The organism is Pseudomonas sp. GW821-FHT04D07 (genome assembly GCF_059420225.1).
In genome coordinates, this window is record NZ_JBWKTH010000004.1 from 192,488 (window position 1) to 276,157 (window position 83,670).

The 83,670-nt window shown below is 60.8% G+C and carries 82 protein-coding genes, 1 tRNA gene and 1 pseudogene (1 of these 84 running past the window's edge); 57 read left to right on the top strand and 27 right to left on the bottom strand.

All coding sequences use genetic code 11. The features are described from left to right. The 6 genes from AC07T0_RS08270 to AC07T0_RS08295 all read left to right on the top strand — a co-directional run. Window positions 1-108, top strand: partial view of a sterol desaturase family protein gene (locus AC07T0_RS08270; protein WP_495000692.1) — the 3' end only. The gene continues 384 nt to the left of window position 1, outside the view; the window shows 108 of its 492 coding nt (coding positions 385-492); its start codon lies beyond the left edge, outside the window; it ends in the stop codon at window positions 106-108. Window positions 109-340: 232 nt separating this feature from the next. Then, window positions 341-1,135 (top strand): hypothetical protein, encoded by a 795-nt coding sequence (locus AC07T0_RS08275; RefSeq protein WP_495000693.1) that lies wholly within the window; start codon window positions 341-343, stop codon window positions 1,133-1,135. Continuing rightward, on the top strand, window positions 1,132-2,085 hold the full coding sequence (locus tag AC07T0_RS08280) for a fatty acid desaturase family protein (protein ID WP_495000694.1): 954 nt from the start codon (window positions 1,132-1,134) through the stop codon (window positions 2,083-2,085). Before AC07T0_RS08275 ends, AC07T0_RS08280 begins: the two co-directional genes overlap by 4 nt. Window positions 2,086-2,088: 3 nt before the next feature. Beyond that, on the top strand, window positions 2,089-3,063 hold the full coding sequence (locus AC07T0_RS08285) for a fatty acid desaturase family protein (RefSeq protein WP_495000695.1): 975 nt from the start codon (window positions 2,089-2,091) through the stop codon (window positions 3,061-3,063). Between the two features lie 11 nt (window positions 3,064-3,074). Beyond that, on the top strand, window positions 3,075-3,830 hold the full coding sequence (locus AC07T0_RS08290) for a metal-dependent hydrolase (protein ID WP_495000696.1): 756 nt from the start codon (window positions 3,075-3,077) through the stop codon (window positions 3,828-3,830). Window positions 3,831-3,832: 2 nt separating this feature from the next. After that, window positions 3,833-4,552 carry a VOC family protein gene (locus tag AC07T0_RS08295; RefSeq protein ID WP_495000697.1) on the top strand — a complete coding sequence of 240 codons (720 nt, stop codon included), beginning with the start codon at window positions 3,833-3,835 and terminating at the stop codon, window positions 4,550-4,552. A 54-nt stretch (window positions 4,553-4,606) separates the two neighbouring features. Here AC07T0_RS08295 and AC07T0_RS08300 read toward each other — a convergent pair whose 3' ends face one another. Together AC07T0_RS08300 and AC07T0_RS08305 are read right to left on the bottom strand one after the other, a co-directional pair. Then, window positions 4,607-5,482, bottom strand: a complete 876-nt coding sequence (locus tag AC07T0_RS08300; RefSeq protein WP_495000698.1) for a DUF4087 domain-containing protein — start codon at window positions 5,480-5,482, stop codon at window positions 4,607-4,609. 135 nt (window positions 5,483-5,617) lie between these two features. After that, window positions 5,618-6,682: a hypothetical protein gene (locus AC07T0_RS08305; RefSeq protein WP_495000699.1), complete on the bottom strand. Its 1,065-nt coding sequence runs from the start codon at window positions 6,680-6,682 to the stop codon at window positions 5,618-5,620. A 274-nt stretch (window positions 6,683-6,956) separates the two neighbouring features. On the opposite strand from AC07T0_RS08305, the pseudogene AC07T0_RS08310 reads away from it, so the two are divergent. Then, window positions 6,957-7,112, top strand: a pseudogene (locus tag AC07T0_RS08310) (DUF3077 domain-containing protein); the annotation flags it as partial. A gap of 132 nt (window positions 7,113-7,244) precedes the next feature. Here AC07T0_RS08310 and AC07T0_RS08315 read toward each other — a convergent pair. Then, complete coding sequence (locus AC07T0_RS08315; RefSeq protein ID WP_495000700.1) at window positions 7,245-8,234, bottom strand: LysR family transcriptional regulator; 990 nt, start codon at window positions 8,232-8,234, stop codon at window positions 7,245-7,247. An 85-nt stretch (window positions 8,235-8,319) separates the two neighbouring features. Here AC07T0_RS08315 and AC07T0_RS08320 point away from each other — a divergent pair, with 85 nt between their 5' ends. The 5 genes from AC07T0_RS08320 (at window position 8,320) to AC07T0_RS08340 (ending at window position 12,622) form a co-directional block, all read left to right on the top strand. Further along, window positions 8,320-9,489 (top strand): M20 aminoacylase family protein, encoded by a 1,170-nt coding sequence (locus AC07T0_RS08320; protein WP_495000701.1) that lies wholly within the window; start codon window positions 8,320-8,322, stop codon window positions 9,487-9,489. A 66-nt stretch (window positions 9,490-9,555) separates the two neighbouring features. After that, window positions 9,556-10,344, top strand: a complete 789-nt coding sequence (locus AC07T0_RS08325) for an ABC transporter substrate-binding protein (RefSeq protein ID WP_495000702.1) — start codon at window positions 9,556-9,558, stop codon at window positions 10,342-10,344. Window positions 10,345-10,434: 90 nt separating this feature from the next. Then, the gene (locus tag AC07T0_RS08330) at window positions 10,435-11,124 is read left to right on the top strand and encodes an ABC transporter permease (protein ID WP_495000703.1); all 690 of its coding nucleotides are present in this window, start codon (window positions 10,435-10,437) and stop codon (window positions 11,122-11,124) included. Next, a complete protein-coding gene (locus AC07T0_RS08335; protein WP_495000704.1) occupies window positions 11,121-11,834 on the top strand; it encodes an ABC transporter permease in 714 nt (237 codons plus the stop codon). Before AC07T0_RS08330 ends, AC07T0_RS08335 begins: the two co-directional genes overlap by 4 nt. Window positions 11,835-11,854: 20 nt before the next feature. After that, window positions 11,855-12,622 carry an ABC transporter ATP-binding protein gene (locus AC07T0_RS08340; protein WP_495000705.1) on the top strand — a complete coding sequence of 256 codons (768 nt, stop codon included), beginning with the start codon at window positions 11,855-11,857 and terminating at the stop codon, window positions 12,620-12,622. Window positions 12,623-12,641: 19 nt separating this feature from the next. Here AC07T0_RS08340 and AC07T0_RS08345 read toward each other — a convergent pair whose 3' ends face one another. The 10 genes from AC07T0_RS08345 to AC07T0_RS08390 form a co-directional block, all read right to left on the bottom strand. Then, a complete protein-coding gene (locus tag AC07T0_RS08345) occupies window positions 12,642-12,788 on the bottom strand; it encodes a hypothetical protein (RefSeq protein ID WP_495000706.1) in 147 nt (48 codons plus the stop codon). A gap of 208 nt (window positions 12,789-12,996) precedes the next feature. Next, window positions 12,997-13,218 (bottom strand): formate dehydrogenase subunit delta, encoded by a 222-nt coding sequence (locus tag AC07T0_RS08350; protein WP_103497581.1) that lies wholly within the window; start codon window positions 13,216-13,218, stop codon window positions 12,997-12,999. Beyond that, complete coding sequence (gene fdhF, locus AC07T0_RS08355; RefSeq protein ID WP_495000707.1) at window positions 13,215-16,103, bottom strand: formate dehydrogenase subunit alpha; 2,889 nt, start codon at window positions 16,101-16,103, stop codon at window positions 13,215-13,217. Before fdhF ends, AC07T0_RS08350 begins: the two co-directional genes overlap by 4 nt. Further along, the gene (locus AC07T0_RS08360) at window positions 16,100-17,662 is read right to left on the bottom strand and encodes a formate dehydrogenase beta subunit (protein WP_495000708.1); all 1,563 of its coding nucleotides are present in this window, start codon (window positions 17,660-17,662) and stop codon (window positions 16,100-16,102) included. Before AC07T0_RS08360 ends, fdhF begins: the two co-directional genes overlap by 4 nt. Next, the gene (locus tag AC07T0_RS08365) at window positions 17,659-18,135 is read right to left on the bottom strand and encodes a formate dehydrogenase subunit gamma (RefSeq protein WP_495000709.1); all 477 of its coding nucleotides are present in this window, start codon (window positions 18,133-18,135) and stop codon (window positions 17,659-17,661) included. Before AC07T0_RS08365 ends, AC07T0_RS08360 begins: the two co-directional genes overlap by 4 nt. A gap of 623 nt (window positions 18,136-18,758) precedes the next feature. Then, window positions 18,759-19,034 carry a hypothetical protein gene (locus AC07T0_RS08370; RefSeq protein ID WP_495000710.1) on the bottom strand — a complete coding sequence of 92 codons (276 nt, stop codon included), beginning with the start codon at window positions 19,032-19,034 and terminating at the stop codon, window positions 18,759-18,761. 4 nt (window positions 19,035-19,038) lie between these two features. Then, window positions 19,039-19,593, bottom strand: a complete 555-nt coding sequence (locus AC07T0_RS08375) for a PH domain-containing protein (protein ID WP_495000711.1) — start codon at window positions 19,591-19,593, stop codon at window positions 19,039-19,041. A 324-nt stretch (window positions 19,594-19,917) separates the two neighbouring features. Then, complete coding sequence (locus AC07T0_RS08380) at window positions 19,918-20,334, bottom strand: type II toxin-antitoxin system YafO family toxin (protein WP_495000712.1); 417 nt, start codon at window positions 20,332-20,334, stop codon at window positions 19,918-19,920. A gap of 6 nt (window positions 20,335-20,340) precedes the next feature. After that, window positions 20,341-20,487, bottom strand: coding sequence for a hypothetical protein (locus AC07T0_RS08385; RefSeq protein ID WP_495000713.1), 147 nt, complete (start codon window positions 20,485-20,487; stop codon window positions 20,341-20,343). 455 nt (window positions 20,488-20,942) lie between these two features. Beyond that, window positions 20,943-21,027: transfer RNA gene (locus AC07T0_RS08390), tRNA-Leu, on the bottom strand. A 108-nt stretch (window positions 21,028-21,135) separates the two neighbouring features. On the opposite strand from AC07T0_RS08390, the gene queA reads away from it, so the two are divergent. The 6 genes from queA (at window position 21,136) to AC07T0_RS08420 (ending at window position 27,251) form a co-directional block, all read left to right on the top strand. After that, window positions 21,136-22,200 carry a tRNA preQ1(34) S-adenosylmethionine ribosyltransferase-isomerase QueA gene (queA, locus tag AC07T0_RS08395; protein ID WP_495000714.1) on the top strand — a complete coding sequence of 355 codons (1,065 nt, stop codon included), beginning with the start codon at window positions 21,136-21,138 and terminating at the stop codon, window positions 22,198-22,200. A 14-nt stretch (window positions 22,201-22,214) separates the two neighbouring features. Then, window positions 22,215-23,330 (top strand): tRNA guanosine(34) transglycosylase Tgt, encoded by a 1,116-nt coding sequence (gene tgt, locus AC07T0_RS08400; protein WP_164886323.1) that lies wholly within the window; start codon window positions 22,215-22,217, stop codon window positions 23,328-23,330. Window positions 23,331-23,366: 36 nt separating this feature from the next. Then, window positions 23,367-23,708 carry a preprotein translocase subunit YajC gene (gene yajC, locus AC07T0_RS08405; RefSeq protein ID WP_495000715.1) on the top strand — a complete coding sequence of 114 codons (342 nt, stop codon included), beginning with the start codon at window positions 23,367-23,369 and terminating at the stop codon, window positions 23,706-23,708. A gap of 62 nt (window positions 23,709-23,770) precedes the next feature. Further along, window positions 23,771-25,639, top strand: coding sequence for a protein translocase subunit SecD (gene secD, locus AC07T0_RS08410; protein ID WP_495000716.1), 1,869 nt, complete (start codon window positions 23,771-23,773; stop codon window positions 25,637-25,639). A 9-nt stretch (window positions 25,640-25,648) separates the two neighbouring features. Beyond that, on the top strand, window positions 25,649-26,563 hold the full coding sequence (gene secF, locus AC07T0_RS08415; RefSeq protein ID WP_248797089.1) for a protein translocase subunit SecF: 915 nt from the start codon (window positions 25,649-25,651) through the stop codon (window positions 26,561-26,563). A 124-nt stretch (window positions 26,564-26,687) separates the two neighbouring features. Beyond that, window positions 26,688-27,251, top strand: a complete 564-nt coding sequence (locus tag AC07T0_RS08420; RefSeq protein WP_495000717.1) for a glycine zipper 2TM domain-containing protein — start codon at window positions 26,688-26,690, stop codon at window positions 27,249-27,251. Between the two features lie 160 nt (window positions 27,252-27,411). Here the strand turns inward: AC07T0_RS08420 and suhB are convergent, their stop codons facing one another. After that, the gene (gene suhB / locus AC07T0_RS08425; protein ID WP_191486016.1) at window positions 27,412-28,227 is read right to left on the bottom strand and encodes a type III secretion system regulator SuhB; all 816 of its coding nucleotides are present in this window, start codon (window positions 28,225-28,227) and stop codon (window positions 27,412-27,414) included. A gap of 144 nt (window positions 28,228-28,371) precedes the next feature. Here suhB and trmJ point away from each other — a divergent pair, with 144 nt between their 5' ends. From trmJ to AC07T0_RS08530, 21 genes are all read left to right on the top strand, one after another. Then, entirely contained in the window at window positions 28,372-29,145 is a 774-nt protein-coding gene (gene trmJ, locus AC07T0_RS08430) for a tRNA (cytosine(32)/uridine(32)-2'-O)-methyltransferase TrmJ (RefSeq protein WP_495000718.1), read from the top strand. Continuing rightward, the gene (gene cysE, locus AC07T0_RS08435; RefSeq protein ID WP_495000719.1) at window positions 29,145-29,921 is read left to right on the top strand and encodes a serine O-acetyltransferase; all 777 of its coding nucleotides are present in this window, start codon (window positions 29,145-29,147) and stop codon (window positions 29,919-29,921) included. The genes trmJ and cysE overlap by 1 nt, the downstream gene beginning before the upstream one ends. A gap of 304 nt (window positions 29,922-30,225) precedes the next feature. Then, entirely contained in the window at window positions 30,226-30,717 is a 492-nt protein-coding gene (iscR, locus tag AC07T0_RS08440; protein WP_495000720.1) for a Fe-S cluster assembly transcriptional regulator IscR, read from the top strand. Window positions 30,718-30,767: 50 nt separating this feature from the next. After that, the gene (locus AC07T0_RS08445; RefSeq protein WP_495000721.1) at window positions 30,768-31,982 is read left to right on the top strand and encodes an IscS subfamily cysteine desulfurase; all 1,215 of its coding nucleotides are present in this window, start codon (window positions 30,768-30,770) and stop codon (window positions 31,980-31,982) included. A gap of 100 nt (window positions 31,983-32,082) precedes the next feature. Continuing rightward, window positions 32,083-32,469: a Fe-S cluster assembly scaffold IscU gene (iscU, locus tag AC07T0_RS08450; protein WP_007929523.1), complete on the top strand. Its 387-nt coding sequence runs from the start codon at window positions 32,083-32,085 to the stop codon at window positions 32,467-32,469. 45 nt (window positions 32,470-32,514) lie between these two features. Further along, the gene (iscA, locus tag AC07T0_RS08455) at window positions 32,515-32,838 is read left to right on the top strand and encodes an iron-sulfur cluster assembly protein IscA (protein WP_010565230.1); all 324 of its coding nucleotides are present in this window, start codon (window positions 32,515-32,517) and stop codon (window positions 32,836-32,838) included. A gap of 8 nt (window positions 32,839-32,846) precedes the next feature. Next, the gene (gene hscB, locus AC07T0_RS08460) at window positions 32,847-33,368 is read left to right on the top strand and encodes a co-chaperone HscB (protein ID WP_495000722.1); all 522 of its coding nucleotides are present in this window, start codon (window positions 32,847-32,849) and stop codon (window positions 33,366-33,368) included. Window positions 33,369-33,419: 51 nt separating this feature from the next. Beyond that, on the top strand, window positions 33,420-35,282 hold the full coding sequence (hscA, locus tag AC07T0_RS08465; protein ID WP_495000723.1) for a Fe-S protein assembly chaperone HscA: 1,863 nt from the start codon (window positions 33,420-33,422) through the stop codon (window positions 35,280-35,282). 2 nt (window positions 35,283-35,284) lie between these two features. After that, window positions 35,285-35,626, top strand: a complete 342-nt coding sequence (fdx, locus tag AC07T0_RS08470; RefSeq protein ID WP_495000724.1) for an ISC system 2Fe-2S type ferredoxin — start codon at window positions 35,285-35,287, stop codon at window positions 35,624-35,626. A gap of 14 nt (window positions 35,627-35,640) precedes the next feature. After that, window positions 35,641-35,841 carry a Fe-S cluster assembly protein IscX gene (iscX, locus tag AC07T0_RS08475; RefSeq protein WP_248797098.1) on the top strand — a complete coding sequence of 67 codons (201 nt, stop codon included), beginning with the start codon at window positions 35,641-35,643 and terminating at the stop codon, window positions 35,839-35,841. 88 nt (window positions 35,842-35,929) lie between these two features. Next, on the top strand, window positions 35,930-36,355 hold the full coding sequence (ndk, locus tag AC07T0_RS08480; RefSeq protein ID WP_103498543.1) for a nucleoside-diphosphate kinase: 426 nt from the start codon (window positions 35,930-35,932) through the stop codon (window positions 36,353-36,355). A gap of 28 nt (window positions 36,356-36,383) precedes the next feature. Continuing rightward, a complete protein-coding gene (rlmN, locus tag AC07T0_RS08485; RefSeq protein WP_495000725.1) occupies window positions 36,384-37,532 on the top strand; it encodes a dual-specificity RNA methyltransferase RlmN in 1,149 nt (382 codons plus the stop codon). A gap of 12 nt (window positions 37,533-37,544) precedes the next feature. After that, the gene (pilW, locus tag AC07T0_RS08490) at window positions 37,545-38,306 is read left to right on the top strand and encodes a type IV pilus biogenesis/stability protein PilW (RefSeq protein WP_495000726.1); all 762 of its coding nucleotides are present in this window, start codon (window positions 37,545-37,547) and stop codon (window positions 38,304-38,306) included. Then, window positions 38,303-39,280, top strand: coding sequence for a RodZ domain-containing protein (locus tag AC07T0_RS08495; protein WP_495000727.1), 978 nt, complete (start codon window positions 38,303-38,305; stop codon window positions 39,278-39,280). Before pilW ends, AC07T0_RS08495 begins: the two co-directional genes overlap by 4 nt. A gap of 3 nt (window positions 39,281-39,283) precedes the next feature. Next, the gene (gene ispG / locus AC07T0_RS08500; protein WP_495000728.1) at window positions 39,284-40,393 is read left to right on the top strand and encodes a flavodoxin-dependent (E)-4-hydroxy-3-methylbut-2-enyl-diphosphate synthase; all 1,110 of its coding nucleotides are present in this window, start codon (window positions 39,284-39,286) and stop codon (window positions 40,391-40,393) included. A gap of 22 nt (window positions 40,394-40,415) precedes the next feature. Beyond that, a complete protein-coding gene (gene hisS, locus AC07T0_RS08505) occupies window positions 40,416-41,705 on the top strand; it encodes a histidine--tRNA ligase (RefSeq protein ID WP_495000729.1) in 1,290 nt (429 codons plus the stop codon). A 40-nt stretch (window positions 41,706-41,745) separates the two neighbouring features. Then, complete coding sequence (locus AC07T0_RS08510; RefSeq protein ID WP_495000730.1) at window positions 41,746-42,387, top strand: tetratricopeptide repeat protein; 642 nt, start codon at window positions 41,746-41,748, stop codon at window positions 42,385-42,387. Beyond that, entirely contained in the window at window positions 42,380-43,531 is a 1,152-nt protein-coding gene (gene bamB, locus AC07T0_RS08515) for an outer membrane protein assembly factor BamB (RefSeq protein ID WP_495000731.1), read from the top strand. Before AC07T0_RS08510 ends, bamB begins: the two co-directional genes overlap by 8 nt. A 265-nt stretch (window positions 43,532-43,796) precedes the next feature. Continuing rightward, window positions 43,797-45,272, top strand: coding sequence for a ribosome biogenesis GTPase Der (gene der, locus AC07T0_RS08520; protein WP_495000732.1), 1,476 nt, complete (start codon window positions 43,797-43,799; stop codon window positions 45,270-45,272). 113 nt (window positions 45,273-45,385) lie between these two features. After that, the gene (locus tag AC07T0_RS08525) at window positions 45,386-46,534 is read left to right on the top strand and encodes a pyridoxal phosphate-dependent aminotransferase (protein ID WP_495000733.1); all 1,149 of its coding nucleotides are present in this window, start codon (window positions 45,386-45,388) and stop codon (window positions 46,532-46,534) included. Continuing rightward, window positions 46,522-47,316, top strand: a complete 795-nt coding sequence (locus tag AC07T0_RS08530) for an amidohydrolase (protein ID WP_495000734.1) — start codon at window positions 46,522-46,524, stop codon at window positions 47,314-47,316. The genes AC07T0_RS08525 and AC07T0_RS08530 overlap by 13 nt, the downstream gene beginning before the upstream one ends. A gap of 178 nt (window positions 47,317-47,494) precedes the next feature. On the opposite strand, the gene leuA is transcribed toward AC07T0_RS08530, so the two are convergent. From leuA to AC07T0_RS08550, 4 genes are all read right to left on the bottom strand, one after another. Next, window positions 47,495-49,177, bottom strand: a complete 1,683-nt coding sequence (leuA, locus tag AC07T0_RS08535) for a 2-isopropylmalate synthase (protein WP_495000735.1) — start codon at window positions 49,175-49,177, stop codon at window positions 47,495-47,497. A 495-nt stretch (window positions 49,178-49,672) separates the two neighbouring features. After that, entirely contained in the window at window positions 49,673-50,494 is an 822-nt protein-coding gene (locus AC07T0_RS08540; protein ID WP_495000736.1) for a peptidoglycan DD-metalloendopeptidase family protein, read from the bottom strand. Between the two features lie 18 nt (window positions 50,495-50,512). Then, window positions 50,513-51,892, bottom strand: coding sequence for an exodeoxyribonuclease VII large subunit (xseA, locus tag AC07T0_RS08545; RefSeq protein WP_495000737.1), 1,380 nt, complete (start codon window positions 51,890-51,892; stop codon window positions 50,513-50,515). A gap of 187 nt (window positions 51,893-52,079) precedes the next feature. Then, window positions 52,080-52,979, bottom strand: a complete 900-nt coding sequence (locus AC07T0_RS08550) for a LysR family transcriptional regulator (protein WP_495000738.1) — start codon at window positions 52,977-52,979, stop codon at window positions 52,080-52,082. Window positions 52,980-53,079: 100 nt separating this feature from the next. On the opposite strand from AC07T0_RS08550, the gene AC07T0_RS08555 reads away from it, so the two are divergent. From AC07T0_RS08555 to guaA, 4 genes are all read left to right on the top strand, one after another. Beyond that, window positions 53,080-53,847 carry a sulfite exporter TauE/SafE family protein gene (locus AC07T0_RS08555; protein ID WP_495000739.1) on the top strand — a complete coding sequence of 256 codons (768 nt, stop codon included), beginning with the start codon at window positions 53,080-53,082 and terminating at the stop codon, window positions 53,845-53,847. 54 nt (window positions 53,848-53,901) lie between these two features. After that, on the top strand, window positions 53,902-54,450 hold the full coding sequence (locus AC07T0_RS08560) for a sugar ABC transporter ATPase (protein WP_495000740.1): 549 nt from the start codon (window positions 53,902-53,904) through the stop codon (window positions 54,448-54,450). 82 nt (window positions 54,451-54,532) lie between these two features. Further along, on the top strand, window positions 54,533-56,002 hold the full coding sequence (gene guaB / locus AC07T0_RS08565) for an IMP dehydrogenase (RefSeq protein WP_495000741.1): 1,470 nt from the start codon (window positions 54,533-54,535) through the stop codon (window positions 56,000-56,002). A 105-nt stretch (window positions 56,003-56,107) separates the two neighbouring features. Next, on the top strand, window positions 56,108-57,685 hold the full coding sequence (gene guaA / locus AC07T0_RS08570; protein WP_495000742.1) for a glutamine-hydrolyzing GMP synthase: 1,578 nt from the start codon (window positions 56,108-56,110) through the stop codon (window positions 57,683-57,685). 91 nt (window positions 57,686-57,776) lie between these two features. Here the strand turns inward: guaA and AC07T0_RS08575 are convergent, their stop codons facing one another. After that, window positions 57,777-58,682, bottom strand: coding sequence for an alpha/beta fold hydrolase (locus AC07T0_RS08575; protein WP_495000743.1), 906 nt, complete (start codon window positions 58,680-58,682; stop codon window positions 57,777-57,779). Between the two features lie 137 nt (window positions 58,683-58,819). On the opposite strand from AC07T0_RS08575, the gene AC07T0_RS08580 reads away from it, so the two are divergent. Further along, window positions 58,820-59,719, top strand: a complete 900-nt coding sequence (locus tag AC07T0_RS08580) for a LysR family transcriptional regulator (protein WP_495000744.1) — start codon at window positions 58,820-58,822, stop codon at window positions 59,717-59,719. A gap of 121 nt (window positions 59,720-59,840) precedes the next feature. Here the strand turns inward: AC07T0_RS08580 and AC07T0_RS08585 are convergent, their stop codons facing one another. Then, window positions 59,841-60,134: a hypothetical protein gene (locus tag AC07T0_RS08585; protein ID WP_495000745.1), complete on the bottom strand. Its 294-nt coding sequence runs from the start codon at window positions 60,132-60,134 to the stop codon at window positions 59,841-59,843. 109 nt (window positions 60,135-60,243) lie between these two features. Here AC07T0_RS08585 and AC07T0_RS08590 point away from each other — a divergent pair, with 109 nt between their 5' ends. Both AC07T0_RS08590 and AC07T0_RS08595 read left to right on the top strand, forming a co-directional pair. After that, a complete protein-coding gene (locus tag AC07T0_RS08590) occupies window positions 60,244-61,209 on the top strand; it encodes a GlxA family transcriptional regulator (RefSeq protein ID WP_495000746.1) in 966 nt (321 codons plus the stop codon). Window positions 61,210-61,688: 479 nt separating this feature from the next. Continuing rightward, complete coding sequence (locus tag AC07T0_RS08595) at window positions 61,689-62,207, top strand: helix-turn-helix transcriptional regulator (protein WP_495000747.1); 519 nt, start codon at window positions 61,689-61,691, stop codon at window positions 62,205-62,207. 19 nt (window positions 62,208-62,226) lie between these two features. On the opposite strand, the gene treR is transcribed toward AC07T0_RS08595, so the two are convergent. Then, entirely contained in the window at window positions 62,227-62,931 is a 705-nt protein-coding gene (treR, locus tag AC07T0_RS08600; protein ID WP_495000748.1) for a trehalose operon repressor, read from the bottom strand. Window positions 62,932-63,157: 226 nt separating this feature from the next. Here treR and treP point away from each other — a divergent pair, with 226 nt between their 5' ends. The 7 genes from treP (at window position 63,158) to tadA (ending at window position 72,627) form a co-directional block, all read left to right on the top strand. Beyond that, entirely contained in the window at window positions 63,158-64,600 is a 1,443-nt protein-coding gene (gene treP / locus AC07T0_RS08605) for a PTS system trehalose-specific EIIBC component (protein ID WP_495000749.1), read from the top strand. A 203-nt stretch (window positions 64,601-64,803) separates the two neighbouring features. After that, window positions 64,804-66,453 carry an alpha,alpha-phosphotrehalase gene (gene treC / locus AC07T0_RS08610; RefSeq protein WP_495000750.1) on the top strand — a complete coding sequence of 550 codons (1,650 nt, stop codon included), beginning with the start codon at window positions 64,804-64,806 and terminating at the stop codon, window positions 66,451-66,453. A 100-nt stretch (window positions 66,454-66,553) separates the two neighbouring features. Beyond that, a complete protein-coding gene (locus AC07T0_RS08615) occupies window positions 66,554-67,777 on the top strand; it encodes a maltoporin (RefSeq protein WP_495000751.1) in 1,224 nt (407 codons plus the stop codon). Window positions 67,778-67,840: 63 nt separating this feature from the next. After that, the gene (gene ptsP / locus AC07T0_RS08620) at window positions 67,841-70,378 is read left to right on the top strand and encodes a phosphoenolpyruvate--protein phosphotransferase (RefSeq protein WP_495000752.1); all 2,538 of its coding nucleotides are present in this window, start codon (window positions 67,841-67,843) and stop codon (window positions 70,376-70,378) included. 2 nt (window positions 70,379-70,380) lie between these two features. Further along, window positions 70,381-70,671 (top strand): PTS sugar transporter subunit IIB, encoded by a 291-nt coding sequence (locus tag AC07T0_RS08625; protein WP_495000753.1) that lies wholly within the window; start codon window positions 70,381-70,383, stop codon window positions 70,669-70,671. An 88-nt stretch (window positions 70,672-70,759) separates the two neighbouring features. After that, window positions 70,760-72,136: a multicopper oxidase family protein gene (locus AC07T0_RS08630; protein WP_495000754.1), complete on the top strand. Its 1,377-nt coding sequence runs from the start codon at window positions 70,760-70,762 to the stop codon at window positions 72,134-72,136. Beyond that, window positions 72,136-72,627 (top strand): tRNA adenosine(34) deaminase TadA, encoded by a 492-nt coding sequence (gene tadA / locus AC07T0_RS08635; RefSeq protein WP_495000755.1) that lies wholly within the window; start codon window positions 72,136-72,138, stop codon window positions 72,625-72,627. Before AC07T0_RS08630 ends, tadA begins: the two co-directional genes overlap by 1 nt. 164 nt (window positions 72,628-72,791) lie before the next feature. Here the strand turns inward: tadA and cmoB are convergent, their stop codons facing one another. The 5 genes from cmoB to lon all read right to left on the bottom strand — a co-directional run bounded on the left by cmoB (window position 72,792) and on the right by lon (window position 78,584). Then, window positions 72,792-73,748: a tRNA 5-methoxyuridine(34)/uridine 5-oxyacetic acid(34) synthase CmoB gene (cmoB, locus tag AC07T0_RS08640; RefSeq protein ID WP_495000756.1), complete on the bottom strand. Its 957-nt coding sequence runs from the start codon at window positions 73,746-73,748 to the stop codon at window positions 72,792-72,794. Next, window positions 73,745-74,521, bottom strand: coding sequence for a carboxy-S-adenosyl-L-methionine synthase CmoA (gene cmoA / locus AC07T0_RS08645; RefSeq protein ID WP_495000757.1), 777 nt, complete (start codon window positions 74,519-74,521; stop codon window positions 73,745-73,747). Before cmoA ends, cmoB begins: the two co-directional genes overlap by 4 nt. Before the next feature lie 230 nt (window positions 74,522-74,751). Next, complete coding sequence (locus AC07T0_RS08650) at window positions 74,752-75,387, bottom strand: lysoplasmalogenase (RefSeq protein WP_495000758.1); 636 nt, start codon at window positions 75,385-75,387, stop codon at window positions 74,752-74,754. Between the two features lies 1 nt (window position 75,388). After that, window positions 75,389-75,781 carry a protease inhibitor I42 family protein gene (locus AC07T0_RS08655; protein WP_495000759.1) on the bottom strand — a complete coding sequence of 131 codons (393 nt, stop codon included), beginning with the start codon at window positions 75,779-75,781 and terminating at the stop codon, window positions 75,389-75,391. Between the two features lie 370 nt (window positions 75,782-76,151). After that, the gene (lon, locus tag AC07T0_RS08660) at window positions 76,152-78,584 is read right to left on the bottom strand and encodes an endopeptidase La (RefSeq protein WP_495000760.1); all 2,433 of its coding nucleotides are present in this window, start codon (window positions 78,582-78,584) and stop codon (window positions 76,152-76,154) included. Window positions 78,585-78,881: 297 nt separating this feature from the next. Between lon and AC07T0_RS08665 the strand changes: the two genes are divergently transcribed. The 4 genes from AC07T0_RS08665 to AC07T0_RS08680 are packed head-to-tail and all read left to right on the top strand — an operon-like array spanning window position 78,882 to window position 83,200. Continuing rightward, window positions 78,882-79,571 (top strand): methylamine utilization protein, encoded by a 690-nt coding sequence (locus AC07T0_RS08665; protein ID WP_495000761.1) that lies wholly within the window; start codon window positions 78,882-78,884, stop codon window positions 79,569-79,571. Further along, window positions 79,555-81,912 (top strand): putative bifunctional diguanylate cyclase/phosphodiesterase, encoded by a 2,358-nt coding sequence (locus tag AC07T0_RS08670; protein WP_495000762.1) that lies wholly within the window; start codon window positions 79,555-79,557, stop codon window positions 81,910-81,912. The genes AC07T0_RS08665 and AC07T0_RS08670 overlap by 17 nt, the downstream gene beginning before the upstream one ends. 5 nt (window positions 81,913-81,917) lie before the next feature. Then, the gene (locus tag AC07T0_RS08675; RefSeq protein ID WP_495000763.1) at window positions 81,918-82,778 is read left to right on the top strand and encodes a DUF3034 family protein; all 861 of its coding nucleotides are present in this window, start codon (window positions 81,918-81,920) and stop codon (window positions 82,776-82,778) included. After that, window positions 82,778-83,200 (top strand): group I truncated hemoglobin, encoded by a 423-nt coding sequence (locus AC07T0_RS08680; protein ID WP_495000764.1) that lies wholly within the window; start codon window positions 82,778-82,780, stop codon window positions 83,198-83,200. Before AC07T0_RS08675 ends, AC07T0_RS08680 begins: the two co-directional genes overlap by 1 nt. Here the strand turns inward: AC07T0_RS08680 and AC07T0_RS08685 are convergent. Next, window positions 83,187-83,670, bottom strand: a 484-nt coding sequence (locus tag AC07T0_RS08685; protein WP_495000765.1) for a hypothetical protein, incomplete at its 5' end; no start/stop codon positions are given. The two genes, AC07T0_RS08680 and AC07T0_RS08685, sit on opposite strands and share 14 nt — an antisense overlap.

Here is an 83,670-nt window from a genome sequence, read left to right on the forward strand (position 1 = left end):
AACAGCGTGTCATTTGGCTTTCTGTATGCGCCGCCGTTGCGCACCTTGAAGAGGCAATTGCGTGAGTCGCGTGAGGCGACTGGGCGCGCAGAGCCGGTGGATACTTAGTCTGTTAATGCCAATAGACCGTGCAAGGCTTTGTTGTCATGGAAAATTTAATTAGCTCGGGCTGAAAGTTACGAAATGTTGGGTGGGTTTTGATTCTATTTTTTTTGGTACGATTGTTCGGTTATTATTTTCGTACTCGATATTTTTAACCTCGTCATCAGATATTCATATAGGCGAAGTAGATTGACATGGATAGATTCATTTCCCATTCAATCTGTGAGTCGAATACGCGATGTTATCTATTGCCAAGACCAGAGCTGTCTTAAGAAGTGCGATTGTAAAAGACTCTGATCGTTGGCGGGAAAAAAATGCAGTGGGGGCTTACAGAACCTCCAATGAAACTGTAATAAATGTTCGATTTCTATCTCCCGCCGATATTCCCTCGTTACTTGAACTTGAACAGCAGAAATGGGAAGGCGAGCAGCGCGCCGAGGCCACCATGCTGGCGTCGCGGATCGCCGCTTTCCCGGCCTTGAGTCTCGGTGCTTTTTGCACGCTCACGGGGACTGTGCTGGCGTCGTTGTTCATGAAGCCGACCCAGCACGACATCATGCGCAAATGCTCAACGTGGGAAGATTGTGCAAGAAAACGGCACGGCGATGAGTCGGCAAACACCGGTGCGCTGTTTGGCATCAGCCTGAGTAGTGTCGATCCGAAGGCGGTGGAAGCTATTTTCGAGTTCTTTTGGCCTCATGCGCTGAAAGCCGGATGGTCGGACATCTATCTGGGTTCTCCGGTTCCGGGTCTTCGTCACTGGACTTCGAAAAATCCGGATCTTCCCGTTGCGCAATATGTGCGAGGTGAACACAAGGGTTTACCGTTGGATCCGCAACTGCGGTATTACTTCAACAAGGGCTTTCGCAAGATCGTCGCGGTCAGGGACAACTATTTTCCACATGAGTCTTCGCTCGATTTCGGTGTGCTGATCGTCGGTAAAGTGCCACTCTCCGGTCTTTCCTTTATTTGGAAAAGAGTTCCGCTGCCGTGGCTGCAGCGTATGAAAAAACTGCTCTTCGTATGCTTATGAACGTTTCCGCGGCGCTGGAAGACGCATCACGCCCGCTCGCTCGCAGCAGGCGTTTTTGGCATCTGCTGACGGGTACAGGGGCTTCCGGCGAGGAAAACACACCATCGCGCTCCAACTTGCCCAGCTACCTGTTCATGCTCCTGTGTGTCTTGAATACGGCCGCGATTGCCTGGCTCGCCGGCCCTGAGATTTCCAGCTGGTTGGCCGTTGCTCCGCTGATCGTGCTCCAGGCGATCCTGATACTGGGCGCCCAGGAGGCCAAGCATCAGTGTGCGCATCGCCAGTTCCTCGTTGGCACGCGTCTCAACGAGGCAGTGGGTGTGTTCGTGGCGGCCATTTTTGCCGTCAACTTCGTGGCCTTTCGTTACTTTCACTTCGAACACCATCGTAAAGCATGCCAGGACGATGATCCCGAAGGGTTGTTGTACGAACAGTCATGGCGAACGCGCCTGATCTGTCTGCTGGGGGCCGTGGAGCAACTGTGGGTTGCCGTCTCCATCAATCGACTTTGCCGACGCTACCTGTCCGCTCCAGTGGTCTGGCGCTGGCGCTGGAACAATGCCTTGCTCGTCGTTTTCGCTGCGGTGTTGGCTTTAGGCCTCCATGAGGTTCCTCGGCAAGTTATATGCGCCTATCTGCTCCCGTACTGCATTTCTGCCTGGATGGATTTCTGGCTGACGCAGGCCGAGCACTATGGCGTACCCATCTCGGCTAAAGGTTCGCGCCGGGCGCCCTCTGACATCGCGATGGATTTGTATCTGCCAGGACCGCTGTCCTGGCTTGTCCTGCATCGCTCGCTGCATCGCACTCACCATTGCGCTCCGGCCACCCGCTGGTTCCAGGCGCACGCTCAATCGATGGTGCTGGCCAAAAGCAAGCCAGGCAACTCGATGGACCTGGCCACCTTCTTTACGACCTGGATGAAACTCGGTCCCCGACTCTGGAAGTAAGCCATGACAAACGCAACTATCGAGCCGCTGTGCACAAAAACGGCTGGGACCAGGGATCGTATCGGCACCGTGGCGCGCGCCCAGTTGTTGGCGTGGGGTAAAACCGCGCCGTTGCGATTACTCGCCACCACGGTATTGGAGTGGCTACTTATCCTGTGTGCGGCGGGTCTGGCGATCTACGCAGAGACGATTTGGGCCACGCTGTTGGCCGTGGTGTTCATTGGTACAAGGCAACATGCCTTACTCATTCTGATGCATGAGTTTTCACACCGGCAGTTCAGCCGGACGCGCCCTGTTCTCAACGACACGCTGGGTGACTTCCTGACAGCAATCCCGTTCACCATCACGATCTTCGGGTTTCGTCGCGACCACACCGCGCACCATCTGCATACCGCGACCGAGCGCGATCCCAACTGGGTTTCGTGTCGGGGGCAGGACCGTTTCACGTTTCCCAAATCGGCGTCCAACATACTCGTTCTGTTGCTGAAACACTGCATGGGGCTGTACGGTATCCATGAGTTGAGAACGGCCCTGGTGACTTCGAAAATGGCGTCGCAATGTCCGCCTGGCACGCGGTATCGCCAATGGATCTTCGCCGTTCTGTGCGTGGTGATTTTCACCGGGTTCCACCTCTGGCTGGCGGCCTTGGTGTACTGGTTCCTGCCCCTGTTTACCGTGTTGATGGCGTTGCTGTATTGGCGCGATGTGGCCGAGCATTTCGCTATACCGCACTCCGTTCCCGGATCCTCCCGTACGGTGATTGCCACGTGGTGGGAGCGCCTGTTGGTTGCCCCCCACGGTGTTGGCTTTCATGCCGAACATCACTTGTATCCCGCGGTGCCGGGCTTTCGCCTCAGGCAGGTGCATGACGCGCTGAGGAAGGGTGAGATGCATCCCCGCCAGGCACATATCACGCATGGCTATTTCTCAGGGTTGCTCCGTGAGATCGCCGCCGCCGGTACCCTGGTACATTTGTGAGGCATTGACGCATGGATTATCTCGAACAATCGGCGTCCGACCCTAGCGGCGAGGCCAGCGCTTTCAAGCCCTACTGGAACGACACCTCGATCAGGACCTACCTGTTCGATGCTTGTTCGGTCCTGCTTCCTGCGGGTGAGCAATTCGTGATTGCGGTGGTGGAGTCATCGGCTTTGCAACTGCAACAGACTTCGCTTCTTGCCGAACATTCGCGTCGCTTCGTGGCAGAGGAGCAGGCTCATCAGCGAGCGCACCGGCGGTACAACGAGCAACTGGAAGAGCAGGGGTTTGAAGTCAAGAAGTTCGAGCACATGATCGAAAAGGATCTTGAGACCCTTCGATCAAAATTGTCACTCAATGCGCAGCTGGCATTGGCGGCCGCGTTCGAGCACGTGACAGCGGTCATGTCCAAAGCCGCCTTGCGTAGAGACGGCCTGCTCTCGCTCAAGGAGTCGTCACAGACACGCCTATGGCGATGGCACTGCGCCGAAGAAGTGGCGCACCAGCACGTCACCACGGATCTTCTGCGATCACTGGGCATACCCTACTGGCAGCGGATTTTCTATTTTCTGGCTGCCTCGGGGCTTATGGCGTTCGATGTCATTCGCCACATCCACAGCTTTGCCCGCCTCGACATCGCCCGCGGCCGTATCAGCGCGAAGGAGGTACGACGGGCTGTCGGCAGCTTGTTGTTCCGCGATGGCATCAATCTGGTTCTCATGGCTATCGAGTGGGGCAGCTACTTCCTGCCGCTAAGGAAAAAATAGCGTTGAAAACCGGTGCTGATGCGTTGTTCGAATACCATTGCTCCTCTGCACAAAATCATCAAGGCGGTGCGTGTGTGAAAAGTACTATCGATCACCTGGCTGTGGTGGCGCCGGACCTCGATACCGGCTGTGCGTTCGTCACTGGCGTTCTGGGCGTCGACCTTCAACCGGGCGGTGCCCATCCACGTATGGGCACCCATAACCGGTTGCTCCGCCTTGGCCCTGAGCTTTATCTGGAAGTGATTGCGGCGGACCCATCGGCTGAACGCCCCAGCCGGCCTCGCTGGTTCGGCCTTGATCAACTTGCGCCCGACTCACCGGCGCGCCTGGCGACATGGGTTGCGCGAACCGATGATATCCAAGCCGCCAGCGCTTCCTGCCACGACATCGTCGGGGATGTCGAGCCCATGACCAGAGGAGCGTTGTCTTGGCAGATAACCATACCTGCGGACGGCCGCCTGCCTTTGGGAGGCTCTGCCCCGACCCTGATCCAATGGGAACAGGCGACTCATCCCGCGAGCACAATGCAAGACAAAGGCTGTTCTCTCGTGGCTTTGGATGTCTTCCATACTGATCCGGAAAAAATCAAAGCGGTGCTGACGGCCATAAACTTTTCGGGGCCGGTTTATCTTCATGCGCTCAAAAATACGTCAACTCCGTTTTTGATCGCGCATATTCAAACCCCCAGTGGTTTAAAAACATTGCCGATTTCGGGGGCGTGAGCCGCTCGCGGATCTGTTGCAGTCACTGGGCATCACCTTAGGGGGGCGTATTTTCTACTGCTTCTGGTCAAATCGAACCGAGCGAATGATCGCGCCAATCGTGTCGAAGTCCTGGTAGTAACCCACGGTATCGAACAGCAACTGCGTCTTGTCGTTGTAGACGATCGCCATCAGGCAGGTACCGCCGGCGGCGTGAAAGCCGGTCTCTTCATCGCCGACGCCACAGGTCTGGGTCGTTTGCATGCCTTTCCAGCCCGGGCCTTCGATGATGTCGACGGGGCTGGGCGAGTCCATGCCGGCGCTACGCATCCAGACGCCGTCTTCCTGGGAAAAGATCATGCTGTCGGCGGCCTGTTGCAGCGTGCCGTGCTGGACACAGAGGTTGAGAGTGTATTCCTCGTTGGTCTGAGTCTTTGGCTGATTGAGGTTCAGGCATTCCTTGTTCTGGCTGACCTTCCAGCCCTTCGGATAGTTGAAGCTGAAGCCCGCGGCCTGGTAGGGCTTCATGCTTTTGGCTGAGGCCGGCACCTCGGGTGGCCGTGGCGCCAGCGGATTGGCCGGCTCGTGCAAGGTGGTATCGTTGCGGCAGGCAGCCAGTGGGCGGGCGACCGCATTGGTCAGGTGGTTCAGGCGGTGGGTCTCGGGATCGGCGCTGGCGGTCATGCAGCCACAGCCGTAGCCATAATGCCCGTTGGTGCGCACCCATTGCGCATCGCTGAACTGTGGCCAGCCGCCTTCGGCCTGGTAGCCGCCTTGAGTCGCGATTTCCCAGGTGCCGTCACGGTCGGTGAGGGTGGCGTTCGCCGCGGTCGGGTTTTCGAACCAGCCGCAGCGGCGTTCGACCTTGTCGGCGGCATGGGCCGGCAGGATCACGCAGGTCAACGCGAGAGTGATCAGGGAGAACTGGATGTGCGGGGAGAGGCGCGGCATGGAGCGTCCTTGTCTGTGATCGGCAGATGGCGGCGGTGCGCTGGAGTGGTCGCCGAAAGCATAGGTGATGATAGCGAATGTTGGGCTTTTCTCGCGGCAGTAGCGTGCGTGAGCCTTGCTGCGAGGCCCCGGGCTTCAGCGTCTCCAGCAATCGTCGTAACGCTCGCAGACGCCGTAATGCGCATCCATCTGCGCCATCCGCTTCAGATGATGGTCGATGGTTTCGAGCATCACCCGCTTGCTGGCGCCGAAATAGTAGAGAGTCATCGACTTGTATTGTTCGAGCGCGGCCACATTGGTCGATTTGGCTGACTTGTCTTCGGGCTGCGCCCGTTGTTCCAGGTCCTCATCCTTCAACTGACGCAGGCGCAGAAGGTACTCGTCCTTGTAAAGCTGCAAGGTCCGCTCTTTGCGTTGGGCCGCTTCTGCATCGAAGGCCTGGAGATTCTGGCGATACAAGGTCCAATAGTCGTCCGGCAGGGTGAAGCCCAGCTTGGCCTTGCGCTCGGCGATCAAACCGTCGATTTTTTCCGCGGAGAACGCGCTCTTGGCGATTTCAGCCGGGTCGGGTTTCATGGCTGGAATCAGACTGTTGTCGATAATCCGGCCTATCAGTTCCAGGCGATGGGGGGTGTCCGGCAACGGTTCAGGTGGTTTTGGGAACATCAGATTGCGCCCGACACAGGCCGGGAGGCCTTTTTCAAAGATCAGGACAGGACTGCGCTGCTCCTTGCCATTGATCTTGCGGACCTGTTGTAACTTACTGCTGCACTGGCCTTTGCCGGAGTCGAAGGTCAGCTCGTATTCGGCATTGCGTTCAGGCTTGAGATTGATGCTGTTGCCACAAACCGAATAGCCGTTCTGGGTATGGATCCGCAGAAGGGTTTCGTGTTCGGGCTTGAGTTTGATTTCCAGATAGCCCCTGGCGTTTTCCGGCGGCGCGATGCTCATGTCGGCGCGTCGCTTGGTATCGCCAAGCAACAGGTTGTTGAGAATACCGGTGGTTTGCCCATCGCAATGCTCGGCATCGAAGTAATCGAGCGTGGCGTTTTGCGTGTTGGCGATGAAACGCAGCTTGGCGGCGTCTGGGTCCGTGGCGTCCGGGTAGGTACCGTTGACGCTGCAACCTCCCAGTAGCGCCGATAGCAGCAGTGTCGTGGTGGTTAACAGGCGTGATGGATAAAGTGAAAGAACCGGCATGGTCATCCCTGGCTGACGGATACGGAAGAAAGGCGGTGATGCTACTGAAGTGCCACTACCGGGTCCAGTCCGGGAGAGAGCGTGTGGTTTGTCCTGGTTTTCACGAACCAAGCATTCGGAATAGCGCCACAAATCATTCGGTACACACAAACCCTGTAGGAGCCGGGCTTGCCCGCGAAAGCGCCGGTCCAGGCAGTGTAGATCTCAAGTGAACGCCTTCTAGTGCTTGGGTGCCGCGATGAAGTCGCCCTGAATAAGTGATACTTTCATCTGAAATCTCCTGCTCTATTGCGCCAAAGCACTCTCCCTCGATGCCGCACTGGAAACCGACGGCGAACGCTATGCCTGGGCATCGCATTACCTGGGCGAGATGGGCAAGGCGGTGATCGATGATTTGACGCAGGGGATGTTGCGCGGGGCATCGGTGTAGGCGGGTGACGTTCGGTTGAGACCGGTTTGGGCGGTGGGTGTTGGCAGGCTCACCGCGTTATCGTTCATCGCGAGCAAGCTCGGCTCCTACAGGAAGCAGGATGGCGGGGTTTTTCGTGCTTCTGCTGTCGCCTCATAGCCGCAGCCGTAAGGTTTCAAAAAGCTGCCGGTCCTCCTTCTTCGCTGAACGGGCATGGCGCCGAATGACCTGTAACAAGCAATCCGCGAAGCACTGCGCCGGTTTGCTCAGCGCGCCATTACGGCGTGTCACGATGCTCAGTTGTCTCGGTTCGAACTGTTCCTTCAGCTCCAGGGAAACCACTCGACCGAGAAAGGGCGGGGCAATGCTCACTATGGATGGCCCCCAGGTGCACATATCGGCCCGCTCGACCATCATCTGCAAAATGGCCAGCGAATGGGCACGGACGATGCGTTTTTCATCGATCTGCGCGCCGTGTTGCCAGAACAACTCCTGCATCAGCCCATCGTGCCCGTCCGGTGCGTAGTTCAGCGTCCAGTCCTGCTCCAGCAGTTCGTGAATCGATCGCGCACCCTGGCGTGCATGGCCCTGTCGGACCAGCACCGAGGTCTGGTAGTCCAGCAAGATTTCGCTGGCGAACTCCTGGCTCGATTGCGTCGGGTGCAGTTGGCCAATCGCAAAGTCCATGCTGCCATCGCGTAATAACGGTTGGGCCACCGCCATCAGGCTTTCAAACAACTCCAGACGGATTTCCGGCATTTGTTCGCGAAACGCCACCACCACTTCAGGCAGGAAGGTCAGCGCGATCCAGGGTGTGACCCCGACACACAGCCGTCCCTGAGCCTTGCCTCGCAGGTGATCGAGTTCGGTTTGCGCGTGTTCCAGCTGCTTGATCACCAGCCGGGCGTGGGTCAGCAGGACTTTGCCGTACTGGGTGAAGCTCAGGCCACTGGGCGTTCGGGTGAACAGTGGTAGCTGCTGGCTGGTTTCCAGCTCGCGCAGGGCTTTGGTCACCGCGGCCTGGGAAATTTCCAGCGAACGCGCGGCGGCGCGGATACTGCCGGTTTCAGCGCTGGCAATCAGCGCTTGTAATTGATGCAGCTTCATCTGCTCACCCTGGTGACAACTTATGGTTGTCATCATAACCAAACTGCGTCTCCCCAGCCCAGTGTCGCTTCCCTAAGATCCACCCCATCAACCGCTCAGATCTCGTCGAAGGGGTACAACAATGGATGCCGGCCATGTCCTGTCAGGTATTGCAGCGATACAGGATGAAATGATCGCGTTGCGTCGCGCTATTCACGCGCATCCCGAGCTGGGTTTTGAAGAGTTCGCCACCAGCGAGCGTGTTGCTCAATGTTTGACCCAGTGGGGTTTTCAGGTCAGCACCGGCGTCGGCAAGACCGGCGTCGTCGGCACCCTGAAAAATGGCCAAGGCCGCTCCATCGGTTTGCGTGCCGACATGGATGCGCTGCCGATTCAGGAGGCCAGCGGCTTGCCCTATGCCAGCCGAATCGACGGGGTTATGCATGCCTGTGGCCACGACGGACATACGGCTACCTTGCTGACGGCCGCCAGGCACCTGGCACAGACCCGGACGTTCAATGGCACCCTGCAAGTGATCTTTCAACCGGCCGAAGAAGGGCTCGGTGGTGCCCGGAAAATGCTCGAAGAGGGCTTGCTCGAACGCTTTCCGTGTGACGCGATCTTTGCCATGCACAACGTGCCGGGTTATCCCGTCGGGCACATGGGGTTCTACAGCGGGCCGTTCATGGCTTCGGCCGACACGGTGACGATCACCATCCTCGGTAACGGTGGCCATGGCGCGGTGCCGCACAAGGCGGTCGATCCAGTGCTGGTCTGCTCGTCGATTGTGATTGCGCTGCAAAGCATCGTGTCGCGCAACGTCAATCCACAGGAAATGGCGATTATCACGGTGGGCTCCCTGCACGCTGGCAGCGCGTCGAATGTGATCCCGTCCAGCGCCCAGATGAGCTTGAGCGTGCGGGCACTGACCCCTGAAATTCGCCACCTGCTTGAAGTCAGAATTACCGAGTTGGTCAATGGACAGGCTGCCAGTTTCGGTGCCCGCGCCGAGATCGACTATCAACATTGTCATCCCGTATTGATCAACCATCCCGAGCAGACCGCGTTTGCCCGGGAAGTCGCCCTGGACTGGTTGGGCGAAGAGCAATTGATCGACAACCTGCGGCCCTTCACCGCGAGTGAGGACTTCGCCTTCATCCTGGAACAATGCCCCGGCAGTTACCTGGTGATTGGCAACGGAGAGGGCGAGCGCGGTTGTCAGTTGCACAACCCCGGCTACGACTTCAATGATGCCTGTCTGCCGATCGGGGCGAGCTACTGGGTCAAGTTGGTCGAGCGTTTCCTGAGTTGAGACGCCGTCTTTTCGCGCGTCAGTCTGTACAAAAAAATCGTCTGCGGTCTGAAGAGGAAAATAACAATGAACAAGATGATTGCCGCTGTATCCCTGGTGTTCCTGACGGCTTCCAGCCTGGCTGGCGCGGCTGACTGGTCCGGTAAAACCTTGAAGCTGGGTGTCGATCCCACATACCCGCCGCTGGAATACAAGAACAAGGACGGCTCCCTGACCGGCTTCGGGGTCGATATCGCCGAAGCGCTCTGCGCCGAGCTGAAAGCCCACTGTGTCTGGGTAGAAAGCAGCTGGGATGGGATGATCCCGGCGCTGCTGGCGCGCAAGTTCGACGCGGTGGCGTCGTCGATGACCGTGACCCCCAAGCGCCAGGAGCAGATCGCTTTTACCGACAAGGTTTCCAACGCGCCGGCACGTTTGGTGGTCAAGCGCGGATCGGGGCTGCTGCCGACCCTTGAATCGCTCAAGGGCAAGCGCATTGGCGTGGAGCAGGGCTCGACCCAGGAGGCATTTGCCAAAGCCGTCTGGGGTTCGAAGGGCGTGGACGTGCTGTCGTACCAGAATCAGGACCAGGTCTACGCCGACCTGGTGGTGGGCCGCCTTGATGCTTCGCTGCAGGGCGCCATTCAAGCCAGTTACGGTTTCCTCGGCACGGCGGCGGGCAAGGACTATGAGTTTGCCGGTGCGACCCTGGACGATCCGGCCTTTTTCGGGGTCGGTGACGGCATCGGCCTGCGCAAGAACGATGTCGCGTTACGCGAAGATTTGAACAAGGCCCTGGCAACCATTCTGGCCAACGGCACTTACGCGCGTATCAACCAGAAATACTTTGATTTCGACGTCTACGGCGCGAAATAACGCTCTCGCTACCTTGACCGGAGCGGTCGCGCGGACCGCTCCGTTACCGCATCCCCTTCACCTCAGCCTAATAAAAACAAGGAGAGTGAAATGCTTCTGGAAGGCTTTGGCCCGCAGATCCTGCTGGGCACCCTGGCCACAATCAAACTGGCGCTCTGTTCACTGTTGATCGCCGTACTGGCCGGGCTGCTCGGCGCCAGTTCTAAGTTGTCCACCAGCCCTTTGTTGCGCGCGCTGGCCACCGCTTATACGACGCTGATTCGCAGCATGCCGGATCTGGTGATCATTCTGTTGCTGTTCTTCAGCCTGCAAATGCTGCTCAACCGCATAACTGATTGGCTGGGCGTCGGCCAGATCGATATTGACCCGTTCCTGGCCGGTGTCGTCACTCTCTCCTTCATTTACGGGGCCTACTTTACCGAGACGTTTCGTGGTGCCTTCCAGGCTGTTCCGGCAGGCCAGCTGGAAGCAGCGCGGGCGTATGGCATGAGCCGCTGGAACAGCTTTCACAAGGTGCTGTTCCCGCAAATGCTCCGTCATGCGCTGCCGGGCATCGGCAACAACTGGCAGGTGTTGATCAAATCCACGGCGCTGGTCTCGATCATCGGCCTGACCGATGTGGTCAAGGCCACGCAGGATGCCGGCAAGGGCTCGCTGCAGTTCTTTTATTTCACCCTGGTTGGCGGCCTGATCTACCTCGCCATTACCACCCTGTCCAATGGGGTACTGATGTGGCTTGAGCAGCGCTACTCAGTGGGCGTCCGGAAGGCTGCGCTATGACGGGCATTCTCGGTGACTACTGGCAGGCGTACTTATGGCGTGACGGGCCGTATTTTTCCGGCCTGGCAGTGACCTTGTGGTTGCTCATCCTGGCGGTGGCGATTGGCTTTTTATTGGCGGTGCCATTGTCGATTGCCCGCGTCAGCCGCAATCCACTGTTGCGCCTGCCGGTCTGGTGCTACACCTACGTGTTTCGCGGTACACCGTTGTATATCCAGCTGCTGTTCTTCTACACCGGGGTGTACAGCTTGCAGGTGGTGCGCTCCGAGGATTTGCTCAACGCGTTTTTCCGCGACGGCTTCAACTGCACGGTGTTGGCGTTCGGGCTCAATACCTGTGCCTACATGACCGAGATTTTCGCCGGCGCCATCAGGGCTGTTCCCCATGGCGAAATCGAGGCCGCACGGGCTTATGGGATGAACCGTTTCACGCTGTATCGGCGGATCGTCCTGCCCTCGGCGTTGCGCCAGGCCCTGCCGTTGTTCAGCAATGAAGTGATTCTGATGCTGCACTCCACCTCGGTGGCGTTCACCGCCACGGTGCCCGATTTGTTGAAGATTGCCCGGGACGTCAATTCAGCGACCTATGCCTCTTTCACTGCGTTTGGCATTGCCGGGGTGTTGTATGCCGGCAGCGCGTTTTTCCTGATCTGGCTGTTTCGATGTGGCGAGCTGCATTGGCTGGCTTACCTCAAACCCCGGACGCACTGACCCCCAGCGGATTTGCTCGAATGTATAAGTTGATCGTTGAAGATATCCATAAAAACTATGGCAGCCATGAAGTCCTCAAGGGTGTCTCGCTCAAGGCTAAAGCGGGTGATGTGATCAGCATCATCGGCTCCTCGGGCTCTGGAAAAAGTACCTTTCTGCGTTGTATCAACCTGCTCGAACAACCGTCGTCGGGACGCATCACTGTCAATGCCGAGGAATTGCTCACACGCAAGAACTCAGGGGGCGACTTGTGTGCGGCCAATCCCCGGCAGTTGCAGCGGATGCGCAGCCAGTTGTCGATGGTGTTTCAGCACTTCAATCTGTGGAGCCATATGACGGTGCTGGAGAACCTTGTCGAGTGCCCGATGAGTGTGTTGGGTCTCGGACGCAAGGAAGCTCTGGAGCGGGCTCGGCATTACCTGGCGAAGGTGGGCCTGGCGGAAAAGGTCGAGAGCCAATATCCGGTCCAGCTCTCCGGCGGCCAACAGCAGCGTGTCGCCATTGCCCGTGCGCTGGCCATGGAACCCCAGGTGATGTTGTTCGACGAACCCACTTCGGCCCTGGACCCGGAACTGGTAGGCGAGGTGCTCAAAGTCATGCAGCAATTGGCGGAGGAAGGCCGGACGATGGTGGTGGTCACCCATGAAATGGCGTTTGCCCGGCAGGTGTCGAACCAGGTGGTTTTTCTGCATCAGGGCAGGATAGAGGAGCAGGGAGACCCGAACAGTGTATTTGAACAGCCGCGCAGCGAGCGGTTGCAGCAGTTTCTGGCGGGGAGTCTTAAGTAGTTACGTTAAAAGGCAGGTTTCACCAATCGTCAAGTGGGAGAATGCGGCGATCACCTGCAACCTTCACCGCATCGAGCATCAGGTCAGCCAGTTGCTCGATCACCCGGAGATGGGGCGGTTCGGTCGAATTGAAGGGACCCACGAAGGGGAGCAGCACCCCGTTCATCGTTGTCTATCGCCTCAGATCCCGCGCCAAGCGCATTGAGATTATCCGCTTGCTGCACGGTGCGCAGCAGTGGCCGAAGACTGATTAGTCGAGGGTAATGGTGCGTTGCCGGGCCCTGCTTCTACAGAAGTGCGGGTGCTCGGTAAAAACTGTGCAATGCGCCTTGGCCCGTCTTCACAGGCCAAGGGTTGCAAGCGATCGTGTGAACCTAAGCCTCCCAGCCCGCCCCACTGACCGCCGCCTGCGCCAGCGGGTGCAAGTCCGCGCCCTGATGTTCCGTCTGCCAGGCGAGCAGCTCCTTGCGCATGCCGGGTGTCCAGAACATCTGCAGGTGATTGCGCACGCCGAGCACGGCCTGTTGCTGGTCCGGTTCGGTGGCGAAGTACTGGGCAATCTGGTTGGCCATCTTGATCAGGTTTTCAGTGCTCATCGGCGCACCTCGGCTTTGGCTCCGGTGCTGCGTTCATGGCGGCGTTCGTCGAGCAAGCGTTGTTGTTCGTCGCTGAATTCCTGGTAGCGTTTTTGCCACTCGGAAGGGTGGTAGACGCGGCTGACTTCGACGGCGGTGACCTTGTACTCCGGACAGTTGGTGGCCCAGTCGGAGTTGTCGGTGGTGATGACGTTGGCCCCCGACTCAGGGAAGTGGAAGGTGGTGTACACCACGCCCGGGGCGACCCGTTCGGTGACCCGCGCCCGCAGTACGGTCTGTCCGGCGCGGCTGCCGATGCCGACCCAGTCACCTTCGTTGATGCCACGGCTCTCGGCATCGCTCGGGTGGATTTCCAGGCGGTCTTCGTCGTGCCAGGCGACGTTCTCGGTACGCCGGGTCTGGGCGCCGACGTTGTACTGGCTGAGGATGCGCCCGGTGGTCAGCAGCAGCGGATAGCGATTGTTGACCTTCTCCTCGGTGGGGATGTAGCCGGTGAGCATGAAGCGCCCCTTGCCGCGCACGAATTCCTCGATGTGCATGGTGGGCGTGCCGTCCGGTGCCGCGGCGTTGCACGGCCATTGCAGGCTGCCGTGGCGATCCAGTTCGGCGTAGCTGACGTTGCTGAAGGTCGGCGTCAGGCTGGCGATTTCATCCATGATTTCCGACGGGTGCTTGTAGTTCATGGGGTAACCCAGGGCGTTGGCCAGGGCCACCGTGCCTTCCCAGTCGGCCTTGCCGCCCAGCGGTTCCATGACCTTGCGTACCCGCGAGATGCGCCGCTCGGCGTTGGTGAAGGTGCCGTCTTTTTCCAGGAACGAGCTGCCCGGCAGGAACACATGGGCGAACTTGGCAGTTTCGTTGAGGAAAATATCCTGCACCACGATGCATTCCATGGCCGACAGGGCCGCGGTGACGTGCTGGGTATTGGGGTCGCTCTGGGCGATGTCTTCGCCCTGGCAATACAGGCCCTTGAAGCTGCCGCTGAGGGCGGCCTCGAACATATTGGGGATGCGCAGGCCCGGGTCGGGTTGCAGGGTGACGTGCCAGGCCTGTTCGAACTGCGCCCGTACCACTTCGTTGGAGATGTGCCGGTAACCGGGCAACTCGTGGGGGAAGGAGCCCATGTCACAGGAGCCCTGCACGTTGTTCTGCCCACGCAGTGGGTTCACGCCGACACCTTCGCGGCCGATGTTGCCGGTGGCCATGGCCAGGTTGGCGATGCCCATGACCGCGGTGCTGCCCTGGCTGTGTTCGGTGACGCCCAGGCCGTAGTAGATCGCCGCATTGTTGCCGCCGGCATACAGGCGGGCGGCGGCACGGATGTCGGCAGCGGCGACGCCGCAGATCGGGCCAAGGACTTCCGGCGAGTTTTCCGCGCGGCTGACGAACTCGCTCCAGTGGGCGAAATCGCTGCCCTCGCAGCGGGCGTCGATAAAGGCCTGGTCGAGCAGGCCTTCGGTGACGATGACGTGGGCCAGGGCGTTGAGCATGGCGACGTTGGTGCCCGGGCGCAGGGCCAGGTGCAGTTCGGCGCGGCCATGCACCGCGTCCACCAGGTCGATGCGCCGTGGGTCGATGACGATCAGTCGCGCGCCTTCACGCAGGCGGCGTTTGAGCTGGGAGGCGAACACCGGGTGGGCATCGCTGGGGTTGGCACCGATCACCAGGATCACGTCGGCCTGCATCACCGAGTCGAAACTCTGGGTACCGGCGGATTCGCCCAGGGTTTGTTTCAGGCCATAGCCGGTCGGCGAGTGGCAGACCCGCGCACAGGTGTCGACGTTGTTGTTGCCGAAGGCGGCCCGTACCAGTTTTTGCACCAGGTAGGTTTCTTCGTTGGTGCAACGGCTGGAGGTGATGCCGCCAATGGAGTCGCGTCCGTATTTCTGCTGCAGGCGGCGGAATTCGCTGGCGGCGTAGGTCACCGCTTCATCCCAGCTGACTTCCTGCCAAGGATCGTTGATGTGTTTGCGGATCATCGGCTTGGTGATGCGATCCGGGTGGCTGGCATAGCCCCAGGCAAAGCGCCCCTTGACGCAGGAATGGCCGTGGTTGGCATGGCCGTTCTTGTCGGGAACCATGCGCACCAGCTTGTCGCCTTTCATTTCGGCGCGGAACGAGCAGCCCACGCCGCAATAGGCACAGGTGGTGATCACGGCGCGTTCGGGCTGACCCAGCTCGACCACGCTTTTTTCCATCAGGGTCGCGGTGGGGCAGGCCTGCACACAGGCGCCGCAGGACACGCATTCCGAGTCGAGGAAATTCTCGCCACCGGCGGCCGCGACCCGCGATTCGAAACCGCGCCCGGTAATGGTCAGGGCAAAGGTGCCCTGGGTTTCTTCGCAGGCGCGCACGCAACGGTTGCAGACGATGCACTTGCTCGGATCGTAGTCGAAGTAGGGGTTGGAGGTGTCCTTCTGCTCGGCCAGGTGGTTTTCACCTTCATAGCCGTAACGCACTTCCCGCAGGCCAACCTGGCCGGCGACGGTTTGCAGCTCGCAGTTGCCGTTGGCCGAGCAGGTCAGGCAGTCCAGCGGGTGATCGGAGATGTACAGCTCCATGACGTTACGGCGCAGGGTGGCGAGCTTTGGCGTCTGGGTGTGCACGCTCATGCCTTCGCTGACCGGCGTGGTGCAGGACGCCGGGTAGCCGCGCATGCCGTCGATCTCCACCAGGCACATGCGGCAGGAGCCGAAGGCTTCCAGGCTGTCGGTGGCGCAGAGTTTCGGAATGGTGGTGCCCAGCAGCGCGGCGGCGCGCATCACCGAGGTGCCTTCGGGCACGCTGATGCTGCGGCCGTCGATGTTCAGGGTGACCTGCACCTGGCTGTCGCGGGCCGGGGTTCCAAGGTCGATATCAGTGTTCGGGTCGAAGAGCGTGATCATTGGTCGGCCTCCGAGGGCTGCAGACCGAAGTCGGCGGGGAAGTACTTGAGGGCGCTGGCTACCGGGTAGGAAGTCATGCCGCCCAGTGCGCAGAGCGAACCGTATTGCAGGGTGTCGCACAGGTCCTTGAGGATGATCGCCTGGGCATCGCGACCGTTCTGGTCAGGTGCGGCCAACAGGCGGTCGATCACCTCCACGCCGCGGGTCGAGCCGATACGGCAAGGGGTGCATTTGCCACAGGATTCCTCGGCGCAGAACTGCAAGGCGAAGCGGGCCATGCGGGCCATGTCCAGGCTGTCGTCGGCTACCACCACACCACCGTGACCGAGCATGGCGCCGATGGCGGCGAAGGCTTCGTAATCCAGCGGTGTGTCGAATTGGCTGGGTGGTACCCAGGCGCCAAGGGGGCCACCGACCTGGGCAGCCTTCAGTGGTCGGCCGCTGGCGGTACCGCCGCCGTAGTCTTCCACCAGTTCCCGCAGGGTCAGGCCGAAGGCGCGTTCCACCAGGCCGCCGTGACGAATATTGCCCGCCAGCTGGAACGGCATGGTGCCCAGGGAGCGGCCCATGCCGTAGTCGCGATAGAACGGCGCGCCCTTGGCCAGAATCAGCGGCACCGAGGCCAGGGTCAGCACGTTGTGCACCAGGGTCGGCAGGCCGAACAGGCCCTTCAGGGCGGGGATCGGCGGCTTGGCGCGGACAATCCCGCGCTTGCCTTCGAGGGAGTCCAGTAGCGCGGTTTCTTCACCGCAGATGTAGGCACCGGCTCCGACGCGCACTTCCATGTCGAAGGGCAGGCCGCTGCCGCCGACATTGGTGCCGAGGTAACCGGCGGCGCGGGCGATGTCCAGCGCTTCGCGCAGGGTGGCCACGGCTTGTGGATATTCCGAGCGCACATAGATGTAGCCGTAGCTGGCGCCGACGGTGATGCCGGCAATGGCCATGCCTTCGATCAGCAGGAAGGGGTCGCCTTCCATCAGCATACGGTCGGCGAAAGTGCCGGAGTCGCCTTCGTCGGCGTTGCAGACAATGTATTTCTGCGCCGCCTGGGCGCTGCGCACCGTGCGCCATTTGATCCCGGCCGGGAAGGCCGCGCCGCCACGGCCACGCAGGCCGGAATCGAACACGGCGCTGGCGGTCTGTTCGCCGCCCAGGGCGATGGCCTGGGTCAAGCCTTCGAAGCCACCGTGGGTGCGGTAATCTTCCAGGGACAGCGGCCGGGTAATGCCGGCGCGGGCGAACAGCAGGCGTTGTTGCGTCTTCAGATACGGCAACTGCTCCACCGGGCCCAAGGCCAGGGGATGGGCGGACGGATCGCCTTGCAGCGCATCGAGCAGCGACGGCACATCGGCAACGGTCAGCGGGCCGAAGCCGATACGGCCTTGCGCGCTGTCGATTTCCAGCAGCGGTTCCAGCCAGTACAGGCCACGGGAGCTGGTGCGTTGCAGGTCCAGCGGCAGATTGCGTTCCTGGGCTTGCGCGGCAAGGGCCGCGGCTACCTCATCGGCACCCACGGCACGGGCAAGGGAGTCAGCGGGCAGATAAAGGCACGGCATCATGCGTCCTCCTGGCAAGCGTCGAGCAGGGCATCCAGGCGTTCGGCGCTGAGTCGTGCGTGCACCTGGCCATCCAGCTCGAGGGCCGGTGAACAGGCGCAGGCGCCGAGGCAGTACACCGGGCGCAGGCTGATGTTGCCGTCGGCACTGCTGCCGTGGTCGTCCAGTTGCAGGCGTTCGCGCAACTGCGCGGCGAGTTGCTCGGCGCCGCGGCTCTGGCAGGACTCGGCGCGGCACAGGCGCAGGATATGCCGGGCCGGAGGTGCGCTACGGAAGTCGTGGTAGAAGCTGATCACCCCGCGCACTTCGGCCTGACTCAGGTTGAGGGCGTGGGCAATCTCGGGGACGGTGGCATCGGGGATGTAGCCGATGTCCGCCTGAATCTCATGAAGGATGGGCAACAGTGCGCCGGGGGAGCCCTTGTGGCGCTCCAGCACGTTGTTGACCATAGGCAGGTGCAACATCTCATCAGGCATACGGCATTCCTCACGGTCACGGACAAACCAGGCGGTTGTCGGTTGTCCGAAAGTGTCGGCTGCGGCACTCACGCCACGTCACGGTATCGTGGCATTTCAGGCCGTTGGCCAGGCACCCTGGGCGGGTATCTTGTTGGGCCCGGTGCGGTCTTTGCCGCACCTCTTCAAGGCATAAAAGGCAGCTTGCCACGCGGCCTTTGATTCGCCTGCACCAAAGCGACGTACGCGGTTCTTTTTGCGACCGCCTGTTGAGTCTAGATGAGTGCTGCCCGAGGTGTTGTCCACGAGGGGGCGGGGTACCTCTTTTTCCAGAAAGTGGAGGCGAAAAAAAACCGCCTTAGTAGGGCGGTTTTTCCACAAATCTGCTTGCTGCAGGTTTGTTGGTCTCACTGAGTGCATCAACGTGGAAACTCATTTTACTGAGACCTTTTTCCGCTTGCAATATTTGGGTGTAACCGAAGGTTTCCAGAAGTGCCAAGAGATTGCCTTGCACTGACATATCTTGATTAATGCGGTAACACGATGGGTGTTCGTTTCAGACCTTCCTTCTCAAAGATTCAAGTATTATCCTTTTGCTCTCTCGTTCGAAGCACTCCATGAGGCGGCCAGACCTTCTCAAGCATTCAGGTGTCTTTGAAATAGAACCACTTATCCAGCTTGTCACAGACGAATAAGTATAGTTTCGTGTCGTGCCACTTGTTGTTGGTCGTCAGTGCGACGCAAGAACCGAGTACGCCGCCGATTGCTCCGACCCATCCATGGGTCAAGCCAATATAGATGCAAAATAGTACTGCCACGATGGATATCCACCAGCCCCAAATAAATTTGAGGGCGATGCCCAGGCAGAAATAGAGCAGAACCAGACCGGCAATACCGGCAAGAACTACAAGAAGCTCCATGGAGTTAATCGGCCAAAAGCTTGGCTTTTTGCTGGTCGAACTCCTGCTGGCTCAGTACACCTTTGTCTTTCAAGCCCGCCAGTCGCTCCAGTTTTGAAACAAAATCATCAGCGTTGGTTGGTGCTGTCTGGTGCTGGGGGCGCTTACGTGCCTCAATGGCATCACGAGCTTTGTTCGTGAATCGGACGACAGTTTTTTTCCAGACGTTCCTGATTTCCCTTTCTTTTGCGCCGTCTTCGATCTTGATCTTGCCAAAGAAGATGCCGGTTTCACCCGACACAGCGTTTATTTTGTCCAGGTCGATAGTGGTTTGCTTCAATCCATAGATCATTCCTTTATCAAGGAAGATGATCCGGCGGTCGGTAAGGGTAATGAGCCAGGTGTTGGCGTCCATCAGTCCGGATGTGAAGGCCAGTATTTGTTCGCCGTCAGCAAGAATTTCCGGAAGGTGGTTCAATTCTTTTTTGGTGAAAAACTGATCATCTCCCAACTCGGTAGCGATACGTTTATATTCAGCCTTGAGACTATCTTTTGTTGCATTTTTGAAGTCAAAGCTCATGTGCTATCCCCAATAAATGTTAAGTGTTGCTAAAAATAGTGCTCAATCAGGCCATGGACTACGAGTAATCGACTGAGTGGCGTCTTTAAATGTTTTGTTTGTTGAGTGCTGCTCTTGGCGTGCGCGAGGGGTTTTGCTCCCGCATCGGTTCTGTGCGGGCAAGGTGGTGCTGAAGGAAGGGATGGACCATGCTTGCAATTCCTTTCGCGTGCTGAGCTTAGTAGCTGCCGAGCGTAGACGTTCCTGTTGCCGGAAACAATACTGCATGGCAGAAATCAAGCGAGCCCTTTTTGGCAGGTGTAATGCCACACGTGACGGCTCTTCTTAGTCCTCTTCGTCAGGATAGGTCATTTTTCCGAGCACCCACGGCTCCACAATCTGATTGTGAATGCTACGCAAGAAGGCACCCCAATCATCTCGATTGTGGGCGTCTGGCCCCAGGATCGTCAGCAGCAGGTATTCATCCTTGAACTCGTCGTAGGCGTAAATCAGCCAGAAGTCATTCTCGGGATCGTTCAGGCGGGTCGTGCGGTAAAATTGTCTTTGCGTTCTGGCCCAGCGGTTTTGCATTTCCAGGGTGTTGGCGAGATGAATATGGTGCATTTCTCTTAGGTCAAGACGCTCATCTCGCCCGAAAATGTTTGCTAGGTCGCCACATACCTTGTAGTTGTAAAAGTGTGCGTAGAAATTCTGCCAGTTCTGAATGTTCTTGAAGAGATCGGAGACCTTGACCGCTGGCATGCGTGACTACTTGGTGACGGGCAGCTTGCCGCTGATAACGAAGGCCTCAAAGGCTTTTTGTCCGTCACGCGCGGCCTGACGCACATCAAGGTATGTCAGCTCACTGCTGATGGCCTTCTTGCGGGGCTTGTCGATTTTTTTGGTGGTGGCCATGGCAGCCTCCAGAGATTGAATGCTCACTGTGAAAAGCTTAAGCGATCGCTCGCTGTTGAGCAAACCATGGTCGCTGGCGGTATTGCGGTGGCTTTGGCCAATGGCCGGTGCTTGGATGTCGGATCTGTTCATGGACTTGTATGGGGGAGTTAGCACTTTCCAGAACCATACAACCCACCATACACGGCCACAAGGAGTAAGCTGAAACAAGACGCTACGAGCAGGGCATCGCATTGCCTGGGTGAGATGGGGATTTGACTCAGGGAATGCTGCGACGGGAGAGAGGGTAAGGACCGGCCGATCTTCGATTGATGTCGAGATTGGCGGCGGCGCACGGCAGGCTCTCCGCGTTATCGTTCTTCGCGAGCAAGCTCGGCTCCTACAGGGATCGTGCTACCTTTCGCTTTTCTGTGGACGAAAAAAAAGACCTTGAATTTCAAGGTCTTTTTTTAAGATGGTGCCCCGAGGGAGACTCGAACTCCCACTCCTTTCGAAAACGGATTTTGAATCCGCCGCGTCTACCAATTCCGCCATCAGGGCTCAATGGCGGCGAAGTATAGAGACGTGATTACCGTTGGTCAATCGGCTTTCGTGGTCAATTTTAACGATTTCCGCTAAACTTCCCGGCCCTGCTGAACGAACCCCATCATGCGCGTCGCTGACTTTACTTTCGAGCTCCCCGATTCCCTGATCGCTCGCCATCCTTTGGCCGAGCGACGCCTCAGTCGCCTGCTGACCCTCGACGGCCCCAGCGGCGCGCTCGCACACCGTCAATTCACTGATTTGCTTGAGCATTTACGCCCGGGCGATCTGATGGTGTTCAATAATACCCGGGTCATTCCAGCCCGCCTGTTCGGCCAGAAAGCCTCTGGCGGCAAGCTGGAAATCCTCGTGGAACGGGTCCTCGATACCCATCGCGTGCTGGCCCATGTGCGCTCCAGCAAGTCGCCCAAACCCGGTTCGAAGATACTGATCGACGGCGGCGGCGAAGCCGAGATGCTCGCCCGCCACGACACGCTCTTCGAACTGGGCTTCGCCGAGGAAGTGCTGCCGCTGCTGGAGCGCGTCGGTCATATGCCGTTGCCTCCTTATATAGACCGTCCCGATGAAGGCGCCGACCGCGAGCGCTATCAGACCGTCTACGCCGAACGCCTCGGCGCCGTGGCCGCGCCCACCGCCGGGCTGCATTTCGATCAGCCGCTGCTGGACGCCATCGCCGCCAAGGGTGTTGAAAGCGCTTTCGTCACCCTGCACGTCGGCGCCGGGACTTTCCAGCCGGTCCGCGTGGAGCGTCTCGAAGACCACCACATGCACCACGAATGGCTGGAAGTCGGCCAGGAAGTGGTCGACGCCGTGGCCGCCTGCCGCGCGCGCGGTGGTCGGGTGATCGCCGTCGGTACCACCAGCGTCCGTTCGTTGGAAAGCGCCGCCCGCGATGGCGTGCTCAAGCCGTTCAGCGGCGACACCGATATCTTTATCTTCCCCGGCCGTCCCTTCCATGTGGTCGACGCCCTGGTAACCAATTTCCATCTGCCCGAATCCACGCTGCTGATGCTGGTTTCGGCCTTCGCCGGTTACCCCGAGACCATGGCCGCCTACAAGGCCGCCGTGGACAACGGCTACCGCTTCTTCAGTTACGGTGATGCGATGTTCATCACCCGCAACCCGGCGCCTGCCGCACCCAAGGATCGGGCCCCAGAGGACCAAGCATGAGTCGCACCTGTCGTATGTCGTTCGAGCTGCTCGCCACTGATGGCAAGGCGCGTCGCGGTCGCCTGACCTTCCCCCGCGGTACCGTCGAAACCCCAGCCTTCATGCCGGTGGGCACCTACGGTACGGTCAAGGGCATGCTGCCTCGGGATATCGTCGCCACCGGCGCCGAGATCATCCTTGGCAACACCTTCCACCTTTGGCTGCGCCCTGGCACCGAGGTGATCAAAGCCCACGGCGACCTGCACGACTTCATGCAGTGGAAAGGCCCGATCCTCACCGACTCCGGCGGCTTCCAGGTGTTCAGCCTGGGCGCCATGCGCAAGATCAAGGAGGAGGGCGTGACCTTCGCCTCGCCGGTCGACGGCGCCAAGGTGTTCATGGGCCCGGAAGAGTCGATGCAGGTCCAGCGCGACCTGGGTTCGGACATCGTGATGATTTTCGACGAGTGCACCCCGTACCCGGCTGACGAAGACGTCGCCCGGGTGTCCATGGAGCTGTCGCTGCGTTGGGCCCAGCGCTCGAAAAATGCCCACGGCGAGAACACCGCCGCGCTGTTCGGCATCGTTCAGGGCGGTATGCACGAAAGCCTGCGCAAACGCTCCCTTGAAGGCCTCGACCAGATCGGCTTCGACGGCCTGGCCATCGGCGGTCTGTCGGTGGGCGAGCCCAAGCACGAAATGATCAAGGTGCTGGATTACCTGCCCGGCCTGATGCCCGCTGACAAACCTCGTTACCTTATGGGCGTTGGCAAGCCGGAAGATCTCGTAGAGGGTGTGCGCCGCGGGGTGGACATGTTCGATTGCGTGATGCCAACTCGTAATGCCCGCAATGGGCACCTGTTCATCGATACCGGCGTGCTGAAGATCCGCAACGCGTTCCATCGCCATGATGAATCGCCGTTGGATCCGACCTGCGATTGCTACACCTGCCAGAACTTCTCCCGTGCTTATCTGCATCATTTGGACAAGTGCGGCGAAATGCTGGGGAGCATGTTGAATACGATCCACAATTTGCGCCATTACCAGCGCCTGATGGCTGGTTTGCGCGAGGCTATTCAACAGGGTACATTGGCCGCCTTTGTCGATGCCTTCTACGCCAAACGCGGGCTTCCCGTACCGCCTTTGGACTGAATTTTCAGAACTGAATTCTTGCAACTGGAGTGCTAAATGAGCTTTTTCATCTCTAACGCGTTCGCGGACGGTGCCGCACCGGCTGCTGCCGCCGGTCCCCTGGGCGGTGGTTTCGAATGGATCTTCCTGGTCGGCTTCCTGGTCATCTTCTACCTGATGATCTGGCGTCCACAGGCCAAGCGCGCCAAGGAGCAGAAGAACCTGCTGGGCAACCTGGCCAAAGGCGATGAAGTGGTCACCACCGGCGGTATCGCTGGCAAGATCACCAAAGTCAGCGACGACTTCGTGGTGCTGGAAGTGTCCGACACCGTCGAAATGAAGTTTCAGAAGGGCGCCATCGCGGCCACCCTGCCTAAAGGCACGCTGAAAGCGATCTAAGTTTCAACTTTCAACAATCGACGGGGCGCGCAAGGCGCCCCGCGTCATAAGCGGGCGGCGTGATGCTGAACAAATACCCTCTGTGGAAATACCTACTGATCCTGGCGGTGCTGGCGGTCGGTTTTATTTATTCCGCTCCCAATCTCTATCCTGACGATCCGGCGATCCAGGTCAGCGGCGCCAGCACGGCGTTGCAGGTCACGCAGGCCGATCTGGACCGCGTGAGCAAGGCGCTCACCGATGCCAAGATCACCGTCAAGGGCGCCACTCTGGCCGCCGGCGGCAAGGGCGGTCTGATCCGCCTGACCAAGCAGGAAGACCAACTGCCGGCCAAGGACGTGGTGCGCAAAGCCCTTGGCGACGACTATGTCGTGGCCCTGAACCTGGCACAGACCACCCCGCAATGGCTGCGCAGCCTCGGCGCGCACCCGATGAAGCTGGGTCTGGACTTGTCCGGTGGTGTGCACTTCCTGCTGGAAGTGGACATGGAAAAAGCCGTCGACGCCCGCCTGAAAGTCTATGACGGCGACGTCAAGAGCCTGTTGCGCAAGGAGCGTGTGCGTTATCGCACCCTGCCACCGTTCAATGGTGCCATCCAGTTGGGCTTTGCCGACACGGATACCCGCGAGCAGGCCCGTGCGCTGGTCCGCAAGAGCTTCAACGATTTCGACATTGTAACGGCCGACCTCAACGATCAGCCGGTACTGCGTCTGGCGATGACCCCGGCCAAGCTGGCGGAAATCCGCGAATACTCCATCAAGCAGAACTTGACCACGGTCCGTAACCGCGTCAACGAACTGGGTGTGGCCGAGCCACTGGTGCAGCGTCAGGGTGCCAACCGCATCGTGGTCGAGCTGCCGGGCGTACAAGACACCGCTGAAGCCAAGCGGATCCTCGGCAAGACCGCCAACCTGGAGTTCCGCCTGGCCGCTGAGCCGGGTGCTTCGAAGGCGACCTCCGAGGAGTTCGAGTTCCGTGAAGGCAATCGTCCTCCGGCGCAGATCGAGCGTGGCCTGATCATCACCGGTGACCAGGTGACCGATGCCAAGGCCGGCTTCGACGAGCACGGTCGTCCACAGGTGAACATCAAGCTCGATGGTCACGGTGGCGAGCTGATGAGCCGCGCGACCCGCAGCAACGTCGGGCGCAGCATGGCGGTGATCTTCATCGAACAGAAGCCGATCACCACCTACACCAAGCAGGTCGTCAACGGTGTCGAGAAAGACGTGCCGGTGCAGTCCTTCAAGGAAGAGAAGAAGATCATCAGCCTGGCGACCATCCAGTCGCCGCTGGGCAGTCAGTTCCGCATCACCGGCCTGAACGGCCAGGGCGAGTCCTCGGAACTGGCGCTGCTGCTGCGTGCTGGTGGTCTGGCCGCGCCGATGTACTTCGCTGAAGAACGTACCATCGGTCCAAGCCTGGGCGCCGACAACATTACCAAGGGTATCGATGCATCGCTGTGGGGCATGCTGTTCGTCTCGCTGTTCATCATCGCCATCTACCGCTTCTTCGGCATCATTGCCACCGTGGCGCTGGCTTTCAACATGGTTGCCTTGCTGGCGCTGATGTCCCTGCTGGGGGCAACGCTGACCCTGCCGGGTATCGCCGGTATCGTCCTGACCATGGGGATGGCGGTGGACGCCAACGTGCTGATCTTCTCGCGGATACGTGAAGAGATTGCCTCGGGAATGACCGTGCAGCGAGCGATCAATGAAGGCTTCGGTCGTGCGTTCACGGCGATCATCGACGCCAACCTGACCACCTTGCTGGTGGGCGGTATCCTCTTTGCCATGGGCACCGGCCCGGTCAAAGGCTTTGCGGTGACCATGTCCCTCGGGATCTTTACCTCGATGTTCACGGCCATTCTGGTGACCCGCGCGATGGTCAACCTGATCTTCGGCGGTCGTGACTTCAAGAAGTTGTGGATTTAAGGGGCTGCCATGTTACGTACTATCAACTTCATGGGTGTTCGCAACGTTGCGTTCGGCTTCACCCTGTTCCTCACCGCATTGGCCTTGTTCAGCTGCTTCCACAAGGGTATGAACTACGGTCTGGACTTTACCGGCGGTACGCTTATCGAGCTGACCTACGAGCATGCGGCGGATGTCTCCAAGGTGCGCGAGCAGCTGAGTGAGTCCGGTTATCACGAGGCGATCGTGCAGAGTTTTGGCGCGACCACCGATCTGCTGGTGCGGATGCCGGGTGCAGACCCGCAGCTGGGTCATCAGGTGGCCGAGGCGCTGCAGAAGGTCGGCGGCGATAACCCGGCGCAGATCAAGCGCGTCGAGTTCGTCGGTCCGCAGGTAGGTGAAGAGCTGCGCGACCAGGGCGGCCTCGGCATGCTTATGGCGCTGGGCGGCGTGTTGATCTACCTGGCCTTCCGCTTCCAGTGGAAGTTCGCGGTCGGTGCCATCGTCTCGCTGATCCACGACGTGGTGGTGACCGTGGGTATCCTGTCGTTCTTCCAGGTCACCTTCGACCTGACGGTGCTGGCGGCGGTACTGGCGATTATCGGCTACTCGCTCAACGACACCATCGTGGTCTTCGACCGGGTGCGTGAGAACTTCCGTGTGCTGCGCAAGGCCAGCCTGATCGAGAACATCAACGTCTCGACCACTCAGACCCTGCTGCGGACCATGGCGACGTCGATCTCCACCCTGCTGGCGATTACCGCGCTGCTGTTCTTTGGTGGCGACAATCTGTTCGGTTTCTCCATCGCCCTGTTCGTCGGGGTGCTGGCGGGTACCTATTCGTCGATCTACATCGCCAACGTGGTGCTGATCTGGCTGAACCTGAACAGCGAGGACCTGATTCCTCCGGCCAATACCCAGAAGGAAGTCGACGACCGTCCTTGACGGAAATCTTTCTTCAGGTTGTCAGCTGATAAAGGCGCGAGTGTTGAACTCGCGCCTTTTTTTATACTCCAAAGCCATAGAGAAAGGCGGGCATCGATCCGCTTGTGATGGTCAGGAGGTTCACGTGAACAAGTCGTTGCTGGTGGGTGCGGTATTGGGTGCTGTCGGTGTGACTGCCGGGGGTGCTGTTGCCACCTATAACCTGGTAAAAGGCGGCCCTGAGTATGCGCAAGTATTGGCGGTAGAGCCGGTCAAGACTCAAATCAAGACCCCGCGCCAAGTCTGTGAAGATGTCGCGGTGACCCGGCAGAAACCAGTCCAGGATGAGCACCGTCTGGCCGGTACCGCACTGGGTGCGGTCGGCGGTGGTTTGCTGGGTAGCCTGGTCGGTGGCGGTCGCGGCAAGACCCTGGCCACCGTGGTCGGTGCGGTCGGTGGTGGTTACGCCGGTAACAAGGTGCAGGAGGGCATGCAGGAGCGTGACACCTACACCACGACCCAGAAGCGCTGCAATACGGTCAACGATGTCAGCGACAGGGTCGTCGGCTACGATGTGCGCTATCAGTTGGGCGGCAAGGAAGGCAAGATCCGCATGGATCGCGATCCGGGTAACCAGATCCCGGTGGACAAGGACGGGCATCTGGTCCTGAGCCAGAACCCGCCGGTTCAAGGCCAGCCTGGTCAATAATCAAACGCAGGTTTTGCGCTCGATATGGATTTCCGGTTGGGCGCGGTCCCTGTGAAAGCCGGCTCCTACAGGTAGGCGGCAGCCCTTGCGGGGGTGGTTTGGTCTCAAATCGCAGGCATAAAAAAGCACCCCCGAGGGGTGCTTTTTTGTGGCTGGGTGCTTAGCGCTTCAGCGAAGCTGGCAGGTGCGGCTGGATCGCCGTCAGCACAGCCTTGAAGCACTTGGTGTTGCCAGCAACGATATGGCCTTTTTCCAGGAAGTCGTGACCGCCGGTGAAGTCGCTCACCAAGCCGCCGGCCTCTTGGATCAGCAGGGCGCCTGCGGCCATGTCCCACTCGGACAGGCCCGACTCCCAGAATGCATCGAAACGACCGGCGGCGACATAGGCCAGGTCCAGGCTCGCGGCACCGGCGCGGCGGATGCCAGCGGTCTGGCCGACCAGGGCGCGGAACATGCCCAGGTAGTTGTCCAGGTTGTCCATCTGGTCGTCACGGAACGGGAAGCCGGTACCCAGCAGGGCGCCGTCCAGGCTGGTGCGACCGCTGACGCGCAGGCGACGGCCATTGAGCTGGGCGCCACGGCCACGGGAGGCGGTGAACTCTTCCTGGCGAACCGGGTCGAGGACCACGGCGTGCTCAAGGCGGCCGCGGTATTTGCAGGCGATGCTGACCGCGAAGTGCGGGATGCCACGCAGGAAGTTGGTGGTGCCATCGAGTGGGTCGATGATCCACAGGTATTCTTCGCCTTCACCGCTGCCGGCGTGGAAGCCGGTTTCTTCGCCACGAATGCCGTGGGTTGGATAGGCCTTGCGCAGCGCGTCGATAATTTTCTGTTCAGCCGCGCGATCCACTTCGGACACGTAGTCCTTGGCGTCTTTTTCGTCGACCTTGATGGTATCCAGGCGCTCGATGGAGCGGAAAATCAATTCACTGGCGCTGCGGGCGGCGCGCAGCGCGATATTCAGCATGGGCTGCATGGACATTTCACCTAGAGTGTTAAAGAAAGCCGAACATTCTACCAGAAAAGTCCCGGGGGAGAAGGACGACGTTGGCGCTCGTGGCGCAATCCCCAGTGCTTCTGTAAGATTTGCTCCCCTTCGCCGAGTCTGAGAGTGTCTCTCGTGCTGCAAAATATTCGTGTTGTCCTGGTCAATACCAGTCATCCGGGCAATATCGGCGGGGCCGCGCGGGCCATGAAGAACATGGGGCTGTCGCGCCTGGTACTGGTGGAACCGCGGATCTTTCCGTCCGCTGAAGCCGATGCGCGGGCTTCCGGCGCTACCGATATCCTTGAAAACGCGCAAGTCGTCGCCACCTTGGAAGAGGCGTTGAACGGCTGCAACCTGGTGTTTGGCACCAGTGCCCGCGACCGTCGTATTCCCTGGCCATTGCTCGATCCCCGTGAGTCCGGGTTGAAAGTGGTCGAGGAGGCCGGGCAGGGGGCCGAGATCGCGCTGGTGTTCGGGCGCGAAGATTCCGGCCTGACCAACGACGAACTGCAGCGATGTCATTATCACGTGCATATCCCGTCCGATCCGGACTTCAGCTCGCTCAACCTCGCCACGGCGGTGCAGGTGCTGAGCTATGAGGTGCGGATGTCCTGGCTGGCGGCCGTCGGGCGGCCGAGCAAGGTAGAAAAGCAAGAAGTGGCGTCGACGCGCAGCGAAGAGCTGGCGACCATGGATGAGATGGAGCGGTTCTACGGCCATCTGGAACAGACCCTGGTGGCCATCGACTTCCTCGACCCCGAAAAGCCGCGCCATCTGATGGCCCGGTTGCGTCGCCTGTACGGGCGCAGTTCGGTCAGTCGCGCCGAGATGAATATTTTGCGGGGCATCCTCACGGAAACCGAAAAAGCGGCCCGGGGCGAGCTCCTTAAGCGGAAGGATCAGTGATGTTCGAGCGTTTGCGAGAAGATATCCAGAGCGTATTCCATCGTGACCCAGCGGCGCGCAATGCCTTTGAAGTGCTGACCTGCTACCCGGGCCTGCATGCCATCTGGCTGCATCGTCTGGGCCATGCGTTGTGGGGCATGGGCTGGAAGTGGCTGGCGCGGGTGGTGTCGAACTTCGGTCGCTGGCTGACCGGTATCGAGATCCATCCCGGAGCCAAGGTCGGGCGGCGGTTCTTTATCGACCATGGCATGGGCATCGTGATCGGCGAAACCGCCGAGATCGGCGATGATGTGACGATTTACCAGGGGGTGACCCTGGGGGGTACCAGCTGGAACAAGGGCAAGCGGCATCCGACCCTGGAAGATGGCGTGGTGGTGGGTGCTGGCGCCAAGGTGCTGGGGCCGTTTACCGTCGGTGCCGGGGCCAAGGTCGGTTCCAATGCGGTGGTGACCAAGGCGGTGCCTCCGGGAGCGACGGTGGTCGGTATTCCGGGGCGGATCATCATGAAGGTCGACGATCAGGTCGAAGCCAAGCGCAAGGCCATGGCGGAGAAGATCGGTTTCGATGCCTATGGCGTCAGTGAAGACATGCCGGACCCGGTGGCCCGGGCCATTGGTCAGTTGCTCGATCACTTGCAGGCGGTGGATGGGCGTCTGGAAGGCATGTGCGGGGCGCTGAAGGACTTGGGCAGCACTTATTGCGCCAAGGAGCTGCCGGAGTTGCAGTGTGACGGGTTTGTCGAGGTGAAGGGCGAGACCGAGGCCAAGGTCGGTTGATCTTCGCTGGGCTTGCTGGCCTTTTCGCGGGCAAGCTCCGCTCCCACAGTAATAACCGTGTCGTACACAGAGATTGCGCACGGCACAAAACCTGTGGGAGCGGAGCTTGCCCGCGAAGAGGCCCTTGAAGGCAACAAAAAACCATCGATCCAGCGCAATGCCATTACGCCTCGGACTTTGCTACAATTTGCGCGCTGTTTTAGCGGTAAACCCGACTAAAGCACTAGGTCTTATAGTTGACTTAAATACTCGGGAATAGCATACTCTTCCCCATCCCGATCCCGTAACTCCGTGGTACCTGTCCATGCGACTGACTACAAAAGGCCGATACGCCGTGACCGCCATGCTCGACCTGGCGTTGCACGCGCAACGCGGGCCGGTGTCTCTGGCCGATATCTCCGAGCGCCAAGGCATCTCCCTGTCCTACCTCGAACAGCTTTTCGCCAAGTTGCGCCGCAGCAACCTGGTGTCCAGCGTGCGTGGTCCCGGCGGCGGCTACCAGCTGTCGCGCGAGATGCAGGGGATCCAGGTCGCCCAGGTGATCGATGCCGTGAACGAATCGGTCGATGCCACCAAATGCCAGGGGCTGGGCGATTGCCATGGCGGCGATACCTGCCTGACCCACCATCTGTGGTGTGACCTCAGCCTGCAGATCCACGAATTTCTCAGCGGTATCAGCTTGGCGGACCTTGTCACTCGCCGTGAAGTGCAAGAGGTCGCCCAGCGTCAGGATCAGCGCCGCGGTAATAGCAAGGCGCTACACCTGGATAAGATCGAAGCGTCCGCCGTCGAATGACAGCCAAAGAGCCTGCGGTGCGCCAGCCAGCCTGATTTAGGAGAGTGTCCATGAAATTGCCGATTTACCTTGATTACTCAGCGACGACCCCGGTTGATCCGCGTGTCGCCCAGAAGATGAGTGAATGCCTGCTGGTCGACGGAAACTTCGGTAACCCGGCGTCCCGTTCCCACGTGTTCGGTTGGAAAGCCGAAGAGTCGGTGGAAAACGCTCGCCGTCAGGTGGCCGACCTGGTCAATGCCGACCCGCGTGAAATCGTCTGGACCTCCGGTGCCACCGAGTCCGACAACCTGGCGATCAAGGGTGTCGCGCATTTCTACGGTTCCAAGGGCAAGCACCTGATCACCAGCAAGATCGAACACAAGGCGGTCCTCGACACCATGCGCCAACTGGAGCGCGAAGGTTTCGAAGTCACCTACATCGAGCCTCGCGAAGATGGCCTGATCACTCCGGCCATGGTTGAAGCCGCCCTGCGCGACGACACCATCCTGGTCTCGATCATGCACGTGAACAACGAGATCGGCACCGTCAACGACATCGCCGCCATCGGCGAGCTGACCCGCTCGCGCGGTGTGCTGTTCCACGTTGATGCCGCTCAGTCCACCGGCAAGGTCGACATCGACCTGCAGAAGCTGAAAGTCGACCTGATGTCCTTCTCGGCTCACAAGACCTACGGTCCAAAAGGCATCGGCGCGCTGTACGTCAGCCGCAAGCCGCGGGTTCGCCTCGAGGCGACCATGCATGGCGGCGGTCATGAGCGCGGCATGCGTTCCGGCACCCTGGCGACCCACCAGATCGTCGGTATGGGCGAAGCGTTCCGCGTGGCCAAGGAAGACATGGCTGCCGAGAACCTGCGCATCAAGGCCCTGAGCGAGCGTTTCTACAAGCAGGTTGAGCATCTGGAAGAGCTGTACATCAACGGCAGCATGAGCGCCCGCGTACCGCACAACCTGAACCTGAGCTTCAACTACGTCGAAGGCGAGTCGCTGATCATGGCGCTCAAGGATCTGGCGGTTTCCTCCGGTTCCGCGTGCACCTCGGCTTCGCTGGAACCTTCGTACGTACTGCGCGCTCTGGGCCGCAACGACGAACTGGCGCACAGCTCGATCCGCTTCACCTTCGGCCGCTTCACCACCGAAGAAGAAATCGATTATGCCGCGCAGAAAGTCTGTGAGGCCGTCACCAAGCTGCGCGCTCTGTCGCCGCTGTGGGACATGTTCAAAGACGGCGTCGATATCTCGAAAATCGAGTGGGCGGCACACTAAATAAAGAAGCCGCCACATACAGGTCCTGTAGCGACGCGGCAATCAACGGCTGGCGTAACCACAGGACCGAGAGCGGCCCTGATGAGTGAGGATTAGTACCATGGCTTACAGCGAAAAGGTCATCGACCACTACGAAAACCCGCGTAACGTCGGCAAGATGAACGCGGAAGACCCGGATGTCGGCACTGGCATGGTCGGCGCCCCGGCGTGCGGCGACGTGATGCGCCTGCAGATCAAGGTCAACGAGCAAGGCATCATCGAAGATGCCAAGTTCAAGACCTACGGTTGCGGTTCAGCTATCGCCTCCAGCTCCCTGGCTACCGAGTGGATGAAAGGCAAGACTCTGGATGAAGCAGAGACCATCAAGAACACTCAGTTGGCTGAAGAGCTGGCCCTGCCGCCAGTGAAAATCCACTGCTCGGTACTCGCCGAAGACGCCATCAAGGCCGCCGTTCGCGACTACAAGCAGAAGAAAGGCCTGATCTAAACGATCTGGCGTTGAAGATTTGGGCGATATAGTAAGGAGTCACCGATGGCTATCAGCATGACAGAAGCGGCTGCTCGACACGTGCGACGCTCCCTTGACGGGCGCGGCAAAGGTGAAGGGATTCGTCTGGGTGTTCGCACCACAGGCTGTTCCGGCCTGGCCTACGTGCTGGAGTTCGTCGACGAGGTGGTGGCGGAAGACCAGGTGTTCGAGAGTCACGGCGAGAAAGTGATCATCGACCCGAAAAGCCTGACCTACCTGGACGGCACCGAGCTGGATTTCGTCAAGGAAGGGTTGAACGAAGGCTTCAAGTTCAACAACCCCAACGTGCGCGGTGAGTGTGGCTGCGGCGAAAGCTTCAACATCTGAGGCTTCTTGTGGGTACTCCTTGTCATTTCGCTTTATTCGAGTTGCAGCCGAGCTTTACGCTGGATCTCGAACAGTTGGCCGCGCGCTATCGAGAACTGGCGCGCGGTGTGCACCCGGACCGCTTTGCCGACGCTTCCGAGCGTGAGCAGCGCCTGGCCCTGGAGCAGTCCGCCAGCCTCAACGAGGCCTATCAGACCCTCAAGAGTCCTCCCAAGCGTGCGCGCTACCTGCTCGCCATGGGCGGTCGCGAGTTGCCACTGGAGGTCACGGTGCACGATCCCGATTTCCTTATGCAGCAGATGCAATGGCGCGAGGAGCTCGAGGAGCTGCAGGACGAGGCGGACCTGCCCGGTATCGCCGCGTTCAAGCGCCGCTTGAAAGTCGCCCAAGACCAGTTGAACGACAGCTTCGCAGCCTGTTGGAACGATGCCGCGCAACGCGAACAGGCCGAACGCCTGATGCGGCGCATGCAGTTTCTCGACAAGCTCACCTACGAAGTGCGCCAGTTAGAAGAGCGCCTCGACGATTAACCCAGTGCCGCCTCGGTCGCACGCCTGATATTCAGATAAGTCCAGATAACGATGGCCCTACTGCAGATCGCCGAACCCGGCCAGAGTCCTCAACCACACCAGCGTCGCCTGGCTGTGGGGATCGACTTGGGCACTACCAATTCGCTGGTCGCTGCGTTGCGCAGTGGTCTTTCCGAGCCGTTGCCCGATGCCGACGGGCAGGTCATCCTGCCGTCCGCGGTGCGCTATCACGCCGATCGCGTTGAAGTCGGCCAGTCGGCCAAGCTGGCCGCCGCCGGTGACCCGTTCAATACCGTGTTGTCGGTGAAGCGTCTGATGGGCCGTGGCCTGGCGGACGTCAAGCAACTGGGCGAACAGCTGCCTTACCGCTTTGTCGGCGGCGAGTCGCACATGCCGTTCATCGACACCGTGCAGGGGCCGAAAAGCCCGGTGGAAGTGTCCGCGGAGATCCTCAAGGTGCTGCGTCTGCGCGCCGAGTCGAGCCTGGGCGGCGAGTTGGTGGGGGCGGTGATCACCGTGCCGGCCTATTTCGACGAGCCCCAGCGTCAGGCGACCAAGGATGCGGCGCGGCTGGCCGGACTCAATGTGCTGCGCCTGCTCAACGAGCCGACCGCTGCGGCGGTGGCCTACGGTCTGGATCAGAACGCCGAAGGCGTGGTCGCGATCTATGACCTGGGTGGGGGCACCTTCGATATTTCCATCCTGCGTCTGACCCGTGGCGTCTTCGAAGTGCTGGCTACCGGTGGCGACAGCGCCCTGGGTGGCGATGACTTCGATCATGCGATCGCCGGCTGGATCATTGAGCGGGCGGGCTTGTCCGTCGATCTCGATCCGGGTACGCAGCGTCATCTGTTGCAAATCGCCTGCGCCGCCAAGGAAGCTCTGACCGATGAGGCTTCGGTTGAGGTGGTGTATGGCGACTGGCGTGCGGCGTTGACCCGCGAAGCCTTCGATGCGCTGATCGAGCCCATGGTTGCGCGCAGCCTCAAGGCTTGCCGGCGTGCCGTGCGTGACTCGAACGTGGAGCTCGGCGAGGTCCAGGCCGTGGTCATGGTCGGTGGTTCGACCCGCGTGCCGCGTGTTCGCGAGGCGGTCGCCGAGATGTTCGGTCGCCAGCCGTTGACCGAGATTGACCCGGATCAGGTGGTGGCCATTGGTGCCGCGATCCAGGCCGATACCCTGGCGGGCAACAAGCGCGATGGTGGCGAATTGCTGCTGCTGGACGTCATTCCGTTGTCCCTGGGGCTGGAAACCATGGGTGGCCTGATGGAGAAGGTGATTCCGCGCAACACCACCATCCCTGTCGCCCGTGCCCAGGACTTCACCACTTATAAAGACGGCCAGTCGGCCATGATGATTCACGTCCTGCAAGGCGAGCGTGAACTGATCAGCGACTGTCGGTCCCTGGCGCGCTTCGAATTGCGCGGCATCCCGGCCATGGTCGCGGGTGCGGCGAAGATTCGCGTGACCTTCCAGGTCGATGCCGACGGTCTGCTCGATGTTTCGGCCCGTGAGCTGGGTTCGGGCGTTGAGGCGAGCATCCAGGTCAAGCCGTCCTACGGTCTGACCGACGGCGAAATCGCCAGGATGCTCAAGGATTCGTTCCAGCACGCCAGCGACGACAAGGTCGCCCGCGTGCTGCGTGAACAGCAGGTCGATGCCCAGCGCCTGGTCGAAGCCGTGCAGGCGGCCTTGGAGGCCGATGGCGAGCGCTTGCTGGATGCCGACGAGCGCATGGTCATCGACCTGCAGGTTCAGGAGTTGACCGAACTGATGAAAGGCACCGATGGTTATGCCATCGAGCAACAGACCAAGCGTCTGTCGCAAGTGACCGACGCCTTTGCTGCCCGCCGCCTGGACTCGACGGTGAAAGCCGCGCTGGCGGGGCGTAACCTGAATGAGATTGAGGAATAACGATGCCGCAGGTCATTTTTCTGCCACACGAAAGGTTTTGCCCGGACGGCATGGTCGTGGAGGCTGAGACGGGTGTGTCCATCCTCGAACTGGCTCATCAGTACCATATCGAGATGGAAAGTGCCTGTGGTGGTGTTTGTGCCTGCACCACCTGCCACTGTCTGATCCGCGAGGGTTTCGACTCGCTGGAAGAGGCCGATGAGCTGGAAGAAGACTTCCTTGATAAGGCTTGGGGTCTGGAAGCCCAGTCGCGTCTGGCCTGTCAGGCCAAAGTCGGGACTGAGGACCTGACCGTCGAGATTCCGAAATACTCGCTCAACCACGCCGCCGAAGCGCCGCATTGATTCTAGGAGCTGTCATGAGCCTGAAATGGGTTGATGTGCTGGAAATCGCGATTCAACTGGCTGAAACCAAGCCGGAAGTTGATCCAATGTCGGTCAACTTCGTCGATCTACAGAAGTGGGTAATGGCATTGCCCGAGTTCGATGACAAGCCTGAGCACTGCGGCGAGAAGATTCTGGAGGCCATTCAGGCCCACTGGATCGAAGAACGCGACTGAGCAACGCAGCAGGTTAGGCAATACCCAGGAACCCGCGTATAATTCGCGGGTTTAATTTTTGGCAAATCACTGTTTCTGGAGTTACACCATGGCTGTTCAACGTACTTTCTCCATCATCAAGCCTGACGCCGTTGCAAAAAACGTGATCGGCAAGATCGTTTCCCGTTTCGAAGACGCTGGCCTGCGCGTTGTCGCTTCGAAAATGAAGCAACTGTCCAAAGCTGAAGCCGAAGGCTTCTACGCTGAGCACAGCGCTCGTGGTTTCTTCGGCGACCTGGTTGCCTTCATGATCTCCGGTCCGGTTGTCGTTCAGGTTCTGGAAGGCGAAAACGCTATCGCTCTGAACCGTGAGCTGATGGGCGCTACCAACCCTAAAGAAGCGGCTGCCGGTACCATCCGTGCTGATTTCGCTGATTCCATCGACGCCAACGCTGTACACGGTTCGGACTCCGAAGCCGCTGCTGCTCGCGAAATCTCGTACTTCTTCGCAGCTACCGAAGTAACCGCTCGCTAAGCAAAGGCTTGGGAGTGAGGGTGAATCCATGACTGTATCAATCGGCAAAACAAACCTGTTGGGTCTGACTCAACCGGAGATGGAAAAATTCTTCGACTCAATCGGGGAGAAGCGTTTCCGTGCCGGTCAGGTCATGAAGTGGATTCACCACTTTGGCGTCGATGATTTCGACGCCATGACGAACGTCAGCAAGGCCTTGCGTGAAAAGCTCAAGACGGTTGCCGAGGTTCGTGGTCCTGAAGTTGTCAGCGAGGACATCTCCACCGACGGCACCCGTAAATGGGTGGTGCGCGTGGCGTCCGGCAGCTGCGTCGAGACCGTCTACATTCCCCAGGGCAAACGCGGCACCTTGTGCGTTTCGTCCCAGGCGGGCTGTGCCCTGGATTGCAGTTTCTGCTCCACCGGCAAGCAAGGCTTCAACAGCAACCTCACCGCCGCCGAAGTCATCGGCCAGGTGTGGATTGCCAACAAATCCTTTGGCAGCGTCCCGGCGACCGTCGACCGTGCCATCACCAACGTGGTGATGATGGGCATGGGTGAGCCGCTGCTGAACTTCGACAACGTCATCGCCGCCATGCACCTGATGATGGACGACCTGGGCTACGGCATCTCCAAGCGCCGCGTGACCCTGTCGACCTCCGGCGTGGTACCGATGATCGACGTGCTCGCCGAGCATATCGACGTCTCCCTGGCGCTGTCGCTGCACGCACCGAATGACGCATTGCGTAACCAATTGGTGCCAATCAACAAGAAGTATCCGCTTAAGATGCTGCTTGAGTCGTGCCGTCGCTACATGGCGACCCTCGGCGAGAAACGCGTCCTGACCATCGAGTACACCCTGCTCAAGGATGTCAACGACCAGGTCGAGCATGCTGTCGAGATGATCGAGCTGCTCAAGGACACGCCGTGCAAGATCAACCTGATACCGTTCAACCCGTTCCCGCACTCCGGGTACGAGCGCCCGAGCAACAATGCGATCCGGCGTTTCCAGGATCTGTTGCATCAGGCTGGCTACAACGTCACGGTACGCACCACCCGCGGTGAAGACATCGACGCGGCTTGTGGTCAACTGGTGGGGCAGGTGCTGGATCGCACCCGTCGCAGCGAACGCTACATCGCCGTACGTGAGCTGAGCGCCGATGCCGAAAGTCCGCAAAGCGCCGCGAACCGAAACTGAGAGAGGACCTCCATGACCCTGCGCGCTGCGCTCCTTGTAGTATTCGTCGGCCTGCTGGCCGGCTGCGTTTCAACGGGTAATGTCGACCCGTTGAGTACCAGCAAGGGGCGCGATGAAGCGCGCGCGGCTTATGTGCAGTTGGGCATCGGTTATCTGCAGCAAGGCCAGACCGAGCAGGCCAAGGTGCCGTTGAAGAAAGCTCTGGAGATGAACAGCTCCGATCCGGATGCCAATGCCGCCCTGGCGCTGGTGTTCCAGGCCGAAGGCGAAACGCAATTGGCCGAGGAGCATTTCCACAAGGCCTTGTCGTCGCGTCCGGACGACGCGCGCACGCTCAATAATTACGGCAGCTTCCTGTTCGAACTCAAGCGTTACAAGGACGCCTACGCACGTTTTGAACAGGCCGCCGCCGACAGCCTCTACACCGAACGCTCGCGGGTTTTCGAAAACCTCGGCCTGACCGCCCTGGCCCTCGGCCAGCGCGACCTGGCCCTGCAACATTTCGATAAATCCCTGCGCCTGAATCGCCAACAGCCACGTGCTTTGCTGGAAATGGCTGAGTTGTCTTACGAAGACAGGCATTATGTGCCCGCACGCGATTATTACGCGCGCTTCAGCCTGCTGAGCGAGCAAAATGCACGTAGTCTATTGCTCGGTATCCGCCTGGCGAAAATCTACGAAGATCGTGACAAGGCCGCCAGTTACGGCTTGCAACTAAAACGACTCTATCCCGGTACGCCGGAATATCAGCAATACCTGTCGGAGCAAAGATGAAAGCGGCGCAACCCGAATTTGTAGCAGCGACTCGCGTCAACCCCGGTGAGACCCTGCGTCAGGCCCGCGAAAGCAATGGTTGGACGCTGGCCGAGGTGGCCGTGAAGCTCAACCTCACGGTGTCGTCCCTGAGTAACCTGGAAACCGGTGCCTTCGACAAGCTGCCGGGGCATACCTTTGCCCGGGGTTATATCCGTGCCTACGCCAAGTTGCTCGGCATGGACCAGGCCGTCCTGGTCCAGCAGTTCGACCAGAGCACCGGCACCGACTCCCAGGGCAGCAGCGTCCAGGCTCTGGGCCATATCGAAGAACCGGTGCGGTTTTCCCACACCCTCTTGCGCATTGTCAGCCTGCTGCTGCTGATTGCCGTGATCGGCGGCGGCTTCGTCTGGTGGCAGGACCAGGCCAGCCTGCGTTCCAAGGATCAGGCGGCGGTCAACATGGAGCACGTCGAAGTCGAAAGCGCCGACGGCACCACGCAGATTCACCCGATCGACGAGCCGGAAGACCAGGCCGTGAACGAGAACCAGGCCGCCTCCGAGGCGCCGGCCCCTGAAGGCGCGGTCGAGGCCCAGCCTGCGGCTGCGGCCCCGGCCACTTCGGCGGTGGTGCCTGTACCACATTCGGCGCAGACCCTGGTGGTGGCCCCGACGCCCGCCCCGGCCCCGCTGTCGACGGTCGCGCCCACTGCCCCTGCCAACGGCGCCCCGGCTGCCGCCGAGCCTGTGGCCGGTGCTGGCCAGGTCCACCTGACCTTCGTCGCCGATTGCTGGACCCAGGTCACCGACGGCAATGGCAAGGTGCTGGTCAGCGGCCTCAAGCGCAAGGGCGAGAACCTTGAGCTCGGCGGCAAGCCGCCGTTTGCCGTGCGCCTGGGCTATGCCCGTGGTGCACAGATTTCGTACAACGGTCAGCCGGTCGATATCGCCCCGTTCACCAGTGGCGAGACCGCTCGCCTGAAGCTAGGTCAATAAGTCATGCACGGCGAATCCCCAATCAAGCGTCGCGAGTCTCGTAAAATCTGGGTCGGCTCGGTACCCGTAGGCGGCGATGCGCCGATCGCGGTGCAGAGCATGACCAACAGCGACACCAATGACGTCGCGGCCACCGTGGCGCAGATCAACCGCCTGGAAGCCGCCGGCGTCGATATCGTGCGCATTTCCGTGCCGGACATGGATGCCGCCGAGGCTTTCGGTCGGATCAAGCAGTTGGTCAAGGTGCCGTTGGTCGCTGATATTCACTTCGATTACAAGATCGCCCTGCGCGTGGCCGAGCTGGGTGTCGACTGCCTGCGTATCAACCCGGGCAATATCGGTCGTGAAGACCGCGTGCGCGCGGTGGTCGATGCCGCCCGTGATCGCGGTATTCCGATCCGCATCGGCGTCAACGCCGGTTCCCTGGAAAAAGACCTGCAGAAAAAGTACGGCGAGCCTACGCCGGCGGCGCTGGTGGAGTCCGCCCTGCGCCACGTCGAGCACCTGGAACGCCTGAATTTCCAGGACTTCAAGGTCAGCGTAAAGGCTTCCGATGTGTTCATGGCGGTAGCCGCCTACCGCCTGCTGGCCAAGGAAATCGTCCAGCCGCTGCACCTGGGGATCACCGAAGCCGGTGGTTTGCGTTCAGGCACAGTGAAATCCGCCGTCGGCCTCGGTATGCTGCTGGCCGAAGGGATTGGCGATACTATTCGCATCTCGTTGGCGGCCGACCCGGTCGAGGAAGTGAAAGTCGGCTACGACATCCTCAAGTCCCTGCACCTGCGCTCCCGTGGTATCAACTTCATCGCCTGCCCGAGCTGCTCGCGGCAGAACTTCGATGTGGTCAAGACCATGAACGAGCTGGAAGGGCGCCTGGAAGATCTGCTGGTGCCGCTGGATGTGGCGGTGATCGGGTGTGTGGTCAATGGACCGGGTGAGGCCAAAGAGGCCCATATCGGCCTGACCGGTGGGACGCCGAACCTGATCTACATCGACGGCAAGCCGGCGCAGAAACTGACGAATGACAATCTGGTGGATGAGCTCGAAAGGCTGATCCGGCAGAAGGCGGCCGAAAAGGTCGAAGCCGACGCGGCGCTGATCGCCCGCGGCTGATCGAAGAATTTAAGGATATTTTGTGAGCAAGTCTTTGCAAGCCATTCGTGGCATGAACGACATCCTGCCCGAGCAGACGCCGCTGTGGCGCTATTTCGAGGGCACCGTTGCGCGCCTGCTGGATAACTACGGTTACAAGCAGATCCGCATGCCGATCGTCGAATTCACCGAGCTGTTCAAGCGCTCCATCGGTGAAGTGACCGATATCGTCGAAAAAGAGATGTACACCTTCGAGGACCGCAACGGCGATTCCCTGACCTTGCGTCCGGAAGGTACCGCAGCCTGTGTGCGCGCGGTGCTGGAACACGGCATCACCGGTGGCGGCCAGCCGCAGAAGCTCTGGTACATCGGCCCGATGTTCCGCCACGAGCGTCCGCAGAAAGGCCGTTATCGCCAGTTTCACCAGATCGGCTGCGAAGTCTTTAATATCGACGGCCCGGACATCGACGCCGAACTGATCGTGCTGACCTGGCGCCTGTGGGGCCTGCTGGGCATCCGCAACGCGGTCAAGCTCGAACTCAACAGCCTGGGCACCAGCGAGGCCCGCGGACGTTATCGCGAGGCCCTGGTGGAGTTCCTCAGCGCGCGTCTCGAGCTGTTGGACGAAGACAGCCAGCGCCGCCTGAAGACCAACCCGCTGCGGGTGCTCGACACCAAGAACCCGGATACCCAGGCCGCGCTGGTGGATGCGCCGAAACTCGCCGACTACCTCGACGAAGAATCGCGTCTGCACTTCGAAGGCCTCAAGGCCCGTCTCGATGCAGCCGGTATCCCGTACGTGATCAATCCCAAGCTGGTGCGCGGGCTGGACTACTACAGCAAGACCGTTTTCGAATGGGTCACCGACCAATTGGGCGCTCAGGGCACAGTCTGTGCCGGTGGTCGCTACGATGGCCTGGTGGAGCAGATGGGCGGCAAGCCGACCCCGGGCGTGGGTTTTGCCATGGGCATCGAGCGGCTGATCCTGCTGCTGGAAACCCTGGAGCAGGTCCCGGAAGAAATTGCCCGTCAGGTCGACGTCTACCTGTGCGCCTTTGGTGAAGCCGCTGAGCTCGCGGCCCTGGCCCTGAGCGAGAAGGTCCGTGACCAGCTGCCGAACCTGCGTTTGCAGGTCAACGCCGGTGCCGGCAGCTTCAAGAGCCAGTTCAAGAAAGCTGACAAAAGCGGTGCGCTGTACGCCTTGATTCTCGGCGACGACGAGTTGGCTCAGCAAGTGGTAGGTTTCAAACCCCTGCGTGGCCAGGGCGAGCAACAAAGCATTGCCTGGGAGGCTCTTTCCGAGCACTTGGCCACCTGCGTCGTGCAGGGTTGAAGCTGTAAAACAGCCGATTTAGAGAATAAGGAGTATTGGGGTGTCGAGTACCGAAGATGATCACTTGGCGGAGTTGAAGGACTGGTGGCAGCGTAACGGCAAACCCCTGGTCACTGGCGGCTTGCTGGCCCTGGTAGTGGTGTTCGGCTGGCAGGCTTGGCACAAATACCAGAACAACCAGGCGCAAGGCGCCTCGGTGCTCTATCAGCAATTGCTGGAAACCACCCTGACGCCGGACGGCAAGCCCGACCCTGGGCGCGTGGCGGACCTGGCCAACAAGCTCAATACCGACTTTGCCGGGAGCGCCTATGCGCAATACGGCAGCCTGTTCGTGGCGAAAGTCGCGGTCGATACCGGTAAGCTGGACGATGCTGCTCGTGAGCTGAAAGCCATTATCGACAAACCGGCCAACGTCACCCTGGGCGAAGTCGCGCGTCAGCGCCTGGCCCAGGTGCTGGCGGCACAGAACAAGGTCGACGACGCACTGAAACTGCTCGACGGCGATGCTGACAAGGCGTTCCTGGCCAGTCGCGAAGAACTCAAGGGGGACCTGTTGGTTCAACTGGGTCGGACCGATGAAGCCCATGCCGCGTACCAAAAGGCCAAGGCGGCGCTGTCTGATGAAGCAGCGGTCGGTGGCTTACAAATCAAGCTGGACGACCTGGCCAAAGGGGATGCGTGACGTGATCCGTTGGAAACATGCAGCATTGCTGGCTCTGGCCATTCTGGCCGCGGGTTGCAGCAGCAACAGCAAGAAAGAACTGCCACCGGCCGAACTGACTTCCTTCAAGGAAGAAGTGGTTCTGCATAAAGAGTGGAGCCGTTCCATCGGTGACGGCCAGGGCAAGATCTACAACATGTTGGTGCCGGCGATTGACGGCGATACCCTCTACGCGGCCGATGCGACCGGTGTAGTGATCGCCATGGACCGCATGAACGGCGACGTGAAGTGGAAGAAAGACCTGGAGCTGCCGGTTTCCGGCGCCATCGGCGTCGGCTACGGCCTGGTGCTGATGGGCACCCTCAAGGGCGAAGTGATTGCCCTGGATGCCAGCAGCGGCGAGCAGAAATGGCGCGCCCAGGTGACCAGCGAAGTGCTGGCGCCACCGGCCACCAACGGTGATGTGGTGGTTGTGCAGACCCAGGACGACCGTGTGATCGGCCTCGATGCCGACACCGGTCACCAGCGCTGGTTGTACGACAGTTCCCCGGCGGTCCTGACCCTGCGTGGCACCGGCGCACCGATCGTGACCAACCACCTGGCGGTGGCGGGTCTGTCCAGCGGTAAAGTGGTCGCCCTGGATACCCATAACGGCGTGCCGGCGTGGGAAACCCGCGTGGCCATCCCGCAAGGGCGTTCGGAGCTGGAGCGCATCGTCGACATCGACGGCGGCCTGCTGTTGTCCGGCGGCAGCTTGTATGTCGCCAGCTACCAGGGCCGCATGGCGGCACTGGACCTGGAAAGCGGTCGAGTGCTCTGGCAGCGTGATGCTTCCAGCTACTCGGGTGTTGCCCAGGGTTTCGGCAGTGTCTATGTCGCCTTGGCGTCCGGCACGGTTGAAGGCGTCGACGAACGTTCCACCACGGCGATCTGGAGCAACGATGCCCTGGCTCGCCGTCAGCTGTCGGCACCGGAAGTGTTCTCCAGCTATGTTGCCGTGGGCGACTTCGAAGGCTACCTGCACCTGCTGAGCCAGGTGGACGGTCGCTTCGTCGGTCGCGAGCGCATCGACAGCGACGGCCTGCGTACCCGTCCGCTGGTGGTAGGTGACATGATTTACGTGTATGGCAACAGTGGCAAACTGGAAGCCCTGACCATCAAGTAAAGGTTTGACTATGCTTGGGGGCATCCCAGCGCATCACTTGTAGGAGCGAGCTTGCTCGCGATGGTCGTCAACGATAACGTGGGGCATCTGATGCACCGCGGCGCCCCGGCCCATCGCGAGCAAGCTCGCTCCTACAGGTTTGGCGTTGATCCCACAGGCGGCCTCGTTTCATGAGGTTTGCGGCACCTCCCGGTGCTGCCCCGAGCACCAGCCGCTGCCTTGCAGCGGCTTTTGTATTTTCTGAAATAACGAAGTGGAGAGCCGCATGGTTCCCGTAATCGCCCTGGTGGGCCGACCGAACGTCGGCAAATCCACCCTGTTCAACCGCCTGACCAGGACTCGCGACGCCATTGTCGGCGACTTGTCCGGTCTGACCCGTGATCGCCAATACGGTGAGGCAAAGTGGCAGGGGCGCACCTATATCCTGATCGACACCGGCGGTATTTCCGGCGACGAGCATGGCATGGATGAAAAAATGGCCGAGCAGTCGCTGCTGGCCATTGAAGAAGCCGATGTCGTGCTGTTCCTGGTGGATGCCAAAGCCGGCTTCACCGCCGCTGACCAGATGATCGGCGAGCACTTGCGCAAACGTAACAAGCGCTCCTACGTGGTCGCCAACAAGGTCGACAACATCGACCCGGATATGGCCCGCGCCGAATTCAGCCCGATGGGCCTGGGCGACGCGATCCCGATCGCTGGCGCCCACGGTCGCGGTATCACCCAGATGCTGGAAATCGCCCTGAGCGACTTCCCGAAAGACGACGAAGACGAGCCGGAAGACGGTGAGATCGAAGACGTTGCCGAAGGTGAAGAAGCCAAGCGTATTCCCGGCCCGAGCGAAAAAGATGGCATCAAGATCGCCATCATCGGTCGTCCGAACGTCGGCAAGTCGACCCTGGTCAACCGCATGCTCGGTGAAGACCGGGTCATCGTCTATGACGAGCCGGGCACCACCCGCGACAGTATCTACATCCCGTTCGAACGTAATGAAGAAAAGTACACGCTGATCGACACCGCTGGTGTGCGTAAGCGCGGCAAGATCCACGAGGAAGTCGAAAAGTTCTCCGTGGTGAAAACCTTGCAGGCGATCAAGGACGCCAACGTGGTGATCTTCGTCATGGATGCCCGCGAAGGGGTGGTCGACCACGACCTCAACCTGCTCGGGTTTGCCCTGGAGTCGGGGCGTGCGCTGGTGATCGCCCTGAACAAATGGGACGGCATGACCCCGGGCGAGCGTGATTTCGTCAAAATCGAGTTGGAACGCCGGTTGTTCTTCGTCGATTTCGCCGACATCCACTTCATCTCGGCCTTGCACGGCACTGGCGTGGGTAACCTGTACCAGTCGGTGCAGAACTCCTTCAAGTCGGCGGTGACCCGCTGGCCGACCAGCCGTCTGACCCAGATTCTCGAAGACGCCGTGAGCGAGCACGCGCCGCCGATGGTCAACAGCCGTCGGATCAAGCTGCGTTACGCGCACCTGGGTGGGGCCAACCCGCCGTTGATCGTGATCCACGGCAACCAGGTGGAGAAGGTGCCGAAGTCCTATGTTCGCTACCTGGAAAACACCTACCGTCGCGTGTTGAAACTGGTAGGGACGCCGATCCGCATCGAGTTCAAGGGCGGCGAGAACCCGTACGAAGGCAAGAAGACCGCGCTGACCGACCGTCAGGTCAACAAAAAGCGCCGGATGATGTCGCACCACAAGCAGGCCGATAAAAAGCGTCGTGACAAGAAACGCTGATCCAGGGCATGAGAACGGGCGCTTCGGCGCCCTTTTTCATGCCTGCCGTTTACGTTATCCTCGAACCCTCCCGTGCCCCGTAGAGCCGGATGTTCAGCTGGGAAAACGCCCCCATGATCAGCAGTAAGTTGCCGAATGTCGGCACCACCATCTTTACCCGTATGTCTGCGCTCGCGGTGGAAACCGGCGCGCTGAACCTGTCCCAGGGCTTCCCGGATTTCGAGGGGCCGCAGGCCCTGCGCGACGCCGTTGGCCGGCACGTCAACAACGGCCACAACCAGTATGCCCCGATGACCGGGCTGCCCGCCCTGCGCCAGCAGGTGGCGACGAAAATCTCCCGCAGCTACGGCGTGCATGTGAATGCCGATGCCGAGATCACCATCACCCCCGGCGCGACCCAGGCGATCTTCTGCGCGATCCAGGCGGTGATCCACCCCGGCGACGAAGTGATCGTCTTCGACCCCTGCTACGACAGCTATGAACCTTCGGTGGAATTGGCCGGCGGTCGTTGCGTGCATGTGCAGTTGGGCTTGAATGACTTCGCCATCGACTGGCAGAAGCTCACCGATGCGCTGAGCCCGCGCACCCGCATGATCATCCTCAACAGCCCGCACAACCCCAGCGGTGCACTGATCACTCATGCCGAGCTGGACCAGTTGGCGAAATTGATCGCCGATCGCGATATCTACCTGGTCAGCGATGAGGTCTACGAGCACCTGGTGTTCGACGGCGTACCCCATGCCAGCGTGCTGAGTCATGAGGCGCTGTATCAGCGCGCCTTTGTGGTCAGCTCGTTCGGCAAGACTTATCACGTCACCGGTTGGAAAACCGGTTATGTGGTGGCGCCGCCGGCCCTCACCGCCGAGCTGCGCAAGGTGCACCAGTACGTCAGCTTCTGCGGCGTGACGCCGTTGCAGTATGCGCTGGCCGATTTCATGGCGCTGCGTCCGGAGCATGTCGAGGAATTGCCGGCGTTCTATCAGGAGAAGCGCGACCTGTTCTGCGACCTGCTCGGCAAGTCGCGTTTCAGCTTCACCCGGGCCGCGGGGACGTACTTCCAACTGGTCGACTACTCGCAGATCCGCCCGGACCTGAACGACGTCGACATGGCCGTGTGGATGACCCGCGAGCATGGTGTGGCGAGTATTCCGGTGTCGGTGTTCTACCAGAACCCGCCGGAAGGGCAGCGCCTGGTACGGCTGTGTTTTGCCAAACGCGAGGAGACGCTGCGTGAGGCGGCGGAAAAACTATGCGTGATTTGACCGGCTTGCCGGACCTGACGGTCGCGTTGGTGCAGACCACTTTGGCCTGGCATGACCGCCAGGCCAACCTGGAACATTTCGAAGGACTGCTGGAGCAGGCCGTGGGCGCTGATCTGGTGATCCTGCCGGAGATGTTCACCACTGGTTTCTCCATGGAGTCGCAGACCCTGGCCGAAGCCGAAAATGGCCCGACCAGTCATTGGCTGCGCGAGCAGGCGAAAAAACTCGATGCGGTGATCACCGGCAGCGTGATTGTCCGCGCCGCCGATGGCAGTCACCGCAATCGTCTGTTGTGGGCGCGGCCGGATGGCGAGCTGCTGCACTACGACAAGCGGCATCTGTTCCGCATGGCCGGTGAGCACAACCACTACACCCCGGGCGAGCGGCAGATGCAGTTCGAGCTCAAGGGCTGGCGGGTACGTCCGCTGATCTGCTATGACCTGCGTTTCCCGGTGTGGAGCCGTGATGCCCAGGACACCGACCTGCTGCTGTACACCGCCAACTGGCCGGGTGCACGACGGTTGCACTGGAACCGGTTGTTACCGGCACGGGCGATTGAAAACCTGTGTTATGTCGCGGCGGTGAATCGGATCGGCACCGATGGCAAGGGTTTCGCTTATACCGGCGACAGCCAGGTGCTGGACTTCCAAGGCGAGTCGCTGCTGGGCGCGGGGGAGGCCGATGGGGTGTTCCAGGTCACCTTGAGCGCGGCGGAACTGACGGCCTATCGGACGCGGTTTCCGGCTTACCTGGATGCTGACAGCTTCGAGTTGCATCAGTAACACCGCGTTATCGTTTATCGCCGGCAAGCCGGCTCCCACACGGGATTTGTGGCGTACGCAACTCCAGGAGTTGGCATGCTCTCCTGTGGGAGCCGGCTTGCCGGCGATGACGGACTCAAACGCACAAAAAAGGCCTCGGGGGTTCATACCACCGAGGCCTTTTTTTGTCAGCCGACGCTTACGCCGCCTTGCTGGTATCCACCTGGCTCAACGAGCGGTTCAGCGCACTGAACAGCGCCTTGAAGCTGGCGGTGGTGATGTTTTCATCGATCCCCACGCCGTGCACCGCACGTTCGCCGTTGACCCGCAGTTCGATATAGGCCGCGGCCTTGGCGTTGGTCCCGGCACCGATGGCGTGCTCGTTGTAGTCCATGATCTCCACCGGCAGCGGCAGACCGGCCACCAGCGCTTCCAGGGCGCCGTTGCCCTTGCCGCGCCAGTGCAGGTTGGTCTCGCCCTGGCCCTTGCCGGACACTTCCACTTCCACGGTGCTGTTGCCGTTCTCTTCCTGCAGGCGATGGCTGACCAGCGCATACGGAGTGTTGGCTTGCAGGTACTCGCTGTGCAGCAGGGCATGAATCTGCTGCGCGCTCATTTCCAGGCCAAGGCGGTCGGTTTCCCGCTGTACCACCTGGCTGAATTCGATTTGCATGCGCCGTGGCAGGCTGATGCCGTATTCCTGTTCCAGCAGGTAGGCGATGCCGCCCTTGCCCGACTGGCTGTTGACGCGGATCACCGCCTCGTAGCTGCGACCGATATCGGCCGGGTCGATCGGCAGGTACGGCACTTCCCACAGGGCGTCGGCTTGCTGCTGGGCGAAGCCCTTGCGGATCGCATCCTGGTGGGAACCGGAGAAGGCGGTGTGGACCAGGTCGCCGACATACGGGTGACGTGGGTGCACCGGAATCTGGTTGCACTCTTCGACGACTTTGCGCACGCCGTCGATATCGGAGAAGTCCAGCTGTGGGTCGAGCCCCTGGGTGTACATGTTCAGGGCCACGGTGACCAGGTCGACGTTACCGGTACGCTCGCCGTTGCCGAACAGGCAGCCTTCGACGCGGTCGGCGCCGGCCATCAGGCCCAGTTCGGTGGCGGCCACGCCGGTGCCACGGTCGTTGTGGGTGTGCAGGCTGATGATCACGCTGTCACGACGGTTGATATGACGACCGAACCACTCGATCTGGTCGGCATAGATGTTCGGGGTGGCGCACTCGACCGTGGCCGGCAGGTTGAGGATCACCTTGTGCTCGGGCGTCGGGTTCCAGACGTCGATCACCGCGTCACAGACTTCCTTGGCGAACTCCAGCTCGGTGGCGCTGAAGGTTTCCGGGGAGTATTCGAACTGCCACTGGGTTTCCGGTTGCTGAGCGGCATATTTGACGAACAGCTTGGCGGCGTTGACCGCGATGGCCTTGATCCCGTCCTTGTCCTGGTTGAAGACAATGCGGCGGAAGGACGGCGAGGTGGCGTTGTACAGGTGAACGATGGCTTTTTTCGCCCCGCGCAGCGATTCGAAGGTACGTGCGATCAAGTCTTCACGGCCCTGGGTCAGCACCTGGATGGTGGTGTCCGCGGGGATGTGGTTGTCTTCGATCAGGGTCCGCACGAAGTCGAAGTCGGTTTGCGAGGCAGCCGGGAACGAGGCTTCGATTTCCTTCACGCCGACGCTGACCAGGGTTTTCCAGAAGCGCAGTTTCTTCACCGCGTCCATCGGTTCGATCAGCGACTGGTTGCCGTCGCGCAGGTCGGAGCTGCACCAGATCGGCGCGCTGGTGATGGTTTTCGACGGCCAGGTGCGGTCCGGGAGGTCAATGGTCGGGAACGCACGGTACTTCGAAGACGGGTCTTTGAGCATGCTCATGGGAATATTCCTTGGGGTCAGGGCCGAAAAAAGGCGGCCGGCCGGTGAAGCGTTATCAGGGAGAAAACCAGGGGCGAGGTCGGGCGATTCAGCCTGGCAGTCGTGCGCTGACGAGGCAGAGGCTGCGATGTTGACGTCGCTGAATGAGGGTGTGAGAAGTTTTCATGTCTTCAACCCTAACCACTGGGGTGAAAGATGGCAAGCCTGTGTGAAAAATTGAGAGAAATACTCAGAAAATCGACTTTTACGAGATTTTATTCTGCTTGATCGACTGAAAATCTAGAACAATTGCGCACTATTTTGGACCTGCGCAATCTTTGCCGCTGGGATGGTTGGCTGCAACATCGGTCGCCCAGACTGAACGAGGTCCTTGTAGGAGCGAGCTTGCTCGCGATGGACGTCAACGATAACGCGGGGGCACCTGATACCCAGTGGTGCCTGGACTACCATCGCGAGCAAGCTCGCCCCTACAGGGGGGCGGTGGTGTTCCGGGGATCAGGGCTGGAACGCGCCGATAAAGATCGCCGGATCGACCCGCGCGTCATTCAGGCTGACGTTCCAGTGCATATGGGGGCCGGTCGCCCGCCCTGTGGAGCCGACCTTGCCCACCACCGCACCACGGGCCAGTGACTGGCCCACCTGCACGTCGATCTTCGACATATGGCAGAACATGCTGATAAAGCCCTGGCCGTGGTCGACGAACACCGTGTTGCCATTGAAGAAGTAATTGCCGATCAGAATCACCTTGCCCGCTGCCGGGGTCTTGATCGGCGTACCTGCTGGCACCGCGAAGTCCAGCCCGGCGTGTGGGTTGCGCTCCTCGCCGTTGAAGAACCGACGCACGCCGAAGCGGCTCGACAGTGGCCCGTTGACCGGCTTGTCCAACAGCAGGTTGCTCGGCGTACCGGGGCTGAAGCTGCGATAGGCCCGAATCTGCACCGCCAGTTCTTCATCGATGCGCTTGAGGTCGGCCGGGTTCGGGTTGACCTGGCGGGTGTTTTTCAAGGTGATGTGCTGTTCCGGGTATTTCTTGCTGGTAACGTTGAAACTCAGGTTGCGCCCCGCCGAGCTGATTTGCTGGCTGCCGGGCTTCACGCTGAGGGGAATCCCCACAATCGCCAGCCAGCTGTTCTGTTCCTTGACCACCAGCACCGGCTTGCCCTGGTAACTGGCCTTGGGCGCCTGGGCGTTTGCTCCGAGATCGACCACAGCCACGCCGCCGGGCACCGGTTTGTTCAGCAGGCGGGTGAGATAGCTGTCGGCGTGGGCGTTGAAGGCGAGGCCCAGCAACAGCAGGGCGGCAAGAAAACGGGGCATGCTCGGATCCCTTGAAAGTCAGTCCAGTAAAGAAAGGGTGACGGGCGTCAGGTGATTGTCCTCGACCCGAACCTGCAACTCCCCGTTACCAAGTTTCGCCTTGAGGCGTTGGCCGGTGTGGGTCTGCTCGGCACTGCGGATGGCCTGGCCGCGCTCGTCCAGCAAAATACTGTAGCCGCGGCCGAGGGTGGCCAGCGGACTGACCACATGCAGCGTCTGCATCTGGCTTTGTAGTTGCAGGCGCCGGGCCTTCAGGCCTTCGTGCATGGCCCGGGGCAGGCGCGAGGAGAGGCTGTCCAGGCGTTGGCGTAATAGTGCCAGTTGCCGCCCCGGATGTTGCCCGGCGAGACGGGTTTCCAGGCGGATCAGTTTTTCCCGGCGGGTATTGAGCTGGCGTTCGAACGCCCGGCGCATGCGCATATCCAGGTCATCCAGGCGCTGGGCCTGTTGGCGCAGGCGTTCACCGGGGTGGCGCAGGCGGCGGGCCAGGCCGTCGAGACGCAGGCGGTCGCGCATCAGGCGGTCGCGGATGCGCATCACCAAGCGGCGGTGCAGGCTCTCGATCCGGCGTTGCAGGTCGCTGGAGTCTGGAGCCAGCAGTTCGGCGGCGGCGGATGGGGTCGGGGCGCGGACGTCGGCGACAAAGTCGCTGATGGACACATCGGTTTCATGGCCGATGGCACTGACGATTGGCGTGACGCAGGCATCCACGGCTCGGGCCACGGCCTCTTCGTTGAAGCACCAGAGGTCTTCCAGCGAACCGCCGCCACGGGCCAGGATCAGCGCGTCGAAGCCCTTGGCATCGGCCAACTGCAACGCTCGGACGATTTGCGTGATGGCTTCGCGGCCCTGCACGGCGGTGGGGATCAGCGTCAGCTCGACCTGCGGTGCGCGGCGGCGGAACACGCTGATGATGTCGCGGATCACCGCGCCGGTGGGTGAGCTGATAATGCCGATGCGCTGCGGGTGGGCGGGGAGGGGGACCTTGCGTTCGGCGCTGAACAGGCCTTCGGCGCTGAGTTTTTCCTTCAATGCATCGAAGGCCAGGCGCAGGGCGCCATCACCGGCCGGCTCGACGGTATCGAGAATCAGCTGATAGTCGCCACGGCCTTCGAACAGCGAGACCTTGCCACGGACCTTGACCGCCAGGCCGTCCTTCAGCGCCTGACGCACTCGGGCGGCGTTCTGCCGGAACAGCGCGCAACGCACCTGGGCGCCGCTGTCCTTGAGGGTGAAATAGATATGGCCGGACGCCGGGCGGGCGAGGTTGGAGATTTCGCCTTCGACCCAGATATTGCTGAACACGTCTTCGAGCAACACCCGGGCGCGGCCGTTGAGCTGGCTGACAGTGAGGACTTCGCGGTCGAGGCCCAGGCGTGAAAAGGGATCTTTAATCATGGGCGGCATGATAAAGGCATTCGGTTGCCAATCTCTACGTTATGTCGTCGAACGCAGATTTTGTGTGCAACCTGGATCCAATGTGGGAGCAGAGCTTGCTCGCGAAGGCGGCCGTGAGGACGCTAAAAGCTTCGCGGGCAAGCTCCGCTCCCACATAAACCCTGCTCCTACAAGGTTCGTGGTGTTTTCAAGGGCGTTGGAGGTCTTCGCCGAACCGCTCGACAAACTGCGCCACCAGCGGTGTCGGGTCCTGGCGGCAGGCCAGGGCCAGGGTGCTCTGGCAATCCGGATCCTTGAGGGGCAGGAAATGGATATTCGTCGGGGCGATGTCCCGCATCGACTCGGGCAGCAGCGCGATACCGAATCCGGCCTGGATCAACTGCAACTGGGTGGTCTTGCGCGACACCACTCGCGCCGCCCGGGGAAAGAAACCCTGGCGCATGCACAATTCAGCCGAGAGATAACTCAAACCACCGCGCTGCGGATGGGGAATGGAAATAAAGGCTTCATCTTTCAGTCTCGCCAGGTCGACGGCCTCGGTCGAACCCGCCAGCGGATGATTCGGCGGTACCGCCAGCAGCAGGCGCTCGCTGAACAGCGGCAGGATCTGCACACCCTCGCGTTGGCGCAGTACCGGCAGGCGCAACAGGCCGATATCCAGCCGCCCCTCGGCGAGTTCTTCGAGCTGGGCTTCGGAGGACAGCTTGACGATATCCATCGACGCGCCCGGGCTCTGCGCCAGAAAATGACCGATCGCCCGCAGCAATCGACCGCTCATCGGCACCGTGCTGGAATGACTCAGGCGCAAGGTGCCCAGCTGCCCTTTACCCACCTGGGTCGCCAGTTCGCTGGCCTTGTTCAGTTCGCTCAGCAGATTGCGCGCCCGCGGATAAAAGGCCTCGCCGGCCGCGGTCAGCCTCGGCTGGCGCGCCGTACGTTCGAACAAGGGCGTCTGCAAATGGTTTTCCAGTTCCTTGATTTGCCGGCTCAAGGCCGACTGCGCGATAAACAGGCGTTCGGCAGCAGCGCTGAAACTGCCGGATTCGGCGATCTCGACGAAGTAGCGCAATTGGCGGGTGGAAATCACGAGTCATGCCTTTTCGAGATGGGTGTCGGGCTTTGAATATATTAGTCGCAAGGCTCGGCACTGGCTAAAGTCAATCGAACCCATTGTGGAAGTGTTCTTCATGAGTCTTGTTGCACTGTTGAACCAGTGGCCGTTCAGCGCCACCGATTGGTTGGTGGTGGAGCTGGGTGTGGCCCTGGCCTATATCGTCTTCGGCGTGGCGGGTTTCGGCACGGCGCTGCTGGCGGGGCCGATCCTGATCCTGTTTATGCCGCTGTCGAAAATCGTCCCCCTGCTGGTGCTGCTGGATTTTGTCGCGGCCTTTGGCAATCTGCTGCCTTCGCGCAAGGATGTGGCCAAACCCGAATTGCTGCGGTTGCTACCCTGCATGGCGGTGGGCTGCACCCTGGGGGTGATCTTCCTGTTGAATCTCAAGTCCGACATCCTGTTGCTGCTGATGGGTTTGTTTATCAGCGCCTATGCGGTCTACAGCCTGTTGGTGAAGGTGCGGCCGACGCAACTGGCCGTCGGGTGGGCGGTGCCCATGGGCACGGTGGGCGGGATGTTCGGCGCACTGTTTGGCAGTGGCGGCTTTCTTTATGCGATCTACCTCAACAGCCGCTTGCCCAAGGACGCGGCCCGAGCCACGCAAAGTGCGCTGATCAGTTGCAGCACGGTGGTGCGTCTGTCGCTGTTCGTGATCGCCGGGGTCTATGCCGAGCTACCCTTATTGATGTTGGCGCTGTGTTTGCTGCCAGCGATGGCGCTGGGCCTCTGGATCGGCAGGCGTTTGACCCGCCGGCTGTCGCGTGAAGCCTTCGTGCGCCTGGTGACCTGGCTGGTGCTGGCCAGTGGGATTGCCCTGATCACCCGTTACTTCAGCACTTGACCTCGGGGTTTCAGGGATTAAGCTGCCGGGTCGCAAACGCTCCAGGCCGTACCCATGAATTCGCAAAGCATCATCGTCCCGAAGATTTCCACCTTGCCGGTCCACGAAGCCCGGGCCCGGGCCATCGTGCGCTGGCTGGTGCGCAAGAACATCGTCGAGGAACAACTGAGCACCTGCGGGCGCACCGGCAACCGCATGGCCCACGCTATTGCCCCGGGCGCCGCCAGCGTGGTCCTGCACCCCGATGCATTGCCGTTCCACGAGCCGATCAACGGCCTGGAGATCGTCACCAAACGCTGCATCTATACCCCGGCCAAGGGCTTTCTCGAAGAGGCGGGCTGCGCCGAGTGCCGCAAGGAAGTTGGCGAGGCGTTGTTCGACAGCCTAGAAGACTGGATGCCGGGGCGCACCGAGAACTTTATCTGCCCGCTGTGCGGTCATGAAGACGATATCAACGGCTTTCTGTTCCTGCAGGAGTGCGCTTTTTCCAATCTGGGCTTTATCTTCAACAACTGGGCTGAAGCCGGCTTCAAGCAGAGTTTTCTCGACGAGTTCGCCGACTGGCTGGATCAGCCGGTAGCCTGGGTGAAAGTGCAGCTTTAAATAAGCCAAGGTTTACATTGAGCCCAGGGGTCCATCTGAGTATAATGGCGCGCTTCCATTTTCCCGCTCGGGAGCCCCCGCGATGCTGCGTATCAGCCAAGAAGCTCTGACCTTCGACGACATTCTCCTAGTGCCCGGTTATTCCGAGGTACTCCCTAACGAAGTCAGTCTCAAGACCCGCCTTACCCGTGGCATCGAGCTGAATATTCCGCTGGTTTCCGCCGCCATGGACACCGTGACCGAAGCCCGTCTGGCCATTGCCATGGCCCAGGAAGGCGGTATCGGCATCATCCACAAGAACATGACCATCGAGCAGCAAGCTGCCGAAGTGCGCAAGGTCAAGAAGTTCGAAGCCGGCGTGGTCAAGGACCCGATCACCATCGAGGCCGATGCCACGGTGCGTGAACTGCTCGAACTGACCCGCATGCACAACATCTCCGGCGTGCCGGTGCTGCATGACGGCGACCTGGTCGGTATCGTCACTTCCCGTGACGTGCGTTTTGAAACCCGCATGGATGTCCCGGTTCGTGAAGTGATGACGCCTAAAGAGCGCCTGGTCACGGTCCGCGAAGGCGCCAACAAGCACGAAGTCCGCGATTTGCTGCACAAGCACCGTCTGGAAAAAGTGCTGATCGTCGACGACAAGTTCGCCCTCAAGGGCATGATGACCGTCAAGGACATCGAAAAATCCAAGGCTTACCCGTTGGCCAGCAAGGACGACCAAGGTCGTCTGCGTGTCGGCGCCGCGGTCGGCACCGGTAAAGACACCGCTGATCGCGTGGCCGCACTGGTCAATGCCGGTGTCGACGTGGTGGTGGTCGACACCGCCCACGGTCACTCCAAAGGCGTGATCGACCGCGTTCGCTGGGTCAAGCAGAACTTCCCGGAAGTCCAGGTGATCGGCGGCAACATCGCCACCGGCGCGGCCGCCAAGGCCCTGGCCGAAGCGGGCGCGGATGCGGTCAAGGTCGGTATCGGCCCTGGCTCGATCTGCACTACCCGGATCGTTGCCGGTGTCGGCGTACCGCAAATCAGCGCCATCGCCAACGTCGCCGCCGCCCTTGAAGGCACCGGCGTACCCTTGATCGCCGACGGCGGTATCCGGTTCTCCGGTGACCTGTCCAAGGCCATCGTCGCCGGTGCTTCCTGCGTGATGATGGGCTCGATGTTCGCCGGTACCGAAGAGGCTCCGGGCGAAATCGAACTGTTCCAGGGCCGTTCCTACAAGGCTTACCGCGGCATGGGTTCGCTGGGGGCGATGTCGCAATCCCAGGGTTCCTCCGACCGCTACTTCCAGGACTCCTCCGCGGGTGCCGAGAAGCTGGTACCGGAAGGCATCGAAGGGCGCGTACCCTACAAGGGCTCCCTGAGCGCCATCGTCCATCAACTGATGGGCGGCCTGCGTTCCTCGATGGGTTACACCGGCAGCGCCGACATCGAAGAAATGCGCACCAAGCCTGAATTCGTGCGTATCACCGGTGCCGGCATGGCCGAATCTCACGTTCACGACGTGCAGATCACCAAGGAAGCTCCAAACTATCGCGTAGGTTGATAGTGATCGCCTCCTGGCCGAGGTCGGGAGGCGATTGACGAATTTGAACCGGGGCTGTTGATGACAGCCCCGTGTTGTTTCTGATTTCACAGACGAGAATGACTCATGGCCCTCGACATTCACGCCCACCGCATCCTGATCCTCGACTTCGGTTCCCAGTACACCCAGCTGATCGCCCGCCGCGTGCGTGAAATCGGCGTGTACTGCGAACTGCATCCGTTCGACATGGACGATGAAGCGATTCGCGAATTCGCTCCCAAAGGCGTCATCCTCGCCGGCGGTCCCGAGTCCGTGCACGAAGCCGACAGCCCGCGCTGCCCGCAAGCCGTGTTTGACCTGGGGGTTCCAGTCTTCGGTATCTGCTACGGCATGCAGACCATGGCCGAGCAGTTGGGTGGCAAGGTCGAAGGTTCCGAGTTGCGTGAGTTCGGTTACGCCCGTGTCGATGTGGTCGGCAAGAGCCGCCTGCTGGATGGCATCGAAGACCACGTCGACGCCGACGGCCTGTTCGGCCTCGACGTCTGGATGAGCCACGGTGACAAGGTCACCCGGATGCCGGCCGACTTCCATGTCCTGGCCAGCACCCCGAGCTGCCCGATTGCCGGCATGTTCAACGACGACCTGGGTTATTACGGTGTGCAGTTCCACCCGGAAGTGACCCACACCAAGCAGGGCGGCCGCATCCTGTCGCGCTTCATCCTCGATATCTGCGGCTGCGAAGCACTGTGGACGCCGTCGAAGATCGCTGAAGACGCCATCGCCAACATCCGTGCCCAGGTCGGCACCGACAACGTCCTGCTGGGCCTGTCCGGCGGTGTGGACTCCTCGGTGGTGGCTGCATTGCTGCACAAGGCCATCGGCGACCAACTGACTTGCGTCTTCGTCGACAACGGCCTGCTGCGCCTGCACGAAGGCGAGCAAGTGATGGCCATGTTTGCCGAAAACATGGGCGTCAAGGTGATCCGCGCCAACGCCGAAGAGCAGTTCCTGAACAACCTGGCCGGCGAGTCCGATCCGGAGAAGAAGCGCAAGATCATCGGTCGCACCTTTATCGACGTGTTTGATGCCCAGTCCAACAAGCTGGACAACATCAAGTACCTGGCCCAGGGCACCATCTACCCGGACGTGATCGAGTCGGCTGGCGCGAAAAGCGGCAAGGCCCATGTGATCAAGTCCCACCACAACGTGGGTGGCTTGCCGGAAGAGATGAACCTCAAGCTGGTCGAGCCGCTGCGCGAGCTGTTCAAGGACGAGGTCCGTCGCCTTGGTCTGGAGCTCGGCCTGCCGTACGACATGGTCTACCGTCACCCGTTCCCGGGCCCGGGCCTGGGCGTGCGGATCCTCGGTGAAGTGAAGAAGGAGTACGCCGACCTGCTGCGTCGCGCTGACCATATCTTTATCGAAGAGCTGCGCAAGGCCGACTGGTACCACAAGGTCAGCCAGGCGTTCGTGGTGTTCCAACCGGTGAAATCGGTGGGTGTGGTCGGTGACGGCCGTCGTTACGCCTGGGTCGTGGCCCTGCGTGCGGTGGAAACCATCGACTTCATGACCGCCCGTTGGGCGCACCTGCCGTACGAGCTGCTGGAAACCGTCAGTGGCCGGATCATCAACGAGATCGAAGGCATCTCCCGCGTCACCTACGACGTGTCGAGCAAGCCGCCGGCGACGATTGAGTGGGAGTAACCAGTACCTGTAACCAGGGTGCCGGACGCGCGGCTTGAGGGTCGCGCGTTATCTCCTTGAAATGGGTTCCGATTAGGTAAGAAGCAAAGGCTTACTTGATAAAACCTTTGATCGCCGCAATCGTCGGCACCGGCGCCTCTTCCATCAGCCAGTGACCCGCATCGGGAATCACCACTTCGGTGACATCGGTGGCGGCATTGCGCATCACGATGGCTTCGTTCGCGCCGAAGGACTTGGCGCCCCCTATTGCCAGCACTGGCATGTTCAGCTTGTTACCCATCACCTTCTGGTTCTGCTCCGCGTCCTGGTTGATACTCAGGAACTGCGCGAATGCCGAATGCATTGCACCTGGGCGAGCATAGAACCGGGTGTAGTGCTGGCGGGTCGCTTCGTCGATTTTCGCGGGATCGCCGGCGAACTCGTTCCAGAATCGATCCAGATAAATGCGTTCGCGACCAGCAACCAAACGTTCGGCATCCTTCCCTCCGAAGTTGAAATGCCACAGCGCAGGCATCCGTACGATCTGGTCCCACGGCGGGATACCCGGTACCGGGGCATCCATCACGACCAAACGGTCAGTCTTGTCCGGGTAGCGAGCGGCATAGGCGTAGGCGACCATGGTGCCGATGTCATGCCCGACAATCGCGGCATGGTCGATCCCCAGCTTGCCCAGCACGGCGCGGATATCCGCCGCCTGGTTCCATTTGTCGTAACCCCCTTCAGGATGAGACGACAGCCCCATGCCACGCAGGTCGGGTACGACCACGGTATGGGTCTTGGCCAGCTCGGTCGCCAGTGGAGACCACATATCGCCGGTGTCACCGAAGCCGTGGATCAGTACGACCGCTGAACCTTGTCCGCCACTCACGACATGGAGGGTTGCGCCGTTGGCTTGAATCTCTTGGGCGTGGAATGACTTGGGGAATGGCCGGACTTCGGCGGCTGCCGGCAGGGCCAGAGCCAATGCGATTGCAGTCGCGGCAAAGTATTTGAGCATGATGGACTCCTAACCCTGCGGGGATGGCCACTTGGCGATCACTGTTAGCCCGAGGGAGTGACGCCAGTGTGGCCCTGGGCAATTTGAAGGAGTAGCCTTCGAATTCCTGATCAGGATTTCGGAAAAACCGAACAATCATGAAGCTCGATGGAATTGCGACCTTTGTGATGGTCGCCGAATGCAAGTCTCTGACTGAAGCCGCTCTCAGGCTCCGTGTATCCCGATCCGTGGTGAGCGATCGAATTGCCGAGCTCGAAAAAGAGCTGGGCACCAGCCTGCTTCAGAGAACGACTCGCAAAATTTCAGTGACTGAAGACGGGCATGAGTTTCTGGGGCGCGCAATCCGAATTGTAAAGGAGGTCGAGGAGGCGTCAGCCGCCATGTCCAAGCGTCGGGACACGCTTTCCGGCTCGCTGCGGATCTCGGCCCCTGTGACATTTGGGCGAATGCATCTTGGGCCGGCCTTGTACCCCTTTATGGCGCAGCACCCGGATATACAGATCACGCTGGATTTGAATGATCGTCGGGTGGACCCCTCCGCTGACGGGTTTGACGCCATCGTGCGGCACGGCGTGATCCAGGATCGCTATCTTGTGGCCTGGACGTTGGCCACCAGCCGGCGTGTCCTTGTAGCGTCGCCGGAATACCTGGCGCGCAATGGCAAGCCGACCACGCCTGCTGAGCTGGAAGGGCATCGAGGTATTTTCTACTCGAATCGCGGTGGTGCGGATTGGCGTTTCATGCAGCAAGGACACACCCTCATCGTCCATGGGCGGTCCGATTTGGTGCTCAACAATGGGGACCTGATGCGGGATGCGGCGGTGGCCGGTCTGGGCATTACCTTGCTGCCGCAGTTTATTGTCGGCGAGGCCCTCAAGGCCGGCTCCCTGGCGAAAATCGATATCGGCATAGAGGCTGAGCAGGAGTTCATCTATATCGCACATCCTGACGGTCAGCATCCCTCGGCGAAGCTCAGGGCACTGGCGGACTGGCTTCGTGAGGCATTTGGGAGCCCGCCCTATTGGGACGCGGTTTGAATCGATAACAAATGTGCATCTGTCGTTGAAGAGCTGTGGGGGGGTAACAAATTCCTGTGATTGGGTAGCCTTTTGACGGCTACCCCCCACTGCTTTTTGAAAGTCTCGGTGCCTCCTGTGTTTACTTGCCCTGCAGCAGCAAGCCGAGCGGGGCGAGTGGACCGACGTGCATCAACTCATACTCGGCAAAACCGCCCGCCGTCAGTGGCAGCGATTCCACCGCCGCCTTGGCCTCTTCGAGAGTTTCGACGTTCATGAGGAAGATCACCCCGGGCTTGTCCTGGCGGAACCAGAACTGTTCGATCTTGCCGTCGAGATAGAGCTTGAGCGTAGCCGGTACTTCGCTCGGCATGATCTGCTGGCGTTGCTCCGGGGTGAGTGGCTGGTTGATCGAGGCGATGGCTAGGACTTTCATGTGTATCTCCTGGATTGACGTTCATTGCGTTGCGCAATGGAGAGCACAGTAGTCCTCGCCGGCCAAAAACCTTATCATCACAAATGACAACTTTATGGTCATTTACGCCATGCGCATTTCAGTCCTCGCTCTTGATGGATTATTCGATACCGGGCTCGCGGTGACGCTCGATTCGCTCCGGGCGGCGAATGGGCTCGCGTCCCTCCTGACGGGCGGAGCACCGCGTTTCGAGGTCTCAACCGTCGGCGTGAACAAACGGGTGCGCTCCGGCCAGGGCTTCACGATTCCCGTACAAGCCATCACGCCGGATCTGAAGCCGGATTGGGTGATCGTGCCGGCACTGAATACGATCACTCCGGATCGGCTGATCCCCGCCCTTGATCGGGCCGATGTGAAACGGGCCATGGCGCAACTGCGCACCTGGCACAGCGAAGGCGTACGGATTGCCGCGGCCTGTATCGGTACCTTCCTGCTGGCGGAGGCCGGTCTGCTCGATGATCGGCAGGCGACGACGACCTGGTCGCTGGCGCCGCTGTTTCGGCAACGTTATCCGCGGGTGCTGCTCGACGAGTCGCGTATGCTCGTGCCCACGGACATCGGTGTGACCGCTGGCGCCGCAATGGGCCATCTCGACCTGGTCCTCTGGTTGATCCGCTCGGCGAGCCCGGAGTTGTCGGCCCTGGTTTCACGTTACCTGCTGGCCGATATTCGTTCGCTGCAGGCGCCTTACATCATCCCCAACCATCTGGCCCAGGCCGATCCGTTGATCCAGCTGTTCGAACGCTGGGCCCGCGATCATCTGAAGGCCGGCTTTTCGTTGCAGGAAGCGGCGAGTGCGCTGGCGGTCAGTACACGGACTTTGCAGCGTCGTTGCCAGGAAGTGCTGGGCAAGTCACCGCTGGCCTATTTTCAGGATCTGCGGGTCGAACGCGCGCAATCGCTGCTGCATGGCAGTGGGCTCGACATTGAAGCGATTGCCACCGAAGTCGGTTACGAAGACGGAGCCACGCTACGTACGCTCTTGCGCCGACGACTCGGGCGCGGCGTGCGTGAGCTGCGTGCTGATTTGCGCTGACGGCCCGTATACGAAACAGCGTTCATCCGGCCTTCGCAACACCTCGTAAATACCTCGCTCAGCCTCGACGCCATCCCTCCCTACACTCAAGAAACCGGCACTGAATTGAAGTGCCGGGAGTGTCATTTTTTGTCGATAAATGGATTTGGTTGTCAGTTGACAACCTATGCGCTTGGAGCAAGACTGGAGGCTATGGATGGCTAGAGCAAGACACCCGATCAAGGAGATCGAGAAGGTTCTGCGTCATGCAGAGGAACTTGGCTGGCGAATCAAGGTGGGCGGTTCGCATGCCTGGGGCAGGATGTACTGCCCGCTTAACAGTGGGCTGTGTCGTTGCCAGGATCACTGTATTACCAGCATTTGGAGTACGCCGCGTAATCTGGTCAGCCATGCCTGCAACTTGCAGCGGGTGGTTGATGGCTGTGTCATCAATCACGCCAATGGCGATCCCCGAATCGCGTCACCCAAGGAGTAGAACCATGGAGTATGAATTCACCCTGAGGTACCAGCTCTCGGAACAGAACAACGATCCGGATGTATTGATCGAGCTCTTGTATGAGTGCGGTTGCGATGACTCGCTGATCGGCTGCGGAATCCCTGGAAGGCTGGCGCTGAAGTTCTCCCGAGACGCCGACAGCGCCGCTCAGGCATTGCTTAGCGCTTTGCAGGACGTCAAGCGCGCTATCCCCGATGCGCGTCTCATAGAGGTTGTGCCCGACCTGGTCGGCCTTTCGGATATAGCCGATATCGTCGGCGTTTCGCGGCAGAACATGCGCAAACTCATGCTCAGTCATGGGGCTTCATTTCCGTTGGCGGTCCACGAAGGCAGCGCTTCGGTCTGGCACCTGGCGGAAGTCCTGGGCTGGCTCGAAGGTCGGGGCTATGACCTTGAGCCCCGAATGATTGAAACCGCGCAGGTGGCCCAGGATATCAATCTCACGAAAGCCTCCAGCAAGCTTGGGGCGGTCAACCCCGAGTGGCTGGCGCTGGTGCTGTGAGCCATGGCAGGGCGCCGACTCAGCGTCTTGCCACGTCGGAAAAGTAGAACTTGTCCAGGGTGTGCCGCGATTCGGTGTATTCAAACTGCCGGCCATCCTGCAGGAACGTCTGGTTCTTCACCACGATTACATGACTGGCCCCATCCAGGTCCAGGTGCAGCAGGTCGTCCCGGCTGCAGCGGGCCGCCTCGATGGTGCGCTGGGCGAAGCTGATGCTCAGTTGCAGGGTTTTTTCGATGTAGGCATAGATCGACTGTTCGGCGATTTCCCGGGTCAGGCCTGGGATCCGGTCGGCGACGAAATAGTTGATGTCGAGAATGATCCGCTTGCCGTCGATGCGCCGCACCCGCTTGATGCGAATCACCGGGCTGCCCGGCTCGGCGTCCAGGCGCTCCTGAAGCGAACCCTCAAGGGCGATCTCGCTGAACTCCACCACTTCGGTGCTGATATTGCTGCCAAGGCTGGAATGGGCCTCCTGGAAGCTGACGATGCCGCCCAATTGAAACTCGATCGGGCTGCGGGACAGCACGAAGGTGCCCTTGCCATGGATCTTCTGCGCGAAACCGCGCTCCTGCAATTGCTCGATGGCCTTGCGCACGGTGCCCCGGCTGGCCTGGTAGCTTTCCATCAGTTCGGTTTCCGACGGCAGCCGGGCGCCTTTTTCCAATTGCTCTGTGGTAATGCTGGCAAGCAGATCACTGTAGATCTGGTTGTATTTGCTCATGCTGGTCGCTCTGGATCGAAAGTACTCGCCAACAGGGTAGCCGACGCGATGTCCTGGGACCTTGAACCTTAAGGGCAGGTCGAAACTTTGTCCATTTGTCGGATCTTTTACCGATAAACCCCAAACTCGTCTGTACGAGTTATTGCTTTAACTCGTACAGACGAGTATTTTTCATTCCTGTGTGCTGGCAACACCCTCCAATAACAAGAACCAGTGGAAGAAAAGCATGAGCCACGACTATCCGAATATCGCCCGCGAGCTGCTGCAAGGCCTCGGTGGCGCTGAAAACCTCGAGCAGGCCGCTCACTGTGTCACCCGTCTGCGCCTGGCCCTCAAGGACCCGAGCCTGGTCGACAAGGCCGCGCTGGCCAATATCGACCTGGTGAAAGGCACTTTCTTCACCGGCGGCTTGTTCCAGATCGTTATCGGCCCGGGGGAGGTTGAGCGTGTCTACGCCGCCTTGCGCGAAATCACCGGGCTGGCCGCCTCGACCATCGCCGACGTCAAGCAGAAGGGCGCTGACAAAACCAACGCCATGCAGCGTCTGGTGCGGGTGTTCTCCGATGTGTTCATGCCGATCCTGCCGGCGCTGATCATTGCCGGCCTGCTGATGGGGGTGAACAACCTCATGGGCGCCAAGGGCATGTTTATCGAGGGCAAGACCTTGCTCGAGGCCTACCCGTCGCTGGACGGCGTGTGGAGCTTGATCAACCTGATGGCCAACACCTCCTTCGTGTTCCTTCCGGCCCTGGTCGGCTGGTCGGCGGCCAAGCGCTTTGGCGGCAGCGAAATCCTCGGCATCGTGCTCGGCCTGATGCTGGTGCACCCCGACCTGCTCAACGCCTGGAACTACGGCAAGGCGGTCGCCGGCCTGGACGGCCAGAGCCTGCCGTACTTCAACATCTTCGGCTGGTTCCGGATCGAGAAGGTCGGCTACCAGGGCCAGATCCTGCCGATCCTGATGGCCGCCTATGTCATGAGCGTGATCGAGAAATGGCTGCGGGCGCGGGTGCCGAATGCCATTCAATTGCTGGTGGTGCCCATCACCACCATCGTCGTCACCGGCGTGCTGGCCCTGGCGGTCATCGGTCCGGTGACCCGTCACCTGGGCATCCTGATCACCCAGGGTGTGGTCATGCTGTTCGATGTGGCGCCGGTGCTCGGCGGCGCGATCTTCGGCCTGCTCTACGCGCCACTGGTGATCACCGGCATGCACCACATGTTCCTCGCGGTGGACTTGCAACTGATCGCTACCCAGGGCGGCACCTTCATCTGGCCGATGATCGTCATGTCCAACCTGGCCCAGGGCAGCGCGGCACTGGCGGTGTTCTACATGAGCCGCAATGCACGGGACCGCAGCATGGCGTCGACCTCGGCGATCTCCGCCTACTTCGGCATCACCGAGCCGGCGATGTTCGGCGTCAACCTGCGCTACAAGTTTCCGTTCTATGCCGCGCTGATCGGTTCGGCACTGGGCAGCATTTTCCTCTCGCTGAACAAGATCCAGGCCTCGGCCATCGGCGTCGGCGGCTTGCCGGGCTTCATCTCGATCATTCCGCAGTACATCCCGATGTTCATCGTCGGCATGGGCATCGCGATGGTCGTGCCGTTCGTGCTGACTTGCGGGTTGAGCATGAAGATCATCCGGCCCGGCTACCGCGTCGCCTGAGCCGGAACTGTATAGGAAGCAGGGCTTGCGAACGCGGTATCTGTAGGAACTGAGCTTGGTTCGACGGCGTTCCGACGAAGGCGGCTGTGAGGACGCTAAAAGCTTCGCGGGCAAGCTCCGCTCCCACACAAGCTCTGCTCCTACAGGTTCGCGGTGTTCATGAGGCCGCAGGCTCAAGTTTACTGAAAGTATCAGGAGTACCCATGCAAGACTGGCAGCGTTCGGTGATCTACCAGATCTACCCGAAAAGTTTCTACAGCCACTCAGGCCAGGCCACCGGCGATCTGCTAGGGGTGGTCGACAAGCTCGACTACCTCAAGTGGTTGGGCGTCGATTGCCTGTGGATCACGCCGTTCCTGCGCTCGCCGCAGCGCGACAATGGCTACGACATCAGCGACTACTACGCCATCGATCCGAGCTACGGGAGCATGGCCGACTGCGACCTGCTGCTCGCCGAAGCCGGCAAGCGTGGCATCAAGTTGATGCTCGATATCGTGGTCAACCACACCTCGATCGAGCACGAATGGTTTCGCCAGGCCCGCAGCAGCCTCGACAACCCATACCGCGACTTCTACATCTGGCGCGACCAGCCGAACAACTGGCAGTCGAAGTTCGGCGGCAATGCCTGGGAGTACGAGGCCCAGACCGGCCAGTACTACCTGCACCTGTTCGACCACACCCAGGCCGACCTGAATTGGGACAATCCCAAGGTGCGCCAGGAAGTGTTCAAGATGATGCGTTTCTGGCGTGACAAGGGCGTCGGCGGTTTCCGCCTGGACGTGATCAACCTGATCTCCAAGCCCGCCGACTTCCCCGAGGACGCCAGCGACGGTCGTCGTTTCTACACCGACGGTCCGAACGTGCACGACTACCTGCAGGAAATGCACCGCGAAGTCTTCGAGGGCCATGACCTGATCAACGTCGGCGAAATGTCCTCCACCAGTCTTGCGCATTGCATTCGTTATTCGAATCCGGAGTCCCGCGAACTGTCGATGACCTTCAACTTTCACCACCTGAAGGTCGATTACCCGAACATGGAGAAATGGGTCCGCGCCGATTTCGATTTCCTCGAACTCAAGCGCATCCTCTCCGACTGGCAGACCGGCATGCAGGCCGGTGGCGGCTGGAATGCACTGTTCTGGTGTAACCACGACCAGCCGCGGGTGGTCTCGCGCTTCGGTCATGAGGGTGAATACCGGGACGTCTCGGCGAAGATGCTCGCCACCGCGTTGCATTTCCTCCAGGGCACCCCGTACATCTATCAAGGTGAAGAACTGGGGATGACCAATCCGGGCTTCGAGTCCATCGGGCAGTACCGCGATGTCGAAACCCTGAACATCTATCGGCTCAAGCGCGAAGCCGGCGAGTCCGAAGCCCTGGGCATGGCGGCGATCATGCAAAAGTCCCGGGACAACGGGCGCACGCCGATGCAATGGAGCGCCGGGCCGAATGCCGGTTTCAGCAGCGCGCAGCCCTGGATCGAGGTGCCGGCGAACGCCGCGCTGATCAACGTCGACAAGCAGTTCGACGATGCCAGCTCGGTGCTGCATCACTACCGGGCCCTGGTCAGCTTGCGGCGCAACGAAGCGCTGATGGTGGACGGCGTCTACCGCCAGTTGCTGCCCGAACATCCACGGGTCTGGGCCTACGTGCGGGAAGGCCAGGGTGAACGACTGCTGGTGGTGAACAACTTCTATGCCGAGCCTTGCGCAGTCGAATTGCCCGAAGGCGTTTTCATCGACGGCCAGAGCCAGCGCCTGGTGATCGGCAACTACGACGACGGCTTGCCGCGTAGCCGACATCTGTCACTGAAACCTTACGAGTCCTTTGTGTTGCACCTGTCAGAAAAGTAAGACGTTTCGTTCGCTCAATGCAGTTCGCATCAGATCGTGCGCGGGGGAGCCGCGCCCGATAATCAAGAAGCACTACACAATAAAAATAATGGGGGAGCCAATGAAAACAACAATAAATCGTCGTCTTGCGGTGTCTTGTTTGTGCCTGGGATTGCCGTTCTCGGCCCAGGCCCTGGAGTTCGCCGGCTATTTGCGCAGCGGCATGGGCAGTTCGGCCAACAGCGGTACGCAAAGCTGTTTCCATTTGCCTGGCGCCGAGTCCAAATATCGCCTGGGCAACGAGTGCGAACAGTACGCGGAGCTGGAGTTGCGCCAGGACTTGCTGACCCTTGATGACGGCTCGGTGTTCAGCGTCGACGGGATGGCCTCGCTCTACAACAAGTACGATCACAATCCCAGTTTCGACGGCGACAACGGCACGGTGCGCATGCCGCAGATGTATGCCCAGTGGTCGAACCTGCCTTCGCTCAATGGCGGTTCGCTGTGGGCCGGGCGCCGCTACTACAAGCGTAACGACATCCATATCTCCGACTTCTACTACTGGAACCAGAGCGGCACCGGTGGCGGTATCGAGGACGTGAAGATCGGCGACTTGAAATACAGCTACGCCTTCTCGCGCAAGGACAACCTGTACCAGAAGGACTATATCAACCGTCACGACGTCAACGTCTCCGGCTTCAAGGTCAATCCCGATGGCGAGCTGGAGTTCGGTGTCAGTTACCTCGATGCCCCGAATCGCCGTGATACCCACCAGGGTTGGGCCGTCACCGCGCAGCATGTGCAGAAGAGTTTCCTCGGCGGCAAGAACAAGTTCGCCCTGCAATACGGCGAAGGGCCGGGTACCGGATTGGGCTACACCGGCGACACCAGCCTGGACACCAGCAACAAGAGCTACCGCGCGGTCGAGTTTTTCGACTGGCAGGTGACACCGCGCTTCGGCGGGCAGATCGAGGCCGTGTACCAGAAGGACATTCGTCCCGACGGTCAGGGCCAGACCTGGATGTCCCTCGGGGTCCGCCCGTCCTATGCGATTACCGAGCAATTCAAGCTGGTGACCGAACTGGGCCACGACCAGATCGAAGCCCCGGGCGGCACCCGCAAGCTCAGCAAATTTACCTTCGCCCCGACCTGGTCGCCCAAGGGCCCGGACTTCTGGGCACGCCCCGAAGTGCGCGTCTACTACACCTATGCCAGTTGGAACGCGGCGGCCCAGCGCGCGGCCAATGAGTTGGACGCCGGTTCGGCATTGTCCGATAGCGGTGCGTTTGGCAGTGCCCTGCATGGCTCCAATTTCGGTGTGCAGGTCGAGTATTGGTGGAAATAAGCCCTATGCTGGCGTGGCCTTCGCCGCGCCAGCGCTTCAAAGAACAATGATAAAGGTGATGTCATGACCGCAACCCCTTCCCTGGAACTGCTCGCGCCCCTGTCCGGGGTGCTGATCGAGCTGGATCAGGTGCCTGATCCGGTGTTCTCCAGTCGCATGATCGGCGACGGCCTGTGCATCGACCCGACGTCCGGGGTGCTCTGTGCACCCTTGGCCGGGGTGGTGAGCAATCTCCAGGCCAGCGGCCATGCCATCAGCATTACCGACGACCAGGGTGTGCAGGTGCTGATGCATATCGGCCTGGATACCGTGCAACTGCAGGGCCAGGGTTTCACGGCCCGGGTCCGCGAGGGCGAGCGGGTGACGGCCGGGCAGACACTGATCGAGTTCGATGTCGACTACATCGCCTTGCACGCCCGTAGCCTGCTGACCCTGGTGCTGGTCGTCAGTGGCGAGACATTCACCCGGCTGGCACCGGCCAGTGGCTTGATTGAAAGCGGCGCGCCGCTGCTGCGTATCGAGCACAACGCCGCAGCGGCGAGCCCGGCGCTGGAAGAGGAAGGCGAGGCGTTGTTCTCAAGTCCGGTGACCTTGCCCAATGCCAATGGCCTGCATGCCCGCCCGGCGGCGGTGCTGGCGCAGGCGGCCAAGGGCTTTGCCGCGAGCATCGTCGTGCATCGCCGCCAGGACAGCGCGAACGCCAAGTCCCTGGTGGCGATCATGGCCTTGCAGACGGTGCGTGGTGACGTGTTGCAGGTCAGTGCGGTGGGCGCCGATGCCCAGGCCGCCATCGAGGCGCTGGCGGCACTGTTGGCCGGCGGCTGCGGCGAAGTGGTCGAGCCGGTGGCCAGGATCGATATTCCTGCGGTGGTCGAAGCGTCTTCACCGACTTTGCTGCGCGGCGTCTGTGCGTCGCCGGGATCGGCGTTCGGTCGGGTCGTGCAGGTGGCCGAACAGCGGCTGGAAGTGGCGGAGTTCGGTGCCGATGAGCCCCATGAGCGCGCATCGCTCGAACGGGCTCTGGAGCAGGCGACCGAGGCCTTGCAGCTGTTGCGGGACAACGCCGAGGGCAGTGCCCAGGCGCAGATTTTTCGCGCACATCAGGAATTGCTGGAAGACCCGAGTCTGCTGGAGCAGGCCCAGGCACTGCTCAGCCAGGGTAAAAGCGCGGCGTTCGCCTGGCGCCAGGTCACCGAGGATACCTGCGCATTGTTCGAACGCCTGGGCAGCAGCTTGCTGGCCGAGCGCGCGCTGGATCTGAAGGACGTCGGCCAGCGGGTCCTGCGGCTGATTCTCGGGGTCCAGGAGCGGGTCAGCGAACTGCCGGACGACGCGATCCTGATTGCCGAGCAACTGACCCCGTCGCAAACGGCCGGACTCGATACGCGCAAGGTCCTCGGCTTCGTCACCGTCGGTGGCGGCGCCACCAGCCATGTGGCGATCCTGGCCCGGGCGTTCGGCTTGCCGGCCCTTTGCGGCTTGCCCGCCGAGGTCCTGAAGGTGCCCGCCGGTACCCAGGTGCTGCTCGATGCCGACCTCGGGCGCCTGCACCTGATGCCGGAAGAGGCTGATGTGCAGCGCCTGCTGGTCAAGCGCCAGCAACAACGCCAGCGTCACCAGCGCGAGACGGAACAGGCGGCCGAGGCGGCGCGCACCCGTGACGGTCATCATTTCGAGGTCACCGCCAACGTCGCCTCGTTGCAAGAGGTGGAGCAGTCGTTGACCCTGGGCGGAGAAGGGGTCGGTTTGCTGCGTTCCGAGTTTCTCTATCTGGAGCGCCAGAGCGCGCCGAGTGTCGAGGAGCAGGCTGCCACGTATTCGGCGATTGCCCGCGCCTTGGGACCGCAGCGCAATCTGGTGGTACGGACCCTCGACGTCGGCGGCGATAAGCCTCTGGCCTACGTGCCGATGGACAGTGAAGCCAACCCTTTTCTCGGCATGCGCGGGATTCGCCTGTGCCTGCAACGCCCGGAACTGCTGCGTCAGCAATTGCGGGGGATTCTCGCCTGTGCCGGGCTGACGCAACTGCACATCATGCTGCCGATGATCACCCAGTTGTCCGAGCTGCGGCAGGCGCGCCAGTTCCTCGAGGATGAGGCCCTGGCCTTGGGCCTCAAGGCGTTGCCGAAACTGGGGATCATGATCGAAGTGCCGGCGGCGGCCTTGATGGCCGACCTGTTCGCTGCCGAGGTGGATTTCTTTTCCATCGGCACCAATGACCTGACCCAATACACCCTGGCCATGGACCGTGATCACCCGCAACTGGCGAGTCAGGCCGACAGCCTGCACCCGGCGGTATTGCGTTTGATCGCCACCACCGTGAAAGCCGCCCATGCCCATGGCAAGCCGGTCAGCGTGTGTGGCGCGCTGGCCTCCGAGGCGCTGGCGGTGCCGGTGTTACTGGGCCTGGGGGTGGATGAACTGTCGGTCAGCGTGCCGCTGATTCCGGCGATCAAGGCGGCGGTCCGCGAGGTCGAGTTGCTCGAGTGCCAGGCCCTGGCGCAACGGATTCTCGGTCTGGAAAATGCCGGGCAGGTGCGTGAAGCCTTGCTCGCTCATCAACACACCACGGCGCTGCAGCCGCGGGTCCTGGAGAACTGAACATGTTCGAGAAATTTCAGCGGGCGTTCTGGAAAGCCCTGACACCGGACCTGGTGGCGGATCAGCCAAGTACGCCGGTTGCCACGGGAGAAGAGGCGTTGCGCCCGGAGATCGTCGCGGCCCTGGGCGGCGAGGGCAATCTCAAGTCCCACCAGCGCGTGGCACTGACACGTATGCGCGTGGCCTTGAATGACAGTGCCCGGGTCGATCAGTCGGCGCTACGGGCGGCGGGTGTCGTCGGAGTGATGATATTGGCCGGTGGCGTGACCCATTTGTTGTTGGGCCTGGACTGATTCTCTTACGGTTTCGCAACTGCGGGTGTATCGTATTCGCCTTTTGCGCGCCCTGGCGCGCGGCTGAATTGGTGAGGTGGTTGCGTTCATGTCCTTTACCCGTCGACAGATACTCGGTGGACTGGCCGGTCTTGCAGTGGTGGGCGTTGGCGCCGGCGGTGCATCGCGTTACTGGTTGGGGAAAATGGCCGACGCTGATGCCGGCCATGACTATGAACTGATCGCCGCGCCCCTGGATGTCGAACTGGTGGCCGGGCATCAAACCCCGGCCTGGGCCTTCGGCCCGTCGGCGCCGGGCACCGAATTGCGAGTGCGCCAGGGTGAGTGGCTACGGGTGCGTTTTATCAACCACCTGCCGGTGGCCACCACCATTCACTGGCACGGTATCCGCTTGCCGCTGGAAATGGACGGCGTGCCCTACGTGTCGCAACTGCCAGTGTTGCCTGGCGAGTATTTCGACTACAAGTTCCGCGTCCCGGACGCCGGCAGCTACTGGTATCACCCCCACGTCAACAGCAGTGAAGAACTGGGGCGCGGCCTGGTCGGTCCGCTGATCGTCGAAGAACGCGAGCCCAGCGGTTTCCAGCACGAACGCACCTTGAGCCTGAAAAGCTGGCGCGTCGATGAAGCGGGGGCCTTCGTGCCTTTCAGCATTCCCCGTGAAGCCGCTCGTGGCGGAACGGCGGGGCGCCTGTCGACCGTCAATGGCGTGCCGCAAGCGGTGGTCGACTTACCGGCCGGGCAGATCACCCGGGTGCGTCTGCTCAACCTCGACAACACCCTGACCTACCGCCTCAATATCCCCGGTGTCGAAGCGCGGATCTATGCGCTGGATGGCAACCCGGTCGAACCGCGGCCGTTGGGCAAGGAGTACTGGCTGGGGCCGGGCATGCGCATCTGCCTGGCGATCAAGGCGCCGCCGGCCGGTGAAGAACTGTCTCTGCGCAACGGCCCGGTGCGTCTGGCGACCTTTCGTTCAGTAGCCGCCAGCGACACACCGGGCGACTGGCCGAAGGCCTTGCCGGCCAATCCGGTGGCGGAGCCGGACCTGGCGAATGCGCAAAAGCTCAACTTCAATTTCGAATGGGTTGGCTCGGTTTCAGTGAACGTCGATAATGGCCGGCCACCGAGTCTCTGGCAGATCAATGGCAAGGCCTGGGACATCACCGACAAGACCTGCGCCGACCGGCCTATCGCCAAGTTGGTGAAGGGCAAGAGCTATATTTTCGAATTGAAGAACATGACCCAGTATCAGCACCCGATCCACTTGCATGGCATGAGCTTCAAGGTCATCGCCTCGAACCGCAAGGCGATCACGCCATACTTCACCGACACCTACCTGCTGGGCAAGAACGAGCGGGCGCGGCTGGCGTTGGTCGCCGATAACCCGGGGGTGTGGATGTTCCATTGCCATGTGATCGACCATATGGAAACCGGCCTGATGGCCGCCATCGAGGTGGCTTGATGCGTCAGATACGGCCGGCGCCGATCATCGACCGCAGTCGCGACCAGGACTTCATGCGTGAAGCCCTGGCGCTGGCCGCCGAGGGCGCGCTGCTGGGCGAGGTGCCAGTGGGTGCGGTGCTGGTGCAGGATGGCGAGATCATTGGGCGCGGCTTCAATTGCCCGATCAGCGGCAGCGATCCGAGTGCCCATGCCGAGATGGTCGCCATCCGTGCCGCCGCCCAGGCGCTCGATAACTACCGGCTGCCGGGCAGTACGCTATACGTGACCCTGGAGCCGTGCAGCATGTGCGCCGGGTTGATCGTGCATTCGCGGATTGCGCGGGTGGTCTATGGCGCGCTGGAACCCAAGGCTGGAATCGTGCAGAGCCAGGGGCAGTTCTTTACCCAGGACTTTCTCAATCACCGGGTGTTGTTCGAAGGCGGCGTGCTGGCCGAGGAGTGCGGGGCCATCCTCAGCGAGTTCTTCAAGGCCCGCAGAAGCAAATCCTGAGTAAGGCTGTTGTGTGTGCCTGTCTTGAGGGCCTCTTCGCGGCGGTGAGGCGTCCCGACAAGTTCTGCTCCCACGAGGTCAGGGCCGTGCGCAAGCTTTGTGTACGACTCAAGACTCAGTGTGGGAGCGGAGCTTGCCCGCGAAGAGGCCAGACCTGACACCGCCTACTTACGAGCGACAATCACCGCCCGCATCGGTGCCGGCAACCCTTCAATAGTCTTGCTGTGATCCTCCGGATCGAGGAAATCGCTCAGCGACTGAAACTTCATCCACTCGGTCCCGCGTTGCTCCTGCACCGTGGTTACGCTCACATCGACGCAGCGCACCTCGCTGAACCCGGCACGCCGCAACCAGCGCTCCAGTGCCGGCACCGACGGCAGGAACCAGACATTGCGCATCTGTGCATAACGGTCCTCGGGCATCAGCACCTGATGCTCGTCACCTTCCACCACCAGGGTCTCCAGCACCAGTTCGCCACCCTTGACCAGGCAGTCCTTGAGCGCGAGCAAATGCTCGATGGGCGAGCGCCGATGGTAGAACACGCCCATGGAAAACACCGTGTCGAAACCTTCCAGCTCGGCCGGCAGGTCTTCGAAAGGAAACGGCAGATGCCAAGCCGACGGCGCTGACAAATAACGCTGTACCGCCTGGAACTGACAGAAGAACAGCCAGTTCGGATCGACGCCGATCACCGTGTCCGCGCCGGCGCCGAGCATGCGCCACATGTAGTAGCCGTTGCCGCAACCGACATCGAGAATGCGCTTGCCCTTGAGGTCCAGGTGCGGGGCGACCCGCGACCATTTCCAGTCCGAGCGCCATTCGGTGTCGACATGCACGCCGAACAGATCGAACGGGCCTTTGCGCCACGGGCACAAGCCCATCAGCGCCGTGCGCATCTGCGCGCGGGTGGCGGCGTCGCAGTCAGTGTCCAGGGTCAGGCCATGCAGCAGGTCGACCTGTGTCGGCTGGATCTTCGGCAGCGCATCGAGCGCACTCTGCCAGCGTTCCAGGTCGCCATGACCTTTTTCCATGCGGGCATCGAGTTGCGCTTGCAGGCCTTGGGCCCATTCGGCCAACGGGGTGCCCGCCAGGCGGCGGGCGAGGGGCGAGAGATCAATCATGGCAGGGCAATCAACGAGGCAAAGTTAAGGCATTGGAACCAGGGCACGACTTTCGAGAAACCCGCCGCCAGCAGGCGTTCGCGGTGTTCTTCGAGGCTGTCGGGTTTCATGACGTTTTCGATGGCGCTACGTTTCTGGGCAATTTCCAGTTCGCTGTAGCCATTGGCGCGCTTGAAGGCGACGTGCAGGTCGGTAAGCAGCGCATGCTCCTCGAGGTCATTGAAGCGCAGTTTTTCCGAGAGGATCAGCGCGCCGCCGGGCAGCAAGGCCTGGCGGATACGCCCGAGCAAGGCCTGGCGCTGTTCGGGGGCGATGAATTGCAGGGTGAAGTTCAGCGCCACCACCGAGGCCGGCTGGAATTCCAGGGCGAGGATATCGCCCTCGATCACTTCCACCGGCAGCAGCTCCTGGAACATCGAGTCCTGGCCATTGAGGTACTGGCGGCAGCGCTCGACCATGGCCGCGGAGTTATCCACCGCGATGACCTTGCAACCGTCGCTGCGCACATGGCGGCGCAGGGCCTGGGTCACCGCGCCGAGGGAACTGCCCAGATCGTAGAGCACGCTGTGCGGCTGGGCGAATTGCGCGGCCAGCACGCCGAGGTTCTCGACGATGGTCGGGTAGCCGGGCACCGAGCGCTTGATCATGTCGGGGAAGACCCGCACCACGTCTTCGTTGAAGGCGAAGTCCGGCACCTGGGCCAGGGGCTGGGCGAAAAGGCGATCGGGTTCTTTGCTCACGGCGGTTCCGGCGGATGCTGAAAAGGCCGGCATTTTAGCCAAGTTGGCGCTGCGATGCGCGCTTTGTCGGATAAAACGCCAAGCCTGCACGCCCCGAAAACTAAAACTGTAGGCGCGAGCTTGCTCGCGATGGACGTCAACGATAACGCGGGGTATCTGGAAGTCAGTGGTGCTCTTGCGTTCATCGCGAGCAAGCTCGCTCCTACAGAAGAGCGGAAGAGCGGAAGAGCGGAAGAGCGGAAGAGCGGAAGAGCAGGCGGCGTTCAGCGCGGCTTCTGGCTGAAGGCCGAGGCCGCAATGCCCCATTGCCCCAGCCAGTAGGCAATGATGATCAGGTAGGGCGCGGCGGCGAACTTGACCACGAAGCGATCAATGCCGATCAGGCTGTCGGAGAAGGCGAAGGTCAGCGCGCCAGCGGCCGCCAACAACGCGGAGCGCTTGGGCACATTGGTGCCCAGGCGAGCCAGGGCGCGCCAGAGCATGGCGCTGATGGCCAGTGCGTAAACCGTGACCGGGATCAGCAGGTCGCCCAGGCCCTTGGACATCAGGATGCCGAGCAACCCGGCGCCGATCAGCAGGGCCAGCAACAAGGGCAGCGGCGCGAGCCGACGGCAGTCGCCCAGGTAAGCCTTGAGGTAAGCCAGGTGCGCGACGAGGAACGCGCCCAGGCCGAACACGAACAGGTCGCCCGGCCAGGCCAGCAGCACATCGCCGAGCAGGGAAAAGATCAGGCCCAGGCCGATCCAGCGGCGATACTCGGTCACCGGGGCATCGTGCAACCAGCCGAGCAGGACCAGCACCGGCACCGGTTTGGTCAGCAGGCACAGCATCGGCAGCTCGATGCTCACGCCGTAGAGGAACGCGGCAGCGCCCATCAGCGCGAGGATCAGCCAAGGCATGTCAGTTCACCGTGATCGGGCAGTCGAAACTTTGTGCCGGCGTGGCTTCCGGTTCCCAGGGTTGCTGGTAGGTCAGGCGCAAGCGCCCGGTGCCGACGGCGAAGGCCTGGAAGCGCCAGGTCGATTGCCCGCCGCTGCCCACCAGGCCGTTGTCATCCGGATTGTGATAGACCTCCGGGCCGAGGCTTTTCAGCACGCCGCCGGCCGAATCCTGGATGGCCCAGCGATAGCCGGTGGTGGGGTTGCTGGGCAGGCTGAGGATCATGTTCTGCCCGGTCTTGAGTTGCATCGGGCAGTCACTTTGTTTTTCCAGCGTCAGGTTCTGCCGCGGTTGCTGGGCACAGGCGGCGAGCAAGGCGAGGCTTAACGGCAGCAGCAGGCGAGTCGAGGTCATAGTGTCTCCAGTTATTACAGCGATGACCGAGCATAACCTGTGACGCTGGCGTTGCACTAATGCCTGTGAATCAAGACTGAATACTGTCCTGTTGGGGAGGTGCTTGCCGCCAAAAGCTTCGCGGGCAAGCACCGCTCCCACAATCTTTCGTCGAACACAAATCTTGCGTATGACGCGATCCTGTGGGAGCGGAGCTTGCCCGCGAAGGGGATCTCCAGGTCACCAAAAGCTTCGCGGGCAAGCACCGCTCCCACAATCTTTCGTCGAACACAAATCTTGCGTATGACGCGATCCCGTGGGAGCGGAGCTTGCCCGCGAAGGGGATCTCCAGGTCACCAAAAGCTTCGCGGGAAATCCCCGCTCCGATTGTTTAGAACAAAATCTTCGCCGCATCCGAGAAACGCTTGGCGAAGTGCACCGTGATGCCGTCCTTCAGGTAATCCGGCAACTCCTCGAAATGGCCACGGTTGGCTTCCGGCAGGATCAGCTCGAACAGTTTCTGCCGCCGCGCCGCAATCACCTTTTCCCGCACCCCGCCAATCGGCAGCACATGCCCGGTCAGGGTCAGCTCGCCGGTCATGGCCACGCCCTTTTTCGGCGGCTGGTTGCGCGCCAGGGACAGCAGCGCGCTGGCCATGGTCACCCCGGCGCTGGGGCCGTCTTTCGGCGTCGCGCCTTCTGGCACATGCAGATGCACAAAGGCCTTGTCGAAAAACTCCGGATCGCCACCGAACTGCTTGAGGTGCGAGCTGACGTAGCTATAAGCGATCTCGGCCGATTCCTTCATCACTTCACCCAACTGCCCGGTGAGTTTGAAACCACGGTTGAGCGTATGGATGCGGGTCGCCTCAATCGGCAAGGTGGCGCCGCCCATGCTGGTCCAGGCCAGGCCAGTAATTACCCCCACTCCGGAGAGCACCTGCTCATTACGGAATACCGGCATGCCCAGCGAGGCTTCGAGATCCTTGTTGCCGATCTTGATCGCCGTGTCCGGCGCGTCCAGCAACTTGACCACGGCCTTGCGCACCAGTTTGCCCAACTGCTTCTCCAACTGACGGACCCCGGCTTCCCGGGCGTAACCGTCGATTACCGCGCGCAAGGCACCGTCGCTGATACTCAGGCGGTTTTTATTGACGCCGGCCTTTTCCAACTGCTTGGGCCACAGGTGGCGCTTGGCGATGGCGATTTTTTCCTCGGTGATATAGCCCGACAGGCGAATCACTTCCATCCGGTCCAGCAATGGACCGGGGATCGAGTCCAGGGTGTTGGCGGTGCAGATGAACAGCACCTTCGACAGGTCCAGGCGCAGGTCCAGGTAGTGGTCGAGGAAATCCACGTTCTGTTCCGGGTCGAGGGTTTCCAGCAGCGCCGACGCCGGGTCGCCCTGGAAGCTCTGGCCCATCTTGTCGATTTCGTCGAGCATGATCACCGGGTTCATCACCTCGACCTCTTTCAAGGCCTGCACCAGCTTGCCCGGCTGGGCACCGATATAGGTGCGCCGATGACCCTTGATCTCCGCTTCGTCGCGCATACCGCCGACGCTGAAGCGATAGAACGGCCGCCCGAGGGATTCAGCGATGGATTTGCCAACGCTGGTCTTGCCCACCCCCGGCGGGCCCACCAGCAGGACGATGGAACCGCTGATCTCGCCTTTATAGGCACCGACCGCGAGGAATTCGAGGATCCGCGCCTTGATGTCATCCAGGCCGGCGTGGTGCTGGTCGAGCACCTTGCGCGCATGCTTGAGGTCGAGCTTGTCTTCGCCATACACGCCCCAGGGCAGGGCGGTGGCCCATTCCAGGTAATTGCGGGTGACGGCGTATTCCGGCGAGCCGGTCTCGAGGATCGACAGCTTGCTCATTTCTTCGGTCATGCGCTTTTGCGCCTGGGCCGGCAGGACTTTGCCCTGCAAGCGCTGTTCGAACTGTTCGATATCGGCGCTGCGGTCATCCTTGGTCAGCCCCAGCTCCTGCTGGATGACCTTGAGCTGCTCCTTGAGGAAGAACTCGCGCTGGTGCTCGCCGATCTTGCGGTTCACCTCGGCGGAGATTTCTTTTTGCAGCCGCGCGACTTCGACCTCCTTGCGCAGCATCGGCAGGACTTTTTCCATGCGCTTGAGCATCGGCACGCAGTCGAGCACTTCCTGCAACTCGTTACCGGTGGCGGAAGTGAGGGCGGCGGCGAAGTCGGTCAGCGGCGACGGGTCGTTGGGGCTGAAGCGGTTGAGATAATTCTTCAGTTCTTCGCTGTACAGCGGATTGAGCGGCAACAGCTCCTTGATCGCATTGATCAGCGCCATGCCGTAGGCCTTGACCTCGTCGGTCGGCTCGCTTGGCTGGTGCGGGTACTCGACTTCCACCAGGTACGGCGGGCGGTGGTGCTTGAGCCAGGTGCGGATGCGCACCCGGGTCAGGCCCTGGGCGACAAACTGCAACTTGCCGCCTTCGCGACTGGCATGGTGGACCTTCACCAGGGTGCCGTACTCGGGCAGGGCCTTGGTGTCGAAATGGCGGGTGTCTTCGCTGGGTGTGTCCATGAAGAACAGCGCCAGGGAGTGGTGATCGGACTTGCTCACCAGTTCCAGAGTCTCGGCCCAGGGTTCTTCATTGACGATCACCGGCAGCACCTGGGCCGGGAAAAACGGGCGGTTATGGATCGGGATGATATAGACCTTGTCCGGCAGGTTCTGCCCGGGCAGTGCCAGGCCGGTGCCGGCGGCACTCGTGGCGTGGGCGTCGTCAAGGGTGTGTTCGGTGTCGGCCTCTAGGGTCGGATGTTCAGGGAATTCCTGCTGCTCGCTCATGGGGCACCTGCACAATGGTATATGCCAGTTAGATGGGGCGAGCCGCCGGTGGTTTCAATGGTCGAGGGGTATAGCTTTGCGAAAGTCGGCCGACAGTTGATCGATGAGCGTTGTATCGAAACAGCTTTTATGTAGAGGTTTTTCCGGCCTGGCGGCCATTCGTCGGTTTTACCTGGATAGTGGCTAATGGCCCATTTGCCACGTGATCTTCTGTGCAACGCCCGCTACTCTGCACTTGCGCAATGCTTTCATGCCAAGCTAGGCCCTCCCGTTCACGAACCTATGAGTAGTTTCCGCATGGCTCGCCCAACCTCGCTGATCGGATTATTTCTGTTTGTTACGAGCCTGTTGTCGAGCAGCCTGAGCGCCGCCGCCGGTTTCCAGGTCGAGATGCTTGACCAGGGCGGCAAGCCCTTGCCAAACGCGGTCGTGACCTTGCAAGGCGACTCGGCGCCGCCGGTCTACAGCCTCAAGGCCGATATGGATCAGCGCAACAAGGAGTTCGACCCCCACGTGCTGGCGGTGCATACCGGCACCCGGATCAAGTTCCCCAACAGCGACAATATTCGCCATCAGGTCTATTCCTTCTCGGCGCCCAAGCGCTTTGAGCTGCGCCTTTACGAAGGCACACCGTCGGATCCGGTGCTGTTCGACAAGCCGGGTATCGTGGTGCTGGGTTGCAACATCCATGACTGGATGCTTGGCTATGTCTATGTCACCGACGATCCCTGGTTCGCGGTCAGTGACGAAAAGGGCCTGATCCGCTTCGACAAACTGCCTGCCGGCCGCTACCACGTGACACTCTGGCATCCCCAGGTGGCCGATAGGCTGCCGCAGCCGGGGGGCGAAATTAATGTGTCCGCCACGGGCCTGAAGCAACGTTTCAGTCTGTCGATTCAACCCCTGTCGCCGGACGAACCCACGGCGCCCGCTGCGAGTGCTTTCGGCGATGCCTTCAATAAAGCTGTCAGTGAAACTGCGAAGTAGCTTTCAGGCGCAGGTCGCCTGCGTCCTGATCCTGCTGTTGCTGGTGGTGATCGGCGCGCTGTATTTCAGCGTCAAGGCGGCCACCAACAGCGCGATCCGCAGCCAGGCCAGTGAGCAATTGCAGCTCGGTACCCGGGTCTTCGAGCGTTTGCTGGATGTCCAGGGCCGGCGCCTGAGCGATGGCGTGCAACTGCTGGCGGCGGATTTCGGCTTTCGCGATGCGGTGGCCAGCGGCGATTCGGCGACCATCCGTTCGGTGCTGGTCAACCACGGCAAGCGGATCAACGCCAATGACATGATCCTGTTGAGCATGGACGGCAAAGTCCTGGCCAGCACCTTGGCCGATGTGCCCGACGGTTCGCAGTTTCGCTACGACCAGGCCCTGCGTGAGGCCCGGCGACTCAAGCAGTCGAACCTGATCGTGCCGTTGCAGGGCAAGCCGCACCTGCTGGTGGAAGCGCCGGTGCTGGCGCCCTTGCCGATTGCCCGGGTGGTGATGGGCTTTTCCATGGACACGGCGTTTGCCCGCGAGCTGCGTTCGTTGAGCAACCTGGAAGTGTCGTTTCTGACCGTGGACAGGCAGCAGCCCGGGCAACTGGTGAGCACCCAGCCGCCGGCCATGGCGCAAAGCATTGAGCAACTGATGCTCGCCAACGCCAGCAAACACCTACCGGAACTGACGGAATACAAGCGGCACAGCTTCCTCAGCAAGACGCTGATGCTGGCCAGCGGTGCCGACGAAAATGACAACCAGGTCATCGCGTTGTTGCAAAGCCCGCTGGATGCGGCGATGCAGGCGTTCGCGCCGCTCGACCAGAATATCCTGTTTATCGCTCTGATCGCGCTGTTGGCGTCCCTGGCCGGTGCCTTGTTGCTGGCGCGCAGTGTGTCGCAGCCGGTGCGGGCGCTGGCCCAGGCGGCGGAGCGTATCGGCCAGGGCGATTACCAGACACCGGTGCCGCTCAAGCGTAGCGACGAACTGGGGCTGCTGGCCACGGCCTTCAATTCCATGCAAAGCGGCATCGCCGAGCGCGAGCAGCAGCTGGCGCACAATGCCTTGCACGATGGGCTCACCGGCCTGCCCAACCGGGCGCTGGCCATGGAGCGCCTGGGCAGTGCGATCAGCGCCGGGCGTCCGGTGGCCCTGGTGTACCTGGAGATCGACAACCTGCGGGCGATCAACGAAGCCGGTGGGCCCGACGCGGTGGACCTGGTATTGCAGCAGGTTGGCCAGCGGCTGCTGAGGGCCCTGCGTGCCGGCGATACCGTGGCACACCTGATCGCCGGCGAGTTCCTGCTGTTGCTGCAGAATGCCGCCAGCGACGGTGCGGTCGCCACTGCGGATAATCTCCAGCAACTGTTGCTAAAGCCCCTGCGGATCGCCGGGCATGACGTGGTCCTGGATTGCCGGATAGGGGTTGCCGCCTTTCCGGGCGATGGCCTGGCGGCCGAGGAGTTGCTCAGTCGCGCCGCCATCGCCATGAAAGACGCCGGACAGATCCCGGGACACATCCAGATTTACCAGCAGGGGCGCGACCTGGCGCACCGTCGCCAAGTCATGCTGATTCGTGACCTGCGCCATGCCGCGGCCAACGGCGAGTTGCTGCTGCATTACCAGCCCAAGCTGGATATCCGCGAGGGTCGTGTGCGTCAGGCCGAAGCCCTGCTGCGCTGGCAGCATCCGCAATTCGGCATGGTCTCACCGGCAGAGTTTATCGTCCTGGCTGAACGTACCGGCAGCATCCAGATCCTGACCCACTGGGTGATCGAGGAGGGCGTGCGGCAGTTGTCGGAGTGGAACCAGCGTGGCCTGCACCTGCAACTGTCGTTGAATATTTCGGCAGAGGACCTGCTCGGCCCCGACCTGACCGACCGGGTCTCGGCGTTGCTCAAGCAGTACCGGCTGCCGGCCGAGCAATTGATTTTCGAGATCACCGAAAGCGCGGTGATGCGCGAGCCCGAGCAGGCCTTGAAGGTTCTGCACCGGCTGCGCGAGTGTGGCATCAGCCTGTCGGTGGATGACTTCGGTACCGGTTACTCGTCGCTGGCGCACCTCAAGCGTCTGCCGGTGCAGGAGCTGAAGATCGACCAATCTTTCGTCCGCGACCTGGATGAAACCAGTGAGGACGCGGTGATCGTCCGCTCGACCATCGAAATGAGCCACAACCTGGGGCTGAAGGTGGTCGCCGAGGGCGTTGAATATGCACACAGTCTGCGTTTGCTGGAGCGCTGGCACTGCGACACCGCCCAGGGTTACCTGATCAGCCGTCCGTTGACCGCGGCGGCGTTCGAGGCCTGGGTTGCCTTACCTTTGGGCTCCCCGTCCGTTATGGTTCGTTGACTGCCATGAAGCGGTTACCTGTTTTGCTCTGTGGCTTGGTCTGCCTGGGGGGGCAACCGGTCCTGGCCGACAACGGCCGTTTGATCGCCACGGGCGGGGCCAGCAGCCTCGAAGGCCCGGCGGGCGGCGGTATCACGCCCTGGGCGGTGTTGACCGGCTACGGTGAACAGAACGAGTGGAGTGCCACCGCGTTCGCGACCACGGTCAATGTCCCGGATTATCGGCTTGATGTGGCCGGGGTTGCGGCGTCCTACGACAACCGCGTGGAAGTGTCCTTTGCCCGCCAGCGTCTCGAGCTGGGTTCGCTGGTCAGCAAGCTGAGCCTGCCGGAGGATCATCTGGGCCAGGACATCCTCGGCTTGAAGGTGCGCTTGTTCGGTGATCTGATTTACGACCCGTTGCCCCAGGTGTCCCTGGGGCTGGAATACAAGCATCAAACCAACTTCGATATTCCCCAACGGGTGGGTGCCAAGCGCGACCAGGACGTTGAGGGCTACCTGAGCGCCAGCCGCCTGTTCATGGGCGCGGCGTTCGGCTACAACCTGCTGGTCAACGGCGGCGTGCGCTACAGCCGGGCCAACGAACTGGGGCTGATGGGTTTCGGCGGTGATCGTCGTGATACTCGCAGCGTGCTCAAGGAAGGCTCGGTGGCGGTGTTGTTCAACCCGCGTTGGGCCCTGGGCGTGGAATATCGGCAGAAACCGGACAATCTGTCGTTTTCCGCTGAGAGCGATTGGGTTGACCTGTTTGTCGGCTACTTTCCTAACAAACATGTGTCCTTTGTACTGGCTTACGCTCGGCTTGGAGAAATCGCGACCCTGGATAACCAGAACGGCAGCTATCTGTCCGTGCAGGGGAGTTTCTGATGGGGGCTCTGAAACTGCTGGTGGTCGTCCTCCTGCTGGTCGGTTGTGCCCAGCAGCCGCCCAAGGATGACCGCCTTTATCGCGACCTGGGCGAGCGGGTGGGGATTACCCGGATTGTCGAAGGCATGCTGCTGAACATTGCCCGGGATCCGCGGATCGTCGAGCGTTTTCGCAAGATCGATATCCAGCGCTTGCGGGACAAGTTGGTCGAGCAGTTCTGCGTGCAGGCGGGTGGGCCCTGTGTGTACAGCGGCGATAGCATGGCCGAGAGCCACAAAGGCAAGAACATCAGCCGCAGCGATTTCAATGCGCTGGTGGAAGACCTGATCGCGGCGATGGATGCCCAGGGTATTCCGGTGCCGGTGCAGAATCGGCTGATTGCGCGGTTGGCGCTGCTGCGGGGTGAGGTTATTCAGCATTAGGCTGAATCGCGGCGGTTTGGTGTTGCCCCTGGGGCGCTTGAGTATTTTCATAACGGCTACTGGCCTCTTCGCGGGCAAGCACCGCTCCCACATTAAGTTTTGTGTTGTGCACAATATCTAGGCTCGACTCAAAATTAGGTTTTGTGTTGTGCACAATATCTAGGCTCGACTCAAAATTAGGTTTTGTGTTGTGCACAACATCTAGGCTCGACTCAAAATTAGGTTTTGTGTCGTGCACAACATCTAGGCTCGACTCAAAATTAGATTTTGTGTCATGCACAACATCTAGGCTCGACTCAAAATTAGGTTTTGTGTTGTGCACAATATCTAGGCTCGACTCAAAATTAGGTTTTGTGTCATGCACAACATCTAGGCTCGACTCAAAATTAGATTTTGTGTCGTGCACAACATCTAGGCTCGACTCAAAATTAGGTTTTGTGTCGTGCACAACATCTAGGCTCGACTCAAAA

Bases quoted from the DNA above. Each gene is read 5' to 3' on its own strand.
- AC07T0_RS08655 (WP_495000759.1), bottom strand. From the start codon at position 75,781: ATGACCTCGACTCGCCTGCTGCTGCCGTTAAGCCTCGCCTTGCTCGCC.
- cysE (WP_495000719.1), top strand. From the start codon at position 29,145: ATGTTCGAGCGTTTGCGAGAAGATATCCAGAGCGTATTCCATCGTGAC.
- AC07T0_RS08365 (WP_495000709.1), bottom strand. From the start codon at position 18,135: ATGCCTGATGAGATGTTGCACCTGCCTATGGTCAACAACGTGCTGGAG.
- AC07T0_RS08345 (WP_495000706.1), bottom strand. From the start codon at position 12,788: ATGAACGGGGTGCTGCTCCCCTTCGTGGGTCCCTTCAATTCGACCGAA.
- AC07T0_RS08625 (WP_495000753.1), top strand. From the start codon at position 70,381: ATGTTCGAGAAATTTCAGCGGGCGTTCTGGAAAGCCCTGACACCGGAC.
- AC07T0_RS08530 (WP_495000734.1), top strand. From the start codon at position 46,522: ATGCGTGATTTGACCGGCTTGCCGGACCTGACGGTCGCGTTGGTGCAG.
- AC07T0_RS08540 (WP_495000736.1), bottom strand. From the start codon at position 50,494: ATGCCCCGTTTTCTTGCCGCCCTGCTGTTGCTGGGCCTCGCCTTCAAC.
- AC07T0_RS08675 (WP_495000763.1), top strand. From the start codon at position 81,918: ATGAAGCGGTTACCTGTTTTGCTCTGTGGCTTGGTCTGCCTGGGGGGG.
- ispG (WP_495000728.1), top strand. From the start codon at position 39,284: ATGCACGGCGAATCCCCAATCAAGCGTCGCGAGTCTCGTAAAATCTGG.
- AC07T0_RS08290 (WP_495000696.1), top strand. From the start codon at position 3,075: ATGGATTATCTCGAACAATCGGCGTCCGACCCTAGCGGCGAGGCCAGC.
- AC07T0_RS08575 (WP_495000743.1), bottom strand. From the start codon at position 58,682: ATGCTCAAATACTTTGCCGCGACTGCAATCGCATTGGCTCTGGCCCTG.
- AC07T0_RS08445 (WP_495000721.1), top strand. From the start codon at position 30,768: ATGAAATTGCCGATTTACCTTGATTACTCAGCGACGACCCCGGTTGAT.
- AC07T0_RS08285 (WP_495000695.1), top strand. From the start codon at position 2,089: ATGACAAACGCAACTATCGAGCCGCTGTGCACAAAAACGGCTGGGACC.
- AC07T0_RS08335 (WP_495000704.1), top strand. From the start codon at position 11,121: ATGACGGGCATTCTCGGTGACTACTGGCAGGCGTACTTATGGCGTGAC.
- AC07T0_RS08280 (WP_495000694.1), top strand. From the start codon at position 1,132: ATGAACGTTTCCGCGGCGCTGGAAGACGCATCACGCCCGCTCGCTCGC.
- AC07T0_RS08350 (WP_103497581.1), bottom strand. From the start codon at position 13,218: ATGAGCACTGAAAACCTGATCAAGATGGCCAACCAGATTGCCCAGTAC.
- AC07T0_RS08275 (WP_495000693.1), top strand. From the start codon at position 341: ATGTTATCTATTGCCAAGACCAGAGCTGTCTTAAGAAGTGCGATTGTA.
- AC07T0_RS08525 (WP_495000733.1), top strand. From the start codon at position 45,386: ATGATCAGCAGTAAGTTGCCGAATGTCGGCACCACCATCTTTACCCGT.
- rlmN (WP_495000725.1), top strand. From the start codon at position 36,384: ATGACTGTATCAATCGGCAAAACAAACCTGTTGGGTCTGACTCAACCG.
- leuA (WP_495000735.1), bottom strand. From the start codon at position 49,177: ATGAGCATGCTCAAAGACCCGTCTTCGAAGTACCGTGCGTTCCCGACC.
- bamB (WP_495000731.1), top strand. From the start codon at position 42,380: ATGCGTGACGTGATCCGTTGGAAACATGCAGCATTGCTGGCTCTGGCC.
- treC (WP_495000750.1), top strand. From the start codon at position 64,804: ATGCAAGACTGGCAGCGTTCGGTGATCTACCAGATCTACCCGAAAAGT.
- secD (WP_495000716.1), top strand. From the start codon at position 23,771: ATGCTGAACAAATACCCTCTGTGGAAATACCTACTGATCCTGGCGGTG.
- fdhF (WP_495000707.1), bottom strand. From the start codon at position 16,103: ATGATCACGCTCTTCGACCCGAACACTGATATCGACCTTGGAACCCCG.
- AC07T0_RS08580 (WP_495000744.1), top strand. From the start codon at position 58,820: ATGAAGCTCGATGGAATTGCGACCTTTGTGATGGTCGCCGAATGCAAG.
- AC07T0_RS08380 (WP_495000712.1), bottom strand. From the start codon at position 20,334: ATGCCAGCGGTCAAGGTCTCCGATCTCTTCAAGAACATTCAGAACTGG.
- hscA (WP_495000723.1), top strand. From the start codon at position 33,420: ATGGCCCTACTGCAGATCGCCGAACCCGGCCAGAGTCCTCAACCACAC.
- iscA (WP_010565230.1), top strand. From the start codon at position 32,515: ATGGCTATCAGCATGACAGAAGCGGCTGCTCGACACGTGCGACGCTCC.
- AC07T0_RS08370 (WP_495000710.1), bottom strand. From the start codon at position 19,034: ATGGAGCTTCTTGTAGTTCTTGCCGGTATTGCCGGTCTGGTTCTGCTC.
- AC07T0_RS08615 (WP_495000751.1), top strand. From the start codon at position 66,554: ATGAAAACAACAATAAATCGTCGTCTTGCGGTGTCTTGTTTGTGCCTG.
- AC07T0_RS08650 (WP_495000758.1), bottom strand. From the start codon at position 75,387: ATGCCTTGGCTGATCCTCGCGCTGATGGGCGCTGCCGCGTTCCTCTAC.
- AC07T0_RS08320 (WP_495000701.1), top strand. From the start codon at position 8,320: ATGGATGCCGGCCATGTCCTGTCAGGTATTGCAGCGATACAGGATGAA.
- guaB (WP_495000741.1), top strand. From the start codon at position 54,533: ATGCTGCGTATCAGCCAAGAAGCTCTGACCTTCGACGACATTCTCCTA.
- iscR (WP_495000720.1), top strand. From the start codon at position 30,226: ATGCGACTGACTACAAAAGGCCGATACGCCGTGACCGCCATGCTCGAC.
- yajC (WP_495000715.1), top strand. From the start codon at position 23,367: ATGAGCTTTTTCATCTCTAACGCGTTCGCGGACGGTGCCGCACCGGCT.
- guaA (WP_495000742.1), top strand. From the start codon at position 56,108: ATGGCCCTCGACATTCACGCCCACCGCATCCTGATCCTCGACTTCGGT.
- AC07T0_RS08560 (WP_495000740.1), top strand. From the start codon at position 53,902: ATGAATTCGCAAAGCATCATCGTCCCGAAGATTTCCACCTTGCCGGTC.
- iscX (WP_248797098.1), top strand. From the start codon at position 35,641: ATGAGCCTGAAATGGGTTGATGTGCTGGAAATCGCGATTCAACTGGCT.
- ndk (WP_103498543.1), top strand. From the start codon at position 35,930: ATGGCTGTTCAACGTACTTTCTCCATCATCAAGCCTGACGCCGTTGCA.
- lon (WP_495000760.1), bottom strand. From the start codon at position 78,584: ATGAGCGAGCAGCAGGAATTCCCTGAACATCCGACCCTAGAGGCCGAC.
- fdx (WP_495000724.1), top strand. From the start codon at position 35,285: ATGCCGCAGGTCATTTTTCTGCCACACGAAAGGTTTTGCCCGGACGGC.
- tgt (WP_164886323.1), top strand. From the start codon at position 22,215: ATGTCGTTCGAGCTGCTCGCCACTGATGGCAAGGCGCGTCGCGGTCGC.
- secF (WP_248797089.1), top strand. From the start codon at position 25,649: ATGTTACGTACTATCAACTTCATGGGTGTTCGCAACGTTGCGTTCGGC.
- AC07T0_RS08315 (WP_495000700.1), bottom strand. From the start codon at position 8,234: ATGATGACAACCATAAGTTGTCACCAGGGTGAGCAGATGAAGCTGCAT.
- AC07T0_RS08585 (WP_495000745.1), bottom strand. From the start codon at position 60,134: ATGAAAGTCCTAGCCATCGCCTCGATCAACCAGCCACTCACCCCGGAG.
- cmoA (WP_495000757.1), bottom strand. From the start codon at position 74,521: ATGCCGGCCTTTTCAGCATCCGCCGGAACCGCCGTGAGCAAAGAACCC.
- AC07T0_RS08665 (WP_495000761.1), top strand. From the start codon at position 78,882: ATGGCTCGCCCAACCTCGCTGATCGGATTATTTCTGTTTGTTACGAGC.
- AC07T0_RS08360 (WP_495000708.1), bottom strand. From the start codon at position 17,662: ATGATGCCGTGCCTTTATCTGCCCGCTGACTCCCTTGCCCGTGCCGTG.
- AC07T0_RS08630 (WP_495000754.1), top strand. From the start codon at position 70,760: ATGTCCTTTACCCGTCGACAGATACTCGGTGGACTGGCCGGTCTTGCA.
- queA (WP_495000714.1), top strand. From the start codon at position 21,136: ATGCGCGTCGCTGACTTTACTTTCGAGCTCCCCGATTCCCTGATCGCT.
- AC07T0_RS08305 (WP_495000699.1), bottom strand. From the start codon at position 6,682: ATGCCGGTTCTTTCACTTTATCCATCACGCCTGTTAACCACCACGACA.
- iscU (WP_007929523.1), top strand. From the start codon at position 32,083: ATGGCTTACAGCGAAAAGGTCATCGACCACTACGAAAACCCGCGTAAC.
- ptsP (WP_495000752.1), top strand. From the start codon at position 67,841: ATGACCGCAACCCCTTCCCTGGAACTGCTCGCGCCCCTGTCCGGGGTG.
- der (WP_495000732.1), top strand. From the start codon at position 43,797: ATGGTTCCCGTAATCGCCCTGGTGGGCCGACCGAACGTCGGCAAATCC.
- AC07T0_RS08555 (WP_495000739.1), top strand. From the start codon at position 53,080: ATGAGTCTTGTTGCACTGTTGAACCAGTGGCCGTTCAGCGCCACCGAT.
- AC07T0_RS08680 (WP_495000764.1), top strand. From the start codon at position 82,778: ATGGGGGCTCTGAAACTGCTGGTGGTCGTCCTCCTGCTGGTCGGTTGT.
- treR (WP_495000748.1), bottom strand. From the start codon at position 62,931: ATGAGCAAATACAACCAGATCTACAGTGATCTGCTTGCCAGCATTACC.
- treP (WP_495000749.1), top strand. From the start codon at position 63,158: ATGAGCCACGACTATCCGAATATCGCCCGCGAGCTGCTGCAAGGCCTC.
- cmoB (WP_495000756.1), bottom strand. From the start codon at position 73,748: ATGATTGATCTCTCGCCCCTCGCCCGCCGCCTGGCGGGCACCCCGTTG.
- AC07T0_RS08595 (WP_495000747.1), top strand. From the start codon at position 61,689: ATGGAGTATGAATTCACCCTGAGGTACCAGCTCTCGGAACAGAACAAC.
- AC07T0_RS08340 (WP_495000705.1), top strand. From the start codon at position 11,855: ATGTATAAGTTGATCGTTGAAGATATCCATAAAAACTATGGCAGCCAT.
- AC07T0_RS08495 (WP_495000727.1), top strand. From the start codon at position 38,303: ATGAAAGCGGCGCAACCCGAATTTGTAGCAGCGACTCGCGTCAACCCC.
- AC07T0_RS08375 (WP_495000711.1), bottom strand. From the start codon at position 19,593: ATGAGCTTTGACTTCAAAAATGCAACAAAAGATAGTCTCAAGGCTGAA.
- xseA (WP_495000737.1), bottom strand. From the start codon at position 51,892: ATGATTAAAGATCCCTTTTCACGCCTGGGCCTCGACCGCGAAGTCCTC.
- suhB (WP_191486016.1), bottom strand. From the start codon at position 28,227: ATGCAGCCCATGCTGAATATCGCGCTGCGCGCCGCCCGCAGCGCCAGT.
- AC07T0_RS08325 (WP_495000702.1), top strand. From the start codon at position 9,556: ATGAACAAGATGATTGCCGCTGTATCCCTGGTGTTCCTGACGGCTTCC.
- AC07T0_RS08300 (WP_495000698.1), bottom strand. From the start codon at position 5,482: ATGCCGCGCCTCTCCCCGCACATCCAGTTCTCCCTGATCACTCTCGCG.
- AC07T0_RS08385 (WP_495000713.1), bottom strand. From the start codon at position 20,487: ATGGCCACCACCAAAAAAATCGACAAGCCCCGCAAGAAGGCCATCAGC.
- tadA (WP_495000755.1), top strand. From the start codon at position 72,136: ATGCGTCAGATACGGCCGGCGCCGATCATCGACCGCAGTCGCGACCAG.
- AC07T0_RS08590 (WP_495000746.1), top strand. From the start codon at position 60,244: ATGCGCATTTCAGTCCTCGCTCTTGATGGATTATTCGATACCGGGCTC.
- pilW (WP_495000726.1), top strand. From the start codon at position 37,545: ATGACCCTGCGCGCTGCGCTCCTTGTAGTATTCGTCGGCCTGCTGGCC.
- AC07T0_RS08330 (WP_495000703.1), top strand. From the start codon at position 10,435: ATGCTTCTGGAAGGCTTTGGCCCGCAGATCCTGCTGGGCACCCTGGCC.